At 72.6% G+C, this 115,343-nt stretch carries 97 protein-coding genes and 1 pseudogene (2 of these 98 running past the window's edge); 51 read left to right on the top strand and 47 right to left on the bottom strand.

The genetic code is table 11. From position 1 onward, the window contains the following. Positions 1-632, top strand: the 3' portion of a protein-coding gene (locus ACPPVO_RS51900; protein ID WP_426506683.1) for a fascin domain-containing protein. Its footprint begins 46 nt before the window's first position; 632 of the gene's 678 nt are visible here — the last part of the coding sequence; its start codon lies off the left edge, out of view; its stop codon occupies positions 630-632. 37 nt (positions 633-669) lie between these two features. Here the strand turns inward: ACPPVO_RS51900 and aroA are convergent, their stop codons facing one another. Beyond that, entirely contained in the window at positions 670-1,947 is a 1,278-nt protein-coding gene (aroA, locus tag ACPPVO_RS51895) for a 3-phosphoshikimate 1-carboxyvinyltransferase (RefSeq protein ID WP_426506681.1), read from the bottom strand. Positions 1,948-2,525: 578 nt separating this feature from the next. Continuing rightward, on the bottom strand, positions 2,526-5,291 hold the full coding sequence (locus ACPPVO_RS51890; RefSeq protein WP_426506679.1) for a hypothetical protein: 2,766 nt from the start codon (positions 5,289-5,291) through the stop codon (positions 2,526-2,528). Positions 5,292-5,714: 423 nt separating this feature from the next. On the opposite strand from ACPPVO_RS51890, the gene ACPPVO_RS51885 reads away from it, so the two are divergent. From ACPPVO_RS51885 to ACPPVO_RS51870, 4 genes are all read left to right on the top strand, one after another. Then, positions 5,715-7,133 carry an RNB domain-containing ribonuclease gene (locus ACPPVO_RS51885; RefSeq protein WP_426506678.1) on the top strand — a complete coding sequence of 473 codons (1,419 nt, stop codon included), beginning with the start codon at positions 5,715-5,717 and terminating at the stop codon, positions 7,131-7,133. Between the two features lie 73 nt (positions 7,134-7,206). Next, positions 7,207-7,899, top strand: a complete 693-nt coding sequence (gene npdG, locus ACPPVO_RS51880) for an NADPH-dependent F420 reductase (protein WP_426506677.1) — start codon at positions 7,207-7,209, stop codon at positions 7,897-7,899. Then, entirely contained in the window at positions 7,896-9,095 is a 1,200-nt protein-coding gene (locus tag ACPPVO_RS51875) for a cytochrome P450 (protein WP_426506675.1), read from the top strand. Before npdG ends, ACPPVO_RS51875 begins: the two co-directional genes overlap by 4 nt. Positions 9,096-9,146: 51 nt before the next feature. Then, positions 9,147-10,742 carry a methyl-accepting chemotaxis protein gene (locus ACPPVO_RS51870; protein WP_426506673.1) on the top strand — a complete coding sequence of 532 codons (1,596 nt, stop codon included), beginning with the start codon at positions 9,147-9,149 and terminating at the stop codon, positions 10,740-10,742. 117 nt (positions 10,743-10,859) lie between these two features. Here ACPPVO_RS51870 and panB read toward each other — a convergent pair whose 3' ends face one another. Then, on the bottom strand, positions 10,860-11,693 hold the full coding sequence (panB, locus tag ACPPVO_RS51865; RefSeq protein ID WP_426506671.1) for a 3-methyl-2-oxobutanoate hydroxymethyltransferase: 834 nt from the start codon (positions 11,691-11,693) through the stop codon (positions 10,860-10,862). A gap of 107 nt (positions 11,694-11,800) precedes the next feature. Then, on the bottom strand, positions 11,801-12,256 hold the full coding sequence (locus ACPPVO_RS51860) for a hypothetical protein (protein ID WP_426506669.1): 456 nt from the start codon (positions 12,254-12,256) through the stop codon (positions 11,801-11,803). A gap of 132 nt (positions 12,257-12,388) precedes the next feature. Here ACPPVO_RS51860 and glnA (ACPPVO_RS51855) point away from each other — a divergent pair, with 132 nt between their 5' ends. Beyond that, positions 12,389-13,741, top strand: coding sequence for a type I glutamate--ammonia ligase (glnA, locus tag ACPPVO_RS51855; RefSeq protein WP_426506668.1), 1,353 nt, complete (start codon positions 12,389-12,391; stop codon positions 13,739-13,741). Here the strand turns inward: glnA (ACPPVO_RS51855) and ACPPVO_RS51850 are convergent, their stop codons facing one another. Together ACPPVO_RS51850 and ACPPVO_RS51845 are read right to left on the bottom strand one after the other, a co-directional pair. Further along, positions 13,742-14,455 carry a ferredoxin reductase gene (locus ACPPVO_RS51850; protein ID WP_426506667.1) on the bottom strand — a complete coding sequence of 238 codons (714 nt, stop codon included), beginning with the start codon at positions 14,453-14,455 and terminating at the stop codon, positions 13,742-13,744. Beyond that, entirely contained in the window at positions 14,425-15,024 is a 600-nt protein-coding gene (locus ACPPVO_RS51845) for a sulfite oxidase-like oxidoreductase (RefSeq protein WP_426506666.1), read from the bottom strand. The genes ACPPVO_RS51850 and ACPPVO_RS51845 overlap by 31 nt, the downstream gene beginning before the upstream one ends. A 44-nt stretch (positions 15,025-15,068) precedes the next feature. Between ACPPVO_RS51845 and ACPPVO_RS51840 the strand changes: the two genes are divergently transcribed. Beyond that, entirely contained in the window at positions 15,069-15,857 is a 789-nt protein-coding gene (locus ACPPVO_RS51840) for a type 1 glutamine amidotransferase (protein WP_426506664.1), read from the top strand. After that, on the top strand, positions 15,857-18,769 hold the full coding sequence (locus tag ACPPVO_RS51835) for a bifunctional [glutamine synthetase] adenylyltransferase/[glutamine synthetase]-adenylyl-L-tyrosine phosphorylase (RefSeq protein ID WP_426506662.1): 2,913 nt from the start codon (positions 15,857-15,859) through the stop codon (positions 18,767-18,769). Before ACPPVO_RS51840 ends, ACPPVO_RS51835 begins: the two co-directional genes overlap by 1 nt. Before the next feature lie 277 nt (positions 18,770-19,046). Here ACPPVO_RS51835 and glnA (ACPPVO_RS51830) read toward each other — a convergent pair whose 3' ends face one another. Further along, complete coding sequence (gene glnA / locus ACPPVO_RS51830; protein WP_426506661.1) at positions 19,047-20,471, bottom strand: type I glutamate--ammonia ligase; 1,425 nt, start codon at positions 20,469-20,471, stop codon at positions 19,047-19,049. Between the two features lie 178 nt (positions 20,472-20,649). Here glnA (ACPPVO_RS51830) and ACPPVO_RS51825 point away from each other — a divergent pair, with 178 nt between their 5' ends. Continuing rightward, positions 20,650-21,009, top strand: coding sequence for an RDD family protein (locus ACPPVO_RS51825; protein WP_426506659.1), 360 nt, complete (start codon positions 20,650-20,652; stop codon positions 21,007-21,009). Positions 21,010-21,018: 9 nt separating this feature from the next. On the opposite strand, the gene ACPPVO_RS51820 is transcribed toward ACPPVO_RS51825, so the two are convergent. Together ACPPVO_RS51820 and lipA are read right to left on the bottom strand one after the other, a co-directional pair. After that, positions 21,019-21,717: a DUF4191 domain-containing protein gene (locus ACPPVO_RS51820; RefSeq protein ID WP_426506658.1), complete on the bottom strand. Its 699-nt coding sequence runs from the start codon at positions 21,715-21,717 to the stop codon at positions 21,019-21,021. A 24-nt stretch (positions 21,718-21,741) separates the two neighbouring features. Continuing rightward, complete coding sequence (gene lipA / locus ACPPVO_RS51815) at positions 21,742-22,677, bottom strand: lipoyl synthase (protein WP_426506656.1); 936 nt, start codon at positions 22,675-22,677, stop codon at positions 21,742-21,744. Positions 22,678-22,777: 100 nt separating this feature from the next. Between lipA and ACPPVO_RS51810 the strand changes: the two genes are divergently transcribed. Next, positions 22,778-23,347 (top strand): DUF6928 family protein, encoded by a 570-nt coding sequence (locus ACPPVO_RS51810; RefSeq protein WP_426506655.1) that lies wholly within the window; start codon positions 22,778-22,780, stop codon positions 23,345-23,347. On the opposite strand, the gene lipB is transcribed toward ACPPVO_RS51810, so the two are convergent. Then, a complete protein-coding gene (lipB, locus tag ACPPVO_RS51805; protein WP_426514856.1) occupies positions 23,331-23,951 on the bottom strand; it encodes a lipoyl(octanoyl) transferase LipB in 621 nt (206 codons plus the stop codon). The genes ACPPVO_RS51810 and lipB overlap by 17 nt on opposite strands. A 133-nt stretch (positions 23,952-24,084) precedes the next feature. Between lipB and ACPPVO_RS51800 the strand changes: the two genes are divergently transcribed. Beyond that, complete coding sequence (locus ACPPVO_RS51800) at positions 24,085-25,314, top strand: extracellular catalytic domain type 1 short-chain-length polyhydroxyalkanoate depolymerase (protein WP_426506654.1); 1,230 nt, start codon at positions 24,085-24,087, stop codon at positions 25,312-25,314. On the opposite strand, the gene ACPPVO_RS51795 is transcribed toward ACPPVO_RS51800, so the two are convergent. The 3 genes from ACPPVO_RS51795 to lpdA all read right to left on the bottom strand — a co-directional run bounded on the left by ACPPVO_RS51795 (position 25,287) and on the right by lpdA (position 29,530). Next, positions 25,287-26,195, bottom strand: coding sequence for a TIGR01777 family oxidoreductase (locus ACPPVO_RS51795; RefSeq protein WP_426506652.1), 909 nt, complete (start codon positions 26,193-26,195; stop codon positions 25,287-25,289). The genes ACPPVO_RS51800 and ACPPVO_RS51795 overlap by 28 nt on opposite strands. An 80-nt stretch (positions 26,196-26,275) precedes the next feature. After that, positions 26,276-28,099 (bottom strand): 2-oxoglutarate dehydrogenase, E2 component, dihydrolipoamide succinyltransferase, encoded by a 1,824-nt coding sequence (sucB, locus tag ACPPVO_RS51790; RefSeq protein ID WP_426506650.1) that lies wholly within the window; start codon positions 28,097-28,099, stop codon positions 26,276-26,278. Positions 28,100-28,144: 45 nt separating this feature from the next. Further along, positions 28,145-29,530: a dihydrolipoyl dehydrogenase gene (lpdA, locus tag ACPPVO_RS51785; RefSeq protein WP_426506648.1), complete on the bottom strand. Its 1,386-nt coding sequence runs from the start codon at positions 29,528-29,530 to the stop codon at positions 28,145-28,147. Between the two features lie 204 nt (positions 29,531-29,734). Here lpdA and ACPPVO_RS51780 point away from each other — a divergent pair, with 204 nt between their 5' ends. After that, positions 29,735-30,043, top strand: a complete 309-nt coding sequence (locus ACPPVO_RS51780; RefSeq protein WP_426506647.1) for a hypothetical protein — start codon at positions 29,735-29,737, stop codon at positions 30,041-30,043. Between the two features lie 35 nt (positions 30,044-30,078). Here ACPPVO_RS51780 and ACPPVO_RS51775 read toward each other — a convergent pair whose 3' ends face one another. Then, positions 30,079-31,644, bottom strand: a complete 1,566-nt coding sequence (locus ACPPVO_RS51775; protein WP_426506646.1) for a leucyl aminopeptidase — start codon at positions 31,642-31,644, stop codon at positions 30,079-30,081. Between the two features lie 126 nt (positions 31,645-31,770). Here ACPPVO_RS51775 and gcvT point away from each other — a divergent pair, with 126 nt between their 5' ends. Continuing rightward, entirely contained in the window at positions 31,771-32,865 is a 1,095-nt protein-coding gene (gene gcvT / locus ACPPVO_RS51770; protein ID WP_426506645.1) for a glycine cleavage system aminomethyltransferase GcvT, read from the top strand. Here the strand turns inward: gcvT and ACPPVO_RS51765 are convergent. Then, positions 32,858-33,577 (bottom strand): adenosylcobinamide-GDP ribazoletransferase, encoded by a 720-nt coding sequence (locus ACPPVO_RS51765; RefSeq protein ID WP_426506644.1) that lies wholly within the window; start codon positions 33,575-33,577, stop codon positions 32,858-32,860. The two genes, gcvT and ACPPVO_RS51765, sit on opposite strands and share 8 nt — an antisense overlap. Then, positions 33,565-35,340, bottom strand: coding sequence for a bifunctional adenosylcobinamide kinase/adenosylcobinamide-phosphate guanylyltransferase (locus tag ACPPVO_RS51760; protein WP_426506643.1), 1,776 nt, complete (start codon positions 35,338-35,340; stop codon positions 33,565-33,567). The genes ACPPVO_RS51765 and ACPPVO_RS51760 overlap by 13 nt, the downstream gene beginning before the upstream one ends. Positions 35,341-35,435: 95 nt before the next feature. Between ACPPVO_RS51760 and ACPPVO_RS51755 the strand changes: the two genes are divergently transcribed. Together ACPPVO_RS51755 and ACPPVO_RS51750 are read left to right on the top strand one after the other, a co-directional pair. Then, positions 35,436-35,636 carry a hypothetical protein gene (locus ACPPVO_RS51755; RefSeq protein ID WP_360378966.1) on the top strand — a complete coding sequence of 67 codons (201 nt, stop codon included), beginning with the start codon at positions 35,436-35,438 and terminating at the stop codon, positions 35,634-35,636. A 2-nt stretch (positions 35,637-35,638) separates the two neighbouring features. Then, positions 35,639-36,433 (top strand): site-2 protease family protein, encoded by a 795-nt coding sequence (locus ACPPVO_RS51750; protein ID WP_426506642.1) that lies wholly within the window; start codon positions 35,639-35,641, stop codon positions 36,431-36,433. Positions 36,434-36,436: 3 nt separating this feature from the next. Here ACPPVO_RS51750 and ACPPVO_RS51745 read toward each other — a convergent pair whose 3' ends face one another. The 5 genes from ACPPVO_RS51745 to nadA all read right to left on the bottom strand — a co-directional run bounded on the left by ACPPVO_RS51745 (position 36,437) and on the right by nadA (position 44,043). Beyond that, positions 36,437-37,435, bottom strand: coding sequence for an aldo/keto reductase family protein (locus ACPPVO_RS51745; RefSeq protein WP_426506641.1), 999 nt, complete (start codon positions 37,433-37,435; stop codon positions 36,437-36,439). A gap of 27 nt (positions 37,436-37,462) precedes the next feature. Then, entirely contained in the window at positions 37,463-40,489 is a 3,027-nt protein-coding gene (locus ACPPVO_RS51740) for a WG repeat-containing protein (protein WP_426506640.1), read from the bottom strand. 159 nt (positions 40,490-40,648) lie between these two features. Continuing rightward, positions 40,649-41,266, bottom strand: coding sequence for a DUF3043 domain-containing protein (locus ACPPVO_RS51735; protein ID WP_426506639.1), 618 nt, complete (start codon positions 41,264-41,266; stop codon positions 40,649-40,651). A 76-nt stretch (positions 41,267-41,342) separates the two neighbouring features. Then, positions 41,343-42,686, bottom strand: a complete 1,344-nt coding sequence (murA, locus tag ACPPVO_RS51730; protein WP_426506638.1) for a UDP-N-acetylglucosamine 1-carboxyvinyltransferase — start codon at positions 42,684-42,686, stop codon at positions 41,343-41,345. Between the two features lie 193 nt (positions 42,687-42,879). Continuing rightward, positions 42,880-44,043 carry a quinolinate synthase NadA gene (gene nadA / locus ACPPVO_RS51725; RefSeq protein WP_426506637.1) on the bottom strand — a complete coding sequence of 388 codons (1,164 nt, stop codon included), beginning with the start codon at positions 44,041-44,043 and terminating at the stop codon, positions 42,880-42,882. A gap of 56 nt (positions 44,044-44,099) precedes the next feature. Here nadA and ACPPVO_RS51720 point away from each other — a divergent pair, with 56 nt between their 5' ends. From ACPPVO_RS51720 to ACPPVO_RS51700, 5 genes are all read left to right on the top strand, one after another. After that, positions 44,100-45,218: a glycerate kinase gene (locus ACPPVO_RS51720; RefSeq protein ID WP_426506636.1), complete on the top strand. Its 1,119-nt coding sequence runs from the start codon at positions 44,100-44,102 to the stop codon at positions 45,216-45,218. A 92-nt stretch (positions 45,219-45,310) separates the two neighbouring features. Continuing rightward, positions 45,311-45,679, top strand: a complete 369-nt coding sequence (locus ACPPVO_RS51715) for a HesB/IscA family protein (protein WP_350552481.1) — start codon at positions 45,311-45,313, stop codon at positions 45,677-45,679. Between the two features lie 103 nt (positions 45,680-45,782). Further along, entirely contained in the window at positions 45,783-46,763 is a 981-nt protein-coding gene (locus tag ACPPVO_RS51710; RefSeq protein ID WP_426506635.1) for a carbohydrate kinase family protein, read from the top strand. A gap of 65 nt (positions 46,764-46,828) precedes the next feature. Continuing rightward, a complete protein-coding gene (locus tag ACPPVO_RS51705) occupies positions 46,829-47,230 on the top strand; it encodes a thioredoxin family protein (protein ID WP_426506634.1) in 402 nt (133 codons plus the stop codon). Next, complete coding sequence (locus ACPPVO_RS51700) at positions 47,227-47,655, top strand: DUF4395 domain-containing protein (protein ID WP_360378938.1); 429 nt, start codon at positions 47,227-47,229, stop codon at positions 47,653-47,655. The genes ACPPVO_RS51705 and ACPPVO_RS51700 overlap by 4 nt, the downstream gene beginning before the upstream one ends. Before the next feature lie 72 nt (positions 47,656-47,727). Here ACPPVO_RS51700 and ACPPVO_RS51695 read toward each other — a convergent pair whose 3' ends face one another. Together ACPPVO_RS51695 and ACPPVO_RS51690 are read right to left on the bottom strand one after the other, a co-directional pair. Then, positions 47,728-47,979: a sulfurtransferase TusA family protein gene (locus tag ACPPVO_RS51695; RefSeq protein WP_426506633.1), complete on the bottom strand. Its 252-nt coding sequence runs from the start codon at positions 47,977-47,979 to the stop codon at positions 47,728-47,730. Further along, entirely contained in the window at positions 47,976-49,067 is a 1,092-nt protein-coding gene (locus ACPPVO_RS51690) for a cysteine desulfurase family protein (RefSeq protein WP_426506632.1), read from the bottom strand. The genes ACPPVO_RS51695 and ACPPVO_RS51690 overlap by 4 nt, the downstream gene beginning before the upstream one ends. Positions 49,068-49,213: 146 nt before the next feature. On the opposite strand from ACPPVO_RS51690, the gene coxB reads away from it, so the two are divergent. Continuing rightward, on the top strand, positions 49,214-50,092 hold the full coding sequence (coxB, locus tag ACPPVO_RS51685) for a cytochrome c oxidase subunit II (protein WP_426506631.1): 879 nt from the start codon (positions 49,214-49,216) through the stop codon (positions 50,090-50,092). 13 nt (positions 50,093-50,105) lie between these two features. Continuing rightward, on the top strand, positions 50,106-50,549 hold the full coding sequence (locus ACPPVO_RS51680; RefSeq protein ID WP_426506630.1) for a cytochrome c oxidase subunit 4: 444 nt from the start codon (positions 50,106-50,108) through the stop codon (positions 50,547-50,549). Between the two features lie 49 nt (positions 50,550-50,598). Here ACPPVO_RS51680 and ACPPVO_RS51675 read toward each other — a convergent pair whose 3' ends face one another. From ACPPVO_RS51675 to ACPPVO_RS51650, 6 genes are all read right to left on the bottom strand, one after another. Next, positions 50,599-51,135 carry a phospholipase gene (locus ACPPVO_RS51675; RefSeq protein ID WP_426506629.1) on the bottom strand — a complete coding sequence of 179 codons (537 nt, stop codon included), beginning with the start codon at positions 51,133-51,135 and terminating at the stop codon, positions 50,599-50,601. A 79-nt stretch (positions 51,136-51,214) separates the two neighbouring features. After that, positions 51,215-51,397: a hypothetical protein gene (locus tag ACPPVO_RS51670; protein WP_426506628.1), complete on the bottom strand. Its 183-nt coding sequence runs from the start codon at positions 51,395-51,397 to the stop codon at positions 51,215-51,217. 57 nt (positions 51,398-51,454) lie between these two features. Beyond that, positions 51,455-52,204, bottom strand: coding sequence for a hypothetical protein (locus ACPPVO_RS51665; RefSeq protein ID WP_426506627.1), 750 nt, complete (start codon positions 52,202-52,204; stop codon positions 51,455-51,457). Between the two features lie 49 nt (positions 52,205-52,253). Continuing rightward, positions 52,254-53,315 (bottom strand): anthranilate phosphoribosyltransferase, encoded by a 1,062-nt coding sequence (gene trpD, locus ACPPVO_RS51660; RefSeq protein WP_426506626.1) that lies wholly within the window; start codon positions 53,313-53,315, stop codon positions 52,254-52,256. Positions 53,316-53,385: 70 nt separating this feature from the next. Continuing rightward, positions 53,386-53,781: a hypothetical protein gene (locus ACPPVO_RS51655; RefSeq protein ID WP_426506625.1), complete on the bottom strand. Its 396-nt coding sequence runs from the start codon at positions 53,779-53,781 to the stop codon at positions 53,386-53,388. Continuing rightward, the gene (locus ACPPVO_RS51650; protein ID WP_426506624.1) at positions 53,778-54,746 is read right to left on the bottom strand and encodes a cytochrome c oxidase assembly protein; all 969 of its coding nucleotides are present in this window, start codon (positions 54,744-54,746) and stop codon (positions 53,778-53,780) included. Before ACPPVO_RS51650 ends, ACPPVO_RS51655 begins: the two co-directional genes overlap by 4 nt. 86 nt (positions 54,747-54,832) lie before the next feature. On the opposite strand from ACPPVO_RS51650, the gene ACPPVO_RS51645 reads away from it, so the two are divergent. The 4 genes from ACPPVO_RS51645 (at position 54,833) to ACPPVO_RS51630 (ending at position 59,126) form a co-directional block, all read left to right on the top strand. Then, positions 54,833-55,432, top strand: a complete 600-nt coding sequence (locus ACPPVO_RS51645) for a cytochrome c oxidase subunit 3 (protein ID WP_426506623.1) — start codon at positions 54,833-54,835, stop codon at positions 55,430-55,432. Between the two features lie 105 nt (positions 55,433-55,537). Next, positions 55,538-56,404 carry a c-type cytochrome gene (locus ACPPVO_RS51640; RefSeq protein ID WP_426506622.1) on the top strand — a complete coding sequence of 289 codons (867 nt, stop codon included), beginning with the start codon at positions 55,538-55,540 and terminating at the stop codon, positions 56,402-56,404. Next, entirely contained in the window at positions 56,401-57,498 is a 1,098-nt protein-coding gene (locus tag ACPPVO_RS51635) for a ubiquinol-cytochrome c reductase iron-sulfur subunit (RefSeq protein ID WP_426506621.1), read from the top strand. Before ACPPVO_RS51640 ends, ACPPVO_RS51635 begins: the two co-directional genes overlap by 4 nt. Next, the gene (locus ACPPVO_RS51630) at positions 57,495-59,126 is read left to right on the top strand and encodes a cytochrome b (RefSeq protein WP_426506620.1); all 1,632 of its coding nucleotides are present in this window, start codon (positions 57,495-57,497) and stop codon (positions 59,124-59,126) included. Before ACPPVO_RS51635 ends, ACPPVO_RS51630 begins: the two co-directional genes overlap by 4 nt. An 862-nt stretch (positions 59,127-59,988) precedes the next feature. Here ACPPVO_RS51630 and ACPPVO_RS51625 read toward each other — a convergent pair. Further along, the gene (locus ACPPVO_RS51625; RefSeq protein WP_426506619.1) at positions 59,989-60,816 is read right to left on the bottom strand and encodes an alpha/beta fold hydrolase; all 828 of its coding nucleotides are present in this window, start codon (positions 60,814-60,816) and stop codon (positions 59,989-59,991) included. Between the two features lie 67 nt (positions 60,817-60,883). On the opposite strand from ACPPVO_RS51625, the gene ACPPVO_RS51620 reads away from it, so the two are divergent. Then, positions 60,884-62,887 carry an alpha/beta fold hydrolase gene (locus ACPPVO_RS51620; RefSeq protein ID WP_426506618.1) on the top strand — a complete coding sequence of 668 codons (2,004 nt, stop codon included), beginning with the start codon at positions 60,884-60,886 and terminating at the stop codon, positions 62,885-62,887. Here ACPPVO_RS51620 and ACPPVO_RS51615 read toward each other — a convergent pair. The 7 genes from ACPPVO_RS51615 to ACPPVO_RS51585 form a co-directional block, all read right to left on the bottom strand. Beyond that, entirely contained in the window at positions 62,884-63,897 is a 1,014-nt protein-coding gene (locus ACPPVO_RS51615; protein WP_426506617.1) for an aspartate-semialdehyde dehydrogenase, read from the bottom strand. The genes ACPPVO_RS51620 and ACPPVO_RS51615 overlap by 4 nt on opposite strands. Positions 63,898-63,989: 92 nt before the next feature. Then, positions 63,990-64,277, bottom strand: coding sequence for an Lrp/AsnC family transcriptional regulator (locus ACPPVO_RS51610; RefSeq protein WP_360378892.1), 288 nt, complete (start codon positions 64,275-64,277; stop codon positions 63,990-63,992). Positions 64,278-64,314: 37 nt separating this feature from the next. Then, positions 64,315-65,133 carry a nucleotidyltransferase family protein gene (locus tag ACPPVO_RS51605; RefSeq protein WP_426506616.1) on the bottom strand — a complete coding sequence of 273 codons (819 nt, stop codon included), beginning with the start codon at positions 65,131-65,133 and terminating at the stop codon, positions 64,315-64,317. A 2-nt stretch (positions 65,134-65,135) separates the two neighbouring features. Next, entirely contained in the window at positions 65,136-65,654 is a 519-nt protein-coding gene (locus ACPPVO_RS51600; protein ID WP_360378886.1) for an NUDIX hydrolase, read from the bottom strand. A gap of 18 nt (positions 65,655-65,672) precedes the next feature. Beyond that, positions 65,673-67,463: a RelA/SpoT family protein gene (locus tag ACPPVO_RS51595; RefSeq protein WP_426514855.1), complete on the bottom strand. Its 1,791-nt coding sequence runs from the start codon at positions 67,461-67,463 to the stop codon at positions 65,673-65,675. 2,691 nt (positions 67,464-70,154) lie between these two features. Continuing rightward, positions 70,155-71,888 (bottom strand): DEDD exonuclease domain-containing protein, encoded by a 1,734-nt coding sequence (locus ACPPVO_RS51590; protein WP_426506615.1) that lies wholly within the window; start codon positions 71,886-71,888, stop codon positions 70,155-70,157. A 35-nt stretch (positions 71,889-71,923) separates the two neighbouring features. Further along, a complete protein-coding gene (locus ACPPVO_RS51585; RefSeq protein ID WP_426506614.1) occupies positions 71,924-72,871 on the bottom strand; it encodes a GAF domain-containing sensor histidine kinase in 948 nt (315 codons plus the stop codon). A gap of 126 nt (positions 72,872-72,997) precedes the next feature. On the opposite strand from ACPPVO_RS51585, the gene ACPPVO_RS51580 reads away from it, so the two are divergent. From ACPPVO_RS51580 to ACPPVO_RS51570, 3 genes are all read left to right on the top strand, one after another. After that, positions 72,998-74,371, top strand: a complete 1,374-nt coding sequence (locus ACPPVO_RS51580) for an NYN domain-containing protein (RefSeq protein WP_426506613.1) — start codon at positions 72,998-73,000, stop codon at positions 74,369-74,371. Between the two features lie 139 nt (positions 74,372-74,510). Further along, on the top strand, positions 74,511-74,693 hold the full coding sequence (locus ACPPVO_RS51575) for a hypothetical protein (protein ID WP_426506611.1): 183 nt from the start codon (positions 74,511-74,513) through the stop codon (positions 74,691-74,693). 9 nt (positions 74,694-74,702) lie between these two features. Next, positions 74,703-75,959, top strand: a complete 1,257-nt coding sequence (locus ACPPVO_RS51570) for a M48 family metallopeptidase (protein WP_426506610.1) — start codon at positions 74,703-74,705, stop codon at positions 75,957-75,959. A 2,449-nt stretch (positions 75,960-78,408) separates the two neighbouring features. Here the strand turns inward: ACPPVO_RS51570 and macS are convergent. Together macS and ACPPVO_RS51560 are read right to left on the bottom strand one after the other, a co-directional pair. Further along, positions 78,409-79,080 (bottom strand): MacS family sensor histidine kinase, encoded by a 672-nt coding sequence (gene macS, locus ACPPVO_RS51565; RefSeq protein ID WP_426506609.1) that lies wholly within the window; start codon positions 79,078-79,080, stop codon positions 78,409-78,411. A 1,332-nt stretch (positions 79,081-80,412) separates the two neighbouring features. Next, positions 80,413-81,078: a hypothetical protein gene (locus ACPPVO_RS51560; RefSeq protein WP_426506608.1), complete on the bottom strand. Its 666-nt coding sequence runs from the start codon at positions 81,076-81,078 to the stop codon at positions 80,413-80,415. A gap of 104 nt (positions 81,079-81,182) precedes the next feature. Here ACPPVO_RS51560 and ACPPVO_RS51555 point away from each other — a divergent pair, with 104 nt between their 5' ends. Continuing rightward, a complete protein-coding gene (locus ACPPVO_RS51555) occupies positions 81,183-82,310 on the top strand; it encodes a glycosyltransferase family 4 protein (protein WP_426506607.1) in 1,128 nt (375 codons plus the stop codon). Between the two features lie 157 nt (positions 82,311-82,467). Here the strand turns inward: ACPPVO_RS51555 and ACPPVO_RS51550 are convergent, their stop codons facing one another. From ACPPVO_RS51550 to ACPPVO_RS51540, 3 genes are all read right to left on the bottom strand, one after another. Next, positions 82,468-83,136, bottom strand: a complete 669-nt coding sequence (locus ACPPVO_RS51550; RefSeq protein ID WP_345130927.1) for a response regulator transcription factor — start codon at positions 83,134-83,136, stop codon at positions 82,468-82,470. Between the two features lie 33 nt (positions 83,137-83,169). Beyond that, the gene (locus ACPPVO_RS51545; RefSeq protein WP_426514854.1) at positions 83,170-84,738 is read right to left on the bottom strand and encodes a GAF domain-containing sensor histidine kinase; all 1,569 of its coding nucleotides are present in this window, start codon (positions 84,736-84,738) and stop codon (positions 83,170-83,172) included. Positions 84,739-84,885: 147 nt separating this feature from the next. Further along, positions 84,886-86,676, bottom strand: coding sequence for an AMP-dependent synthetase/ligase (locus ACPPVO_RS51540; RefSeq protein WP_426506604.1), 1,791 nt, complete (start codon positions 86,674-86,676; stop codon positions 84,886-84,888). A 121-nt stretch (positions 86,677-86,797) separates the two neighbouring features. Here ACPPVO_RS51540 and ACPPVO_RS51535 point away from each other — a divergent pair, with 121 nt between their 5' ends. The 5 genes from ACPPVO_RS51535 to ACPPVO_RS51515 all read left to right on the top strand — a co-directional run bounded on the left by ACPPVO_RS51535 (position 86,798) and on the right by ACPPVO_RS51515 (position 91,595). After that, positions 86,798-87,241 carry an SRPBCC family protein gene (locus ACPPVO_RS51535; RefSeq protein WP_426506602.1) on the top strand — a complete coding sequence of 148 codons (444 nt, stop codon included), beginning with the start codon at positions 86,798-86,800 and terminating at the stop codon, positions 87,239-87,241. Positions 87,242-87,725: 484 nt separating this feature from the next. Continuing rightward, complete coding sequence (locus ACPPVO_RS51530; RefSeq protein ID WP_426506601.1) at positions 87,726-88,673, top strand: ROK family glucokinase; 948 nt, start codon at positions 87,726-87,728, stop codon at positions 88,671-88,673. Between the two features lie 4 nt (positions 88,674-88,677). Further along, positions 88,678-89,352, top strand: coding sequence for an endonuclease/exonuclease/phosphatase family protein (locus tag ACPPVO_RS51525; protein WP_426506599.1), 675 nt, complete (start codon positions 88,678-88,680; stop codon positions 89,350-89,352). A gap of 18 nt (positions 89,353-89,370) precedes the next feature. Continuing rightward, positions 89,371-90,783: a flavin-containing monooxygenase gene (locus tag ACPPVO_RS51520; protein WP_426506598.1), complete on the top strand. Its 1,413-nt coding sequence runs from the start codon at positions 89,371-89,373 to the stop codon at positions 90,781-90,783. Positions 90,784-90,794: 11 nt separating this feature from the next. Beyond that, positions 90,795-91,595 (top strand): alpha/beta hydrolase, encoded by an 801-nt coding sequence (locus tag ACPPVO_RS51515; RefSeq protein WP_426514853.1) that lies wholly within the window; start codon positions 90,795-90,797, stop codon positions 91,593-91,595. On the opposite strand, the gene ACPPVO_RS51510 is transcribed toward ACPPVO_RS51515, so the two are convergent. Next, on the bottom strand, positions 91,592-92,413 hold the full coding sequence (locus ACPPVO_RS51510; protein WP_426506596.1) for a DUF308 domain-containing protein: 822 nt from the start codon (positions 92,411-92,413) through the stop codon (positions 91,592-91,594). The genes ACPPVO_RS51515 and ACPPVO_RS51510 overlap by 4 nt on opposite strands. Positions 92,414-92,589: 176 nt before the next feature. On the opposite strand from ACPPVO_RS51510, the gene ACPPVO_RS51505 reads away from it, so the two are divergent. Beyond that, positions 92,590-93,297, top strand: a complete 708-nt coding sequence (locus ACPPVO_RS51505) for a lysophospholipid acyltransferase family protein (protein ID WP_360378847.1) — start codon at positions 92,590-92,592, stop codon at positions 93,295-93,297. Here ACPPVO_RS51505 and ACPPVO_RS51500 read toward each other — a convergent pair. Both ACPPVO_RS51500 and ACPPVO_RS51495 read right to left on the bottom strand, forming a co-directional pair. Beyond that, positions 93,266-96,820, bottom strand: coding sequence for an adenylate/guanylate cyclase domain-containing protein (locus ACPPVO_RS51500; protein WP_426506594.1), 3,555 nt, complete (start codon positions 96,818-96,820; stop codon positions 93,266-93,268). The genes ACPPVO_RS51505 and ACPPVO_RS51500 overlap by 32 nt on opposite strands. A gap of 128 nt (positions 96,821-96,948) precedes the next feature. Beyond that, positions 96,949-97,641: a Crp/Fnr family transcriptional regulator gene (locus ACPPVO_RS51495; protein ID WP_360378841.1), complete on the bottom strand. Its 693-nt coding sequence runs from the start codon at positions 97,639-97,641 to the stop codon at positions 96,949-96,951. A gap of 324 nt (positions 97,642-97,965) precedes the next feature. Here ACPPVO_RS51495 and ACPPVO_RS51490 point away from each other — a divergent pair, with 324 nt between their 5' ends. Further along, positions 97,966-98,850 (top strand): phosphotransferase, encoded by an 885-nt coding sequence (locus ACPPVO_RS51490; RefSeq protein WP_426506593.1) that lies wholly within the window; start codon positions 97,966-97,968, stop codon positions 98,848-98,850. Positions 98,851-98,874: 24 nt separating this feature from the next. Continuing rightward, positions 98,875-99,378, top strand: a complete 504-nt coding sequence (locus ACPPVO_RS51485) for a polyadenylate-specific 3'-exoribonuclease AS (protein ID WP_360378836.1) — start codon at positions 98,875-98,877, stop codon at positions 99,376-99,378. On the opposite strand, the gene ACPPVO_RS51480 is transcribed toward ACPPVO_RS51485, so the two are convergent. Beyond that, entirely contained in the window at positions 99,328-99,870 is a 543-nt protein-coding gene (locus tag ACPPVO_RS51480; protein WP_426506592.1) for an ABA4-like family protein, read from the bottom strand. The genes ACPPVO_RS51485 and ACPPVO_RS51480 overlap by 51 nt on opposite strands. Continuing rightward, positions 99,867-100,811: a hypothetical protein gene (locus ACPPVO_RS51475; protein WP_426506590.1), complete on the bottom strand. Its 945-nt coding sequence runs from the start codon at positions 100,809-100,811 to the stop codon at positions 99,867-99,869. Before ACPPVO_RS51475 ends, ACPPVO_RS51480 begins: the two co-directional genes overlap by 4 nt. 83 nt (positions 100,812-100,894) lie before the next feature. Here ACPPVO_RS51475 and ACPPVO_RS51470 point away from each other — a divergent pair, with 83 nt between their 5' ends. The 12 genes and pseudogenes from ACPPVO_RS51470 to ACPPVO_RS51415 form a co-directional block, all read left to right on the top strand. Then, on the top strand, positions 100,895-101,533 hold the full coding sequence (locus tag ACPPVO_RS51470; protein WP_426506588.1) for a MerR family transcriptional regulator: 639 nt from the start codon (positions 100,895-100,897) through the stop codon (positions 101,531-101,533). 121 nt (positions 101,534-101,654) lie between these two features. Beyond that, complete coding sequence (locus tag ACPPVO_RS51465; protein ID WP_426506587.1) at positions 101,655-102,683, top strand: 6-phosphofructokinase; 1,029 nt, start codon at positions 101,655-101,657, stop codon at positions 102,681-102,683. Between the two features lie 71 nt (positions 102,684-102,754). Further along, positions 102,755-103,558 (top strand): pyrroline-5-carboxylate reductase, encoded by an 804-nt coding sequence (gene proC, locus ACPPVO_RS51460; protein WP_426506585.1) that lies wholly within the window; start codon positions 102,755-102,757, stop codon positions 103,556-103,558. A gap of 1,972 nt (positions 103,559-105,530) precedes the next feature. After that, positions 105,531-106,031, top strand: coding sequence for a DUF2199 domain-containing protein (locus ACPPVO_RS51455; protein ID WP_360378817.1), 501 nt, complete (start codon positions 105,531-105,533; stop codon positions 106,029-106,031). A 311-nt stretch (positions 106,032-106,342) separates the two neighbouring features. Next, the gene (locus ACPPVO_RS51450; RefSeq protein WP_426506583.1) at positions 106,343-107,434 is read left to right on the top strand and encodes an FHA domain-containing protein; all 1,092 of its coding nucleotides are present in this window, start codon (positions 106,343-106,345) and stop codon (positions 107,432-107,434) included. 287 nt (positions 107,435-107,721) lie between these two features. Next, positions 107,722-108,909, top strand: a pseudogene (gene tuf, locus ACPPVO_RS51445) (elongation factor Tu). Between the two features lie 75 nt (positions 108,910-108,984). Further along, positions 108,985-109,461, top strand: coding sequence for a DsbA family protein (locus tag ACPPVO_RS51440; protein ID WP_426506581.1), 477 nt, complete (start codon positions 108,985-108,987; stop codon positions 109,459-109,461). A 141-nt stretch (positions 109,462-109,602) separates the two neighbouring features. After that, complete coding sequence (locus ACPPVO_RS51435; RefSeq protein WP_426506580.1) at positions 109,603-110,640, top strand: acyltransferase family protein; 1,038 nt, start codon at positions 109,603-109,605, stop codon at positions 110,638-110,640. A gap of 79 nt (positions 110,641-110,719) precedes the next feature. Continuing rightward, positions 110,720-111,532: a hypothetical protein gene (locus tag ACPPVO_RS51430; protein ID WP_360378803.1), complete on the top strand. Its 813-nt coding sequence runs from the start codon at positions 110,720-110,722 to the stop codon at positions 111,530-111,532. Positions 111,533-111,563: 31 nt separating this feature from the next. Further along, positions 111,564-112,685 (top strand): hypothetical protein, encoded by a 1,122-nt coding sequence (locus ACPPVO_RS51425; protein ID WP_426506578.1) that lies wholly within the window; start codon positions 111,564-111,566, stop codon positions 112,683-112,685. A 49-nt stretch (positions 112,686-112,734) separates the two neighbouring features. Next, entirely contained in the window at positions 112,735-114,210 is a 1,476-nt protein-coding gene (locus ACPPVO_RS51420) for a hypothetical protein (RefSeq protein ID WP_426506576.1), read from the top strand. Next, positions 114,207-115,343, top strand: partial view of an AAA domain-containing protein gene (locus ACPPVO_RS51415; RefSeq protein WP_426506574.1) — the 5' portion only. The gene runs 153 nt beyond the window's last position; 1,137 of the gene's 1,290 nt are visible here — the first part of the coding sequence; the start codon lies at positions 114,207-114,209; its stop codon lies off the right edge, out of view. The genes ACPPVO_RS51420 and ACPPVO_RS51415 overlap by 4 nt, the downstream gene beginning before the upstream one ends.

The following is a 115,343-nucleotide window of genomic DNA, read 5'->3' as shown; positions in this document are numbered from 1 at the left end:
CGGTGGTCGTGACCCCCCTTGCGCTCGCGCGCGCCGGTGAAAGCGACCCCGGGCACCCCAGCGCCCAGGGCAGCGCCGGCGCGCCCCCGGCCGGGTTGTCGCCGGGCCACATCGACATGACGGGCGCGACGCCGCTGACCCGCGACGGCGAGCAGCAGCTCGGCTTCGAGGGCACGGGCGTGCCGGGGCTGGCCAGCTGCCGCGAGTACAAAATCCTCAGTCTCGCCGCCAACCGGTACATCGCGGAGGAGCAGGGGTACACCGGCGCCAGCCACAACATGCTCCGCGCGCGCACCGCGCCCGGGACGACCGGCAGCTGGGAGGTCTTCGAGATCTGCTCCGACGACGGCGGGCACACGGTGTTCCTGCAGGCCCCGTCCGGGTACCTGGTCACGGCCGAGTACGGGTACACCGGCAAGAACCTGGGCATGCTGCGCGGCCGCGGCGAGTGGGCCGACATCTGGGAGACCTTCGACGTCTGGACCGACGGCGGCAAGTACTACCTGCGCAACGCCTCGCGCGGCACGTACTTCACCTGCCGCCTCGACTACACCGGCCAGTACTACGAGGAGATGAAGGCGACCGGCGCCGCGCCCGGGGCGTGGGAGGCGCTCTGGTTCGACGGCCAGTGAACTGCTCAGGTCCGGCCCCGCCTGCGAGCGGCGCTAGCTATCGCAGGCGGGCCAGGTCCTCGAAGTACGTCGGATAGGTCTTCGAGACACACCGCGGGTGCTTGATGCGTACGCCGGGCACGCGCAGCCCGAGCAGGGCCAGGCTCATCGCCATGCGGTGGTCGTCGTACGTCTCGAAGTCCGCCGGCGCGATCGCCCCCGGCCGCACGGTGAACCCGTCGACGTCCTCGGTGGCGTCGAGGCCCGCGCGGCGCAGCTCGGTCACGATCGCCGCGATCCGGTCGGTCTCCTTGCGGCGGATGAAGTCGATGCCGGTGACGACCGTGGGGGAGTCCGCGAACGCGGCCACGGCCGCGAGGGTCTGCGCGGTGTCGGAGATGTCGGCCATGTCGACCTCGATGCCGTGCAGCTCGCCGGTGCCCGTCACCGTGATGCGGTGCGCGTCCCGCTCGACCCGCGCGCCCATCCGCTCCAGCAGGTCCGCGAAGCGCACGTCGCCCTGCAGGCTGCCGGTGCCGAGGCCCTCGACGCTCACCCGCCCGCCGGTGATGGCGGCCGCGGCGAGCAGGTAGGAGGCGGCGCTCGCGTCGGGCTCGATGTCGTACTCCGTGGCCCGGTACGCCTGCGGGCGCACGGTCAGGCCGTCCACCTGGACGCCGAACGCGGCCATCACGGCGGTGGTCGACTCGACGTACGGCACGGAGACCAGCGGCGAGGTGAGCTCCACGGTGAGCCCGTCGGCCATCAGCGGCCCGGCCATCAGCAGTCCGGAGAGGTACTGGCTGGAGATGTGCCCCGGCACCGCCACCTTGCCGCCGGCCAACGGCCCGGTCGCGGCGACGGGCAGGTAGCCGGGGCGGTCGAGGTCCTCGATCGTCGCGCCGAGCTCGCGCAGGGCGTCCACGAGCGGGCCGAACGGCCGCGCCCGCAGCTGCGGGTCGCCGTCGACGATGCCGCGCGCCGGGCGCAGGGCCGCCGCCGGCAGGATGAAGCGCCCCGTCGTGCCGGACTGGCGGGCGTCGATGCGCACCTCACCGGTCGCGGTGCGCGGGTCGATGCCGTCGACGAGCACGGTCTGCGCCGCCTCGTCGACGGTGACGGCGGCGCCCAGCGCGCGGACGGCGCCGAGCATCGCGTGCGTGTCGTTGGCGAAGAGCATCCCGGTCAGCGTGCTGCGCCCGGGGGCGAGGGCGGCGCAGATGAGCGCCCGGTTGGTGATGCTCTTCGAGCCGGGCGGGCGCAGGGTCACGTCGGGCGGGCCGGTCAGCGGCGTGACGGCGAGGACGTCCGGGAGGTCATCGGCATGGAGGCTCACGCAGCAAGTGTCCCGCAGGGGGCCGGGAGCCTGATTCGGTACCCCGTCATCTTGCACTTCCTTTCAAGGCCGGCCGGGTCCGTTCCGGACCCCGTCCACCGTGGACGATCCCCCCGGGCCGCCCTCGTTCGTCTCCAAACGAGGATCCGAGGGTCGACCGGACGACTCGAATGTGTTTCCTCCGTTCGGCTCACCCGCGGGTGAGAGTTGCCACAGCCGCGAACGGCAAATCCCACTGTCGTTCGGGATTTGAAGACCTCGCCATGATCGCCGAACCGTTGTGCGGCAATGCATTCCGGCCCGCGCCATTCCCGGTGTCGGGCGCCGATGTGCCGGTCGAGCGTGTCCACGACCCTTGTCAGGCGGTTGCGTCTACTGTGGAATCTCAACAAGCTATTTGCCGGTTTCGGTGGCGCATGTTTCATTTGCGGTGCACAGTGATGTCATGAGCAGCAGCGGTGCTGAGCGGTACTACTGGTGCCTTTCTCACCAACGGGTCGAGTCCGAGGCCGACATGTGCCCGGGAAGGGAGCGGCTCGGCCCCTTCGACTCGGCGGCGGCGGCCGAACAGGCCCTCGCTACAGTCCAGGAACGCAACGAGGCGTGGGACGCCGAAGACGAACGGTGGGAAGGCAAGCACTAGCAAAGCGCCGGAGCCCGGAGCGACCGCGAACCGCCCGGACATACCGGCTCCCCGAGAACCCGACCACCCGCACAACCCAACCGCGAAAATCCCGCAGGACGCGGGAGAACTCCTCCAGGAGGACCACGATGGCCGCAGCTAAGAAGGCCACCACGAGATCGGCCGCAACGCGCGCGGCCGAGACGACCGCGACGGCCTCGGCCGCCGCGACGACCGGGCAGGCCCCCGCCAGGGCCCGCAAGACGGTCGCGGCCGGCTCCCCCCGCCGCACCGCGACCGCGGCCGTGACGCCGGCCGCCGCGACCGAGACGGCGACGACCGCCGCCAAGTCGCGCGCGACCCGGTCCACGCCGGCCGCTTCGGCGGCTCGCAAGTCCACCACCGCGGCCCCGGCTTCGGCGGCTCGCAAGACCGCCGCGTCGAAGGCGACCACCCCGGCGGCGCGTTCGACCACGGCGTCGAAGGCGGCGGCCCCGGCGGCCGCTCGCAAGACGGCGGCGTCGAAGGCGGCCACCCCGGCGGCCGCTCGTACGACCGCGGCGTCGAAGGCGGCCGCTCCGGCGGCGCGCAAGACGGCGGCGGCGGCGAAGTCGGCGGCTCCGGCGGCGCGCAAGACGGCGGCGTCGAAGGCGGCCGCTCCGGCGGCGCGCAAGACGGCGGCGGCGGCGAAGTCGGCGGCTCCGGCGGCGCGGAAGACGACCGCGACGAAGGCGGCCGGTCCGGCGGCGAAGTCGACCACGGCGGCGAAGAAGACCACCGCGGCCACCAAGTCGACGGCGGCGAAGAAGACGACCACGGCGAAGGCGACCCCGGCCGCCAAGTCGACGGCGGCGAAGAAGACCGCCACGGCGAAGGCGACCCCGGCCGCGAAGTCGACGGCGGCGAAGTCGACGGCGGCGAAGTCGACGGCGGCGAAGAAGACCACCGCGGCCAAGTCGACCCCGGCGAAGACGGCGACCAAGGCGACGGCGAAGGCGACCCCGGCGGCGAAGTCGACGGCCGCGAAGGCGACCGCGGCGAAGTCGACCGCGGCGAAGAAGGCCCCGGCCAAGACGGCGGCGAAGTCCACGGCGTCGAAGGCGGCCCCGGCGAAGGCCGCCACCAAGTCGACCGCGGCGAAGTCGACGGCGGCCAAGGCCACCGCGGCGAAGTCGACGGCGGCGAAGTCCACCGCGGCGAAGAAGACCGCGACGGCGAAGGCGACCCCGGCGAAGGCCGCGACGAAGGCGACCGCGACGAAGGCCGCCACCAAGTCGACGGCCGCGAAGTCGACGGCCGCGAAGTCGACGGCCGCGAAGAAGACGGCCCCGGCCAAGACGGCGGCGAAGTCCACGGCGTCGAAGGCGGCCCCGGCGAAGGCCGCCGCGAAGTCGACGGCCGCGAAGTCGACGGCCGCCAAGTCCACCGCGGCGAAGAAGACCGCGACGGCGAAGGCGACCCCGGCGAAGGCCGCGACGAAGACGGCCCCGGCGAAGGCCGCCACCAAGTCGACGGCCGCGAAGTCGACCGCCGCCAAGTCCACGGCGGCCAAGAAGACGGCCCCCGCGAAGACCACCGCGAAGGCGACCCCGGCGAAGTCGGCCGCGAAGGCGACGAAGGCCGCCACGAAGTCGACGGCCACCAAGGCCACCACGGCCAAGGCGACCCCGGCGAAGTCCGCGGCGAAGTCGACGGCGGCCGCCAAGTCGGCGCCGGCCCGGCCCACGGCCACGAAGTCGACGGCCGCCAAGTCGGCGCCGGCGAAGTCCACGGCCACCAAGTCGACCGCCGCGAAGTCGGCGCCGGCGAAGACCACGGCCGCCAAGTCGACCGCGGCCAAGGCCACCACGGCGAAGGCCACCCCGGCCAAGGCGGCGGCGACGAAGACCACGACCGCCAAGGCGACGGCCCCGGCCGCCGCCGCGAAGTCGACGGCCCCGGCCGCGGCGAAGTCGACGGCCCCGGCCGCCGCGAAGTCGACGGCGGCGAAGAAGACCGCGGCGCCGCGCAAGGCCCCGGCGAAGAAGGCCGCGACCCCGGAGACCACGTCTCCCGCCGCGCCGACCTCGTCCGAGCCGGCGACGCCCGCGGCCGTGGTGTCCGAGGGCGGCCTGACGCCCGAGGCGACCTCGGCGGGCGACACCGACCCGTCGTCGGCCCTGGCGTCGGAGGCCATTCCGGGCCGCGAGAACGGCAACAACCCGGAAGAGGCCGCGAGCATGACGGCGGAGGACTGGGCGACCCTCGCCCGCCCGTAACGCAGCACCGAGAACGGCCGGCCCACCGAACACGGGGCCGGCCGTTCCGCGTTCGGCGGCCTTTCCGTGTCGGCTGTCAGGACGACCCGGCTCGCCCGTCCCGCGGCCGAGCCGCACTCGCGCACCGTCCGGAAGAACGGCCCGTTCACCCGTCCGCCGAGCGTCCTCTCCCCATCGGCTGTCAGGACGACCCGGCTCGCCCGTCCCGCGGCCGAGCCGCACTCGCGCACCGTCCGGAAGAACGGCCCGTTCACCCGTCCGCCGAGCGTCCTCTCCCCATCGGCTGTCAGGACGACCCGGCTCGCCCGTCCCGCGGCCGAGCCGCACTCGCGCACCGTCCGGAAGAACGGCCCGTTCACCCGTCCGCCGAGCGTCCTCTCCCTATCGGCTGTCAGGACGACCCGGCTCGCCCGTCCCGCGGCCGAGCCGCACTCGCGCACCGTCCGGAAGAACGGCCCGTTCACCCGTCCGCCGAGCGGCCTCTCCCCCTCGGCTGTCAGGACGACCCGGCTCGCCCGTCCCGCGGCCGAGCGACATCTCGGCATCGCCCGGTAGAACGGCCCGCTCACCCGTCCGCCGAGCGGCCTTTCCCCGATCGACCCGGCTCGCTCGTCCGGCACTCTCGCACCGGGCGGAAGAACGGTCCGCTCACCCGTCCGCGGCTGAGCGGCCTTTCCGCATCGCGCCGGAAGAACGCCCGCCTCGCCCGTCTCGGTCCACGGGCGGGAACGACACCGAGCCTTCCGCGTTCGGCGGCGTCTCACATCGGCCGGAAGAACGACCGCCCCGCCCGTCCCGCGGCCGAGTCCCGGGCCGGTCCACGGCCCGGGAACGGTACCGGCCGTTCGCGTGATTTCCGGGGTGACCGTTGCTGGTAAGACTGACCCGTGACCGCCCGCCGAGTAATTGCCCCCCGCATCGATTTCAGCGCCCTACGCCACGAGCTCGAGCTGCCCGACGCGTTCTCCGACGCCGCGCAGCAGGAGGCCGAGGCCGCCGCGCGCCGGACGTTCGACGACCGGCCCGACCGGACCGAGCTCGAGTTCGTCACCATCGACCCGCCCACCTCCAAGGACCTCGACCAGGCCCTGCTCATCGAGCGCCGCGAGACCGGCTACCGGGTCTACTACGCGATCGCGGACGTCGCCGCGTTCGTCGAGCCCGGCGGGGCACTGGAGCGGGACACGTGGCAGCGGGGACAGACCGTGTACCTGCCCGACGGGAAGGTCCCGCTGCACCCGCCGGTGCTCAGCGAGGGCGCGGCGAGCCTGTTACCGGATCAGGTGCGCCCGGCGGTGCTGTGGGCGATCGACGTCGACGTCGAGGGCAACGCGACCGGGGCCGAGGTGCAGCGGGCGCGGGTGCGCAGCCGGGCCAAGCTCGACTACGAGTCGGTGCAGCGGGACGCGGACCAGGGCCGGCTGCATCCGTCGATCGCGCTGCTGCCCGAGGTCGGGAAGGTGCTCGTGGCCCGGGGGCTGGAGCGCGGGGCCGTGAACCTGCCGCTGCCCGAGCAGGAGATCGAGCCGGACGGCGACGGGTGGCGGCTCACGCTGCGGGCGCCGGTCGCGGTGGAGGAGTACAACGCGCAGATCTCGCTGCTCACCGGGATGGCGGCGGCGAAGATCATGCTCGCCGGCGGGGTCGGGCTGCTGCGCACCATGCCGCCGGCGCCGGCCGAGACCGTCGAGGCGCTGCGGCTGGCGGCGAAGGCGCTGGACGTACCGTGGCCGGAAAATGCGACGCCGGGGCAGGTCATCTCCGCCCTCGACCCCGCCCAGCCGCGGGCGGCGGCGCTGCTCGACCAGGCCGCCGAGATGATGCGCGGGGCCGGCTACACGCCGTTCGACGGGAGCCCGCCGGAGCAGCCGCTGCACGCCGCGGTGGCCGCGCCCTACGCCCACGTGACGGCCCCGCTGCGGCGCCTGGCCGACCGTTACGTCACCGAGGTGTGCCTCGCCCTCCACGCGGGCACAGCGGTCCCCTCCTGGGCGCGGGAGGCCCTGCCGAAGCTGCCGGAGGTCATGACGCGCACCGACCGGGTCGCGGGATCGGCCGAGCGCTCGGCCGTGGACCTGGTGGAGGCGACGCTCCTGCAGGGGCGGGTGGGCGAGACGTTCGAGGCCGCGGTGCTCGACGTCGACCGGGCCAAGCACCGGGCCGACATCGCGATCGACGAGCCGCCGGTGCGGGCCCGCTGCGAGGGGGACGTGCTGCCGCTGGGGGAGCGGATCGCGGTACGGCTCACGGAGGCCGACCCGGGCAAGCGGAAGGTGACGTTCCAGGAGATCGGGCCGCAGGGGTAGGTGTGGCGAAGTTGGCGGTGGCCGGGGTGGGTTCGCCTCCTCGGGGAGGATCGGCGAGAGGTACAACAGAGGCATGAGCTACGACCAGATCGAGCTGCCCGACGTCTCGGGGCTGTCCGTCGGCATCATCGGCGGGACCGGGCCTCAGGGGCGCGGCCTCGCGTACCGATTCGCCCGGGCCGGTCAGCGGGTCCTCGTCGGGTCCCGCTCCACCGAGCGCGGGGAGCAGGCCGCCGAGGAGCTGCGCGAGCTGCCGGGGGTGCAAGGGACGGTCGAGGGCGGCGACAACGCGTTCGCCGCGGGGGCCGACGTCGTCGTCATCGCGGTGCCGTGGGAGGGCCACGCGGCCACGGTCGCGGAGCTGGCGCCGCACCTGACGGGCGGGCGGATCGTGGTCGACTGCGTGAACCCGCTGGGGTTCGACAAGCAGGGGCCCTTCCCGCTGCGCGTCGAGGAGGGCAGCGCCGCCGAGCAGGCCGCGGGGCTCCTGCCCGAGGCGCGGGTGTGTGCGGCGTTCCACCACGTCAGCGCGGTACTGCTTGCGGATCCGGCCGTCGACGCCGTCGACCTGGACGTGCTGGTGCTGGGCGACGACCGCGACGCCGCGCTGCAGGTGCAGGCCCTCGCGGGGCGGATCAGCGGCATGCGGGGGGTGTTCGCCGGGCGGCTGCGCAACGCCGGGCAGGTCGAGGCGCTGACCGCGAACCTGATCGCCATCAACAAGCGGTACAAGGCGCACGCGGGGATCCGGGTGACGGACCTGTGACGGGGCCCGGCGGGTTCGACCCGTGGTCGGCGGAGTTCGTCGCGCGGCCGTATCCGGCCTACGCCCGGCTGCGCGAGGAGTCGCCGGTGCTGTGGTTCGAACCCAGCCGGCAGTACCTCATCAGCCGCCACGAGGACGTCAACGCGCTGCTGCGGGACCGGCGCCTGGGCCGCAGCTACTTGCACGTGGCCTCGCACGAGGAGATGGGCCGCACGGCTCCGCCGGAGTTCCAAGAGCCGTTCTGGACCCTCAACAACAACGGCATGCTCGACCGCGAGCCGCCCGACCACACCCGGCTGCGGCGGCTGGTCTCGCAGGCGTTCACCCCGCGCCGGGTGGAGGCGCTGCGGCCGTACGTCGAGCGCCTGGCGCACGAGCTGGTCGACGCGTTCGTGGCGCAGGGCGGGGGCGACCTCATCGCGCAGGTGGCCGAGCCGCTGCCGGTGACCGTCATCGCGGAGCTGCTCGGCGTGCCCGAGGCCGACCGGCACCGGCTGCGGCCCTGGTCCGCCGCGATCTGCGGGATGTACGAGCTGAACCCCTCGCGCGAGACGGCCGAGACGGCGGTGCGGGCGTCGGAGGAGTTCACCGACTACCTGCGCGCGCTGGCCCGGCGCCGCAAGGACGACCCGCAAGACGACCTGGTCAGTGCCCTGGCCGCGGTGGAAGGGCTCAGCGAGGACGAGCTCATCGGCACCTGCGTGCTGCTGCTCAACGCCGGCCACGAGGCCACCGTCAACGTGACCGGCAACGGCTGGCGGGCGCTGCTGCAGCACCCGGAGCAGCTGGCGCTGGTCCGGGCGGATCCGGGGCTCGCCGGCGCCGCGATCGAGGAGCTGATGCGCTTCGACACCCCGCTGCAGATGTTCGAGCGCTGGGTCTTCGAGGACATCGAGCTGCACGGCGTGCGGATTCCCCGCGGCAGCGAGGTCGCGCTGCTGTTCGGCTCGGCCAACCACGACCCGGCCGCGTTCGCCGACCCCGAGCACCTCGACGTGACCCGGCGCGACAACCCGCACATCTCGTTCGGGGCGGGCATCCACTACTGCCTCGGCGCCCCGCTGGCGCGCATCGAACTGGCCGCGTCGTTCGGCGCGCTGCTGGCCAAGGCGCCGAAGATGCGGCTGGTGAGCGACCCGGTGTACAAGCCGGGATACGTCATTCGGGGACTTGAGCACCTGGAGGTGGCGATTTAGGTTCAGAGTGCGTGGTCAGTGGCCGATATCACGGGTACACCTCCGGAATCCGTGATTGGGGTCTTCATGGCCGTCTTCGCCAATTTGGGCATCGCGCCGAAGATCGGCACTCTCTGCGCCGCCGGAATCATCGTCTCGGCGACCACGGGCACCGCCGCGCTGCTGTCCCAGCGCACGCTCAGCGACCAGGCCGACACCGTGCACGTGCTCGACGTCGCCAGCAGCCTGCTGCACCACCTCGACACGCGGGAGTCGGAGCTCAAGGTCGACGCGTACCGGGCGCTGGCCGAGCAGGACATCGCGGCCATCCTCAACGACCTGCCGGGCGACCTCGACTCCGTCACCGACACCATCGACAAGCTCGACGCGCTGGCGCTGCCGGCCGACGTCCGCACCGGCCTGGCCGGCATCAAGACCGACGCGATCTCGTTCAACGACTTCATCGGTACCTTCATCAAGGACGCCCAGGCCGACCAGTCCGCGGTGCGGCAGCGCGAGGGCGACATCGCCGACCGCAACCACGCGGTCGACGACAAGATCGGCGCGCTCGAGGACAAGCTCGACGAGCGGATCGGCCAGCAGCGCGAGGGCATGGCCGGGACCCGGACCCGGGCCCGCTGGACGACGTCGATCGCGCTGCTCATCGGCCTGGCGGTGTTCCTGGCCATCGCGATCCCGGTGGCGCGGGCCATCATCAACCCCGTGCGCAAGGTGCGCGCGGTACTCGACGCGCTCGCCCACGGCGACCTCACCCAGCACGCCGGCGTGACCGGGCGCGACGAGATCGGCCGGATGGCCGCGAGCCTGGACGCGGCCCTGGGGAGCATCCGAAGCTCGATCTCCGCCGTCAGTACCAGCTCGGACAGCCTCGCCGACGCCTCCCGCCAGCTGTCGAAGGTCAGCGAGGAGATCTCCGGCGCCGCGGGCTCGACGAGCCGCCGGATGCAGGACGCCTCGATGTCCTCCCACGAGGTCTCCCGGCACGTCAGCACGGTCGCGACCGGCGCCGAGGAGATGGGCGCGTCGATCCACGAGATCGCGCGCAACGCCGCCGACGCGGCCGGCGTGGCCTCGGGCGCGGTGCGCGAGGCGACCGTGGCGAACGAGAAGGTCGAGCGGCTCGCGGTGTCCTCGACCGAGATCGGCAACGTACTGCAGCTCATCACCTCAATCGCCGAGCAGACCAACCTCCTGGCGCTCAACGCGACGATCGAGGCGGCCCGCGCGGGGGAGTCGGGCAAGGGCTTCGCCGTCGTGGCCAGCGAGGTCAAGGACCTGGCGCAGGAGACGGCGAAGGCGACCGAGGACATCCGCCGGCGCGTGACGGCGATCCAGGCCGACACGGGCGTCGCGGCCGAGGCGATCCGCCGGATGGGCGACGTGGTGGAGGAGATCAACCAGTACCAGGCGACGATCGCCTCGGCCGTGGAGGAGCAGTCGGCCACGACCGCGGAGATGAGCCGCTCGGTCGCGGAGGCGGCCACGGGCGCGGAGAAGATCGCCGCGAACATCGCCGGCGTGGCCGACGCGACCGCGGCCACGACGCACGGCGTGGGCGCCGCGAAGGGCGCGGCCGCCGAGCTGGCGCAGATGTCCCAGGACCTGCGGCAGCTCGTGTCGCACTTCAAATTCGGACAAAAACCCTGAATCGCGTATATGGCCCGACAGGGTATAAATCCGATAAGTCGCGGCGCGGAGCGCCCGACTTATCGCGCAAAAGCGGCCGAGGCCGTCCCAGGCCCCGGCCGCCGTAGAAGAAAGAGCTCAGTCGAACGTGTGCTCCTGCGCCGGGAAGACACCCGTGCGGACCTCGTCCGCGAAGGCTCGCGTCGCGTCCGACAGCGCGCCCGCCAGGTCGGCGTACCGCTTCACGAAGCGCGGCGTCCGCCCCGTGCGCAGCCCGGCCATGTCCTGCCAGACGAGCACCTGCGCGTCGGTGTCCGCGCCCGCGCCGATGCCCACGGTCGGGATGCGCAGCTCGTGCGTGATGCGCTTGGCCACCTCGCCCGGCACCATCTCCAGCACCACCGCGAACGCGCCCGCCTCGGCCACCGCGTGCGCGTCCTCCACCACGTCCTCGGCCGCGTCGCCGCGGCCCTGCACGCGGAAGCCGCCCAGGGCGTGCTCGCTCTGCGGCGTGAAGCCGATGTGGGCCATGACCGGAATGCCGGCGCTCACGAGCGCGGCGATCTGCGGGGCCACGCGCCGGCCGCCCTCGAGCTTGACGGCGTGGCAGCCGCCCTCCTTCATGAAGCGGACCGCCGTGCGCAGCGCCTGCGCCGGGCCCTCCTCGTAGGAGCCGAAGGGCAGGTCACCGACGACGAGCGCGCGCCGGGTCGAGCGGACCACGGCCCGTACGAGCGGCAGGAGCTCGTCCTCCGACACGGAGACCGTGGACTCGTACCCGTAGACGTTGTTGGCGGCCGAGTCGCCGATCAGCAGGACCGGGATGCCGGCCTCGTCGAAGATGCCGGCGGTGTACTGGTCGTAGGAGGTGAGCATCGGCCACCGCTCGCCGCGCTCCTTGGCGGCGATCAGGTCGCGGGTGCGAATCCGGCGGTTGACGGCGCCGCCGTACAGGGACGGGATCTCGGACATCGACGTCCTCCTCGTTTCAATCCTCGAGGCCCCATCCGGGGTCCCCGGGCTCAACACCCCGATGGTCGCACCGTGAGCGGAGATTGTTACCGCGACGATGCGGTTTTTCACATTGCCGAAACCGGGATGAGATCGACGTCTCCTTGTGCGTTGCGCCATCGGGCGAGCTCAGGAAGTACACCCGCGGGCACGTCCGAAAGGGGATCGAGGACGGCCCGGCCCTCCTGTTCGGCCAGCGCCAGGAGCACCACCCGGTGCACCCTGGCCTGCAGGTTCGCCACGACCGGGGCGTCGAGGGTGAGCGCGGCCAGGAATGCGTCGAGGATCGGCTGGACCGGTTCGAACCGGAAGTCGAGGCCCGTGCGCAGCGCCAGGTCGCGGACCTCCGGCGCGACCTCGTCGCCGAGGGCCAGGCCGGTGACGTTGTCGGGGCCGAGCGCGTCGCAGGCGACGACGGCGGCCACGGCCGAGGCGAGGTCGCCGGAGATTTCCAGGGCGACGGGGCGCGACCGGGCGCGCTCCCGGAGCCGGTCCACGAGGGAGGGCCAGAGGTCGGTGGTCATGCCCCGGCTGTTACCCACTACGGCCCGTTCACGCCCGTGCCTGGTCGCATACGGTGGTCCGGTAACTTGTGTGTAATACGGGCGGGCGAGACTTGCCCGAAATTGGCCGTGGACAGCTGGTGGGGGCATCTCGTGGATCGTCAGCAGGAGTTCGTACTCCGCACGCTCGAAGAGCGGGACATCCGCTTCGTCCGGCTGTGGTTCACCGATGTGCTGGGCACCCTCAAGAGCGTCTCGGTCGCCCCGGCCGAGCTCGAGTCCGCCTTCGAGGAGGGCATCGGGTTCGACGGGTCCGCGATCGAGGGCTTCGCCCGGGTGTACGAGTCGGACATGGTCGCCATGCCCGACCCGACGACCTTCCAGGTGTTCCCGTTCGAGGGCGGCATGTCCGGCGAGAGCGCCCGCATGTTCTGCGACATCACGCTGCCCGACGGCTCGCCCTCGTGGGCCGACCCGCGCCACGTGCTGCGCCGGGCCCTGTCGCGGGCGGCCGAGAAGGGCTTCACCTTCTACACCCACCCCGAGATCGAGTTCTTCCTGCTGGAGAGCCTCGGCGAGCAGGGCTCGGTGCCGCTGCCGGTCGACACCGGGGGCTACTTCGACCACACGACGCACGCCGTCGCGCGCGACTTCCGCCGCCAGGCCGTGCTCGCGCTGGAGCGGATCGGCATCTCGGTCGAGTTCAGCCACCACGAGGTCGCGCCCGGGCAGCAGGAGATCGACCTGCGCTACGCCGACGCGCTCACCACGGCCGACAACATCATGACGTTCCGGCACGTCATCAAGGAGGTCGCGCTGTCCCACGGCGTGCACGCGACCTTCATGCCCAAGCCGTTCACCGAGCAGCCGGGCAGCGGCATGCACACCCACCTCTCGCTGTTCGAGGGCGAGCGCAACGCGTTCCACGACGCCAGCGACCCGATGAAGCTGTCGAAGGTCGGCCAGGCGTTCATCGCGGGGCTGCTCGTGCACGCCCGGGAGTACACGGCCATCACCAACCAGTGGGTGAACTCCTACAAGCGGCTGTTCCCGCAGACGCTGCCCAACCGGATCACCGAGTCGCCCGCGTACGTCTGCTGGGGCCACAAGAACCGCTCGGCGCTCGTGCGCGTCCCGGCCTACGGCAAGCCGAACTCGGCCCGCGTCGAGGTCCGCTCGCTCGACGCCGCCTGCAACCCGTACCTCGCCTACGCCGTCATGCTCGGCGCCGGCCTGCGGGGCATCGAGCAGGGCTACGAGCTGCCGCCCGGCGCCGAGGACGACGTGTGGGCCCTCAGCGACGGTGAGCGCCGCGCGGCCGGCTACGAGGCGCTGCCGGAGAACCTCTCCGAGGCGATCGACGTCATGGCCGGCTCGGAGCTCGTCGCCGAGGTGCTCGGCGAGCACGTCTTCGACTTCTTCCTGAAGAACAAGCGGACGGAGTGGGAGGAGTACCGCCGCGTCGTCACGCCGTTCGAGCGGGAGCGGTACCTCGGCATGATGTAGTCACCCGTAGCGCTCGGTCCTGATGCGGGATGCGTCGTGGCCGAGCGCGACGAGGATGTCGGCCACGGTCTCCACGAACCCGGTCGGCCCGCACACGAAGACGCTCGGCGCGAAGTCCTTCGGCCAGGCGCGGGTGTGCACGTCCGCGACCCCGATGCGCTTGTTGCGCACGCGGGTGTGGATGTACTGCACATCGAGCCCGCCGTCGTCGCGCGCCCGGCGGCGGAGCTCGTCGGCGTAGATCGTGTCCTCGGGGGTCCGGACCGAGTACAGCAGCTTGAACGGGGTCTTCGAGCCCACCTCGCCCCGCGCCCGGACCATGCTCATCAGCGGTACGACACCGGACCCACCGGCGATCAGCTGTACCGGCGCCGGGTCCGCGGGCCGCCACACGAACCACCCGCCGACGGGCCCGCGAACCTCGACCGGCCAGGAAATGTCGTAAATGTCCGTCAGGTACGGCGAGACCTCGCCGCCGTCCAGCCGCTGCACGGTGATCTCCAGGCCCGAGGCCGACGCGATCGAGTAGCTGCGCTGGGCCTGGTACCCGTCGGGCGCCGTGAGCCGCACGTCGACGTGCTGGCCGGGCACGTGGCCCGGCCAGCCTCCGTCGACGTCGAAGACCAGCGTGCGTGCGGTCGGCGTTTCCTGCCGAATTGCCCGGAGGGCCGCCTTACGCCAGGTCAGTCGCCCTGGTACCGCTGCTCGCGCCATGGGTCTCCGTAGTTGTGATAGCCGGCCTCCTCCCAGAAGCCCGGCTCGTCCTCCAGCATCATCCGCAGCTTGTGGAGCCACTTCGCGGACTTCCAGAGGTACAGGTGCGGCACCAGCAGTCGCGCGGGCCCTCCGTGTTCGGGGGTCAGCGCGCCGCCCTCGTACCGGTACGCCACCCAGGCCTGCCCGTCGACGAGATCCTCGAGGGGGAGATTGGTGGTGTACCCGTCGTAGGAGTGTGCCATGACGTAGTCCGCGGCCGTCTCGACGTCCTGCAGCAGGGTGTCGACCGCCACGCCCCGCCAGCCGGTGCCGAGCTTCGACCACTTCGTCACGCAGTGGATGTCGACGGTGACGTCCTCGTACGGCAGCGCGGTGAACGCGGCCCAGTTCCAGGACTTCTCCTCGCCCGTCTCGGTGGTGATCACGAACTCCCACCGCTCGGTGCGGACCTTCGGCGTCGGCCCGGCGGACAGCACGGGGAAGTCGTGGGCGAGGTACTGCCCGGGCGGCAGCTGCGGGCCGCCCCCGCGGCGCAGCCCTTGGAATCCCGGCGTGATGATGCTCATGCGCCCATCCTCCCCCCTGCACGGCCGATGGATATTGTCAGAGGGTGACGATCGGGAACCTCACCCTCGTGGTCGAGAACGACCCCTCCGACGGCCCGGGCCGGCTCGGCGACTGGCTGACCGAGGGCGGCCTGCAGCTCCAGGTCGTCCGGCCGCACGCCGGCGAGCCGCTGCCCGAGACCCTCGACGGCTACGCCGCGCTGGTGGTGCTCGGCGGCGAGCAGGACGCCTTCCCGGACGAGGCCGGCGAGCGGGGCGCGCCCTGGTTCGGGCAGCTCGACGGGCTGATGCGCAAGGCGGTCCGGCACCGGGTCCCGACCCTGGCGATCTGCCTCGGCGCCCAGCTGCTCGCCAACGCCCACGGCGGCACCGTCGAGCGCAGCGCCGCCGGGCCGGAGATCGGCGTGCGGCTCGTCGCCCGCCGCGACGTCGCCGACAACGACCCGATCTTCGCCGCCGTCCCGTTCGCCCCGGACGTGTTCCAGTGGCACCGCGACGAGATCGTCGAGCTGCCGATGCACGCGACGCTGCTGGCCGCCTCGACGCACTACCCGGTCCAGGCGTACCGCCTGGGCACCGCCGCCTGGGGCCTGCAGTTCCACATCGAGTGCGACCTGCGGATGTTCGCCGACTGGGCGATGGAGGGCGTGCAGACCCTCGTCGAGCTGGACATCGACCCGGTCGAGATGCTGGAGCGGGTCGAGGGGGCGCTCGACGACGTCGCCGACGTCTGGCGGCCGTTCGCGCAGCGGTTCGCGGCCGTGGCGCTGGGCCGCACGCCCCGCGCCGGCGAGGGCGGGCTGCGCTCCCTGCCGCTGATCGGGCCGCGTTGATGGACCCGATCAAGGCCAGCCCGGCGCACCTGGCCCGGTTCGGGTTCACCGACAACGGGCGCACCGAGGCGATGGCCGGCCCCGACGGGCTGCGGCTGTGGGACCCGGACGCACGCCGCCCCGCCGACGACGAGACCGCGGCCGTGCTCGACACGCTGTACTTCGCCGCCGACCCCGACCTCGCCCTGTTCCAGCTGCACCGGCTCGTCGAGGCCGCGGGGGAGGAGGTGCGCGACGCGGTCCTGGCCGACCGCACCCTGCGCCGGCGGCTCATCGGCGTGCTCGGCGTCTCCGCGACCCTCGGCGACCTGCTCGTGGCCAACCCCGACGAGTGGCGCGAGCTCGTCGGCGAGCAGCGCCAGCGCGCGGCCGGCTACGAGACCCGGGACGTGTCCACGGTGCCGTTGCTGCGCAGTGGGTACCGCCGCGAGCTGCTGCGCATCGTGGCCGCCGATCTCACCGGGGCCGCCGACGTGGAAGTCACGATGCGGCGCCTGACCGAGCTCGCCGACGCGACCCTGCAGGCGGCGCTGACCATCGCCGTCGCCGAGCGGGGTGACGACGAGTGCCGGATCGCCGTCGTCGCGATGGGCAAGTGCGGCGGCCGGGAGCTCAACTACGTCAGCGACGTCGACGTGGTGTTCGTCGCCGAGCCGGTGGGCGGGGCCGACACCGAGACCGCGATGCGGGCCGGCAGCGCGCTGGCCGCCCGGATGATGGAGATCTGCGGGGTCGTGGCCTGGCCGGTCGACGCCGCGCTGCGCCCCGAGGGCAGCCGCGGCGCCCTCGTGCGGACCGTCGCCTCGCACCTGGCGTACTACCGCAAGTGGGCCAAGACCTGGGAGTTCCAGGCGCTGCTCAAGGCCCGCCCGGCCGCCGGCGACCTCGAGCTGGGCGAGCAGTGGCTGGCCGAGCTGCGGCCGCTGATCTGGTCGGCCGCCGAGCGCCCGGAGGCCGTCGACGAGGTCCGCGCGATGCGCCGCCGGATCATCGAGGCGATCCCGCGGGCCGAGGTCGACCGGGAGATCAAGCGCGGCCCGGGCGGGCTGCGCGACATCGAGTTCGCGGTACAGCTGCTGCAACTCGTGCACGGCCGGGCCGACGAGTCCCTGCGCACCCCGACCACCCTCGCCGGCCTGCGGGCGCTCATCGAGGGCGGCTACGTCGGGCTGGCCGACGGCGAGGCGCTGCTGCGCGCGTACCGCTTCCTGCGCGTCGTCGAGCACCGCCTTCAGCTGCAGCGCCTGCGCCGCACGCACACCGTGCCCGACGACCCCGACGGCCTGCGCTGGCTCGCCCACGCGCTCGGCTACCGCCCCAACGCGGCCCGCGACGCCGTGGAGTCGTTCCGCGCCGAGTGGGTCCGCCACGCCGGCGAGGTCCGCCGCCTGCACGCCAAGCTCTTCTACCGGCCGCTGCTGGAGGCGGTCGCGCGCGTCCCCACCGAGCAGCTGCGGCTCACCCCCGACGCCGCCCGGGCCCGCCTCGACCTGCTCGGCTTCGCCGACCCGGCCGGCGCCCTGCGGCACATCGAGGCCCTCACCGGCGGCGTCTCCCGCACCGCGGCGATCCAGCGCCAGCTGCTCCCGGCGCTGCTGAGCGAGTTCGCCGACGCCCCCGAGCCCGACCGCGGCCTGCTGGCCTACCGCCAGGTGTCGGAGAAGGTCGGCAACACCCCCTGGTACCTGCGGCTGCTGCGCGACGAGGGCCCGGTCGCGCTGCGCCTGGCGCGGCTGCTGGCGCTGTCGCGGTACGTGACCGACCTGCTCATCCACGACCCGGAGGCGCTGCGCCTGCTGGCCGACGACGCCGAGCTGGTTCCGCGCAGCGCTGAGGTCCTCACCGAGGGCTTCGCGGCCGCCGCGGCCCGCCACGGCGACCCGGAGACCGCCATCAACGCCGTGCGGGCGCTACGCCGCCGCGAGCTGTTCCGCATCGCCTGCGCCGACCTGCTCGGCCTGCTCGATGTGACAGCGGTCGGCGACGCCCTCTCGGCCGTGATCGACGCCACCCTGCGCGCGACCCTGGGCGTGACGGCCGCGGCCGCCCCCGACCTGGAGTTCGCGATCATCGGCATGGGCCGCCTCGGCGGCGCCGAGACCAGCTACCCCTCCGACGCCGACGTCCTGTTCGTGTACGAGGCCCCGCCGGGCGCGGCCGACGACGCCGCCGCCCGGGCCGCCCTCACGATCGCCGAGGAGCTGCGCCGCCTGCTCTCCCGCCCGGCCCACGACCCGCCCCTGGGCGTCGACGCCGACCTGCGCCCCGAGGGCCGCCAGGGCCCCCTGGTGCGCAGTCTCGGGGCGTTCCGGCAGTACTACACCCGCTGGTCGAAGGTCTGGGAGGCCCAGGCCCTCCTGCGCGCGCGGGCGGTCGCCGGCTCCGAGTCACTCGGCGCCCGCTTCCTGGAGCTGGCCGACACGAAGCGGTACCCCCAGGGCGGCCTCACCCGCGAGCAGATCCAGGAGATCCGCCGCCTGAAGGCCCGCGTGGACAGCGAGCGCCTCCCGCGCGGCGCCGACCCCGCGACCCACACGAAGCTGGGCCGCGGCGGCCTGGCCGACGTCGAGTGGACCGTCCAGCTCCTGCAGCTGCAGCACGGCCACACCGTCCCGGCCCTGCGCACCCCGCGAACCCTGGCCGCCCTGACCGCGGCCACGGACGCGGGCCTGCTGTCGACGACCGACGCGGCCGAGCTGGAGGCGGCCTGGCGCCAGGCCTCGCGCGTGCGCAACCTGCTGACCCTGGTCCGCGGCCGCGCCACGGACCAGCTCCCGCGGCAGGGCCCGGACCTGGCCGCGGCGGCGGCGGCACTGGACCCGGGGGCGGAGCCGCAGGAGTTCCTGGACGAGTACCTACGCGTGGCCCGCCGGGCGCGAGCCGCCGTGGAACGCATCTTCGACGGCGCCTGACGCTCTCAGCGCCGGCGTCGTGCCACCTGGCGCTCGTACGGCACCGTGCCGGCCGAACGTGAGCCAGCACACGTTCGGCCGTCGCGGCCAAAGACCGCCCACCCCGCTGAAGCCGCTCGTTACCGAACAGCGACGCCGGGTGTGTACTCGGTGGCCGAGGTCGGCGACGACCCGGCGGGTAGTGCGTCGGCCAGGTTCTCGTCGATACCGCCCGAACGCGGAACGGCCCACCCCTGATCCGGGGCGGGCCGCTGCGGTCGTGCGGGACGTGCGGAGATCACACGTCGTAGTACATGGCGAACTCGTGCGGGGTCGGCCGCAGGCGGACCGGGTCGACCTCGTTCGCGCGCTTGTACGAGATCCAGGTGTCCACCAGGTCCTGCGTGAACACGCCGCCCTCGAGGAGGAAGCCGTGGTCGCCCTCGAGGGTGGTGAGCACCTCGTCCAGCGAGCCGGGGACCTGCTTGACGTTCGCGACCTCCTCCGGCGGGAGGTCGTACAGGTCCTTGTCGATCGGGGCCGGCGGCTCGATCTTGTTCTTGATGCCGTCCAGGCCGGCCATGAGCATGGCCGAGAACGCGAGGTACACGTTCGCCGACGGGTCCGGCACGCGGAACTCGACGCGCTTGGCCTTCGCGTTGGTGCCCGTCACCGGGATGCGGGTGCAGGCCGAGCGGTTGCGCTGCGAGTACACCAGGTTGACCGGCGCCTCGTAGCCCGGCACCAGGCGGCGGTACGAGTTGACCGTCGGGTTGGTGAACGCGAGCAGCGACGGCGCGTGGTGCAGCAGGCCGCCGATGTACCAGCGGGCCGTGTCCGACAGGCCGCCGTAGCCGGCCTCGTCGTAGAACAGCGGCTCGCCGCCCATCCACAGCGACTGGTGGGTGTGCATGCCCGAGCCGTTGTCGCCGAAGAGCGGCTTCGGCATGAACGTCGCGGTCTTGCCGGCCGCCCACGCCGCGTTCTTCACGATGTACTTGAACAGCTGCAGCTGGTCGCCGGCGTGCAGCAGGGTCGAGAACTTGTAGTTGATCTCGGCCTGGCCGGCGGTGCCGACCTCGTGGTGCGAGCGCTCGACGACGAAGCCGGCGCCCAGCAGCCGCTGGACGATCTGGTCACGCAGGTCGGCGTAGTGGTCGACCGGCGGGACGGGGAAGTAGCCGCCCTTGTAGGCGGTCTTGTAGCCCCGGTTGCCGCCCGGCTCTTCCTTGCCGGAGTTCCACCAGCCCTCGACCGAGTCGATGTAGTAGAACGCCTGGTTCGCCGACGTCTCGTGGCGGATCGAGTCGAAGATGTAGAATTCCGCCTCGGGGCCGAAGTACGCGGTGTCGGCGATGCCGCTCGACTTGAGGTACGCCTCGGCCTTCTTCGCCACGTTGCGCGGGTCACGCGAGTAGGCCTCGCGGGTGAACGGGTCGTGGATGAAGAAGTTGAGGGCGAGGGTCTTCTCGACGCGGAACGGGTCGATGAAGGCCGACGTCGGGTCCGGCAGCAGCAGCATGTCCGACTCGTGGATCGCCTGGAATCCACGAATCGAGGAGCCGTCGAACGCCAGGCCGTCACTGAAGACCGCCGCGTCGAAAGACTCGACGGGAACGTTGAAGTGCTGCATCACGCCCGGCAGGTCGCAGAAGCGAACGTCGACGAAGCGGACGCCCTCATCCTTCAGGTACCGCAACAGCTCTTCAGAATTGGCGAACACTCGTCCTCCAGGTCGCAGGCAGACCAGTCTGGTGATCACTTCAGTGTGAAGGTGTCTGGTTGGTCGCGACCGTAGAACTGCGCGATTGCCCCGGCATGTCTCGATTGTTTCCGCTGTGTTTCGCCGCGGCCGGCTCGGCCGAACGGCGGCGGCGCGTCGTTCGATAGTCTGACCCGTCGTGGAACCCGTGGAGATCGCGCCGGCCTCGCTCGCCCGCCGCTTCGGCGCGCTGCTGATCGACTGGATATCGTGCCTGCTGATCGCCGGGGCATTTGCGAGCCCGACCGATGAACCGTGGCTCGCGCCGGGGCTCTTCGTGGTCGTCTACGGGCTGTTTCTCGGGTTCTTCGGCCAGACGCTGGGCATGCGGCTCTTCCGCATCCGCTGTGTGTCCATGAACACAGGGGGTCCGCTGGGTGTACCGCGGGCGCTGCTGCGGGCGATCGTGATGCTCCCGCTGATCACCGCGCTGATCATGGACGAGAACCAGCGCGGCCTGCACGACCGGGCCTCGGGCTCCGTCGTGCAGGCCGTGTAGGACGGGCGCTCAGCGTCCGCGCATCGCCTTGAACTGCCCCTTCGGGGGCTTCATGTTCTTGGGCAGTGCGCCCCGCGGCATCTGCGGACGCGCCGAGAGCGCGGTGAGCCGCTTGTCGAGCGCGTTGACGTCCTTGGCCGTGATCGTGCGCGGCAGCCGGACGAGCAGGTTGCGCAGCTTGGCGAGGGGGATCTGGCCCTCCTCGTTGCCGACCATGTAGTCGCGCAGCTCGGCGTTGCCGATCACCTTGACCAGCCGGCGCCGCTCCTGGCCGATGAGCCCCTTGACCCGGCCCGGGTTGCCCTCGCCGATCAGGATCACGCCGGGGCGCCCGATGACCAGGTGCACCATGTCGAACTGCGTCGTGGACGCGATCGCCGGGCTGACCCGCCAGTCGCCGCGCATGTTCTCGATGATCGAGGCGGCGGCCCCGGGCTGGCCCTCGGCCTCCTTCATCATCGCCTTCTGCGAGCGCAGGTTGAGCACGATGACGGTGCCGAGCAGCGCCAGCAGGACGCCGAGCGGGGCCCAGATCCAGGACACGCCCAGCGCGATGGCGACGCCGACCGCGATCAGCGGCACGAGAACGACCGTCACCACGAGGGGCACGAACGCCTTGTCGCGCTTGGCGGTGAACGAGAACACCATGCCGATCTGCTTGAGCCGACTGAAGAAGGAAACCTTCTCCGGCTCCTGGGCCTTTGCCATGCCTCCGAGTCTAGAGGGACGACGTCAAGAGTTGAGAGCCCGGCTGTCCAGGGCCTGGCGGTAGAGGCGCCCGGCACGGTACGACGAACGCACCAGCGGCCCGCTCAGCACGCCCGCGAAGCCGATCTGCTCGGCCTCCTCGCGCAGCTCGACGAACTCCTCGGGCTTGACCCAGCGCTCCACCGGGTGGTGCCGCGGGGTCGGCCGCAGGTACTGCGTGATCGTCACGAGCTCGCACCCGGCCTCGTAGAGGTCCCGGAGCGCCTGCGACACCTCGGCCCGCTCCTCACCCATGCCGAGGATCAGGTTCGACTTGGTGACCAGGCCGTCCTCGCGCGCCTTGGTCAGCACGTCCAGCGACCGCTCGTAGCGGAACGCGGGCCGGATGCGCTTGAAGATCCGCGGCACCGTCTCGACGTTGTGCGCGAGCACCTCGGGCCGGGCGGCGAAGACCTCCTTGAGCTGCTGGGGGTCGCCGTTGAAGTCGGGGATGAGCAGCTCGACGCCGCACCCCCCGACCAGCGCGTGGATCTGCCGGACCGTCTCGGCGTAGAGCCAGGCCCCGCCGTCGGGCAGGTCGTCGCGGGCCACACCGGTCACGGTGGCGTACTTCAGCCCCATCGTCGCGACCGACTCGGCGACCCGGCGCGGCTCGTCGGCGTCGAACTCGGCCGGCTTGCCGGTGTCGATCTGACAGAAGTCGCAGCGGCGGGTGCACTGGTCACCGCCGATGAGGAAGGTCGCCTCGCGATCTTCCCAGCACTCGTAGATGTTCGGGCAGCCGGCTTCCTGGCAGACCGTGTGCAGGCCCTCGCGCTGGACGAGCCCCCGCAGATGTGTGTACTCGGGACCCATCTTGGCCGAGACCTTGATCCACGACGGTTTGCGCTCAATCGGCGTCTCCGCGTTACGCGCTTCGATGCGCAGCAGACGACGGCCTTCGGGAACAACGGCGGTCACGTTTCGAAGACTACGCCCGGCGACTGCCCAGGAACCGGGAACGCGATTGACGTCACTTCCCAGAGGTTTCCGAATCACTCGGGCAGGCAATAGGCCTGAGGTGGCGCTCAACGACACTCTCGTCGCGTTCTCCGACGGCAACCCGATCGATGTCCTGCGGTCCTACCCGGTGCTGGACAAACCGGCCACCCGCGCGCTCGCCGAGCGCCTCTTCCCGGACGCCCACGTCGAGGAGATCGGCGACGAGCTGCTGGTCGACGCCCTCAACCCGCCCGCCGACGTGGTCTTCGTCGGCTGTTTCTCGGGGCTCGACCTGGTGTGCAGCTGGGGCCTGACCCCGCGCCGCCCGTCCGAGCTCGACCCCGTGGTGCTGGCCGCGACCGAGCGGCGCCACGTGTACCTGCACGCCGCCCACAGCGACGCCGGCTGGTGCAGCTACGGGGTCTGGCGCGACGGCTCCCGGGTGCGCGCCGTGAGCGTGGGCGCCGACCCCGGCTCCAGCGAGGACGAGGGGGAGCCGCTGGGCTTCGAGCCGGCCGACCCGGACGAGATCAGCTGCTCCTCGATGCAGGGCCTGTTCGGCTTCGCCTGTGACGACCACGACCGGATGGACGACGTCGACCCCGAGCTCATCCCGGTCGTGGCCTACCGGATCAGCACAGCGTCGTGAGGTGCCGCTCCACGACCGGCAGGACCTCGGCGACGGTCACGTCCCGGCCCAGCTCGGCCGAGAGCGACGTCACGCCCGCGTCGCGGATGCCACAGGGCACGAAGATGTCGTACCGCGAGAGGTCGCAGTCCGCGTTGAGGGCGAACCCGTGCAGGGTGACCCCGCGGGCGACCCGGATGCCGATCGCCGCGACCTTGCGCTCCGGCCCGCGCTCGTCGGCCGGGACCCAGACGCCGCTGCGGCCCTCGACCCGGACCGTGGCGACCCCGAGCTCCGCGCAGACGTCCATGAGCAACTGCTCCATGCGCCGCACGTACGCCACCACGTCCACGGGATCGGGCAGCCGCACGATCGGGTAGCCGACCAGCTGCCCCGGCCCGTGCCAGGTGATCTTCCCGCCGCGGTCGACGTCGATCACCGGCGTGCCGTCGAAGGGCCGGTCGGCCGGCTCGGTGCGCTTGCCGGCCGTGTACACGCTCGGGTGCTCCAGCAGCAGCACCGTGTCGGGAGCCGCGCCGTCGGCGACCTCCGCGTGCACGCGCCGCTGCTCGGCGAGCGCCGCCTCGTAGTCCACGAGCCCGGCCCGGACGATCCGCATCCCCATCACGCTGGTCACGACGCCAGACTATCCGCGTCCGATGGTTATGGCCGAGGAAAGAACTGTGTGGGATCCGGACATAGTGGTGCGTCGAATTTCACACCTAGCGTGGTGCTCCCCACGAAGAAAGGGCACCGCCATGCCCAGGCCACTGCGCTGGATCCTGCCCGCGGCCGCCGCACTGATCGCCGCGGTCGCGCTCACCACCGTCTCGACGCCCGCCTACGCCGCGACCCTCACGACCGTGAGCGGCTTCGGCTCGAACCCCGGCAACCTCACGATGTACTCCTACCGCCCGGACGGCCTCCCGTCGGGCGCGCCCGTCGTCGTGGCGATGCACGGCTGCACCCAGAACGCCACCGACTACTTCACCAACTCCGGCTGGCGCAAGTACGCCGACCTGTGGAAGTTCGCCCTGGTGCTGCCCGAGCAGAAGTCCGCGAACAACAGCACGAGCTGCTTCAACTGGTTCGAGACCGGCGACACCGCCCGGGGCTCGGGCGAGCCGCTGTCGATCAAGCAGATGGTCGACTACGCCGTGGCCAACTACGGCACGAACCCGGCGCGGGTGTACGTCACCGGCCTCTCGGCGGGCGGCGCGATGACGGCCGTGATGCTTGCCACCTACCCTGACGTGTTCGCCGGCGGCGCGATCATGGCCGGCCTGCCCTTCCGGTGCGCGACGTCGACGACGGCCGCGTACAGCTGCATGAACCCCGGCGTCGACAAGACCCCGGCGGCCTGGGGCGACCTGGTGCGGGCCGCGTACCCGGGCTACTCCGGCGCGCGGCCGCGGGTGGCGATCTGGCACGGCACCTCCGACACCACGGTGGCCCCGGCCAACGCCACCGAGCTGCGCGACCAGTGGACAGACGTGCTCGGCGTCGGGCTGACGCCGACCGCGACGGCCTCGCTGCCCGGCGGCACGTCCCTGTCGAACTACGGGGACGAGGTCAAGGTGTACCTCGTGTCGGGCATGACCCACGCGACGCCGGTCGACCCCGGCTCGGCCACAGAGCAGTGCGGCACCGCGGGCACGTACTACAAGGACACCATCTGCTCGTCGTACTACCAGGCGCTGGACTGGGGCCTGTCGACCGGCGGGCCCACCACCGGCCCGACGAGCGCCTCGCCGACCTCGTCGCCGACCTCTTCGCCGACCGCGAGCCCGACCCCGACCCAGGGCTCCGGGCCGTGCGTGCGCGCCTCGAACTACGCGCACGTGGTCGCCGGGCGGGCGCACCAGTCGGGCGGGTACACGTACGCCAACGGCTCCAACCAGAACATGGGCCTCTACAACGTGTTCACCACGCACGGCCTGCGCCAGACCGGCTCCGACTTCTACGTGATCGACGACACGGCCTGCTGAAGGGCCTCCTCGACGGTGCGGTGCGCGAAGGGGAAACCCTCGCGCACCAGTACCGCCGGCAGCACCCGCTGGCTCGCCAGGGCCTCGCCGCCGAACTCGCCGACGGCCGCCCGCAGCGCGAAGCCCGGCACCGGGAACAGGTTGGGCCGGTGCAGGACCCGCGCGAGGGTGGCGCTGAACTCGGCGTTGGTGACCGGCTCGGGCCCGGTGAGGTTGACCGGCCCGGCGATTGCGTTGCCCTGGGATCCGCGCTCGAGCGTGAACTCGACCGCGCCGAGCCAGTCGGGGACGGAGATCCAGGGCAGGTACTGCTTCCCGCTGCCCATCCGCCCGCCCGCGAACAGCTTGAACTGCAGGTAGACCGGCTTGAGCAGGCCGCCCGCCGGGTCCAGCGGGAACCCGGTGCGCAGCAGCGCCACCCGCGTCCCGGCGTCCTCGGCCGGCCGGGTCGCGGCCTCCCAGACCTTGCACAGGTCGGCCAGGAACCCCTCACCCGCGGGGGAGGTCTCGTCGACGGCCCGGTCGCCGGTGTCGCCGTAGAAGCCGACGGCGGAGGAGTTGAGCAGCACCTGCGGCTTGCGCGGGGCCGCGGCGATCGCCCGGGCGAGCGTCCGCGTGGTGTCGACCCGGCTGTCGACCAGCACCTTCTTGTACTGCGAGGTCCAGCGCTTGTCCCCGACACCCGCCCCGGCCAGGTTGATCACCGCGTCGGCGGCGGCCACGACGGTGGCGTCCAGCACGCCGGCGGTCGGGTCCCACCGCACCTCGCCCGGCCGGGGCCGGCGCCGCACGAGCGGCGTGACCTGGTGCCCGGCGGCGCGCAGGTGAGGGATGAGCCGCTGCCCGAGAAAGCCGGACGCCCCCGCGATCAGGATCTGCATGAGGTCATCTTGCCCGGATCCGTCCCCGGGGAACATACAAGGGGCGCCCCGGCCACCGGGACGCCCCTGACGGGCTGGGCCTAGAGGCCCAGGTCGGCCTCGAAGTTGCCGGCCTCCAGGCGCTCCTTGATCGTGCCCAGGAAGCGCGCGGCGTCGGCGCCGTCGACGATGCGGTGGTCGTACGACAGGGCCAGGTAGACCATCGAGCGCGGCGCGATGACCTCGCCGAGCTCCGGGTCGCTGAGCACGACGGCGCGCTTGACGACCGCGCCCGTGCCCAGGATCGCCACCTGCGGCTGGTTGATGATCGGCGTGTCGAACAGCGCGCCCCGGCTGCCGGTGTTGGTCAGCGTGAACGTGCCGCCCGCGATGTCGTCCGGGCTGAGCTTGTTGCCGCGGGTCCGCTCGGCCACGTCGGCGATGCGCTTGGCCAGCCCGGCGAGGTTGAGGTCGCCCGCGTTCTTGATGACCGGGACGATCAGGCCCTTGTCGCTGTCGACGGCCATGCCGAGGTGCTCGGCGTCGTGGTAGGTGACCGTGCCCGCCTCGAGGTCGATCGAGGAGTTCACCGACGGGTGCACCCGCAGCGCCTCGACCGCGGCGAGGGAGAAGAACGGCAGGAACGACAGCTTCACGCCGTGCGTGGCCAGGAACTGCGCCTTGGCCTTCTCCCGCAGCTTGGCCACCTTCGTGACGTCGACCTCGACGACGGTGGTGAGCTGGGCCGAGACCTGCAGCGACTCGACCATCCGCCGGGCGATGAGCGCGCGCATCCGGCTGAGCTTCTGCGTCTGGCCGCGCAGCGGGCTCGGGGCCGCCTTCGGGGCCGCGGCGGTCGAGCCGCCGGCCGGGGCGGCCGCGGGCGCCGGCTTCTGCTCGGCGGCCTGCTTCGCCTTGGCCGCCGCGTCGAGCACGTCCTGCTTGCGGATGCGCCCGCCGACGCCGGTGCCGGCGAGCCCGGAGAGGTTCACCCCGTGCTCGGCGGCGAGCTTGCGGACCAGCGGCGTGACGTAGCCGGCCTCGTCCCCCGCCACCTTGCCGTTGCCGCTCGCCGGCGCGGAGCCGGGCGCGGTGACGTTGGTGGCCGGTCCGGCCTGCACCGGCGCGCTCGCGGCCGGCTGCGGCTCGGCCGCCTTCGGCGCGGGGGCGGCGGCCTTCGGCTCGGGCTTGGGCTCCGCCTTCGGCTCGGGCTTGGGCTCGGCCTTCGGCTCCGGCCTGGCCTCGGCCTTGGGCTCCGGCTTGGGCTCGGCCTTGGCGGGCGCGGCCCCGGCGCTGCCGATCACGGCCAGCTCCGCGCCGACCTCGACGGTCTCGTCCTCGGGCACCTTGATCTCCAGCAGCGTGCCGGAGACGGGCGACGGGATCTCGGTGTCGACCTTGTCGGTGGAGACCTCGAGCAGCGGCTCGTCGGCCTCGACGCTGTCGCCGACCTGCTTGAGCCAGCGGGTGACGGTGCCCTCGGTGACGCTCTCGCCGAGCGCGGGCATCTTCACCGCGGTGCCCTCGCCGCCGCCGGACGCCGCCGGCGCCTCGTCCTCGGCCGGGGGCTCCTCCGACGCCTCGGCGGGCTGCTCCTCGGGCTCGACGCCCTCCGGCTCCGCCTCGGCCGCCGGCTCCTCCTCGGCCTCGGCGGCGGGCGCGGAACCACTGTCCGCGTCGCCGTCCGAGCCATCGCCGATGACGGCGAGCTCGGCGCCGACCTCAGCGGTCTCGTCCTCCTGCACGACGATCCGGGTCAGCACCCCGGCGGCCGGGGACGGGATCTCGGTGTCGACCTTGTCCGTGGAGACCTCGAGCAGCGGCTCGTCGGCCTCGACGTGGTCGCCTTCCTGCTTCAACCAGCGGGTGACGGTGCCCTCGGTGACGCTCTCGCCCAGCCGGGGCATGGTGACCGATACCGGCATCTGAAACGACTCCTACTTTGCTTGGTGGCGGTCGGTTGCCAGTGATCAGTGAACGTGCAGCGGCTTGCCGGCCAGCGCCAGGTGCGCCTCGCCGAGAGCCTCGTTCTGGGTGGGGTGCATGTGGACGAGCGGGGCGACGTCGCCGGGGAACGCCTCCCAGTTGTAGATGAGCTGGGCCTCCCCGATGAGCTCGCTCACCCGGGCGCCCACCATGTGGACGCCGACGACGGGGCCGTCCTTGACCCGGATCAGCTTCACGAAGCCGGCGGTCTTGAGGATCTGGCTCTTGCCGTTGCCCGTCAGGTCGTACTGGATCGTCTCGATCTTGTCGTCGCCGTGCAGCTCGCGGGCCTTGCCCTCGTTCAGCCCGACGGAGGCGACCTCGGGCTCGGAGTACGTCACCCGGGGGACGCCGGCCTCGTCGAAGACCTGCGGGTGCAGCCCCGCGATCTCCTCGGCCACGAAGATGCCCTGCTGGAAGCCCCGGTGGGCCAGCTGCACGCCCGGCACGATGTCGCCGACCGCGAAGACGCCCGGCACGGAGGTGCGCAGCCGCTCGTCGGTGATGACGAACCCGCGCTCCATCTTCACGCCGTGCTCCTCGTAGCCGAGGTTGGCGGTCGTCGGGCCACGGCCGACGGCGACCAGCAGCAGCTCGGCCTCGATCGTCTCGCCGCCCTGGATCGACACCTTCACGCCGCCGTCGGTGCGCTCGACGCCCTCGAAGGGCTTGCCCACCTTGAACTTGATGCCCCGCTTGCGGAAGGCCCGCTCCAGCGCCTTCGAGCTCGCCTCGTCCTCGACCGCGAGCAGCCGGGGCAGCGCTTCGACGATCGTCACGTCGACGCCGAAGGACTTCCACGCGCTGGCGAACTCGCAGCCGATGACGCCGCCGCCGAGGATGATCGCGGAGGCCGGCACGTGGTCCAGGCCCAGCGCGTGCTCGCTGGTGATGACCCGCTCGCCGTCCACGACCAGGCCGGGCAGGGTCTTGGAGTAGGAGCCGGTGGCCAGCACGATGTTCTTCGCGGTGTACCGCGTCCCGGCGACCTCGACGGCGTCCGGCGCGACCAGGCGCCCCTCGCCCTCGATCAGGGTCACCTGCCGGGCCTTGGCCAGGCCCTGCAGGCCCTTGTACAGCTTGGTGACCACGCCGTCCTTGTAGGCGTTCACGGCCTTCATGTCGACGCCGTTGAACACGGCCTGGATGCCGAACTGGTCCGCCTCGCGGGCGGCGTCGGCCACCTCGCCCGCGTGCAGCAGCGCCTTCGTCGGGATGCAGCCGCGGTGCAGGCACGTGCCGCCGAGCTTGTCCTTCTCGACCAGCGCGACGGACAGGCCGAGCTGGGTCGCGCGGAAGGCGGTCGCGTAACCGCCGCTGCCGCCGCCCAGGACGAGAACGTCGAAGGAGTTGGCGTGTGGGTCGCTCACGAATTCTCCCAGGTGATGCACGGGCCTGCCGGCTCGTGACGGTGCGAATGCGGGGTTCGCCCTTCGCTATGACCATCCTCGGCCATCTTGTCACTTGCGCTGCCCGCCTGCGACGGTAGGGCGCCTTCGCGGGGTCCCGGGGACCGGTGGTGACGTCGTACCCTGTGCACGACCTGTGCAGGGACTCGACGATGAGGAGCGATCGTGGCTTGGTTCCGCCGACGCAAGCCGGCGGCGGGTGGCCGTGCCGCCAGCCGTGAGGACCTGGCTTACCTGGAGGAGTTCGTGCGCACCCGGCGCGGCGTGGAGGGCTTCATCGAGCCCCGCACGACCGTGACCGAGACGACACTGCTGCTCATCGCCCACGACGGCGAGTGGACGCGGCGGCGGATGGACAGCCCGCAGGCGGCGCGCCAGTTCGCGCACCGCCTGAGCATGCCCGTGTACGACATCGCGCTGGTGGGCTACCCCCAGCGCTGGCGCGACTACAACGCGCGCAACAAGAAGAGCTGAGTTTGCCCGCTCCGCTCACCTGGGGGGAGCCGCGCCTACTCGGCGGCGATCTCTTCCACCAGCTCGACCAGCGTGCGTACCGGTACCCCCGTGCCGCCCTTGGTCCAGTAACCGAAGGGCTCGCCGGTGTGGTAGCTGGGGCCCGCGATGTCGATGTGGGCCCACTGCACGCCCTCGGCCACGAACTCCGACAGGAAGACGCCGCCCTGCAGCATGTGGCCGGCGCGGTCCATGCCCGCGTTCACCTGTGAGATGTCCGCCACGTCGGAGTCCATGCCCTTGCGCACGTCCTCGGGCAGCGGCATCGGCCACGCCGGCTCGCCCGCCCGGTCGCCGGCGTCGCGGACCCGGTCGCACAGCTCCGGCGTGCCCATGACGCCCGCGATGCGCTTGCCCAGCGCGATCACCTGCCCGCCGGTGAGGGTCGAGACCTCGAGCAGGTAGTCCGGGTCGTCCTCACAGGCCCGGGCGATCGCGTCGCCGAGGATCATCCGGCCCTCGGCGTCGGTGTTGAGCACCTCGACCTGCGCGCCGTTGTACATCTTCACGACGTCACCGGGCCGGTACGCGCTGCCGGAGACCATGTTCTCGGCCATCGGCGCGTACGCCACGACCGCCACCTTGGGCTTGAGCTGGGCGATCACGAGCATCGCGGCGACGACCGCGGCGGCGCCGGACATGTCGGACTTCATCTCCCACATGCCGGCGGTCGGCTTGATCGAAACGCCGCCGGTGTCGAAGGTGATGCCCTTGCCCACGAGCGCGACGCGCCGGGTGGCCCCGGCCGGCTCGTAGGCCAGCCGCACCAGGCGCGGGGCGGCCGCCGAGCCCAGGCCGACGGCCAGGATGCCGCCGTACCCCTGGCGGGCCAGCGCCTTCTCGTCCAGTACCGACACATCGAGGGAGACCTCACGCGCTGCCGCCGCGACCTGCTCGGCGAACGCGGGCGGCCGCAGCTCGTTCGGCGCCGTGTTGATCCAGTCCCGGGTGCGGGCCACGGCGGCGCCGAGCACCCCGGAGCGCTTGAGCGCGGCCTTCGCCGCCCGGTTGCCCGCGTCCGGCACGTGCACGAGCACCTTGCGCAGCGGGTCCCGGCGGCCGGCGACGGGCTTGGACTTGTAGCCGGCGAACCGGTACGCGCCCAGCAGCGCCCCCTCGGTCACCGCCCGCAGGCCGGGGCCCAGCGCCGCGGCACCCGTCTCGCCGTCGCCGGCCAGCGGCAGTACCAGGGCGGCCGAGGCCGACCCGGCCAGGGCCCGGGCCGCGGACCCGGCCGCGCGGCGCAGCGACTCGGCGACCGGCGCCCGGCCCGCGTCGCCGCCGGTGGGCGTGCCCAGGCCGACCGCCACCACGAGCGGGGCGGTCACCGCGCCGAACGCGGCGAGCTTGGTCACCTCCCCGAGTGCGCCGGTCGCCCCGAGCACCCGCAGGGTCTCGGCGAGCCCGCCGCCCGGACGGTCGCTGAACGCCGCCGCCACGCTCTCGGCGCCGGGCGCGAGCAGCAGCTTCGCGTCACCGCCGGCGTCCGCGTACACGCCGATCACGACGGCGTCGACGGCCAGGGTGGCGGGGTCGGTGTCGACCAGGGTCAGGGAGGTCACTGGTGCTCCACATCACTGATGGTTCGCTGTGCTCGGGGCCGGATGGTTCACTGCGGGGTCGCCGCAACTTCAGCATGCCGCCGAATCGGGTGCAGGACACGATAACCAACGCGATAGGTTGCGGGCATGACCCAACCCTTGCGGCACCCCGCGCTGTATCACCGTCATGCGGCGCTCGGGGCCAAGTTCGCGGCGTTCGGCGGCTGGGAGATGCCCCTCGAGTACGCCGGCGGCGGCGTGCTCAAGGAGCATGCGGCCGTCCGCGGGGATGTGGGCGTGTTCGACGTGTCCCACCTGGGCAAGGCCCGGGTGCGGGGGCGCGGCGCGGCCGCGTTCGTCAACGCCTGCCTCAGCAACGACCTCGACCGCATCAGCGCGGGCCAGGCGCAGTACACCCTCTGCCTGGACGAGACCGGGGGCGTGGTGGACGACCTCATCGCGTACCGGTTCGGCGACGACGACGTCTTCCTGATCCCGAACGCGGCGAACACGGCCGAGGTGGTCCGCCGCCTCACCGCCGCCGCGCCCAACGGCATCAGCATCGTGGCCCAGCACGAGCTCTTCGCCGTGCTGGCCGTGCAGGGCCCGCGCTCGGCGGAGCTGCTCGCCGGCCTGGGCCTGCCCACGGACCACGAGTACATGAGCTTCACGGTCGCCGGTTACCAGGGCACCGACGTCGTCGTCTGCCGCACCGGCTACACCGGCGAGCACGGCTACGAGCTCGTCGTGCCGTCCCACGACGCGCACACCCTCTGGGACGCGATCGTCGAGGCCGGCGCCCGGCCCTGCGGCCTCGCCGCGCGCGACACGCTGCGGACCGAGATGGGGTACCCGCTGCACGGCCAGGACCTGTCCCTGGACATCACCCCGGTGCAGGCGCGCTCGGGCTGGGCCGTCGGCTGGGGCAAGCCGGAGTTCTGGGGCCGCGAGGCGCTGCTGGCCGAGAAGGCCGCGGGCCCGCGCCGGGTGCTCTGGGGCCTGGAGGCGCTCGACCGCGGCATCCCGCGCGCGCACATGGCGGTGCTGTCCGCCGACGGCGCGCCGATCGGCGAGGTGACAAGCGGTACCTTCTCGCCCACCCGCAAGGTCGGCATCGCCCTGGCCCTCATCGACACCGTGGCCGGCGTGAGCGAGGGCGACGAGGTGGCCCTCGACGTGCGCGGCCGCCGCTCGGCGGTGCGCGTGGTCAAGCCGCCGTTCGTGAAGTCCTCGGTCAGGTAGCCAGGACGGTCAGCGCGGCGGCGGTGGCGAGCTCGATGCTCGCGCCGATGACGTCACCCGTCACACCGCCCAGCCGCCGCCGCGCATGCACCGTCAGGGCGCCCGCGACAAGCACCGCGACCAGCACGGCGAGCGGGCCGCGCAGCGGGTCGACCAGGACCCCCAGCGCGCCCGTGACGAGCGTCACCAGTCCCAGCAGCCACCGGGGTACCGTCTCGGCCACCAGCGCGCCGAGCCCCTCCGGCCGGGCCGCGGGCAGCCCCCGGCGGCAGGCCACCGTCGCCCCCAGCCGCCCGGCGGCGAACGCGAGCACGATCGGGGCCAGGGTCAGCGCGCTCGCCGCGGCCGCGTCCACGAGCAGCACCGCGGCGATGGCGGCCACGCCGAACGGCCCGATGTCGGACTTCTTCATGATCTCGAGGGCCTTGTCGGGCCCGGCGTACGAGCCGAGCCCGTCGGCGGTGTCCGCCAGGCCGTCGATGTGCAGCCCGCGGGTGAGCAGCAGCGCGAACGCGACAAGCACCGCCCCGCCGAGCAGCGGCGCCGCGCCCAGCCGCACCAGCCCGCCGGCCAGCAGCGCCAGGACCAGCCCCAGCAGGGCCCCGGCGGCCGGCGCGAGGAGCATCGCCACCCGGACCGCCGGCCGGTCCACCCGGTCCGCGCGCACCGGCGCGACCGTGAACAGGCTCAGCGCGAGCCTCAGTCCTCCCACGACGGCTTCACGTACGGCATCTCGGCCGTCGGCGAGTCCGCCACCACCCGCTGGATCTCCGCCTCGATGCGCTCCTGCTCGCTGAGCCCGTCGTCCGCGGCCGCGTCGGCGGGCGCCTCCGGGCCGCGGACCGGGGTCGCGGCGGCGATCGTGAGGGCCGTGTTGACCATCGGCAGCGCCGCGAGCGCGGTCGCTCCCTCGCCGAGCGCGAGGCGCAGCGACAGCAGCGGCGCGGCGCCGAGCACGTCGGCGGCCAGCTTCACCGTCGGGTTGTCGCCGTGGTCGGGCATGAGCAGCCAGTGCCGGGTCTGCGCGCCGTAGTCGCGGGCTACGAGCGCCGCCGCGATCGCGACCGGCCCGTCGACCATGAGGGGCAGCCGGCGGGAGGCGGCGCCGAGCACGACGCCGGTGGCGACCGCGATGTCGCCGCCGCCCAGCATCGAGAGCATCATGTGCGGCTCGCGGCTGCGCGAGCGGATGCGGTGGCGGGCGTCGCGGATGGCGCCGATCTTGCGGATCCAGGCGGCGTCGTCGACGAAGCCGGAGGCGTCCACGACCCGGCCCAGCAGGGCGGCCGGCTCGGCCCCGGTGAGCACGGCGACGATCGCGGCCGCGGCCGCGTCCGACCCGGCCCCGCAGGCGCCCAGCACGAGCAGGTCGACGCCCTCGTTGGCGGCCGCGTCGGCGAGCCGCCAGCCCAGGGTCAGCGCCGCGTCCACGCCCGTGTCGTCCAGGGCGTCGTGCAGCTCGGCCGGGCCCGCGGACGGGCAGTCGATGGCCTGGACGCTCGCGCCGGCGCTGGCGGCGAGCATGGCCAGGGTGCCGGTGCCCTCCACGACCTCGTCCAGGCGGCGGTCGGCGGCCTCGGCGGAGTCCCCGGCCGCGAACCCGCCGGTGCGGTCGCCGCGCAGCACGAGCACCCGCGGCTGCTGGAACGGGCGCGGGTCGGGCCGGCCCTGCACCCCGCCGGCGAAGCGCACGACGGGCACCAGGCCGCCCAGGCCGGCGCCGTTGAGCCGCAGCGTGAGCAGCCGCTCGGCCGCCTCGTGGGCGGCGGACTCGTCGGGCAGGGGCAGCTCCATGCCGGGGGAGAACGACAGCGTGTCGCCGCCGTCGGCGGTGGACAGCACCGCACCGGCCCCGGCGGCGTCGAAGACGAACGGCTCGGGCTCCGGCGTCCGCGCGGCGGCGGGCTCGGCGGCCGCCGCGGCCTCGCGCGCGCCCGCCTGCTGCACCAGGTCGCCGCCGCGCAGCCAGGACACCTCACCGGCCACCACGAGGGCCACGCCGTCGCAGGCGGCGGCCACGCGCTGGTTGAGCAGGCCGTTGGCGTCGGCGAAGGCCCGCCCGGCCTCGGTCGCCGGCAGCACCCCCAGCCCCACCTCGGGCCCCACCAGCACCAGCAGCCCCGCGCCACAGGAGCGCACGGCGTCGGCCAGCGCGGCGATCGGCGCGTCGGACAGGTCGCCGCCGCCGTCGTACACGGCCGTCAGCCAGTTGCCGAGGTCGTCGACGAGGATCGTGTCCTCGGCCTTCGCGCCGGTCAGCAGCTCGGCGAGGCGATCCGGGGAGTCGCCGACCTCCTCGGTCGCCCAGGACCCCGGCCGGCGCTGCCGGTGCGCGGCGATGCGCGCCGCCCACCCGGCGTCCGACGTGCTCTCGCGCGCGGTGGCGACGTATCGCACCGCCCCGGCCCCGGCGACGAGCGCCTCCGCCACTTCCGACTTCCCGGACCGGATTCCTCCGAGCACCAGCAACCGCATGCCCCGTACTTTAGAGGGACACCGGTGGCCGGACTCGGCTCAGGGCCACGCGGCCGATACGCTCGAAGTCTTCTACCTGGGACAGGAGAGTGACCATGGCGTGGACGTGGCAGTTCGAAGACGCTGAGAGCAGGCCCGTCGATGGCCCGACCGAGGCGTTTTCCAGCCAGTCCGACGCGGAGTCGTGGCTCGGGCAGACCTGGCGCGACCTGGTGGCCAAGGGCGCGGCCTCGGCGATCCTCACCGAGGACGACCGCACGGAGTACAAGATGAGCCTGCTGCCGGCCGGGGGCTGACCGTGTCGTACGGGCGATACGGCAGCCGGGTCGGCCGGCTGCCCCGGGAGGCGTTCCGGCCGAGCGCCATCTTCCTCGGGCTCATCGCGCTGCTGGCGGTCAGCGGCTGGATGGCCTGGGCCGACTTCGGAGACGCGCAGTTCAACGTCTTCCTCTTCGTCGCGGCGGGCTGGACGATCTCGCTGTGCCTGCACGAGTACTCGCACGCCCTGGTCGCGTTCAAGGGCGGCGACGACGACATCGCACACCGCGGGTACCTGACGCTCAACCCCTTGAAGTACTCCCACCCGCTGCTGTCGATCGTGCTGCCGCTCGTGTTCGTGATCCTGGGCGGCATCGGCCTGCCCGGCGGCGCGGTGTGGGTCAACCACGGCGCGATCCGCAGCCGGTTCGTCGACAGCCTGATCAGCTTCGCCGGCCCGGCGATGAACCTGGTGCTGGCGATCCTGCTGGTGCTGCCGTTCACGTTCGGCCTGGACACCGGCGAGCACCCGGTGTTCTTCGCGGGGCTGGCGTTCCTGGCCTTCCTGCAGCTGACGGCGAGCGTGCTCAACTTCGTGCCGATGCCCGGCGTCGACGGCGGCAACCTGATCTACCCGTGGCTGTCCCCGCAGTGGCAGCGCGGCTTCAACCACATGGCGCCCTGGGGGATGCTCATCCTCATCGCGCTGCTCTGGTCACCGAAGATCAACGGCTACTTCTTCGATGTCGTGTACTGGCTGGGGGACCTGATAGGACTCCCGTCCTACCAGGCCTCCCTGGGCCTGCACCTGTTCCGGTTCTGGGACCGCTACTGAAAACTACGGCCGCTCGGCGGGGCTCTGGGTCAGCTCGGGGTCCCGCTGCGCGATCGGGTCCAGGATTTCGTCGATGCGCTTGAGCAGCTCCGCGTCGAGCTTCACCCCGGACGCCTTGACGTTGTCCTCGAGCTGCTCCGGCCGCGTCGCGCCGACGATCGCCGACGACACGTTGGGGTTCTGCAGCACCCAGGCCACCCCGAGCTGGGCCATCGACAGTCCGGCCTGCTCGGCCAGCGGGCGCAGCTGCTGTACCGCCGCCAGCACGTCATCCTGCAGCAGCCGTGAGATGAACGCCGCACCCGACTTCTCGTCGGTGGCCCGCGAGCCCGCCGGCGGCGGCTGACCCGGCTTGTACTTGCCGGTGAGCACGCCCTGGGCCAGCGGCGAGAAGACGACCTGGCCGAGCCCGAGCTCCTCGCAGGCCGGGACGACCTCGGCCTCGATGACGCGGTACAGGGCGGAGTACTGCGGCTGGTTCGACACCAGCTGGATCCGCAGCTCCTTGGCCAGCGCGGCCGCGGCCCGGATCTGCTCGGCCCGCCACTCCGACACGCCGATGTAGAGCGCCTTGCCGGAGCGCACCACGTCGGCGAAGGCCTCCATGGTCTCCTCGAGCGGCGTGTGGTAGTCGAACCGGTGGGCCTGGTACAGGTCCACGTGGTCGGTCAGCAGGCGCCGCAGCGAGCCGTCGATCGACTTCATGATGTGCTTGCGCGACAGGCCGCTGTCGTTGCGCCCGGGCCCGCTGCGCCAGTAGACCTTGGTGAAGATCTCCAGACCGTCGCGGTGCTGGCCCTTCAGCGCGTCGCCCAGCACCGTCTCGGCGCGGGTGCCGGCGTAGACATCGGCGGTGTCGAAGGTCGTGATGCCGAGGTCGAGGGCGGCGTGCACACATGCGGTGGCCTGCTCGGCCTCGACCTGCGAGCCGTGGGTGATCCAGTTGCCGTACGAGATCTCGCTGACGAGCAGCCCGGAACGGCCGAGGTGTCGGAACTCCATGCTCCGACCCTATCGCCCGGCTGCGTGCTACATGACCGGCCGGGTGTCGGCGAGCAGGCGGTCGATCTCGTCGGTGACCCCGGTCCGGCTGGCGAACGTGGCCTGGATGATGGTCCGCCCGCGCCGGTCCAGCGCGCCCCACCGCTGGGCGTCGTCGACGATCAGGAACGCCACCGGGTGGATCATGATGGTGTGGTGCACCGGCGGCACCAGTACCCGCCCGGAGCGGTCGACCACGCCCTTGCGCCCGTCCAGGGACACGACGGCGAGGCCCTCGTCGCTGAACCCGTCGATGTAGCGCCCGTCCAGCAGCGCGGTGGCGAAGCCGTCGTACTGGAACTGCACGACGATCCGCCCGGCCGGGTCGACGGCGCCCCAGTAGGCCCCGCGGCGCACCGCGGCGACGCCGCGGCGGAACGGCCGCACGTCGTCGAAGCCGGTGGAGATGAGCACCGTGTTGTTCTTGTCGATCGCGATCCAGCCGTTGGTACCGTCGCGCGAGACCCAGGCCACGCCGTCGGAGAAGCTCCCGACGCCGCTGTACCCCGCCGACGGCTCGATGAGCACCCGGCCCGAGTCGTCGATCAGCTCCCAGGTCTGGGCGCCCTGCCGCTGGACCCACGCCACGCCGTCGCGGAACGGCTGCACGTCGAGGTACCCGGGCCCGATCACGAAGTTGCCGTCGGGCTCGATGTAGCCCCAGCGCTGGGTCTGCTCGTCGAACGCGGGGGAGGGGGCCCGGCGGATCTGCAGGATCTCCTCGCGGCTGCGCGGGTACGGCCCCCAGCCCTTCTCGGCGACCCGCCGGAACACCGCGTCGAGCGCGAGCTCGGTCTGCGCGATGAGCTCCGGGTCCTCCTCCTTGCGCAGGTCCAGGGCGCGCTCGAAGTGGTTGCAGGCCTCCATGTACCGGCCCTGGTCGTACGCGCACCGCCCCGAGTGCTGGTGCATCGTGGCCCGCAGCCGGTCGGGCAGCTCGGAGGAGTTGGCCAGCGTGAACAGCCGGTCGGCCTCCTCGAACTCCTCCCGCCACTGCAGCACGTGGGCCAGGCGGGCCTGGGCGATCGCGATGCGCCGCAGCTCCCCGGTGGCCTCGGCGTGGGCCAGCGCGAGCTTGCCGTCGGCGAACGCCTTCGGCAGGTCGCCCAGGATGCGCGAGACGACCGCGCGCAGGCTCAGCAGCCGCGCCCGGGTCGGGTTGTCCTCGACCTTGTTGAGCTTCGCGGTGAGCTGCTCGCGGATGTCGGTGAGCTGCGTCACCTCGTCGCCCTCGATCTGCTCCCGCAGCGTGTCGGGGTCGAACCGCCACACGAACCCGGCCAGCACCTGCTCCGGGTCGGGCCCGCGCTCCTCGGCCGGCTCGGCCCGCGGCCCGGGCGGCGACGTCGGCGCGATGGCGGCGAGCTCGGGCGGGAAGCCCTCGGCCCCGGGGCGCACGATCGGCAGGTACCCGGTCGCCTGCAGCCCGTCGACCCCGGCCCCGGTGACCCGGCCCGACTGGTACGTGCCCATGGCCGTGCCGGAGGCGACCGCGGGCGACGGCGCCTCGACGAACTCGACCCGGATGCCGGACCCCTCCGCCTCGCCGGCGCCGCTGACGGGCGCCTCGGGGAGCAGGTCCTCGGCCGGCGGCGCCCCGAAGAACGAGTTCTCCTGGTGCAGCGGCCCGGAGCTGACCGGGGCGGCGCTGATCGGGGCGTTGCTGAGGGGCCCGCTGCTGACGGGCGCGTTGCCGAGCGGCGGGTTGCTCAGTGACGGGCTGCTGAGCGGCGTGTTGCCGAGGGGTCCGCTCAGTGGGTCGCCGCTCAGCGGGCCGCTGCTCACGGGGGCGTTGCTGAGCGGCCCGCTGCTGACGGGGGCATTGCTCAACGGTGCGTTGCCGCGAGGTGCATTGCCGAGCGGTGGGTTGCCGAGCGGTGGGTTGCCGATCGGTGGGTTGCCGAGCGGCCCGCCGCTGTGGCGTCCGCCGCTCAGCGGGCCGCTGCTGACCGGCGCGTTGCTCAGGGGTCCGCTGCTCACGGGGGCGTTGCTCAGCGGCCCGCTGCTCACCGGGGCGTTGCTGAGGGGTCCGCTGCTGACGGGGGCGTTGCTCAGGGGTCCGCTGCTCACGGGGGCGTTGCTCAGCGGCCCGCTGCTCACCGGCGCGCCGCTGATCGGTGCGTTGCGGGGCGAGCCGTACACGCCGCCACCGCCGCCCACACTGGCCCGCCCCGACGACCGCCCGGCCGCCGGCGCGCCGCCCTGGGGGTTGCGCGGGTGCCCGGGCGCGTCGCGGCGCACGCGGGGGACCTCGTCGGTCGGCTCGTCGAGGGCCCGGCTGCGGGGCCGCCCGTACGCGGTGCCCGGCCGCCCCTGCTCCCGAGGATCGCGACCGCGGGAGTCGCGGGGGTCGCGCGGGTCCCGGGAGTCGCGCGGGTCGCGGTAACCGCCCTGGTCCGGGTGGCCGCGCCGGTCGTCGTAGCCGCGCGGGTCCTCACGGGGGCGCCGGTCGTAGTCCCGCGCGTCCCGGTCGTGGTCGCGGGGATCCCGGTCGTGGTCGCGCGGGTCCCGGTCGAAGTCGCGGGGATCGCGGTCGTACTCGCGCGGGTCCCGGTCGTACTCACGGGGGTCGCGCTCGTAGCCGCGGGGGTCGCGGCGGTCGTCGAACTCGCGGGGATCGCGGCGGTCGTCGTGGCCCCGGCGGGGTTCGTCGCGGCGGTGGTACTCGTCGCGCTCGCGGCGGTCGTCGTACCCGCGGCCCCCATACGCACGGTCACGGTCGTCGCGGCCCTGGCGGTCGTCGTGGCCGCGCTCGTCGCGGGCCCGGCGGTCGTCGTAGCCGCGCTCGTCACGGCGGCGCTCGCCCCGGGCGCGGTCGTCGTGGGCGCGCGGGTCGTCGTAGCCGTGCTGCTCGTATTCGCCCTGGTCCGGGCCGGGTTCACGCGGGCCGCGGCGGCGTGGTTCGGGCTCGTCGCGGCGCTGGTCGGGCACGCGCTGGCCCCACGGCATGGTCGGCACGGCCGCCCAGGTGGGCGCGGCGGTTCCCGGCTCTTCCCCCGGGTACTCGTCGCTCACAGCTTCGCTCTCCTCGCCACACTCCGGCACAACGCGTGCACCGGCGCCCGCCACGTGCTACCCGGTGAAAACTGTGGTCCGGTCGCGAAGGGAGGGTACGGCCTAGCACCCTCCCGACGCCACCGTCGCCGCCGAAACGTGTCCGCGAGCTGCGGTGGGTCAGATGGCCTGCCCGATCTTGACCTGCGGCTTCGGGTTGCGGATGAAGCGGAAGGAGATCGAGCGCATGATCGCGTAGAGGTACAGCGAGCCCATGCGGTCCTTCGCGTCCGGGAAGCGCTGCCGGACGAGCTTCTTCACCGTCCGCGAGATCATGAACCCGTCGACCGCGGTGGCCAGGAACATGACGAAGAACAGCGCGTTGGCCGCGTAGTAGATGCTCGAGTTCAGGTTGCGGTTGAAGCCCACGAGCATGACCAGGAACGTGGTGCCGAAGAAGAAGGTGCCGATCGTGCGCCGCGAGTCGACGATGTCGCGCACCAGCTTGCGCACGGGGCCCTTGTCGCGGGCGAGCAGGAAGCGCTCGTCGCCGGCGGCCATGCCCTCGCGGGCCTCGACACGCTCCTGCCGCTGCTTCTCGCGGAGCCGCTTGGCGGCTTCCTTGCGATCGGCGGCGGGCGGCTCGGGCATCCGGCGTCCGGCGATGACGCGTTTGGGCGTCTTCAGGCCCTGGTCGCGCTTGCTCGGGGTGTGACCCCGGGGGCCCACCTCCGGCTCGGACTCCGACACGACGACGGAGGCGGGCTCTTCTGGCTTACGACGAAACAGCGACGGCACGACACGAAGGGTAGCCGACGCCGCGAAAGATCAGCAGCGTCGGCTACGTCTCAGCCGAAATCCCTCAAAGTGCTGTTCAGCCGAGCTCGACGTGCGCGCCGAGGGCGTTGAGCTTGCCCTCGAAGTCCTCGTACCCGCGCTGGATCAGCTTCACGCCGTAGACGCGGGAGGTGCCCTCGGCCGCGAGCGCCGCGATCAGGTGGCTGAACCCGGCCCGCAGGTCGGGGATCACCAGGTCGGCCGCGTGCAGCTTGGACGGACCGGCGATGACCGCCGAGTGCATGAAGTTGCGCCGGCCGAAGCGGCACGGGGTGCCGCCCAGGCACTCGCGGTAGGTCTGGATCGTCGCGCCCATCTGGTTGAGCGCCGCGGTGTAGCCCAGCCGCCGCTCGTACACGGTCTCGTGCACGATCGACAGGCCGCGGGCCTGCGTCAGCGCCACGACCATCGGCTGCTGCCAGTCGGTCATGAAGCCGGGGTGGACGTCGGTCTCCATGGCCACGGCCTTGAGCTCGCCGCCCGGGTGCCAGAAGCGGATGCCGCCCTCGCCGGGGGTGTCGTCGACCTCGAACGCGCCGCCGACGGACGTGTACAGGTTCAGGAAGGTCATCATGTCGACCTGGCGCGCGCCCCGGACGAACACGTCGCCACGGGTCGCCAGCGCGGCCGCGGCCCAGCTGGCGGCCTCGATGCGGTCCGGGATCGGGCGGTGGCTGTAGCCGACCAGGCGCGGCACGCCCTGGATCTCGATGACCCGGTCCGTGTGGACCTTGATGATCGCGCCCATCTTCTGCAGCACGCAGATGAGGTCGATGATCTCGGGCTCGACGGCCGCGTTGCGCAGCTCGGTGACGCCCTCCGCCCGGACCGCGGTGAGCAGGATCTGCTCGGTCGCGCCGACGGACGGGAAGGGCAGCTCCAGCTTGGCGCCCTTGAGCCCGTCGGGCGCGGTGATGTCCATGCCCTTCTCGGACTTGTCGACGACCGCGCCGAACTCGCGCAGGGCCTGGATGTGGAAGTCGATCGGGCGCCCGCCGATGTTGCAGCCGCCGAGGTCGGGGATGAAGGCGTGGCCGAGGCGGTGCAGCAGCGGGCCGCAGAACAGGATCGGGATGCGGCTGGAGCCGGCGTGCACGTTGATCTCGTCGACGTTTGCCGACTCCACGTCGGAGGTGTCGAAGACCAGCTCGCCGTCGGTGGCGCCGCGCGTGACCTTCACGCCGTGCAGCTCGAGCAGGCCGGTGACCACCTCGACGTCGCGGATCTCGGGGACGTCGTACAGCCGGCTCGGGGTCTCGCCGAGCAGCGCGGCGACCATCGCCTTGGAGACGAGGTTCTTGGCCCCGCGCACACGGAGCTCGCCGTTGAGCGGCGTGCCGCCGTGCACGGTGAGGACGTCACCGGCGTCGTAGTTGGTCACGGAAACCCTCCTGCAGGCAGGAACGAAGAAGCTTGGCGCTGACACGCAGCGTTACGGGAGCGCGGATCACGCACCGCGTCGCCCGCGCAGCATATCCACATCTACTGCATGCAAAAGTCGGCCGCACGTCAGCGCTGGCACGAAGACGGGACTCCGACACGGATCACCACACAGGGTGATGATCCGATCGCGGTTACGGCAGCGCCAGCATCCGGTCGAGCGCGACCCGCGCGTAGTGCGCGGTGGAGGGGTCGACGGTGATCTGGTTCGGCACCCGCCCGGCGACGAGCTCCTCGAGCGCCCACACGAGGTGCGGCAGGTCGATGCGGTTCATCGTCGAGCAGTAGCAGACGTTGCGCTCCAGGAACATGATCTGCTTGTCCGGGTGCGCCAGCGCCAGGCGCCGGACCAGGTTGAGCTCGGTGCCGACGGCCCAGGCCGATCCGGCCGGGGCGTCGTCGATCACGCGGATGATGTACTCGGTCGAGCCCACGTAGTCCGCCGCGTTCACGACCTCGTTCCGGCACTCGGGGTGGACGAGCACGTTGACCCCGGGCACCCGGGCCCGCACGTCCTCGACGGCGTCGAGCGAGAAGCGCCCGTGCACCGAGCAGTGGCCGCGCCACAGGATCATCTTCGCGTCGCGCAGCTGCTCGTCGGTCAGGCCGCCGCCCGGCTTGTGCGGGTCGTAGAGCACGCAGTCGGACAGCTCGAGGCCGAGCTTGAGCACGGCGGTGTTGCGCCCGAGGTGCTGGTCGGGCAGGAAGAACACCCGGCTGCCCTGCTCGAACGACCAGCGCAGGGCGGTCTCGGCGTTCGACGAGGTGCAGACCACGCCGTCGTTGCGCCCGACGAAGCCCTTGATGTCGGCGGAGGAGTTCATGTAGGTCACGGGCACCACGTCGCCGGCGATGCCCAGCTCGGTGAAGCGCTCCCAGGCCTTCTCGACCTGCGCCAGCACGGCCATGTCGGCCATCGAGCACCCCGCGGCCAGGTCCGGCAGCACGACCTTCTGGCGGTCGGTCGTGAGGATGTCGGCGCTCTCGGCCATGAAGTGCACGCCGCAGAAGACGATGTACTCGGCGTCGGGCCGGGCGGCGGCCTCGCGGGCGAGCTTGAAGGAGTCGCCGGTCACGTCGGCGAACTGGATCACCTCGTCGCGCTGGTAGTGGTGCCCCAGCACGAAGACGCGGTCGCCGAGGGCGGCCTTGGCGGCGCGGGCGCGCTCGACCAGGTCGGGGTCGCTCGGGGCGGGCAGGTCGCCGGGGCACTCGACGCCCTTTTCGGTGTCGGGGTCGGTGCCGCGGCCCAGCAGCAGCAGCGCGGTGGCGGTTGACGATGGTTCAGCCCAGGTCACGTACCGATCGTCGCACGGTGCGTCACCCCCGCAACTGTGACGTGCACAATGGCCGGATGCGCGTGCTCGTGTGCCCGGACAAGTTCGCCGGCACGATCTCGGCCCCGGAGGTCGCCGAGGCCTTCGCCGCCGGCTGGCTGGCCGAGAAGCCCGGCGACGAGCTGGTCCTGCGCCCGCTCTCCGACGGCGGCCCGGGCTTCGGCGCGGTCCTGGCCGCGGCCTTGCCCGACGCGAAGCGGTTCGCGGTGCCGACCACCGACCCGCTCGGCCGGCCGGTCGAGGGGCACGTGCTGCTCGACGGCGATACCGCCTACGTGGAGAGCGCCGAGGCCTGTGGCCTGCACCTGCTCGCCGAGGACGAACGTGATCCTGCCCACACCACGACCTTCGGCCTGGGCCCGCTGGTGCTCGCCGCGGTCGAGGCGGGCGCCCGCGAGGTGGTCGTCGGGCTCGGCGGCAGCGCGACGAATGACGGCGGGGCCGGCCTGCTCGCCGCGCTCGGCGCCGCCCCGCTCGACGCCGCCGGCTACGCGCTGCCGTACGGCGGCGCGGCCCTGGCGGCGTGCACCGCCCTGGGCGGGGTGCCCCGGCTGCGCGCGGCGACGCTCGTGGCCGCCACCGACGTCGACAGCCCGCTGCTGGGCCTGCACGGCGCGAGCGCCGTCTACGGCCCGCAGAAGGGCGCGAGCAGGGAGGACGTGTTCGCGCTGGACGGGGCGCTGGCGCGCTTCGCGCAGGTACTGCAGACTCTTCCGTCCTGTCCGGACGGCCTGGCCGACCGGCCCGGCGCGGGCGCGGCGGGTGGCCTCGGCGCCGCGGTCCTGGCCCTCGGCGGGCGGGTCGAGTCCGGCATCGGGCTGGTGCGGCGCCTCACCCGCCTCGACGACGAGCTCGACCGGGCGTACCTGGTCGTGACCGGGGAGGGCTCCTTCGACGAGCAGTCGCTGCGCGGGAAGGTCGTGGCCGGTGTGGCCAACGCGGCCCGTGATCTGGGCGTGCCCTGTGTGGTGCTCGCCGGGCGGGTCGACGCCGGCCGCCGGGAGGCCGCGTCCATCGGCGTCACGGAGTCCCATTCGCTGGTGGAGCACTTCGGCAGCGTCGCCGAGGCGATGCGCCGCCCGGCCGACGGGCTGCGTGAACTCGGACAACGCCTCGCCCGCCAGTGGAGCCGCTAGCAGAAGTCGTGTCACTATGGGACGGGAATGCCCTCGCAGGCCGTGGCGTTGACCTTCGAGGAACTGTAGACATCACCGCAGGGAGCTTGATCGTGACCGCTTCGCAGCTTGCCGAGCCCGTTCAGACGGACAATCCGGCCGGCATCGGCCTGACCGCGGATGCCGCTCTCAAGGTGAAGGCTCTGCTCGAGCAGGAAGGCCGTGACGACCTGCGGCTGCGCGTCGCGGTGCAGCCCGGTGGCTGCTCCGGCCTGCGCTACCAGCTCTTCTTCGACGAGCGTGCGCTCGACGGGGACAAGGTCAGCACCTACGACGGCTTCGAGGTCGTCGTCGACCGCATGAGCGTGCCTTACCTCACCGGCGCGACGATCGACTTCGCCGACCGTATCGACGCCCAGGGTTTCACCATCGACAACCCCAACGCCCAGGGCTCGTGCGCCTGCGGCGACTCGTTCCACTGACCCGAATTCCCTGAACGGCCGCCCGGTTACGTCCGGGCGGCCGTTCGGCGTCCTCAAGGTAGGCTGTCGAGGCTCTCACCCGCCCGACCATCGAGGTTCTCCTATGAAGATCGCCGTCACCGGCTCGATCGCGACCGACCACTTGATGCACTTCCCGGGCCGCTTCGCGGAGCAGCTCCTGGCCGACCAGTTGCACAAGGTGTCGCTGTCGTTCCTCGTCGACGACCTCACGGTCCGGCGCGGCGGGATCGCCGCCAACATCGCCTTCGGCATGGGCCTGCTGGGCCTGCGCCCGATCCTCGTGGGTGCGGTCGGCGCCGACTTCGCCGACTACCGCAGCTGGCTGACCCGCCACGGGGTCGACTGCGACTCGATCCTGGTCAGTGAGGTCGCACACACCGCCCGCTTCGTGTGCACGACCGACGACGACATGAACCAGATCGCCTCGTTCTACGCGGGCGCCATGTCCGAGGCCCGCAACATCGAGCTCTCGCCGGTCGCCGCCCGCGTCGGCGGCCTCGACCTGGTGATCATCGGCGCCAACGACCCGATGGGCATGATCCGCCACACCGAGGAGTGCCGCGAGCGGGGCATCGCCTTCGCGGCCGACATCTCCCAGCAGCTCGCGATCATGCCGGGCTCGGAGATCCGCAAGCTCGTCGACGGGGCCGCGTACCTGCTCACGAACGAGTACGAGAAGGAACTGCTGGAGAGCAAGACCGGCCTGACCACCGAGGACCTGCTCGACCGGGTCGGCATCGTGATCACCACGCTGGGCAAGGACGGCGTGGTCATCCGCAGCCGCAAGCTCGACGAGGAGATCCGCGTGCCGGCGATCCGGGGCGTGCAGACCGTCGACCCGACCGGCGTCGGCGACGGCTTCCGCTCCGGCTTCTTCGCCGCCCTGTCGTGGGGGCTGAGCCTGGAGCGCGCCGCCCAGGTCGGCTCGATGGTCGCGGCCCTGGTCCTGGAGACCGTCGGCCCGCAGGAGTACACGATCCAGCGCGACGAGTTCGCCAAGCGCATCTCGGACACCTACGGCGAGACCGCCGCCGACGAGATCCGCGCCTTCCTGCCTGCGTGACGTATCTCTCCCGCTGAGAAGTCTATCCCTATCGAGTAAGTAGGGTTGCGAGTATCGTTGCCGCCGTGACGTACGTGGTCCTGGCGGTGCTCGCCGCGGCGACCGTGGCCGGCCTGATCTACCGGGCCCGCTACGGTCGCCTCCGTGCCTCCGGCGGCGATCTGCCGCCCGGCCTGCTGCCCGACGCCGGCTCGGCCGGTGTCACCCTACTGCACTTCACGTCGGCCACCTGCGCCCCGTGCCGGCAGGTCCGGGCCGTCTGCGCCGACCTGGCGAAAGACCTTTCGGCGGTACGTCATGTAGAAGTCGACGCCGACGAGCACCTCGAGGCCGTGAAGTCGCTGGACATCTGGCGGCTGCCGACCCTGCTGATCGTCGACCGCCACGGCCGCGTCGCCCGCCGCACCGTCGGCGTCCCCGACCGCGCCGACCTGCGCCGGTCCGTCACGGAGGTGCTCGCCGCATGACCGCCCCCGGCCTCGACCCGCGCGGCCCCCGCTTCGCCGCGATGATCACCACGGTCGTCTTCGTGGTCGTCCTGCTCACCGGCTCCGGCTGGCTGGCGCTCGCCCAGGCGGTGATCTTCGCCATCGGCGCCTACGATCCCCGCCGGACCCCGTACGCGCTGCTCTACCGCTACCTCGTCGCCCCGCGCCTGGCCCCGCCGGCCGAGCGCGAGGACCCGGCCCCGGTCCGCTTCGCCCAGGCCGTCGGGCTGTTCTTCACCGTGGTCACGGTGGCCGGTTACCTGAGCGGCGCGACCGTGCTCGGCATCGTCTTCGCCGCGTTCGCCCTGGTCGCCGCGTTCCTCAACGGCTTCTTCGGGCTGTGCCTGGGCTGCGAGGCGTACCTGCTGATCCGCCGCCTCCGCGCGGGGGCGCCGGCCGCGTGAGCGGTCCGTGACACGGGGTAGCGCGAGCACCGGCGGCCGGATCACGCCGCACGGGGCCGACCGGGTCGCGGCCTACGAGTGGCTGGTCGTCGCGGGGGACCGGGTCGCGGTGTCGGGCTGGAGCCGCACCGTGTGGCGGTCGCCCTCGGTGGAGACGAACGAGTGACCCTTCATCCGGCACCAGGCGGGGATGTCGATCGCCGCGGCCGGGTCGTCGGCCAGCACCGCGATCTCGGTGCCGGGCTCCTGCTGCGCGGCGAGCTTGGCCAGCAAGATCACCGGCAGCGGGCACCGCTTCCCCCGCGCATCGATGACGAGGCTCACAGTCCCGCCTCCGCCCGCGCCTCGGCGACCAGCCCGGGCAGGACCGCCAGGAACGCCCGCACGTCCTCGGTGGACACTCCACTATGGAGCGAGACGCGCACGTTGCCGTGGGTGAGCACCCCCATCGCGGCCAGCACGTGCGAGGGCCGCAGCGTGTCCGAGGTGCACGCCGAGCCCGACGAGACCGCGAACCCGGCGCGGTCCAGGGCGCCCAGGAGCACCTCGCCGTCGACGTACAGGCAGGAGAAGGTGACGATGTGTGGCAGCCGCTCGTCGGGCTCGCCGACCACCTCGACGTCGGGCACGCTCGCCGCGACCGTGCGGCGGATCTCCTCGACGAGGGCACGCTGGCGTACCGACTCCTCTTGCGCCGCCTCGGCGACGGCCCGTAGCGAGGCCGCGGCCGCGACCACCGCGGGCACGTCGTTCGCCGCCTCGTCCCAGGGGGCCTCCCACCGGGTGCCCTTGCGTACCGCGAGCAGGCCGACCCCGGCCGGCCCGCCCCACTTGCGGGCGCTGCCGGTGAGCAGCGACCAGCCGGCGGGCAGCGGCCCCCGGCCGATCGACTGGGCGGCGTCGACCAGCAGCGGCACCCCGGCCGCGGCGCACAGCCGCGCCGCCGCGGCGACCGGCTGCACCGTCCCCACCTCATGATTCGCGCTCTGTACCGCCGCCAGGGCCACTTCCGCGGAATTGCCCGAGGTCAGGGCCGCTTCCAGCGCATCCAGGTCGACCACGCCGGTGCGGGAGACGGGCACGGACACCGCGTCGTCGCCCGCCGCCTTGATGACCGCGGAGTGCTCGACCGCGCTGTGCACCACCACGCGCCGGCCCCGGGAGCGGCGCACGCCCGCCACCGCGCGCCGGACGGCGTCCGTGCCACCGGCCGTGAACTGCAGTTCGTCGGGGCGCACGCCCAGCACGCCGGCCGCGGTCTCCCGGGCGGCGTCGAGCAGCCGGCGGGACCGCCGCGACGGGGTGTACAGCCGGCCGGGATCGGCCCAGCCGTCCTCGATCGCGGCCTGAAAGGCCTGCCACGCAACGGGATGAGGGGGAGCGGCGGTGGCCGAGTCCAAGTAGACGCCCACCCGTGCAACGGTATCCCGCCCCGGACACGACCACCCCAAGCCGGGCGGACCGCGCATGGTCGAGTACGCTCGCCAGCGTTGGTGAGGCTTGCCGTGGGAAGCTGATCAAGAGGCATTTCGCGGCGCTGCTAAGGAGGCAGGAGCAGGTGGTCTCAAGAGGTTTGAGCCCCGCGCGCGCCGTCGGGCTCGCCGTCTCGGCCGTCGGGGTGACGACCCTGCTCGCCGGTTGCTCCGTCGGGGACACGTTCAACGGCTTCGGCTGGCCGAAGGGCATCACCGAGCAGGGCGACCGCATGTACGACCTGTGGATCGGGTCGGTCGTCGCGGCGCTCGCCGTCGGTGTCTTCGTCTGGGGCCTGATCTTCTGGTGCGTGGTGCGCTACCGGAAGCGGGGCGACGAGCTGCCGCCGCAGACGCGGTACAACATGCCGTTCGAGATTCTGTACTCGGTGGCGCCCTTCGTGGTCATCGCCGTGTTGTTCTTCTACACCGCGGTCATCCAGACCGATGTCGACCGGCTCTCCAAGAACCCGGACGTCAACGTCGAGGTGATCGCCTCGAAGTGGAACTGGCAGTTCGTCTACACCGACACCAAGGGCCCGGACGGCAAGCCGGTCACGACGGTCGGCTCGGACGACTACATCCCGGTCCTGGTGCTGCCGGCGGGCAAGAGCGTGCAGTTCAAGGAGACCTCGAAGGACGTCATCCACTCGTTCTGGGTGCCCGACGTGCTGTTCAAGCGCGACGTGATCCCGGGCGTGGAGAACCGCTTCGAGATCCGGCTCAAGGACAACGCCCAGGGCGCCTACGTGGGCCGCTGCGCGGAGCTGTGCGGCACCTACCACTCGATGATGAACTTCGAGCTGCGGGTGGTGAGCCCGGAGCAGTACGCGCAGTACGTGCAGCTGCGCACCTCGGGCAAGAGCACCCCCGAGGCGCTGGACTCGCTGGGCTTCCCGAACCACGGCTACGCGACGAAGACCCACCCGTTCGACACCGACCGCACCAAGCGGTCCTCGAGCTGAGAGGCGAACGGCGATGAAGTCTGAGAATCGTCTCTTCTTCGTTCTGGCCCTGTTCCTGTTCGCGATGGCGGGCCTGTACGGCTGGTGGACCACCGCGGCCCCGCGCGAGCAGAGCGGCCACCACGGCACCGAGTGGATCGGCGTCGTCGCGCTGATCCTGTCCGGCCTGCTGCTGACCATGATCGGCGGCGCGTTGTGGATGATCTCCCAGCGCATCGCCCCGCGCCCGGAGGACCGCGCCGACGCGGAGATCGCCGACGGCGCCGGTGACCTGGGCTTCTTCAGCCCGGGCAGCTACTGGCCGGTCGGCCTGGCCTTCTCCGCGATGCTCGCGTGCCTCGGCCTGGCGTTCGACCAGTGGTGGCTCGTGGCCGTCGGGATCATCGCGGTGCTGGTCGGCACCTGCGGGCTGATGTTCGAGTACTACACCGGCACTCGCCGCGGCGCCGAGCACTGAACGACGTACGAACAAGGGGCCCCCTGCCCGGGGGCCCCTTTTCGCGTCTCTAGGCGGCGGCCTCGGCCCGGGCCTGGGCGCGCTGCCCCTTGGCCAGCAGATCCGAGGCCTTGTCCAGGGCCGCGTCGGACAGCTGCACGCTGCCGAAGACCGAGACGGCCTGGTAGTACGTCCACGCGAGGCTGGTGCAGGCCGGGCGCACGAACACGTTGTACGTGGCGCACTTGGCCTTGAGGTCGAAGTAGAACGAGTCGTCGATCCGGCTCTTGTTCGCCGGGAACGCCCCGATCGACTTGAAGTTGCGGTACCCGAAGTCGTGGCGCTCGCACGGCAACCGGAAGTCGAAGCCGAGCGGCTGGTCGGGGCTGGACGAGCAGTAGTCGGTGGTCCAGTCGAAGCCGTAGGCGGCCCAGTCGGACTGGTGCTGGCGGGCCGAGTTCCAGGCGTTGTAGCTGGCGGAGGTCGGCTGGGACCAGGAGGCCATGACGGCCGGCTTGTCGGCCGGCACGGCGGCGTGGGCGTCGGTGGCGACGCCCACCACGAGGAGCAACGCGGCGAAGGGGATGGCGAGGCGGCGGAGCTTCATGGCCGGGATTGTTCCGCGTCGATGTGACGCGCGGCGGGTTCCTGCGCCAAGCGGTACTTGCCAGTAGCTGAACGGAGGTTCAGGCGGCGCGTCGCAGGGTCACCCGGGCCCGGCGGTCCATCAGCAGGATCACCGGGGCCACCACGATCGCCGCGCCGCAGGTCGTGCAGGCCCGGTCCGGGCAGGACGAGCGAGGATGGTCGGCGCACGCCGGCTTCTCGAAGATCCGCACCTGGCCGCAGGTGTCGCAGTGCAGCTCCATGCCGCCACCGTCCCACCGCCGCCGTCTCCCGTCGTGGACCCGCCCCCGCGTGTCAGGTCACTTTTTGGCCGCAGCCGACGCCGCCGCGGGCGTCCGCGGGGGGAGGAAGGCCTCTTCGCTCACGGTCGGGGTCGTGTACTGCAGGACGAGCTCGGTGGTCTTCCCGGCGTCGGACGTGCCCTGGAAATACGCCAGCAGCCCGCCCGGGCTCACGCAGGCCGTCTCGGTGCGGATCCCCGTCGCGGTGACCGACACGCACTGCGCGTCGCCACGCTTGGAGGCCCCGGCGCGCACGCCCTGGCCGCGGGCGATGGTCGCCAGCCGCCCCAGGGCCGCCTCGGGGGCCAGGAACTCGCCCCCGAACGCCGCGCCGATCGCCTTGGCCTCGGTGGGCGACATCGTGTCCGCCCCGGGCCCCTCCTGGCACGTCACGGGCGGCGCGGCGGGCTTGCGGCCCTTGGCCGGCGACGGCGCCGCCCCGGTGGTGCACAGGTACGGGCCGTCGGGGCTCGAGATGTATGTCACGCCGCCGCTGCGGTACGCCCGCCGGGGCGACGACTGCGAGACCGTCACGATGGCGCCGGAGGGGGTCGCGTACTGCAGCGTCGCATCCGTGTCGAGGCCGAGGACCAGCCGCGCGGCGAGCGAGTCGACCATCTCCAGGGCCTGGTTGGCCGGCTCCGCCTGCTGTTTGACCGGCGCGGCGCACGACTTCGCCATCATGCCGGCGAAGCCGATCGTCAGCGCGCCCGCCACGACCGCGGAGAGCATCGCCTTCTTGGGGTTGTTGCGCGGCAGTTCGGCCATGCCTCAACCAACGGCGGAGATACGCCGCGGGTTATGTCCGGATCAGCCCCTACCCCTCGGACAGGCTCGGCTTGAACGCCGTCCAGCGCTGCACCAGGGCCGTCGCCGCGCCCGAGTCCACGGCCGCCGCGGCCCGGTCCAGGCCCGCCTTGAGCCGGGCGCCGAGGTCCGGCACGCTCAGCCCGCCGGCCCGCGCCGCGATCGCCGCGGCCGCGTTGAGCAGCACCGCGTCGCGCACCGGGCCGGGCTCGCCGGCGAACATCCGCAGCGCGACGTCGGCGTTGTGGGCCGAGTCGCCGCCGCGCAGGTCGCCGGGGGCGGAGCGGCGCAGGCCGAGGTCCGTGGCGTCGAACAGGGTCTCGGTGACCGTGCCGCCGCTGACGACCCAGACCCGGGTCGGGGCCGCCGTGGTGAACTCGTCGAGGCCGTCCTCGCCGCGCACCAGCAGCACCGAGAACCCGCGCCGGGCCAGCACGTCCGCCATCACCGGGGCCATGCGCAGGTCGAAGCAGCCGATGGTGGCCGCGGTCGGCTGGGCCGGGTTCGTCAGCGGGCCCAGGAAGTTGAAGACCGTCGGCACGCCCATCTCGCGGCGCGGCACGCCGGCGTGGCGCATCGCCGGGTGGAACCGGGCGGCGAAGCAGAACGCGATGCCGATCTCGTCGACGCAGCGGGCGACGTCCTCGGGGCCCATGTCGATGGTGACGCCGAGCCGCTCGAGCAGGTCGGCGGCGCCGGTGGACGACGACGCGGCCCGGTTGCCGTGCTTGACCACGGGCACCCCGGCGGCGGCGGTCACGACCGCGGCCATCGTCGAGATGTTCACGGTGTTGGCCCGGTCGCCGCCGGTGCCGACGATGTCCACGGCCGCGTTGCGCAGCTCGTCGGAGACCGGCACCTTCGCGCCGTACTCCAGCATCATCTCGGCGCACCCCGCCACCTCGGCCGGGGTCTCGCCCTTGGCCCGCAGCGCGATCACGAAGGCCGCGGTCTGCACTTGCGTCGCGGAGCCGGAGAAGATCTCGCCCATCGCCCACCGGGTGTCCTCGGTGGACAGGTCCTCCCCGCGGAGCAGGGCGGTGAGCAGCGTCGGCCAGGTGCGGTCGCCCATGGCGGCCTCCAGAGGGGGGTGTCCTAGGTGCCCGCGAGCGCCACCGGCGGCCCTGCCGGTGCCGCGGGGCCTACCGGCGGATGGCGGGGTATGCGCGGAGCAGGGCGGAGACGGTCTCACCGGTGGTGACGGGGTCGAGCGGGTACATGACCGTGCCCTCGACCTTCGCGTAGGAGGCGAGCCACCGGTCCGCGGCACGGGCGATGGCCAGCACGACCGGGGGCGCGTCGGTGATCTCGTCCTTGAGCTGCCGGGCGATGCCCAGCCCGCCGCCGGGGGAGGCCTCGCCGTCGAGGACCAGCAGGTCGATGTCGGTGTCGTCGACGAGCTTGACGACCTCCGCGTACGTCGACGCGTCGACGAACCGGACCGTCAGGTCGGCCGCGGGGCGGGTGCCGATGGCCAGCCGCATACGGTCGCGGACGTCGGCGTCGTCGCTGTACAGCAGGACAATGTGCTCGCTCATGTGCGCGCTGCTCCTCGTGTGGCGTCTGCCTCGGGGATCGTACCGTCCGGGGTAATCGCGATCCCCGTGCGGGCGGACCACTCCGCCTCTTCCTGCGCGAGCCGCTCCTCGCGGTCGAGCCGGCGGTCGGTGCGCCGGGCCTCCCGGTCCGACTGGCGCATCCACTGCACGACAAGCACCGCGAGCATCGTCACCGAGACGAACTCGCCGCCCGCCCACAGGATCCCGCCCGCCGTGACCTGGTCGGCGACGGGGTCGGCCCAGCTCAGGTGCAGGGACGGGTACCAGTCCCCGCCCAGCAGCGTCTTGCTCTGCATGATCGTGAGGCCGAGGACCGTGTGGAACGGCGTGGACAGGAACATCAGCAGCGCCCGGGCCGGATAGGGCCACCGCCCCGGCAGCGGGTCGAGCCCGACCAGCGGCCAGAAGAACAGGCAGCCCACCGCGATGAAATGCGCGTGAGTGAGCTCGTGGAACCACTCGTGGCGCATCGTGAGCTCGTACAGATTCGTGAAATAGAGCACGAACGGCGTCACGACGAAGAAGCCGAACGCCACCAACGGAAAGGCCAGGATGCGCGCCGGTCGCGAGTGCACGACCGCGACCAGCACCCGGCGCCCGCCATTGGGCAGCGTGCGCAGCGCGAGCGTCACCGGAGCACCGAGCGCCAGGAAGATCGGCGCGATCATGGAGAGCACCATGTGCTGCACCATGTGGACGCTCAGCAGCGTCGTGTCGTACTCCTCGACTCCGCTCATCGTGACAGACGCGATGGCGCCCAGTCCCGGGAACAGGAACAACACGGTCCGCGCGAGCGGCCAGCGGTCGCCGCGGCGGTGCAGCTTCACGACTCCCGCGAGATACAGCCCGGCGGCGACGAGCAGCGCCAGCGTCAGCCACGAGACGTGGAACGACCCGAGGATCGTCGCGGCGGTCGGAGGACCTGATTCGGCAGCTTGGAGCACGTCCCCAGACTATGCCGCCGCACGAATCGTCAGTGTCTGGTGGACCCCGCGCAAAGGCGATGATGATCGGGGGCAATAATGACGCTGTGACTGCGGCCCCAGCGATTGCCAAGAGCCAGATCCACTCACTGACCAGGCCCAACATGGTCAGTGTCGGAACGATCGTGTGGCTCTCCAGCGAACTGATGTTCTTCGCGGCACTCTTCGCGATGTACTTCTCGATCCGCGCGGCGGCGCCGGAGCTCTGGGAGAAGCACACCGAGGTGCTGAACGTCCCCTACGCCCTGACGTTCACCATCGTCCTCGTACTGTCGTCCATCACCTGCCAGATCGGCGTGTTCCGCGCCGAGCGCGGTGACGTGCACGGCCTGCGCCGGTGGTTCGCGCTGACGTTCATCATGGGCCTGACGTTCGTGCTCGGCCAGGTCAACGAGTACCGCAACCTGGTCTCAGAGGGCGTGAAGATCAACGGCGACGGGTACGGCTCGATGTTCTACCTGACGACGGGCTTCCACGGCCTGCATGTCACGGGCGGCCTCATCGCCTTCGTCATCTACCTCATCCGCACGACGATGGGGCGCTTCACGCCGGCCCAGGCGACGGCGGCGATCGTCGTGTCGTACTACTGGCACTTCGTCGACGTGGTCTGGATCGCGCTGTTCGCGATGATCTACTTCCTGCAGTAGGCCGTCGACCCCCGGGCCCCGTCACGCTCCCGGACCACCTCGCAGGGACCACCACCACCGAACAACCACCGAGACGACATAGGTGATGACGACAAAGGTGAGGCCATGACTTCCGAACAGAGCAAGCGGCCGCTTGCCCGGCTGGTGCCGGGAGGAGCGCGCGCGGCGCGGGGCAAGTTGCGCCGGCGGCTGGAGGCGGCCGTTCGCCTGATCGCCGCGCTCACGATTGTCGGCGGCCTGTACAGCGCTTACGCCCCGGGCGTCGGCCGCGCCGAGGACGTGCCGACCCTCTCGGACGCCGCGAAGCACGGCAAGGAGATCTACGAGACCAGCTGCATCACCTGCCATGGCACAAACGCGCAGGGCGTGCAGGGACGCGGCCCGAGCCTGATCGGCGTCGGCTCCGCGGCCGTGGAGTTCCAGGTCAACACCGGCCGCATGCCGCTGGCCCGCCAGGAGGCGCAGGCCCAGCGCAAGGACCCGATGTACAGCGAGAAGGACGCCGCCGACATCGGCGCCTACATCCAGGAACTGGGCGGCGGGCCGCAGCTGCCGAGCGCCGAGAGCCTGGACAAGGACGTCAAGAACGCGCAGGCCGACGCCAAGACCCTCGCGCACGGCGGTGAGCTCTACCGCGTCAACTGCTCGTCCTGCCACGCGTTCAGCACCGGCGGCGGCGCGCTGTCCTCGGGCAAGTTCGCCCCGACGCTGCAGCACTCCACCAACCGCGACATGTACGGCGCCATGCTCACCGGCCCGCAGAACATGCCCGTGTTCGGCAACAACCAGCTGAGCCCGGACGACAAGGCCGCGATCATCGCGTACGTCCAGAACCTGAACAAGAACGCGCAGTCAGACCCCGGTGGCTGGAACATCGGCCGCTACGGCCCGGTCCCCGAGGGCCTCGTCATCTTCCTCGTCGGTATCGCGGCGCTCGTGTTCGCCACGTTGTGGATTGCAGGGAAGTCATGACCACCCACACCGCTCCCACGGAGGAGCAGTTCGACGCGAGTGACCCGACCCTCACCCGGTTCGACCTGGTCAAGGAGGGCGCTCGCCGCGACGGCGTCGAGATCGTCCACTACGCGCCCCGGTTCCCGGTGCCGGGCACGAAGGCCGAGAAGCGCATCGAGCGCCTGCTGGCCTTCCTGTTCCTGCTCACGGGGCTCATGGGGACCGCGTTCGTGGTCGCCTACATCGCCTGGCCCTGGCACTACGGACACGGCAACCAGACCTACCGGGACCTGATGCCGTTCTACACGCCGATCCTGGGCGCGACGCTCGGCCTGGCGCTGCTGACGCTGGGCCTGGGCATCATCGTCTGGTCGAAGAAGCTCCTCCCCGAGGAGGTCTCGATCCAGGAGCGCCACGACGGTCACTCGGACAGCACCGAGCAGAAGCTCACCGCGGCGACGATCGTCAACATGGGCGACGAGCTCGGCCTCAAGCGCCGCCGGTTCGTCGGCCTGGCGTTCCTGGCCGGCGCCGCCCCGCTGGGCGCGGTCGCCGGCGCGCTCCTGGTCGGCTCGCTGATCAAGGCGCCGAAGCAGGGCGACGAGAATGTCTTCTTCACCACAGGCTGGGACCCGAAGAAGAACGGCGGCAAGCCGGTACGCCTCACCCACGAGGACGGCACCCCGATCCGCCCCGCCGACATCAGCGTCGGCGGCCAGATCACCGTCTTCCCCGGCATCCCCGGCGGCGCGACGAACGAGTTCGCCGACTCGCCGACCCTGCTCATGCACCTGCGCGAGGGCGACGCCCTGGAGACGCTGAAGAACGCCAAGGCGATCAACCGGGACTCGCAGTGGCAGAACTTCGTGGCGTACTCGAAGATCTGCACCCACGCCGGCTGCCCGGCGAGCCTGTACGAGCAGCAGACCAACCGCCTGCTGTGCCCCTGCCACCAGTCGCAGTTCCAGATCACCGACAACGCCCGGCCGGTCTTCGGCCCCGCCAGCCGGGCGTTGCCGCAGCTGCCGATCACGGTGGACGATGAGGGATACTTCGTAGCGAAGTCCGACTACAAGGTGGCCATCGGTCCGGCCTTCTGGGAGCGGCCATGAAACGGCGAAAGATCGACCTCCGGGCAATTCCGGCCAAGTCCGCGGGAGCGCTCGACGAGCGGTTCCAGGCGGCGACCCCGCTGCGGCGGCTGCTGAACAAGGTCTTCCCCGACCACTGGTCGTTCCTGCTGGGTGAGATCGCGCTCTACTCGTTCATCGTGCTGCTGCTCAGCGGCATCTTCCTGGCGCTGTTCTTCGACCCGTCGATGGCGGAGACCGTCTACAGCGGCAGCTACGCACCGCTGCGCGGCGTGGAGATGTCGCAGGCGTACAACACCGCTCTGCACCTGTCCTTCGACGTGCGCGGCGGCCTGTTCATGCGCCAGATGCACCACTGGGCGGCGCTGCTGTTCATGGCCGCGATCGTGGTGCACATGTTCCGCGTCTTCTTCACCGGCGCGTTCCGCAAGCCGCGCGAGGCCAACTGGATCGTCGGCGTGCTCCTGTTCTGGATGGGCTTCCTCGAGGGCTTCGGCGGTTACTCGCTGCCCGATGACGCGCTGTCCGGCACCGGTCTGCGCATCGCCTCGGCGATCATGCTGTCCATCCCGATCGTCGGCACCTGGGTGACCAACTCGCTCTTCGGCGGGGAGTTCCCGGGCATGGTCATCCTCGACCGGCTGTACATCGTCCACGTGCTGCTCGTCCCGGGTGCGCTGCTCGCGCTCATCACGGTCCACATGGGCCTGCTGGTGAAGCAGAAGCACACCCAGTGGCCCGGCCCCGGCCGGACCAACGAGAACGTGGTCGGCGTGCGGATGTTCCCCGGCTTCGCGGCCAAGGCCGGCGGCTTCTTCATGATCGTGTTCGCCATGATCGCCGCCCTCGCGGGCCTCTTCCAGATCAACCCGATCTGGCTGTTCGGCCCCTACAAGGCCGCGGTGGTCTCGGCGGCGAGCCAGCCCGACTGGTACGTCATGTTCCTGGACGGCTCGACGCGTCTGTTCCCCGCGTGGGAGATCCGCTTCGACCTGTTCGGATGGGGTGACGGCTACACCATCCCGCCGATCTTCTGGCCCACGGTGGTGCTACCCGGCATCCTGACCATGCTGCCGATCTTCTATCCGTTCATCGAGGCCCGGTTCACCAAGGACAAGGCCGTGCACAACCTGCTGCAGCGCCCGCGGGACAACCCGCTGCGCACCGCGCTCGGCGCCATGGCGATCTCGTTCTACGTCGTGCTGCTGATCTCGGGCGGCAACGACGTGCTGGCGGACAAGTTCCACATCAGCCTCAACGCGATGACCTGGGCCGGCCGCGTCGGCATTCTGGTCATCCCGCCGCTGGCGTACTACGTAGCGTTCCGGGTGGCCCTGGGCCTGCAGCAGCACGACCGCGAGGTCCTGGCCCACGGCGTGGAGACGGGCATCATCCGCCGCCTGCCGGACGGCCGCTTCATCGAGGTGCACCAGCCGCTCCCGTCGGCCAACGGCCACGCGGACGGCGACGGCCACCACGCCCTGGAGTACGCGGGCTGGGTCGTGCCGAAGAAGATGAACCGCCTGGGCGCTCTGGCCCCGACGGTGAAGGGCTTCTTCTACCCGATCGAGAAGGCGGCCCCGCAGGTGAAGCCGGCTCAGCGCCAGGTGGACGACGCGGACCGCGAGGAGATCACGACGGGCCACTGAGGTCCTGTCCTTGTTCGTGCTTGTTCGTTGCTTTGTCAAGCGGCCCTCGGCTTTCGAGCCGGGGGCCGCACTGTGTGTGATGGGCCTGTGGACAAAATAACGTGAAATAGTTTCGGAATGGTACGGTGTCAGATAGACGGAACGGCGACACCAAGGCCCGCGGTCTCTCGGTCGAACACCCACGGGCCGACGCACTCCAGCCCGGCCCGACCAGCCCGTTCGGCCAGCCCCGCCCGCTCCGTCCGCTCGGTCCGCGCCCACGGTTCAGAGGTCACACGCCCGCGCGGTGACGCGCTCGGCCCGCTCGCCGCCGCAGGTGGTTCGCCAACAATGGGACGCGGCCGGGGCGCCGGGTCGGTCGTCATCCAGGCGACTCGGTCGGCGCGCAGGTCGTTCGCCCGCTGTCCCGACCCCCACCCACGCGCGGGGTGCGTAGGTCGCCTGGCTCGCCCTCCGCCGCGCACGGTGCGCAGGTCGCCTGGCTCGCCCTCCGCCGCGCACGGTGCGCAGGTCGCCTGGCTCGCCCTCCGCCGCGCACGGTGCGCAGGTCGCCTGGCTCGCCCTCCGCCGCGCACGGTGCGCAGGTTGTTGGCCCGCTCTCCGCCGCGCACGGTGCGCAGGTTGCCTGGCCGCCTCGCCGCGAGCCACCCACGGTGCGTAGGTCGCTGGCCTGCTCTCCGCCACCCACGGTGCGTAGGTTGCCTGGCCGCCTCGCCGCCAGCCGTGGTCGGGAGGTCCTCCGCCGAGAGCCGTGGTCCCGCGGTCTCGTCCTCCAGCCAGTCGGCCGCGATGCGAAGTCGGCGGATCGTTCGCCCAGCTCGCCGCCGGGCGCGGGCTACAGGTCGTCCGCCGCGCCGCCCGTCTACAGGTCGTTCGCCCACGAGGCGACGCGCCCGGCCAGCTCGCCGCCGTGTTTGGCCCAGCGGAAGTGGTCGATCGTGTCGGCCGGCGCGTACCGCTCGCGCGTGACCGGCGCGCTCGCAAGCTTCTCCAGTAGCCGGGTGACGGTCCCCGGCGGCGTGTACTTGTCGCCGGCCATGTCGATCGCGAGCACCGGCGTGGTGACCTTCGCCAGCGCCGCCTCGACGTCGACCCCGCCGAGGTTCGGGTAGCGCCCCGTCCGCGCCGTGTACGCCCAGTCCCGGATCACCCCGCGCGCCTGCCGCCCGCCGAACCCCCAGCCCGGCCAGACGCGCAGCACGGCCGAGGCGACCCCGAGCGCCTGCGTCTGCAGCAGCACCGGCAGTCGCTGTCCGCCCGGGTAGCTGCGCCAGTACGGCAGCCCGACCGCCAGCAGCGCCAGCCCCGCCACGTCGCTCGCCGGCTCGCACGCCAGGTGCAGCGCGCACGCCTGCCCGCCCAGCGAGTGCCCCACGAGGATCGTGCGCCGCCCCGCGCGCCGCGGCTTGAGGTGCGCCAGCACGGCGTCCACGTCGGCGGTGAGGTCGCCCAGGCCGTACCGCGACCCGCGACCCGGCCGCGGCGCGCTCGCACCGGTCCCGCGCAGGTCGGCGACGGCTACGGCCACGCCCGCCGCCCCCAGCTCGCCCGCGAACTTGCGGTAATAGCGCGCCGGCACGCCCATCGCCGGCCACAGCACCGCCAGCGTCGGCGCGTCCTCGGGCGCCGGGTACACGTGCAGGGCGATCGAGTCGGCCCCGCGCACCACGGTCTCCAGCGTCGGCTCCATGCTCGTAGGGTAGGGGTAGGAGGTTACTCGCCGGTAAGGCGGGCCCGTGCGGCTTACTGTGCTGGACGTGAAACCCGCCGATCTGCCGCAAATGCGCATACCCGGGACGCCGACCCTGAGCCCCGACGGCCGCACCGCCGTCATCGCGGTCGCCCGCCCCGACCTCGCCAGCGACTCGTACACCTCGCAGCTGTGGCTCGTGCCGACCACCGGCTCAACGGAAGAGCCGACCACCGGCTCAACGGAAGAGCCGACCACCGGCTCAACGGAAGAGCCGACCACCGGCTCAACGGAAGAGCCGACCACCGGCTCAACGAAAGAGCCGACCACCGGCTCAAAAGAAAAGGAAGAGCAGCTCACCCGCGGCTGGCACGACAGCGCCCCCCGCTGGTCGCCCGACGGCCGCCACCTCGCCTTCCTGCGCCGCACCGGCAAGACCGCGAAGCCCCAGCTCTGGGTCCTGCCCATGACCGGCGGCGACGCATGGCCCCTGACCGACGAGCCGCTGGGCGTGGGCCCCGCCGACTGGGCCCCCGACTCTTCCCGCCTGGCATTTTCCGCTCGTGTACCGCAAGAGCCCCGCTACGGCACCGCCCGCACCGACGACGGCGAGCAGATCGGCCCCGACGGCGAGCCCCCACGGCGGATCACGGACCTGTTCCACCGCCTCGACGGCCTCGGCTTCTTCGGCGACCGCCCGTCGCACATCTTCACCGTGACCCTGGACTGCGAGGTCACCCGGGTCGCCGAGGGCGAGGGCGACCCCCGCTACTCCCCGGACGCCGCGTGGCTGACGTTCCTGGAGTCCAGCGCCGAGGCCTGGTCCGCGGACGTGTGCGTGTGCCGCGCGGACGGCAGCGAGCGGCGGGCCCTGACCGGCGGGGAGTTCTCGGCCTCGCTGCCGCGCTTCCGCCCGGACGGCGCGGCGGTCCTCTTCGTGGCGTGCCCGGCCGGCTCGGTCCTGCGCAACGAGTCGCTGTGGTCGATCCCGCTGGACGGCGGGCCGGCGGCGCCGCTGCTCGACCCGGCGCGCTACCACCTCGCCATGTCGCCGGGCGACATGGACGTGACGCCGGACGGCGCCCTGTTCATGAACGAGAACCGCGGCGCGGTCGAGCTGCTGAGCGTCCCGTACGACGGCGGGCCGCCGACCCCGCTGATCACCGGCGAGCGCCAGGTGTCGTCCTTCGCGTGGGCCGGTGGCGTGCTGGCGGCGGTGATCGCGACCCCCACGAGCTGGGGCGAGCTCTACCGGGACGAACGGCGCCTCACCGAGTTCAACAAGGGTACGGAGGCCCTGGAACAAATCGAGGTCACGGCCACGGCCCCGGACGGGTACCCGGTCCACGGCTGGGTCGTCCGCCCGGCCGGCGAGGGCCCGCACCCCGTCCTGCTCATGATCCACGGCGGGCCCTACGCGCAGTACGGCTGGCGGCTCTTCGACGAGCCCCAGGTGTACGCGGGCGCCGGCTACGCGGTCGTCTACGGCAACCCGCGCGGCTCGTCCGGGTACGGCGAGGCCCACGGCGAGCCCATCCGCGGCAACGTGGGCGAGGTGACCGCGACCGACCTGCTGGCCCTGCTCGACGCGGCCCTGAAGGAGCCGGACCTCGACGCGGGCCGGGTCGGGGTGCTCGGCGGCTCCCACGGCGGCTTCATGACCACCTGGCTGGCCGCCCACCACGGCGACCGCTTCCGCGCGGCGGTCTCCGAGCGGGCGGTCAACAGCATCGACAGCTTCACGGGTACCTCGGACATCGGCTGGTTCTTCGCCGACGCGCTCTACTCCGGCGAGTTCGAGCGGCAGAGCCGGCAGAGCCCGCTGACGTACGCCGACCGCATCTCCGTGCCGATGCTGATCATCCACTCGGAGCAGGACTGGCGCTGCCCGGTCGAGCAGGCGTACCGGCTCTTCGTGGCCCTCAAGCGCCGCGGCGCCCCGGCCGAGCTGCTGCTCTTCCCGGGCGAGGGGCACGAGATGTCCCGCACGGGCCGGCCGTCCCATCGGATCCAGCGCTTCGACGCCATCCTCGACTGGTTCGACCGGCACCTGCCGGCGAGCGTTGCTTAGACGAACAGTTCCGCGATCTGTACCGCGTTGAGGGCCGCACCCTTGCGCAGGTTGTCGTTCGCCACGAAGAGGGCCAGGCCGTGCTCGACCGTCTCGTCCACGCGGATGCGCCCGACGAACGACGGGTCGGCGCCGGCGGCCTGCAGCGGCGTCGGGATGTCGCTCAGGGCGACGCCCGGCGCCGACGCGAGCAGCTCGGTCGCGCGCTGCACCGAGATGGGCCGCGCGAAGCGGGCGTTGATCTGCAGGGAGTGCCCGGTGTAGACGGGCACGCGGACGCAGGTGCCGGAGACCTTGAGGTCCGGGATCTCGAGGATCTTCCGGCTCTCGTTGCGCAGCTTCTGCTCCTCGTCGGTCTCGAAGGAGCCGTCGTCGACGAGGCCGCCGGCCAGCGGCAGCACGTTGAACGCGATGGGCCGGGCGAACTTCTTCGGCTCCGGGAACTCCACGGCCGAGCCGCTGAAGGCGAGGGCCGCCGCGCCGTCGGCCACCTTGCGCACCTGCTCGTCGAGCTCGGCCACGCCGGCCAGGCCCGCGCCGGAGACGGCCTGGTAGGTGGCGGCGACCAGGGCGACCAGGCCGGCCTCCTCGTGCAGCGGGCGCAGCACGGGCATGGCGGCCATGGTGGTGCAGTTCGGGTTGGCGATGATGCCCTTCGGCCGGTCGGCGGCGGCGTGCGGGTTGACCTCGGCGACCACCAGCGGTACGTCCGGGTCCATTCGCCAGGCGGAGGAGTTGTCGATGACGACGGCGCCCGCGGCGGCCACCTTCGGGGCGAGCTCCTTCGACGTGCCCTTGCCCGCGGAGAACAGCACGACGTCGAGCCCGGCGTAGTCCGCGGTCGCCGCGTCCTCCACCGTGACCTGCGTGTTCTGCCAGTCGATGGGCCGCCCCGCCGAACGGGCGGAGGCGAACAAGCGCAACTCGTCTACCGGGAACTGCCGTTCGGCCAGGATGTGGCGCATGACGCTGCCGACCTGCCCGGTGGCCCCTACGATGCCGATCCTCATGGCGGCGAGGGTACCGGGTGCGGGCCCGTCATTCGATGCGATTTGCCGCACTCGCAGCGCCGGGACAGGGCGTTCAGCAGCGCAAACAGGAATTAGTCGGCGTCGGGGAGACCGATCGCGAAAGCTTCTTCCAGATCGTGGCGCGAATACGCGCGAAACGCGATGTGTGTGTCGGTCTCCACAACCCCGGGCACCTTGGAGATGCGGTTCGCGATGACCTCGGCGATCTCCTCGAACTGCTGGACGCGCACCATCGCGATGAGGTCCACGTTGCCGGCGACGGAGTAGACCTCGCTGACGCCGTCGAGGTTGGCGATGTTCTCGGCCACCTCCGGGATCGAGTCGGTGGCGCAGTCGATGAGAACGATCGCGGTGATCACCTGCGGAGCTCCTTCCGGCCTGTGGACACCCGTCATGCTAGTGGGCGGGGACGGTGAGCGACCGTCCGACCCGGATCGCGTCGGTCAGCGTCTCGCCCGCCGTGACGACTCCGCCCGGCCACACCACCCCGCGGTGCACCCGCCCGGCGACGTGCGCTCCCGCCCCGATGACGGCGCCGTCGAGCGCCCCGGTCACGACGGCGTCCTCCGCAACGAGTTCCTTCTGGTGTACCGCATGCAGGTTCGCGGCCAGATAGTCTGCCGGAGTTCCGGTGTCGAGGTAGGTGCCCGGATACTCGACGACCTCCAGCCGCCCCTGCCGCTCCGCGGGGCGCCACGCCAGCCGCACGAGGTCCGACGGCTCCGGCTCCAGGTCCTTGACCAGGTCCCACGGCAGCAGCGAGAACCCGGCGAACCGGTGGCCGCCGAACTCGTGCGGCGGCCCGGGCACCCCGAGCAGCCGGGCGGTCTCCCCGTCCCAGTTCTCGAGCAGCGCCGCGATGTCCGCGCCGGGCGCGAGGCCCTCCGTGGCCAGGTACGCGTCGGCGTTGCCGACCAGCACGCCCCGGCCGCCGATCCAGTCCCGCAGCAGCCCGAGGCCGCCGGCGGTGCCGAGCGGGTCGCCGGGCTCGACGGACAGGTGGGCCCGGTCGCCGACGTGCGCGGCCACGAGGTGGCCCAGGTAGCAGGCGTTCACGGCGGTGTCCAGCCCGTGGTACCGCACCCGCTCCAACGCCCGGTCCAGCAGCGGGACGTTGCCGACCGGGCACAGCGCCTTCGGCAGGTGCTCGGTCAGCGGCCGCAGGCGCCGCCCCTCGCCGGCCGCGAGCACCACCGCGCACACGTCCACGCTCATGCTCACGTCTCCAGCACTTCCGGGTACTCCTTGTACGGGCCGATGCCGTAGTGCGCGAGCAGCCGCGAGGTGGAGACGGTCAGCGGCGGCAGGTTGTCGAGCCGGTGCCAGGCCGCCTCGAGGATCTCGGCCTGGTCGACGACGAGCGCCTCGCCGGGCACGATCTCGGCCTCGAACACCATGTCGATCCACTGGCCGCGGGTGTGCACGATCGCGTTGGGCGAGGCCGGGCGCATCTGGTCGAGCGGCAGCTTGAGCCCGGTCTCCTCGGCGAGCTCGCGGGCGGCGGTCTGCGCCGGGGTCTCGCCGCGGTCCATCAGCCCGGCCGGCAACGACCAGCCGGCGCCGGGCGGCTGGCGCAGGAGCAGGATCTGCGTGAGCGCGGGGTCACGGATGATCGCGACGGCGCCGACGGTGTACGTCGGCTGGAACGTGCGCACGATCCGCCGCTTCCAGCGCCCGGGGAGCCGGTAGAACGTGCGGTACGCCAGCACGCGCACCCGCCCACGCAAGTCGGTCATCCGGTAAAGGCTAGTGACCTAATGCGGGGAATGGTCGACCAGGGCGATCAACTCGGCCACGACCTCGTCGGCGGTGCGGGCGTGGTCGGCCACGGCGACGAGGAGCGTCTCGATGTCGGGGAAGCCGAGGCGGGGCGCGAGGCGTACCAGGGGCAGGTCACTGGCCAGGCCGCGGCCCTGCTGGCGCAGCGCGAGGCCGATGGCGAGCCGGCCGAGCCGCACCTTGTTGGCGACCGTGATCGCCGGTGCCTCGTGGGCCTCGAACCAGCGGCTGATGTGGAGGCGGGCGTGCGGGGTACGGACGAAATCCAGCCATTCCGGAGACGGGCCGCGCGCGGGGGCGTCCGCGTCGAAGTCGAACTCGTCCCGCTGGCCGGCGCGGGTGATGATCTCCACCGAGTCGCCGTCGGCGAGGGGGGAGGAGACCGCGGTGAGCCGGCCGTTGACCCGGGCGCCGATACATCGGTTGCCGACGTCGGCGCCGAGGATGTACGCGAGGTCGACCGGCGTGGCGTCCGCCGGCAGCAGCACCGGGCGCCCGCCGCCCGCCGTGAGCACCAGGATCTGGTCCTCGGCGAGGTCGCAGCGCAGCGAGGCGATGAACTGCGAAGGGTCGGAGGCGGACGCCTCCCAGTCCAGCAGCCGCCGCAGCCAGTCCAGCTGCTCGGCCTTGCTCGCGGGGCCGAAGCGCGCGGCGGTGCTGGGGTAGCGGAAGTTCGTGACGATGCCGTACTCCGCCGCCTGATGCATCTCCACGGTGCGGATCAGCACCTCGACCGAGCGCCCCTCGGGCCCGAGCACCGTGGTGTGCAGCGACTTGTAGTTGTTGTTCTTCGGCGTGGCGATGAAGTCCTTGAACCGCCCGGGTACCGGTCGCCACTTGCCGTGCACCGCGCCCAGCGCCGCGTAGCAGTCGGTGTCGGGCCCCTCGACCACGATCACGATGCGCGGCAGGTCGTGCGGCTCGGCGTAGTCGCCGTCGACGGTGTCCTTCCAGATGGAGTACAGGTGCCGGGGCCGCGGGGAGACGGTCGCGTCGAGCCCGAACCGTTTCAGGTCGCCGCTCACGGTGGAGATGACCTTCTCGATGTACCCGTCCCAGCCGACCCGCTGCTCGACGTAGTCGGCGACGACCGCGTACCCGCTCGGCGACACCGCCCGCAGCACCCAGTCCTCGAGCTCCCGCTTCAGCGCCTGGATGCCGAGCCGCTCACACAGCGGGATCAGCACCTCCCGCGTCGCCGTGGCGATGCGCACCCGGCTCTTGACCGACCGCGCGTCGATGGTGCGCATGTTGTGCAGCCGGTCGGCGAGCTTGATGACCAGCACCCGGACGTCCCGCCCGGCGGCGACGATCATCTTGCGGATCGTCTCGGCCTCGGCGTCGGCGCCGTAGAACATCTTGTCGAACTTCGTGACGCCGTCGACCAGCAGCGCGACCTCGCCGCCGAAGTCGCGCTCCAGCGCCCCGAGCGTGTAGTCGGTGTCCTCGACGGTGTCGTGCAGCAGCGCCGCGACAAGCGTCGTCGTGTCCATCCCGAGGTCCGCGAGGATCTCGGTGACCTCGAGCGGATGCGAGATGAAGGCCTCGCCACTCTTGCGCATCTGCCCGCGGTGCATCTGCTCGGCCATCGCATAGGCCCGGCGCAGCAGCGCAATGTCCGCGGAGGGATGGATCTGCCGGTGTACCCGCAGAATGCCCGCCATCGGATCATCGCTGGACTGCCACGGCAGGATCGCCCGCAGCCGCGACCCGATGATCGCCGTGTACGTGGCCGTCGGGTCGCCCCGCACCGCCCCCCCGGCCAGCGCTGAGTACGTAGGCGGCGGCGGCACTTCCGGCGAGTCATCGGCCGCGGGCGCGGTGAGCTTCTTACGCGGCGCCGCGTACCGGTCGTCGAGCATCGGCTGCTCGCGCCGCCCCGCCCGCGGCACCCCACCCTTGCGACCGCTCTTGCCCTCGTCGTGCGTGTTGCGCGGCTTCCCACCGTCGGCGTACTCGTCCGCATCCGGCTCGACGGCCTGAGCTTCACCCTGCCGCGGCCGGTTCTCGATGCCCCGGTCGTTGGCCGGCCACCCCGTACCGCCCCCACGCCCATCATGACCCGCCCGCGCGGCGGCCCGGTCCTCGAGCTCGGCGTTCGCCCGCGCGATGGCCCGGGTTTCGTGCTCGGCGTTCGTGCGGGCGGCGCTCCGGTCGGCGCGGGTCTCGTGCTCGGCGCCGGTGCGCGGCCCGTGCTCGGCGCGGCCGTCGGCCCGGGGCTCGGCGCGGCCGTCGTTCCGGGGCTCGGCGCGGCTGTCGGCCTGGCTCGTGCGCGCGGCGGTTCGGGGCTCGTGCTCCGCGTTCGTGCGGGCGGCGCGGGGCTCCTGCTGGGCGCGGCCGTCGGTCCGGGGCTCGGCGCGGCTGTCGGCCTGGCTCGTGCGGGCGGCGGTTCGGGGCTCGTGCTCGGCGTTCGTGCGGGCAGCCCCCCGGTCGGTGCGCGTCTCGTGCTCGTTGGGGCCGTCGGTCCGGGGCTCGGCGCGGCTGTCGGCCTGGCTCGTGCGCGCGGCGCCCCGGTCGGTGCGCGGCTCGTGCTCGGCGCGGCCGTCGGTCCGGGGCTCGGCGCGGCTGTCGGCCTGGCTCGTGCGCGCGGCGCCCCGGTCGGTGCGCGGCTCGTGCTCGGCGCGGCCGTCGGTCCGGGGCTCGGCGCGGCTGTCGGCCTGGCTCGTGCGCGCGGCGCCCCGGTCGGTGCGCGGCTCGTGCTCGTTGGGGCCGCGCTCGGGTCGCCCGGTGTGCTCGTTCTCGGGTCGCCCGGTGTGCTCGTTCGCGGCCCGCCCGGCGTGCTCGTTCGTGGTCCGGTCACCGGCGCCGCGCTCGGCCGAGGCGGCGCGGTCGTTCATCGCCCGGTCATGCTGATGCCCGCGGTCGGCCGGCGCGTGGTCGGGCCGGTGCGCCCGATCCGTTGCCATTCGATCCGCGGGCACTCGGTCCGCGTGCTGTTCAGGTTGCCGCCCTGGCTCGCCCCCGTCGGCCCCGCCCCGATCGTTCGGCGACCGCTCGGTCGTGGCCGGCGCGCGCTCCCCGCCCCCCGGCGGCGCACCCGGACGGCGCCCGGGGCTGGCGATGGTCGCGGTCGGCAGCCCCTTGGGCCCGAGAAACATCTCCGCGGGCGCGAGAAACCCACCAGAACTCAAGTTCTCGACCCGAATCGTGCGCGGCCCGCTCGTCCCGGCCCCGATCGCCCCGCCGAGCACGCTCCCGGGAATCGTCCCGGAGCCACTGCCGTCCACATTCTCGTGTCCATGCGCCGCACCGGGCCGATGCGAACCGGGCCCATCCGCCGCCCCCGGCCCGTGCACGCCGGGGCCGCTTGCCGCCCCCGGCCCGTGCACGCCGGGGCCGCTTGCCGCCCCCGGCCCGTGCACACCGGGGCCGCTTACCGCCCCCGGTCCTTGGCCGCCGGACCCGTGTGCCGCTCCCGGCCCGTGCACGCCGGGGCCGTGTGCCGCTCCCGGTCCTGGCCCGCCGGAGTAGTGACCCGCCCCGGGACCGTCCGAGATCCCAGGCCCACGTACGCCGGGCCCGGGTATCGCTCCCGGCTCGTGGGCATCGCCGCAGTGCGCTACGCCGGAGCTGTTCGCCATGTCCGGGCCGCCCGCGCCGAGCATCGCTTCGGGGGCGGTGGCCGGGCTGGAGCCGCTAGCGCCGAGCATCGTTTCGGGGGCGGTGGCCGGGCTGGAGCCGCTAGCGCCGAGCATCGTTTCGGGGGCGGTGGCCGGGCTGGAGCCGCTAGCGCCATGGGAGGAGGTCATCGGGGCGCCGAGCGGGGGTCTGAAGCCGTCGCGGGTCGCCGCCGGGCTTGGCGCGAGCGCAGGTCCGAACCCGTCTGAGGCGGTCGCCGGGCCGGAGGCGAGCGCAGGTCCGAACCGCTCCGGGGCCATCGCCGGGCCGGAGGCGAGCGCGGGTTCGAAACCCTCCGGGGCCGTCGCCGGGCTGGAGGCGCGCGCGGGTACGAACCCGTCCGGGGCGGTCGCCGCGCTGGAGGCCGGTGCGGGTCCGAAGGCGTCGGAGTCAGCGGCCGGGCCGCGGCCGAAAGCGGCGGGGCGCGACACGCCGAGGGCGGCTACCGTCTCGTCGACCAAGCGGTGGGCATCTTCGCTGGTCGCGGCCGGTATGACCGACGCGGCGACCGCGGCTCGGAAATTCGGAAACTCCGTGGGGTTGCCGTCCGACGCCGCTGGGTCCACCATGTACTCGCTGTGCGTCGCATTCGGGCCTGAAACATCCGGTACACCCGCGATGTTTGAAGCCCCCGACTCGTGGGACTCAACACCTGGAACCGGGGCGCTTGGTGTCGGGGAGGAGCCCGCACCAAAGGACGCGCCGGACTGCAATCCGGGCTCCATAGCGGCACCTCCTCACCGACGGGCCTGCGCGGGCCTGGGTTTGGGTAGGTTCCAGCCTAGTTTCCCTACGGGCATCCGATCGGTCATTTGAGTATGGTCGTTCGTCCGATGTACCTACCCATCCAAGTCAGTATGAACCGAGGCGGCCGCTTCCGCCCGGATCAGGAACGGACGCCATCGCGCCGCCCCGCCCACCGGTGACGACCAGCCTATATCGGTCTTGACCAGGCGTGTTTCGGGTCGCTCGAGCCACGCCAGGATGCGTTCGGTCTCCTCCGGGGACGCTCGCGGGGTCGGGCCGTGCCCCGGCAAGACGGTTTCCGCTGTGGCCAAGACCACATCCAGGGTCGGCTGTGGATGCACCCTCGGGGGTGAAACGCCCGCCGCGGCGAGTCGCCCATGTCTCACCACCGCGATCTCCCAGCCCCCGGCGGCCGAGGGCCGCGCCGCCACGACCTCGGGTAACCCGCTCAGCCCGGCCAGCCGCTGCTGGCGGATCGCGGTGCGCAGGAACGCGACGAGCCGGCCCCGGATCGTCGCCGCGTCCTCGTAGCGCTCGACCTCGGCCAGCGCCTCGATCCGCGCCATCAGCCCCCGCACGATCGGCCCGGGGTCGCCGACGGTCGCCGTCCGGAACGGCGCCGCGGCCGCCGTCTCGTAGTCCTCGGCCGAGATGCGGTGCTCGCACGGCGCCGGGCAGCGGCCCAGCTCGGCCAGGGCGCACGCCGGGGTCTTGGTGCGCAGCGACAGCTTGTGGGTGCACTGGCGGATCGGCAGGGCGTCGTAGAGGCCGGCCGCCGCCAGCTCGGCGTATCGCCGGGAGCCGAAAGGGCCGAGGTAGGCCGCGCCGTCGCCCTGCACCTCCCGCACGAGCGACAGCCGCGGGTAGGCCTCCGCGGTGAGCTTCAGCCACACCACACGCTCCGGGAACTTCGAGCGCCGGTTGTACGGCGGTTTGTGCGCCGCGATCAGCCGCAGCTCGCGCACCTCGGCCTCCAGCGAGTGCGCGCACGGGATGGCCTCGACGCGCTCGGCCGCGTTGATCATCTCGTCGATCCGCGCGCGTTTCTCGGCCGCCGTGAAGTAGCTGCGCACGCGGGTGGCGATGGAGGAGCTCGTCCCGATGTACAGCGGCCGGTCCTTGAGCCCGCGGAACACGTAGACCCCCGGGGCGTCGGGCAGCCCCTCGGCCAGGTGTTTCTTGCGTCGCTGAGCCGGGCTGACGGCCTTGACGAACTCGATCACGTCGCCGATGGTGTGCACCTTGAGGCTGCCGAGCCGCGCGAACAGGCCGTGGAGCACGTCGACGGTGGCGCGGGCGTCGTCCAGCGCCCGGTGGACCGGCTGGGTCGCGGCCCGGAAGTGCCGCGCGAGTGTGGACAGCCGGTGGTTGGGCACCTCGTCGGCGACCATCGCGCGCCGGGCGATCGCGGCGGTGTCGAGGACGATCGGCTTGGGCCAGGCGTACCCGTGCTTGGCGCAGGCCGCCTTGAGGAACCCGGTGTCGTAGGGGGCGTTGTGCGCGACCCACACCGCGCCCTGGGCGAACTCGAGGAAGCTCGGCAGCACCGTCTCCAGCTTCGGCGCCTCCAGCAGCATCATCTCGGTGATGCCGGTGAGCACCGTGATGAAGGCCGGCACCCGCTCCTCCGGGTTGACCAGGGTGCCGAACTCGCCCAGGATCTCGCCGCCGCGGACCTTCACCGCACCGATCTCGGTGATGCCGCCGCCGTCCGGCGCGCCGCCCGTGGTCTCCAGGTCGACCACGACGAACGTGGTGGAGAACAGTGTGGCGGCGCGGGGGTCGTCGAACAGGGCGTCGAACGTTTCCTGGTGGTAGTGGGGCACGAGCGCACAGTACGACCAGGGTGTGACAAAAATTGCTAGTGAGGAGGAAAGCGCAGCTCAAGCCGCACGTCGGGGGAGCCGACGATGGCCGATGTGTCGGCCACGGTGGCCCCGTGCGCGCGCAGGATCTCGGCCACGGCACGGGGCACGGGCTCGTCGGCTTCGCGCTGCCCGCCGAGGTCCGCCTGCCACTCGGGCCGGATGCTGCCGCCGGCGTGGCCGATCTCGATCGCGGGCACGGGCGAGCTGAGCACGCGCACCGCGACCCGTCCGCCGGCCGGGGCCCGCTTGAGGGCGCCGAAAATGACGTAGTCGAGGGCGCGGGCGAGTTTGGCGGGATCAGCGTGTACCAATGCAGCGTCTGCCAACCCCAGCGTGATGGCGATGTTTCGCGCATCCGCGATCCCGCGCAGTTCCCGGATCCGGGCCTCCGTCAGGTAGGCGAGGTCCACCGACCGGGGCTCGGGCCGGGGGCGCAGTTCGTCGGTCACCACGAGTCGACGCAGCTCGAGCAGCTCCGTGACCTGGTTGGCCAGGGCCCGCAGCGCCTTCATCTGGTCGAGGTTCAGCCGGTGCGGATTGTGGTCGACGACGCAGAGGGTGCCCAGGGCCGCCCCGTCGGCCGTGAGCAGCGGCGCGCCCGCGTAGAAGCGGATGCCGTCGTTCGGGGTGACGAAGGGGTTGTCCGCAAATCGGACGTCGGCTGTCGCGTCAGGCACCACCATGAGGTCGCGGCCCATGATCGCGTGGGCGCAGAACGCCACCTCGCGGGGCGTCTCGTCCAGCTCCAGGTCGCCGACCCTGGCCTTGAACCACTGCCGCTCGGTGTCCACCAGCGTGACCAGCGAGATCGGGGCGCCGCAGACCTCGCTTGCGATCCGGACGATGTCGTCGAAATCGGTCTCCGGTGGCGTGTCCAGGACAGCCATCGAGTGCAGAGCGGAGATCCGGTCCGCCTCGTTGCTGGGTACCGGTGTCGCCATCCCCGCCTCCAAACATTCACTTGATCGGGTGAAATAAGGATATGTCAGCTTTTAGCCGTTCGAGGTAAGGCTGCGGTCCTGGACTCCATCCCGGGCGAATGTGGTCGACAATGCGACACTGGAGTGATGTCTGCGTACGACGCTCCCGACGACCTCGAGCCCGAGGTCGCGCTGCCGTCTGCGCAGGCCGTCGAGGACGACCAGGAACCGGTGCTGCCCGAGGTCGTGCGCCAGCGCGTGATCTCCCTGGCCGCGGCGGCCATGACCGGCCTGCCGATGGAAGAGCTGCCCATGCCGCTGCGGCGGGTGGCCAAGTTCGCCCCGAACCGCCGCGCCCGCCTGGGCGGCCCCGTCATCGCCCTGCAGCTCTCCGGCGACCCGCTGCTGCGCCAGCGCCTGGCCACCAGGGTCGTCAACGAGGCCGGTGACCTGGGCTCGGCCGTGCTCGAGGGGGTCGCGCCGGCCGCGGCCGACCCGGTGGAGGTGGCGGCGCTGGCGTACCTGGCGCGGCCCGACGGCTGGCGCACGCTCGTCGGCGACGCCACCGAGACGGTGCGGGCCGAGGCCGAGGGGGCCGTCGCCTCCGAGCGGGTCCGCGACGTCGAGCAGCGCCTCGCGCGCGCCGAGCACGACCGCGCGGTCGCCCGCGTCGAGGCCGACAAGCTGCGCGACGAGCTCGCCCGGCTCCGCGACGAGGCCGCCGGCCTGCGTGAAGAGGTCCGCGGGCTGGGCAAGTCGCTGCGCGAGTCGCAGGCCAAGGAGCGCAAGGCGACCGACATGCTCGCGGCCGAGAAGGGCCGGGCGGCCAAGGTCAACGCGGACCACGACGCCGAGCTGCGGCGCCTGCGGGCCCGCCTCGCCGAGGCCGAGACCGCCGCCGGGGCGCAGCGGCAGAGCGCCAAGGACGCCCGGGCGGTCGACGACGCCCGGCTGTGGCTGCTGCTGGAGACGATCGGGCAGGCCGCCGTCGGGCTGCGCCGCGAGCTGGCCCTCGACCCGACCGACAAGCTGCCGGCCGACTTCGTCGCCGACGTCGCCGCCGATCGGCCCGAGGGCGTCACCGCGTCCGCGCGCGCCCTCGACGCCGACGACCCGGCCCGCCTCGACCAGCTGCTGAGCCTCCCCAAGGCGCACATGATCGTCGACGGGTACAACGTGACCAAGAAGGGCTACGCGGAGATCTCCCTCGAGCAGCAGCGCAACCGGCTCATCGCCGGGGTCGGCGGGCTCGCGGCGCAGACCCGGGCCGAGGTCACCGTGGTGTTCGACGGCGCGGAGCGGGTCCACGGCCTGCCGCCGGCCCCGCGCGGGGTGCGCGTGCTGTTCTCCCACAAGGGCGAGACCGCCGACGAGCTCATCCGCCGCCTGGTCCGGGCCGAGCCCGCGGGGCGCCCGATCGTGGTGATCTCGTCGGACAAGGAGGTCATCGATGGTGTACGCCGTCATGGCGCCTATCCCTTGTCGTCCGACACACTCCTGAAGCGGCTTTCGCGGTCCTGACCTGGGCGTTTGCATTTTTTGTCGTACCCCCTCGCTACCGTTCGTGCTATCGGGTTCACCGATGCGTCGGTATTGGAGGAGAGCGATGCTCGTCGACTGCGAAAGCTGTTCGGTGCGGGGCAACGCCTGCAGGAGTTGCGTGGTGACCCTGCTGCTCGACACCCCGCCCGCGTTTCACCAGCTCGGTGCCGAGGAGGTGCAGGCCATCGAGGTCTTCGAGCTCGCCGGGTTCGAGGTCACCGTGCTGGAGCCCACCCACTTCGAGGCTATCCCCGTGACCCCCGTCCCCTCACCCCGCCGCCGGCGCGGGCGCGCCGCATAGGCTGACGCGATGACGCCTCGTCTCTGGGCCGCGATCACGCTCGTCGTGCTGCTCGTCGCGGCGGCCGTCGTCGCGCTGCTGCGGGTGCCGTGGTCGGCGCCGCCCGCACCGCGCGCCGACCAGCTCGCCGCGCTCGACACGCTGCCACGCGACGCGGTCGCCCAGGGGCGCGCCTTCCACGCGGCGTTGCGCCCGGGGATGTACATCTCGATCGTCCTCGGCCTGATCGTGGCGCTGCTGCTGGGCCTGACCCCGGCCGGCGCCTGGCTCGTGGAGCAGGCCGGGCGCCCCTTCGGCGGGCACTGGCTGGCCCGCGCCCTGCTCGGCGGGCTCGTCGTCACCCTCGTCGGCGAGGTGGTCGCGCTGCCCCTGTCCGCCTGGCGCCAGTCGATCCTGCGCCGTTACGGCCTGTCCACGCAGGGCTGGGGCGGCTGGACCGTCGACCTGCTCAAGGGCTACGCCGTCGGCGCCGTCATCGGCGCGATCGTCCTCGTCGGCTTCTACACCGTCACCCACTTCGCCCCGCGCTGGTGGTGGGCGTGGGGCGCGGCCGGCGCCGCCGTCCTCACGGTGCTGCTCACGTTCGTCTTCCCGGTCCTCGTCGAGCCGGTCTTCAACAAGTTCACGCCGATGCCCGACGGCGAGCTGCGCACCAGCCTGCTGGCCCTGGCCGCGCGCGACGGCGTACCGGTCCGCGACGTGCTGGTGGCGGACGCGTCGCGGCGCACGCGGGCGGTGAACGCGTACGTGTCCGGGTTCGGCCCGACCCGCCGCATCGTCGTGTACGACACCCTGATCGACCAGGCCCCGCCGGCCGAGATCGAGTCCGTGGTCGCCCACGAGCTCGGCCACGCCAAGGACAACGACGTGCTGACGGGCACCCTGCTGGGCGCGCTGGGGGCCGCGGCGGCCGTGTGCGCGCTGTACCTGATCGGCTCGTGGTCGGCCCTGCTCCGCCTGGCCCGCGTCGACTCGATAGCCGAGCCGCGTGCGCTGGCCCTGCTGCTGGCCCTGGCCACGGTCGCGAGCCTGTTCGCGGGCCCGGCCCAGGCCTTCGTGTCCCGCCGCATCGAGGCCCGCGCGGACGAACACGCCTTGGGCCTGACCGCGAACCCGTCCGAGTTCGAGGCCATGCAGGGCCGCCTGTCCCTGGTCAACCTGGGCGACCCCGACCCCAACCCCCTGGAACAGTTCCTATTCGGCACCCACCCGACGGCCGTCGAGCGCATGGCCGCTTCGCGCGCGTGGGCCCGCACCCACGAGTAGCGGCCCCGCTCGGCTCGGTTCGCCCTGCCCGCTTCGCTCGGCCTGCCCGCGCCGCGCTGCTCTGCCCTGCTCGCTCCGCGCTGCTCTGCTCTGCCTTGCTCGCTCCACGCTGCTCTGCTCTGCCTTGCTCGCTCCGCGCTGCTCTGCCTTGCGCCGCGCCGCGCCGCGCCGCGCCGCGCTGCTCTGCTCTGCCCTGCCCGCGCCGCGCTGCTCTGCCCGCTTCCGCTCCGGCTCCGCCCTGTCCCCTCCGCTCCGCCCTGGCCGCTCCACGCTGCTCTGCCCGCTCCGGCTTTGCCCTGCGCTGCCCGGGCTCCGCTCTGCGCTGCCCGCTCCAGCTCTGCCCGGCTCCGCTTCTGCCCGCGCTGCTCTGCTCTGTCCGGGCGCGCCGCCCCGCCTGCTCCGCGCCGTCCTACGCCGCCGGGGCCGACCTGCGCGGCCGCGCGGCACCCGCATCCTGTCCTTGCGCGTCGCCCCGCCCGCCTCGGCGCGGCCTTGACCCCGCGTCGCCCTGCCCTGCGCCTCGCCACTGGGTTGGGTCAGGGCCGCCCCGCCTCTCGCCGCCCCACGTCCGCACCTCGCCCCGTGGCCGATCTTCGGCCGCATCTCGCTCCGCCTCGCCCCGCGCCCGCGTCGCCCGCGTCTCAGCCCCGCCTCCTGCATGCTCTGTCCGCGCGTTCCGCGCCAGTCCTTCGCCGCAGCACCTTGCGTTTCGCTGCGCCGTCGTGCCGCCCGCTTCGGCTCCGCGTCGCCCTGGCCTGCCCCGCGCCTCGCCATCGCGCCGTCGGGGCGCCCGCCCCTTGCTGCCTGCGGCCGCCCCTTGCTGCCTGCGCCCGCGTCTGGCTCCACCCCCGCGCCGCCACGCCTCCCTGCGCGCTGCATCGCCCGCGTCTCGCCCCGCTCCGCCCCGCGCCGCCTCGCCCCGCGCCGTGTCTCGGCCCCGCCCTCTGCTCTGAATGCTCTGTCCGCGCGTTCCGCCCGCCCGCGCCAGTCCTTCACCGTCGCGCCGCCTACGCCGCAGCGCCTCGCCTTTCACTGCGCCGTCACGCCGCCCGCTTCGCCCCGCCGCGGCTCCGCATCGCCCGGACCTGCCCCGCGCCTCGCCACCACGCCGTCGCGGCGCCCCGCCCCTCGCTGCCCTGCGCCCGTGTCTTGCTCCGCCCCTTGCTGCCCTCCGCCGCGCCGTTTCGCCCCGCGCCCGCGGCTCGCTCTGCCTCGGCGTCGCCTTGCCCCGCGCCTCCCTGCGCCGTGTCGCCCGCGTCTCGCTCAGCCCTCGCGTCCCCTCGCCCTGCGCCGCCCCGCCTCGCCACGGGCTGCGTTCTGTGGCGCCACGCCCGCCCTGCGCCGCGCCGCCTCGCCACGGGCTGCGTTCTGTGGCGCCACGCCCGCCCTGCGCCGCGCCGCCTCGCCACGGGCTGCGTTCTGTGGCGCCACGCCCGCCCTGCGCCGCCCCGCCTCGCCACGGGCTGCGTTCTGTGGCGCCACGCCCGCCCTGCGCCGTGTCGCTTCGCGCCGGAACCCCGTCTTCCCGCATCGCCTCGCCCCCGCCGCCCTCCGCCGCGCCGCACCCGTCGCGTCGTATCTGCCCTGCCCCGTCCACCCTGCGCGGCGGGGGTTGCCCGTCCCGCGGCGGACCGCGTGGTTTGGCGCCGCGCCGCGCCGCACCCGTCGCTCCGCACCCGCCCTGCCCCGCCCAACCTGCGCGGCGGGGTTGCCCGTCCCGCGCCGGACCGCGCGGTTTGGTCCCGCGCCGCGCCGCGCCGCGCCGCACTGGCTCGTCCGCGACGCGTGGCCTCGCCTGCCGCGTCGCCGGGTGCGTCCGCGTTGCCTCCCGCTGACTACGCCCACACCGTCGCCGTCTGCTCCGCGCGCATCCGGCTCGCCCGGCTCGCCACGTCGCCGGCTTGTCGCGGTTCCGCTGCGGCATCGGGTGCCTGTCGCTCGCAAGCCCCTATTCGGGCACCTGTTCGCCGGTGGGTGGAGTGCATGGCTGCGTCGCGAGTCTGAGCGTGGTCCCGCGTTTGGTGCGCCGGCCTGCTCCGGCGGCTGTGCAGACCTTGCCCTCGCTGTCTTTGCCGCCTGCTCCGTTGCGTCCGACTCACGCCGGCCCGTTAAAGCCGTCGGCTCGCTCCGGTTCCGCGACGACACCGGGCACCTACGGCTCGCAAGCTCCTGATCGGCGCACCCACTCGACCACCGCGACGCGCATGGTCTCACCGGTAGAGAGCGGGCGCCGTCGTGGCCGCCTGCTTCGCGGTGCCTCCGTTCGCCCTGCGCCTGGTCACCGCCGCCGCGCGCCGTTCTGCGTCACGAGCTGGACCGGTCCCACCAGGAGGGCCCGCGCGCCAGGCTCCGCTGGAGAGAGCATGACTGCGTCACGAGCCGGCCGCGGGCGGTGTGCGAGATCGCGTCGTATAGGCGGTTCAGGCCGACGACCCCACGGCGGGAGGAGTCATGCCGGCGGGGTGGTGCGGGTTCGCGGTACGTAGAACTCGACCTCTGTGCCCCTCCCCGGGCGGCTGTAAATCTCCGTCGTTCCGCCCAGGTCCGCGATCCGCCCGCGCATGGACTGGGCCACCCCCAGGCGGCCCGCTTCCGCGGCCTCCGTCAGGCGGTCCGGGGTGAAGCCTACGCCGTCGTCGCGGACGGTTACGCGTACCGCGTCGCCCTCGTCCTCCAGGAGGACCCAGGCGTGGGCGGTCGGGCCCGCGTGGCGGTGCACGTTGTCCAGGGCGGCCTGTACCGCGGCCGTGAGTTCGGTGGAGGCGGTGGCGGTCAGGAGTACCGGATTCGCGGGGGCAGCCACGTCGACCGTCGGGGAGGCGAGGGTCGTCAGGATGGCTCGCAGGTCCAGGCGGTTCGCGGGTGGGGCTGCCGGGTTGCCCGACAGGAGGTTGCGCAGGGCCTGCTCCTGCTCGCCGGCCAAGGTGGCCAGCTGCGCGCCCGGGCCGCCCAGTTCGGCGCCGTGGCGTTGCATGAGGGCCAGTACCTGCAGGACGCCGTCGTGGATGGGGCGGGCCAGGCGGTTGCGCTCGGCGTCGGCGGCCTCTTGGCGGATCTGTTCTGCGCGTCGGCGGTCGGCTCGGCGGGCCGCCCACTGCTGGGCGAAGCCGAGGCCGCCCACGCCGGCGGCGGCTACCAGGAGCAGGACGGCCGATGTGGTGATGTGGTAGACGGGGGTTGAAGTACGAGGACTGGGGCAGGCCGTCGCGCAGGTAGGTGGCCAGGACCGCCTCGCGGCCGCCCAGGGCCAGGACGATCGCGAGCGGGCCCAGGGCCGCGGGCACGGCGCCCGAGGGGGCCAGGGCCGGAGCCACGGTGCCTAGGGTTGCCGTCGCCGCGGCGGTGATCAGGACGGCGATCAGGATGCCCGGGATCACGCTCTGCTGCTGGACGAGCCTCTCGGGGTTGCCGGTCGTGGCCGCGTACGCGATGAACAGCGCCGTCGCGGCGGCCACTGTGACGGCGACGGTCAGCGGCACGCGCAGGCGGGTCCAGGCCAGGACCGCCCCGGCCGCGACGCCGGCCAGCACGGCGAAGATGGGCAGCGCGGTGTACTGCAGCGCGCCCATCGCCAGGATCAGCGGCGCGACCATGCCGACCTGCGCGACCGCCGCGGTCAGGGCGCCGCCCAACGACCACGGGCCGGCCATCGCCGCCAGCCCGGCCACGACGACCAGCGTGATCGTGCCGATGACCGCGCCGGCGACGTACCCGTGCCGGAACATCGCGCTCTGCGACACGCCCAGGAGCACGGCCAGGCGCTCCGGCGTGAGCAGGCCCAGCGGGAAGGCGAGGGCCAGCGCCAGGCCGCCGGCCAGGACGGGGCGCAGCCGGGACCAGCCCTCGTGCGGGGCGCCGCCGGGCCACGCGTCGGGGTCGCGGCCGCCCAGCAGGGCCGCCGTCGTCGCGGCTCCGGCGATGCCGAGCGCTACGAGCCCGTTGAGCCAGGGCCGCACGGTGCCCAGGAACTGCCAGTTGGTGTCGGTGATCGCCATGCCCAGCAGCGACGTGCCGACGGCCAGCCCCGCGACAAGTGTCCCGCGGCCCGTTTCGCCGCGGCGGAGCATCGCCTGCGCGGCCGCTAGCATCGCGACGAGCGCCAGCGGCTGGCTGCAGCGGGTCAGCACGCCCGCCGACAGCGGCAGCTCCGACGCCAGTTCCGGCGGCAGCAGCAGCGGTACCGCCAGCAGCCCCGCCCCCGCCATGAGCGCCGGCCACCAGCGCAGCAGCACGAGGGCGGTCACGATGACGACGATCGGGCCCAGCTCGAACGCGGTGTCGAGCGCGTCGCGGGGAGCGGCCTGCAGGGCCAGGTACATCACCAGGTTGTTCGGCCCGCCGTCGAGCGTGCGCTGCGCGGTCGCCGCGACCACGAGCAGCAGGGCGCCGCTGAGGCCGCCGACCAGCGGGGCGGCGCGCCGGACGGGGGCGGGAAGCGTGGACATCGCAGAGATCATCGCCGATGCGCCGCGGTCATGCACAGGCGGGGCGCGGGCACGCCCGGGTGGGGCAGACGCACGGGCCGCCCGTCCGGCCGGTACTCGAAGTGCCACCACTCGTTGTCGTAGGTCCGGTAGAGCCCGTGGCGGTACCCGTGCCGCTCCAGCCACCGCGCGCCCTCGGTCGGCCGCACGTCCAGGGCGGTCCCGGCCACGTGCCGCGACGCGTGCGGGGGCAGCACCCGGCGCCAGGCCGCGGCGACCGAACCGTCGCGGTCGACCGCCGCGGCGAAGAGCCGGGCCTGCTCCAGCGGGTGGCGATAGCCCGACGTGAGGCCGATCAGCTCGCCGTGCCGCCACAGCGCCTCGGCCCGGGCCGCCTCGAACGCGACCCGGGTCGCCCCCGTAAGCCCGGCCAGATCCTCGGCCGGGAAGCGCGCCGCGAGTGCCCACTGACAGGCGACGTGCCGCGCGGGCCCGAGACCGCGCCCGCGCGCCGACCCGGCCGAACGCGCCGGCCCGGAAAGCAGCGCGGGCCCGGAAAGAAGCCCGGGCCGGCGAGCGGCGACCAGCCACGCGACGGGCACCAGCGCGACCGCCAGCGCCCGCGTGACCCCGCGGTACAACACGTCCCGTCGCCGCGCGGCCGCGGCGTCCCCGTCAGTGAGCGTGTACGGCATGCCAAGAATCTGCCGTCCGGGCCGGCCCGCGGTCCTGAGTCGCGGTACCCATTCGCGCTAGGTACCGCCACTCAGGAGCACGGCCGGACGGCTAAGGTCGGCGGGTGGCGACCTCACTGCTGATCACGAACGACTTCCCGCCCCGGCCGGGCGGCATTCAGCAGTTCGTGCACAACCTCGCCGTCCGCCAGCCGCGCGACGAGGTCGTCGTCTACGCCTCCACGTACGCCGGAGCCGAGAAGTTCGACGCCGAGCAGCCCTTCGAGGTCGTCCGCGAGTCCACCGGCATGCTGCTGCCGACCCCGCGGGTGGCCCGGCGCGCGGCCGAGATCGCGCGCGCCCGCGGCTGCGACCGGGTCTGGTTCGGCGCCGCGGCCCCGCTCGGGCTGCTCGCCGACGGGCTGCGCCGCCGCGCCGGGATCGAGCGGGCGGTGGCGATCACGCACGGGCACGAGGCCGGGTGGGCGGCCCTGCCGGGGGCGCGCACCCTGCTGCGGCGCATCGCGCGGGGGACGGACGTGGTCACGTACCTGGGGGAGTACTTCCGGGTGCGGCTCGCCCGGGCGATCGGCGAGCTCACGCAGCTGCAGCAGCTCGCGCCGGGCGTCGACGTGGACGCCTACTCGCCGGAGGTCGACGGGGCCGAGATCCGGCAGCGGTACGGGCTGGCCGGCCGCCCGGTGATCGTGTGCGTGTCCCGGCTCGTGCCGCGCAAGGGGCAGGACGTGCTCATCCGGGCCCTGCCGCACATCCGCCGGGCCGTGCCGGACGCGGCGCTGCTGGTGGTGAGCGGCGGGCCGTACCGCGCGACGCTCGAGCGGCTGGCGCGCGAGCAGGGCGTGGGCGAGCACGTGGTCTTCACCGGGGCGGTCGCGTGGGCCGAGCTGCCCGCGCACTACGCGGCCGGTGACGTGTTCGCGATGCCCTGCCGGACCCGGCGGCGCGGGCTCGACGTCGAAGGGCTGGGGATCGTGTACCTCGAGGCCTCGGCGACGGGCCTGCCGGTGCTCGCCGGCGACTCCGGCGGCGCCCCGAACGCGGTGCGGGAGGGCGAGACGGGCTTCGTGGTCCCGGGCCGCGACGTGGATGCGGTGGCCGACCGGCTCGTCACGTTGTTGCGCGATCGTGCGCTCGCCGCCCGGATGGGCGCGGCCGGGCGCGCGTGGGTCGAGTCCGAGTGGCGCTGGGAGACGCAGGCGGCCCGCTTGCAGGCGCTGCTGTCACCGCAATAAGAAAACACGCGCGGAAAGCCGCTCTTTTCCCGGGAGCAACCGTTCGGGGGAGGGCTTTCGGCGAAACGGCCCCGGCATTCCGGGAATGGCGCGGCCGGCTGCCGGGGGTATCGGGAGCCGGCCGTACGCGCGATTTCGGGGGTAGAACGAGAACGCGTCAGAAACTGGGGGCGTCGGGCGCTTCGAGCAGGCCGAGGCGCAGCGCGGTCATGAGGGCCTGGGCCCGGTTGGCGGCGCCGAGCTTCTCGTACAGCTTGGAGATGTGGGTCTTCGCGGTGGACTCGGAGACGAACAGCTGCTTGGCGATGCCGGCCACGCTCATGCCGTCGGCCAGCAGCCGCAGGACCTGGCCCTCGCGGGGGGACAGCTGCGGGCCGCTCGGGGCCAGCCGGCGCTTCATCGCCTCGGCCAGGTCGGCCGCGGTGAATGCGCTGGGCGCCGAGGCGGCGTGCCGGGCGGCCGCCACGACCTCGTCGGCGGGGGCCGTCTTGGGCACGAACGCCGAGGCCCCGGCCTCGAGCGCGCCGAAGAGCTGGTCGTCGCCGGCATACATGGTCAGCACGACGATGCCCATGGTGTTGCTGGTCTTGCGCAGGGCGCGGGTGGCCTCCAGCCCGCTGCCGTCGGGCAGCCGGAGGTCCATGATCACGACGTCGGGCTGGAGCGCGCCGGCCTGACGGATCGCCTCGGCGGCCGTCGCGGCCTCGCCCACCACCTCGAACTGGCGGTCGCGCTCGAACGCGTGGCGCAGGCCTCGGCGAATCAGATCGTGGTCGTCGACGAGCAACACTTTCGTGCGGGTCGTCGGCGTCGCGGTAGTAGACATTCCCGGTGCTCTCTCCCTCTGGGTGCCTTCACGCTACCGCGCACGCGGTGCGGTTCCGAGCACAACCGCCACTGTGGTCCCATTCGGCACGCGTGGCGTGATCTCCAACCGGCCCCGGATACGTTCCGCCCTCTCGGCCATGATCGCAAGACCATAGTGCCCGTCCGGACGGTTCTCACCGATGCCGCTGCCATCGTCGGATATTTCTACCTGTGCGAACGGTGGATCGACCGCGCACGTTACCCAAAGATTCTCCGCGCCCGCATGTTTCCGCGCGTTGGTGATGGCCTCCTGGGCAATTCGCAGTAGTTCGGCCTCGACCGCGGCGGGCAGCCGGGCGGTGGTCTCGTCGAGCGAGAGGTGCACCCGCAGCCCGGCCGAGGCGCCGACGGTCCGCGCGTAGTCGGAGATCGCCGCGGTGAGGCCGCCGTAGCGGTCGACCTCGCTGCGCAGCTCGAACAGCGACAGCCGCAGCTCCGTGATCACGCGGGTGACCTCGGCCCGCAACACCCGCAGCTCCTCCTCGGCCGCCTCGACGTTGGGCAGGGCCGCGACCGCGTTGTCGATGCCGTACCCGACCATGACGAGCTCCTGCGCCACCCCGTCGTGGATCTCGCGGGCCAGCCGCTGCCGCTCCTCGGTGGTGGCCAGCGAGCGGACCTCGTCGAAGAGCAGGGCCGCCTCGAGCCGCAGCGCCGCCGGGCCGGTCGCCGACTGGACCTTGGTGACCAGGGCGGGCGGGTACGACCCGGGGGTGTCGGTCTCGAGCACGATCAGCCCGACGGTGCGCACCCCGGCGATGAGCGGGACCGCCATCGAGGAGATGCTCTGCCCGCGCGCGACCGAGCGGGCCTGCGAGCGGCCGGAGACGACGGGCTGCTGGGTGGCCCACGCGTCGGCGACGGCGCTCTCGGTGTCCAGCGCCGTCTCCCAGTCGAGCCGCTCGACGCCGGCCTGGGCGAGCACGACGAGCCGCCCGCCGCCGCTGCCGGACAGCACCGCCCCGCGCGTCGAGGGGACCGTCGCGCGGACCTCGTCGAGCAGGTGCTCGGCCAGGCCGCCCGGGTCGAGCGTGGCCCCGGGCAGCTGCCGGGCGACGCTGCGCAGCTGGGTCAGCAGGCGCGTGGCCTCGGCGTAGGGCTGCGGCGTCTCCTCGGGGCGGCGCGCCAGCAGTACCCGCTGCAGGAGCGTGACCTGGAACGCCGCGACCCCGGCGATGACGAGCCAGGTGCCGCCCGCGGCCAGGTACTCCCGCTCGTCGAGCCGCCCCTCGACGGCCCCGCCGACGACGAGCAGCGCGGCCGCCGCGACCAGGTACGCCGCGGCGAGGCGGCGGCCCTCGGACAGCGCGGCGGCGACGATCGGCACCGGCAGGTACAGCAGCAGCGCTCTGGCGTCGTCGTTGAGCGTGGACGCGGCGAACGCGGTGATGAGCACCTCGGCCGTCCGGCCGAGCCGCGCGACCTCGTGGGAGTCGGGCGCGACGGTGGCGATGACCGCGGCCGCCAGCAGCAGCACGAGCCAGAGCAGCTCCGCGGCGCGCACGCCGTCGGAGAGCAGCAGCACGGCGACGAGGGCCAGCAGCAGCACCCGCACGACCACGATCGCCCGCCGGGCCTGGCTCGCGGGCGCACTCGCGCGCTCCGCGGCCGCCGCGGCCCGGGCGGTGGGTGCGGCCGTGCGGGTGGCGGACAGGTCGGTCACCAGCGATCCCTCCAAGCGGGTCCAGCAGCGGCGATCCCCGGACGGTCAGCGATCGTAAATGGCGGCGATGTCGCCGGCGTACTCCTTCAGCACGATGTTCCGCTTCACCTTCAACGACGGAGTGAGCTCGCCGGTCGCCTCGGTGAAGTCGCGGGGCAGGATTCGGAAGACCTTGATGCCCTCGGCCTTCGACACGGCCTGGTTGGCCTCGTCGATCGCCTTCTGGACCTCCGCACGCAGCTGCTGGTCGTCGACCAGGCTCTCCATCGAGGCGTCCTCGGGCTTGCCGTTGTCGCGCTTCCAGACCGGCAGCGCGTCGGGGTCGATGGTGACCAGCGCGGCGATGAACGGCTGCCGGTCGCCGATGACCATGCACTGGCTGATCAGCGCGTGGGCCCGGACCCGGTCCTCGAGCACGGCCGGGGCGACGTTCTTGCCGCCGGCGGTGACGATGATCTCCTTCTTGCGCCCGGTGATGCGCAGGAAGCCGTCGTCGTCGAGCTCGCCGAGGTCGCCGGTGTGGAACCAGCCGTCGGCGTCGATCGTCTCGGCGGTGGCGTCGGGGTTGTTCCAGTACCCCTTGAAGACGATGTCGCCCTGCACGAGGATCTCGCCGTCGTCGTCGATGCGGATCGTCACGCCGGGCAGCGGCCGCCCGACGGTGCCGATCCGCACGCCGTTGTCGCGGTTGGCGTTTGTCGCCGGGGAGGTCTCGGTCAGCCCGTACCCCTCGTAGATCGTCACCCCGATGCCGCGGTAGAAGTGGGCGAGCCGCTCGCCGAGCGGGGCGCCGCCGGAGATGGCCCGCGTGCACTGCCCGCCGAGCGCGGCGCGCAGCTTGCCGTAGACGAGCCGGTCGAACAGCGCGTGCTGGGCCTTGAGTACCAGCCCCGGCGACGCCGCGGCGCTGTAGTCGATCGCCACGCGCTCGGCCCGCTCGAAGATCTTGCCCTTGCCGTCGGCCTGGGCGCGCTGCTTGGCGGTGTTGTAGACCTTCTCGAACACGCGCGGCACAGAGAGTACAAACGTCGGCTTGAAGCTTTTCAGCATGTCGGCCAGGTTCTTGGTGTCGGCCGTGTGCCCCATGGTGGCCCGGGCCTGGACCACGCCGATCTGGATGAGCCGCGCGAACGAGTGCGCGAGGGGCAGGAAGAGCAGCGTGCGGGCGCCCTCGTTGAACAGCGAGCGCAGCTCCGGGACCGCGTTGACGATGTCGGAGAGCATGTTGCGGTGCGTGATCATGCAGCCCTTGGGGCGGCCGGTCGTACCGCTGGTGTAGATGATCGTCGCCAGGTCGTCGGCCTTGGTCGCGGTGCGCCGCCGGTCGACGTCCTCGCGGGGCACGGCCGCGCCGTCGCCGACGAGCTGCTCGACCGCGCCCGGGGCGCCGTCGATCTGCCACACGTGGGCCAGGCCCGGCGTCCGCTCGCGCACCTGGGCCACGGCGTCGCGGTGGGCGTCGGTCTCCACGAAGCAGGCGACCGCGCCGGAGTCCTCGAGGATCCAGGCCACCTGCTCGGGGCTGGAGGTCTCGTAGATCGGCACGGTGACGGCGCCGCAGGTCCAGATCGCGTAGTCGATGAGGGTCCACTCGTAGCGCGTCTTGCTCATGAGGGCGACGCGCTCGCCCGGCTCGATGCCGGCGGCCAGGAGCCCGCGCGCCAGCGCGACGACCTGGTCGAGGAACTCCGCGCAGGTCACGGGCAGCCAGGCCCCGTCGACCCGGCGTTCGAACTGCACCGAGGCCGGGGCCACGGCGGCGTTGTCCCAGACCGGGTCGGTCAGCGTGGCCGTCTCGGCGACGGCGACCGCGGCGGGGACGGAGAACTCGCGCACGTCCGGCTCCATTTCCACTCTGTTGCTGTATCGGGAACCTACCTGTCCGCGTAACAGGTCGCACAGCCCCCCAGGCGAGCCGACGCCCCACACCCACCGTGGCAGAGGTAGCCTGCCACGCATGGCCGACACTTCGACCCAGTCGATCGTCATTGACGCGCCCCCGGACCGGGTCGCCGCGGTCATCGCCGATTTCGCCCGCTACCCGGAGTGGGTGGCCGCGGTGAAGTCGGCCGAGGTGGTCGAGGAGTACGAGGACGGGTACGCCAGCCAGGTCCATTTCGTGCTCGACTCGGGCCCGGTGTCCGATGAGTACACGTTGCGGTACGACTACGCCGAGGACCTGAGCCGGATCGAGTGGAGCCTCACCGCGCCGTCGAAGATGCAGAAGCAGCAGGAAGGCTCGTACGACATCGCCGCCGGGCCGGACGGCACCTCCACGGTGACCTACTCACTTTCGGTGGAACTGGCGATCGGGATGCTCGGCATGTTCAAGCGCAAGGCCGAGAAGATGATCATGGACACCGCGCTCAAGGAGCTCAAGCGCCGGGTCGAGGGCTCGTGAGAGAGCCGCGCGAGGAGGCCGAGCGCCTGGTCGCCGCCGCCCTGGCCGCCCTGTCCATGGCCGCGAACAGCACGGCCGGGTTCGCCACCGGCTCCGCCGAGTGCTGCGTGTGCCCCCTGTGCAGGGCCATCGCGGCCGCCCGCAACCCCGATCCGGATCTCGCCGAGCGCCTGGCCACCGGCGCCGGAGACCTCGCGGCCGGGGTCGCGTCGTTCCTGAGAGGCTTCAGCCCGGCGAGGGAGCCCGGAGGCTCGGCGCGAGAGCCCGGAGGCCCGGCGACTGAGCCCGGAGGCCCGGCGAGAGGGCCGGGAGGCTCGGCGAGGGAGCCAGGGGGCTCGGCGAATGAGCCCGGAGGCTCGGCGGAAGGGCCGGCAGGCTCTGCGCAGGAGCCGGGAGACCCGTGGCACGCCGCCACGCGCAAAACGTCAACCACCGACAGCGACGTCGCTCAGGATTGACCCCAGAACGAGAGGAGCTTCCCGCAATGGGGCTGACCATCGGCGTCGACATCGGCGGAACCAAGGTGCTCGGCGGTGTCGTCGACACCGCCGGCGACGTGCTCGTCCAGACTCGGCGTGACACGCCCGCGCAGGACCCGCGCGAGACCGCCGAGCGCATCATCGACGTGATCAAGGAGCTCGCCGCCGGGCAGGACGTGGAGGCCGTGGGCATCGGCGCGGCCGGGTGGGTCGACGCGACCCGCTCGATCGTGCAGTTCGCGCCCAACCTGGCCTGGCGCGACGAGCCGCTGCGCGACAAGATCCAGCAGGCGGTCGGGCTGCCCACCGTCGTGGAGAACGACGGCAACGTGGCGGCCTGGGCCGAGTTCCGCTTCGGCGCCGCGCACGACGCCGACGACTCGATGGTGCTGTACACGGTGGGCACCGGCATCGGCAGCGGGATCGTGCTCGGCGGCCGGCTCATCCGCGGCGCGAACGGTGTGGCCGGCGAGGTCGGGCACACCACGATGATCCCCGACGGCCACCCGTGCGGCTGCGGGCGGCGGGGCTGCCTGGAGCAGTACACCAGCGGCAACGCCCTCGTCCGCTTCGCCCGCGCCGACGCCCGGGCCCGCCCGGAGGCGGCCGTGACGCTGCTCGGCGAGGCCGGCGGCGACCCGGACGCGATCCAGGGCCCGGCCGTCACCGCCGCCGCGCGCCTGGGCGACCCGGTCGCCATCGGCGCGTTCGAGCAGGTCGGGCGCTGGCTCGGGGTCGCCTTCGCCGACATCGTGCAGACGCTCGACCCGCAGGTCATCGTGGTCGGCGGGGGCGTGATCGACGCCGGCGACCTGCTGCTGAAGCCGGCCCGGGCCAGCTACGAGGAGCAGCTGGCCCAGCGCGGCCGGCTCCCCGTCGCGGACGTGCGCCCCGCGCTGATGGGCAACCTCGCCGGCGTGGTGGGCGCCGCGGATCTGGCCCGTATGAGGTGAGACGGTGACGAAGATCAGGGTGCTGTCGTACAACCTGCACGGCCTCAAGGACGACCGGCGCGCGCTCGCGGAGGTCGTGCGGGAGGCCGCGCCGGACATCGCGATCCTGCAGGAGGCGCCGCGGCGCTTCCGGTGGCGGCAGAAGTCGGCGTACCTGGCCCGCGAGTTCGAGCTCGTCATCGGCGGCGGCGGGCTGCCGGCCCTGGGCAACCTGATCCTGACCAACCTGCGGGTGCGCACGGTCGCCGAGTGGAACGTGCGCTACCCGCTGACCCCCGGCCGGCACATGCGCGGCGCCGTCTTCGTGCGGTGCCGCGTCGGCCGGGCCACCTTCGTGGCCGCGGGCTCGCACCTGTCGACCGACACGGCCGAGCGCCCGGCCCAGGCCGAGCTGCTCAAGGCCCGGATGGAGGAGGTCGCCGAGCCGCTGGTGTTCGCCGGCGACCTCAACGAGAACTCCGGCGGGGCGGCCTGGCGCATGATCGCCGACGGGCTGACCGACGCGGCCGGGCCCGACGAGCGCCCGACCTTCCCGGTCGCGGCCGCCCGGGAGCGGCTCGACGCCATCTTCGTCGACCCCCGGATCACGGTGCTGCAGTACGACGTCATCGACACGCCCTCGAGCCGCGCCGCCAGCGATCATTTCCCGGTCGTCGCCGACCTGGAAATCGACGCATAAATCCGGGATGATGCCGCGGTGAGCGCTGACGGTCGGTTCGATGATCTTGCCGGGAACGCGACCCACTGGCGCGACGGCGAGCCCGTGTACGACCGCGGCGACACCGTCTGCGTCATCGGCGCCGGCGGCACCGGCCTCACCGCCGTCAAGAACCTGCGCGAGGCCGGGTTCGGGGTGGACTGCTACGAGCGCGAGACCGGCGTCGGCGGCGGCTGGAACTGGCGGCACGACCGCAGCCCGGTCTACGCCAGCACGCACCTGATCTCGTCGAAGCCGTTCACGCAGTTCCCCGACTTCCCGATGCCGGACGACTGGCCGGACTACCCGCACCACTCGCAGATGCTGCAGTACTTCGAGCGCTACGCCGACCACTTCGGCCTGCGCGAGCACATCTGGTTCGGTACGGAGGTCGCCCGCGTCGAGCCCGTCGACAACCCGGGCGGTGGCCCGCCGCGCTGGGACGTGACCGTGAAGGGCTCGCGGGGCGGGGCGCCGCGCACCATGCGCTACAACGCCGTCGTCGCCGCCAACGGGCACAACTGGGCGCCGAAGATGCCCGAGTACGAGGGCCTGGCCGAGTACCGCGGCAAGGTCATCCACGCCGGGCAGTACAAGGACGCCGCCCAGCTGCGCGGCCGCAAGGTGCTCGTGATCGGGGCCGGCAACTCCGGCTGCGACATCGCCGTCGAGGCGGCCCAGCAGGCGGCCCGGTGCTGGCACTCGACCCGCCGCGGCTACTGGTACGCCCCCAAGTTCGCCCTCGGCCGCCCCGCCGACCAGGTCAACGACCGGATCCTCGCGATGCGGCTGCCCACCCGGGTCCGCCAGTGGCTGCTGCACCGCACGATCAACATGACCGTCGGCGACCTGACCCGCTTCGGCCTGCCCCGGCCCGAGCACGGCATCCTCGAGATGCACCCGCTGGTCAACAGCCAGCTGCCGTACTACCTCGGCCACGGCGACATCGTCGCGGTGCCCGACGTCAAGCACTTCGACGGCCACGAGGTGGTGCTCACCGACGGCCGCTCCATCGACCCCGACCTGGTCGTCATGGCCACCGGCTACCTGCCGCGGTTCGACTTCCTGGCCCCGGAGCTGATCTCCGCCGACGCCGCCGGCCGCCCCCGCCTGGCCCTGCAGATGCTCTCCCGCACGCATCCCACGCTCGCCGTGGCCGGGCTGCTGCAGCCGGACTCGGCGCTGTTCACGCTGTCGCACTGGCAGGCGGTGTTCATCGCGCAGTGGCTGCGGGTCCTCGACGCCGCGCCCGACCGCGCGCAGGCCGTCTGGGCGCGGCTGCGCGTGGACGGCGACCGGCGGTACACCCAGGCGAAGGTGACGGACTCGACCCGGCACTGGTTCGAGGTCAGTCACTTCGTGTACCTCAAGGAGCTCGAGAAGACGTTGCACGAGCTGGAGGCGGTCCGGTGACGACGCGGGTGATGCGATCCGACGAGTGGGCGGACCCGCCCAAGCCGGTGCGCCGCGAGGTGCTCGAGGCGCAGCCGCCGGGCGGGGCCGACCCGGCCGCGCCCCCGGTGCTGTTCGTGCCGGGCTACGGCCACGGCGCCTGGGCCTTCGCCGAGCACTGGCTGGAGCACACGGCGCAGCGGGGGTTCCCGGCGTACGCCATGAGCCTGCGCGGCCACGGCGGCTCGGGCCCGGCGCCCCAGGCCCGCCTGCGCGACTACGTGCACGACGTGACCCAGGTCGCGGCCGGGCTGCCGCGCCAGGCGGTCCTGGTCGGCCACGGCGCCGGCGCCCTGGTCGCGGCCATGGCGATGGCGCGCTACCCGGTGCGGGCCGGCGTGCTGCTCGCCCCGGTCTTCGGCGGCCTCGGCACGGCGTTCGGCCTGCTCGGGCGCAACCCGGCCGGCACCCTGCCCGGGATCTTCGGCGGCCGGGTCACGCTGACCCGCGAGCAGCTGTTCGGGCGGTCCCTGCCCGCCAACGCGGGCCAGGCCTACGCCCAGCGCCTCCAGCGGGTCCCCGGCGGGGCCCAGCGCCAGCTCATCGCCCGGCACCAGCCCGAGGCCCCCGTCGGCGCCCCGCCGGTGCTGGTCGTGGGCAGCCCGGACGACCGCGTGGTGGCCGGCTCCGCCCTGGAGTGGGTGGCCCGGCGCTACGGCGGCTCGCCGCTGCTCTTCCCCGGCATGGGCCACGACCTGATGCTCGACGCGCGCTGGCAGGAGCCGATCGATGCGATCGTGGACTGGCTCGAGCAGGTCGGAAAGGGCGTTTAGACCCGGGCTCCATTGTCCGGGTCGTCGTCCTCCTCGTCGCCGGGGCGCAGCCGCAGCACCAGGGCCACGAAGCCGGCCAGCACGCCCGCGAAGCCCAGGAAGAGCGTGGTCTGCGAGCCCAGCGGCAGCAGGTCGGGCCAGAACAGCAGCACCAGCCCGGCGGCCAGGGCGAGCACCGCCACGATCGTGACCGGCGCGACGCGGGGCAGCGGGGGAGCGGGCGGCGGGGTGTACCCCTCTTCCTCCTCGTCCTCGCCCGGCAGGTCGCGGCCGAAGGTGTCGAGGCTGTCCAGCAGCGAGCGGTCCACGGCGTCGGAGGGCCGCCGCAGCGACGTGCGCGGGGCCGGCTCGGTGTCCATGTCCGGCGCGGCCGTGCTGGAGGAGTCCAGGTCCTCGGCGGCCGGCCAGGGCGCCGCGAGCGTCGGGTCGACGGTGGTGTGGAAGCCGGCCACGATCGCCGCGAACGCGTCCTCGTCCGACTGGGTCGGCGGGGTCGTGCCCTCCAGCGGCACCGTGGACTCGCCGGCCGGGGTGTGCTGCTCGGGCACGGTCGAGGTCAGCCGGGCCAGGTAGTCCTGCGCCGTGGCGATATGGTCGCGGTCGGCGTACAGCCGGTCGGTCGGCCGTGCCGGCAGCGTCGTGGTGCGGGTCAGCGGATGCAGGTCCGCGGCCGGCTGGAGGTAGGCGGCGATCCCGCCCTCCGCCAGCATCTCGAGGAGATGCTCGCCGACCCGCGGGTCGACGTCGCCCACCACCGCGTACTCCTGCGCCACCAGGCCGTTGTCCCGCCGGCCGCGCCGCGCCCCACCCCCTGGCACAGCTCGCCCCTCCCCGCGGCCGTCACCGCGACGACCGGCGCGCCGCGAAAAACCGCTGACCGAAATCCTGACATGCCCGGCCGTCGTTCCGGGAGTGCGTTGTGGTGTGCCGTACTGGTTCGTAGGCTCTTTGCGACGGTCATCACCGATTGTCGCGCGATCCCGAAAGGTCGGCCGTGCTCTACTGGACCCTCAAGTACATCGTCCTCGGACCTTGGCTGAAGCTGGTCTTCCGACCGAAGGTGGAGGGGCTTGAGCACGTCCCCGCCACCGGACCGGTGATCATCGCCAGCAACCATCTCTCCTTCGCCGACTCCATTTTCATGCCGCTGAGCGTGCGGCGGCGCGTCACGTTCCCGGCGAAAGCGGAATATTTCACCGGAAAAGGGATCAAGGGCCGGCTCACGAAGCTGTTCATGGCCGGCACCGGCCAGATCCCGATCGACCGCTCCGGCGGCAAGGCGGCCCGGGCCGCGCTCGAGGTCGGGCTCAGCATCCTGCGCGCGGGCGGGATCTTCGGGATCTACCCCGAGGGCACGCGCTCGCCGGACGGCCGGCTGTACCGCGGCAAGACCGGCGTCGCCCGCCTGGCCCTCGAGTCCGGCGCCCCGGTGGTGCCCGTGGCCATGATGAACATGGACAAAGTCCAGCCGATCGGGCAGAAACTGCCAAATCTCAAGCGCGTCCACATCAAGTTCGGCCCGGCCCTCGACTTCTCCCGCTACGCCGGGATGGCCGGGGACCGGTTCATCGAGCGCGCGGTCACCGACGAGATCATGTACGAGCTCATGACGCTCTCCGGCCGCGAGTACATCGACATGTACGCCCAGAAGGTCAAGAGCGCGCCGGCCCCTACGAGCTCGCAGGAGCCGGTGGCGGCTTGATCTCGGCCAGCGCGAGCAGGCGCGGGGTTCCCGCCTGCTCGGCGAACGCGGCGAGCTCGGCCCGGCACGGCTCGGCGCGCGCGTCGCCGGCGCGGCCCAGCGCCCGCACCGCCCACGCCACCGACAGGATGCGCGCGGAGTGGTTCGGGATCTCCCCGTAGATCTCCGCCGCCGCCAGGTGCATGTCCGCGGCCCGGGCGTGGTCGCCGTCGACGAACGCGATCGCCCCGGTGATCGTGCGCAGCGCGCCCTCGACCCACGGCGTCCGGTGCGGCACGTCGGCGAGCATGTCGCGGATCGCCATCATCGCCACCCGGCCGGAGAGCACCGCCGCGTGCGCGGTCGCGTCGATCCACTCGCCGCTGGCGATCGCGCGCACCTCGCGCCATGTCTTGGCCAGCTCGACGATCAGCGCCTCGGCGTCGCGGTCGCGGCCCTCCAGGGCCCGGCACAGGGCGCCGTGGCCGAGCGCGACCCACTGCAGGCGGTAGAAGCCGGAGCGCCGCCCCGCCGCCACCAGGTCCTCGACGTCGTCGTCGCCGTCCTCGCCGCGCAGCGTGCGCAGCCAGGCCCGCACCCCGCGCACCTGCAGGTCCCACTCGGCGCCGGTCTCGGCCATCGCCTCGGCCGCGGCCAGGTACCCGGGCCAGTCCCCGGCGAAGTACGCCGACTGGGCCACGTCGGAGTAGCCGGTGGCCAGCGTGTGGCTGCCCGGCACGGCGTTGCGGCTGTCGTCGAGCAGCGCCGCGGCCGCCGTCCAGTCGCCGTCCTCCAGCAGCGCCCAGGAGACGTTGCGCAGCGCCCGGTGCTCCGAGAGCAGCCGCCGCTCCCGGCTGACGTCGAGGGCCGACTGCAGCTCGACCAGGCCCGAGCGGTCGCCGGCCTGGAACAGCGCGGTGCCGATGGTGACCCGGGCGCCGGTGGCCACCTCGATCAGGCCCAGCCGGTCGGCGATCTCCGCGGCCGCGCTGGCCGCCGCGACCGCCGGCTCGATCTCGAAGTTCAGCATGTGCAGGCGGCCCAGCTCGGCGTACGCGTCGGCCTTCTGCGGCCCGTCGGGCAGCTCGTCGAAGAGCTCCACCGCGCGGTCCAGGCAGGACAGCGCGTCGAGGCGGTCGGCGCGCAGCCACGCGGCCTGGCCCCGCACGGTCCACGCCCGCGCCGCGCCGGCCTGGTCCCCGGCCGCGTAGAGCCGCTCGGCCAGCCCGACCAGCCGGTCGGCCCCGCCGCTGCCCAGGAACGACTCCGGGTTGGCGTAGAAGGCGATCTCGGTGTTGAGCTGCTCGATGCGCAGCCGCTCGAGCGCGTCGGTGCGGGGGTCGCACAGCGCGAGCGCCTTGCCGGCGTGCGCGGCCGCGGCCTCCAGGGCGTGCAGGGCGTAGGCGCGCCGGGCCGCCCGGTGCATCGCGTCGCGGGCCGGGACGGTGTAGCGGAGGGCGTCCAGGCCCAGGCCGCGGGCGATCTCATACGCCGTGAACCGGTGGTTCGCCACGACCTCGGCGAGGTCGGTGTCCCGGTCGGCGGCCACGCCGTCGAGCCACGCGGCGGTCAGCTCGTGCCGGGCCACCCGCTCGGTGCGGGGGAGCCGCTGGTAGCACACGTCCCGGACCAGGACGTGGCCGAAGCGGTACTCGGTCTGGCCCTCCATCGTCGAGGCCGCCTGCTCGTGGATCAGGTCCCGCTGCTCCAGCCGGCGCAGCGAGCGCTCGATGCCGTCGGCGGGCCGGCTCATCGCCGCCCCGACCGCGCCCGGCCAGAAGTTCATCCCGACCACCGCCGCGGCCTGCAGCACCGCGCGGTCGGCGGCCTCGAGCAGGTCGACCCGGTTGGCTATGACCGCGTGCACGCTGTCGGGCATCGGCAGCTCCCGCCCGAGCGCGCCGGTCGCGCGCACGTTGCCCTGCTCGGCGAGCATGCGGGTGTACTCCAGCGCGTACAGCGGATTGCCGTCGGCCAGCTCGACCAGGGAGCTCAGCGACTGCGACGGGAACGTGGCCGCCCCGAGCAGGTGCGCGTACATCGTGGCGATCTCGGCGTCGCGCAGCGGCGGCAGCGTGATGGTCACGGCCCCGGCGACGGCCCCGGCCCAGCTCGGGTTGCGCTCCAGCAGCTCCGGGCGCGCCGTGCACAGCAGCAGCAGCGGCACGTCGCGCACCGAGGCGCCCAGGCGCTCCACGAACCGGACCATCGACTCGTCGGCCCAGTGCAGGTCCTCGAAGACCAGGACGGTCGGGCGGTGCGCGGCCAGCGCGACGACGAAGCGCCGCCAGGCCGACTCGGTCTCGTCCGGCGCCAGCTTCGGCCCGGGCAGGCCGACCAGCGGGCTCAGCGCGTCGGCGAGCCGCTCGGCCTCCGACGGTACGACGATCGCGGCCAGCGCGGTGTCCAGCCGCTCCCGGGTCGTCTCGGCCGAGTCGGTGTCGAGGATGCCGGCCTGCGCCTTGACGACGTCGGCCAGCGCGGCGTAGGTGACGTTCTCCCCGAACGGCGGGCAGCGCCCGGTGCGCCAGGCCACCGGCGCGTCGAAGAGCCGCTCGGCGTGCAGGAACAGCTCGTGCACCAGCCGGCTCTTGCCGATCCCGGCGTGCCCGAGCACGGTCACCAGCTGCGGCGTGCGCTCGCGCAGGCCCCGGTGCAGGGCGTTGACCAGCAGGCTCAGCTCGTGGGTGCGGTTGACCAGCGGCGTGGAGCCGGCCTCGCGGTCGGGGTGGTTGCGCCGCAGCGGGGCCAGGGCCAGCCAGACCTCGGTCGGCGTGGAGCGCCCGCGCAGCGTGGCCGGCGGCTGCTGCTCGAAGCGGATGGAGGACTTGGTCAGCGCGTACGTCGTACCGCAGACGAGCACCCCGCCGGGCGGGGCCAGCGACTGCAGCCGGGACGCGGTGTTGACCACGTCGCCGGCGACGATCGCCTGGCCGCCGTCGCGGGCCGCGGCCACGTCGACGAGCGCCTCCCCGGTGGCCACGCCGACGCGGAACCGCAGCTCGCGCTCGCCCTCGCCGGTGCTGGCGTAGCGGGCGAGCACCCGCTGCAGCTCCAGGCCGGCCCGCACGCAGCGCACCGCGTCGGTCTCGGTGGCCACGGGTGCGCCGAAGAGCGCCATGACGGCGTCGCCGATGTACTTCTCCACGACCCCGCCGTACTGGCCGATGACCTCGCGGGCGGTGGAGAAGAAGGTCTTCTGCAGCTCGCGCACGAGCTCGGGGTCGGCCCGCTCCACGTAGGGCGTGAAGTCGATCAGGTCGACGAACAGCACGCTGATCCGGCGCCGGTCCTCGCTGCGGGCGGGCGGGATCGAGGGCACCTGGGCCCGGCCGGTCGCCCGCTCGGTGCGCAGCAGGTTGCGCGCCGCGGTCGTGTCGGCGCGCGGCGTGCCGCAGCCGGTGCAGAACGCGGCGTCGGGGGCGAGCGTGCGGCCGCACGTCGGGCAGGGTGGGCTCAGCTCGGCCCCGCAACCACCACAGAAACGGTCGCCGTCGCCCGCCTGGCGGCCGCAGCGTGCGCACTGACTGGAAATCGCCGACACTCCCTTTGCCCTGTGAGAACCCATCCTCACACGGCGGCGGCCGGGGCGGCCAGGTGTCCGAAATGGCACCCGGGTCCCCGGCCGAACAGCCCGGCAATCCTGCCCGAACCGCCGGTTTGAGACGGGTTCTACCGGTCGGTCATGCCGGCCCGGCGGCGCAGCGCGGTCAGGTCGGTCACCACGATCCGGCGGCCCTCGGTGCGCAGCCAGCCGCGGCTGGCGAACGACCCGATCGCCTGGTTGACGCTCTGCCGCGAGCCGCCGGCCATCTCGGCGAGCTGGCTCTGGTTGAGCTCGATGGTGACCATCGGCGCGTTGGTCTCGCCGGCCAGCCGGACCAGCGTCTTGGCGACCCGGCCGGGCAGGTCGAGGAAGACGTGGTCGGCGTTCTGTTCGGTGAGCCGCCGGATGAGCAGGCCCAGCGAGCGCATCACGGCGTCGAGGATCCGCGGGTTGGCGTGCACCAGCTCGATGAACGCGTGCCGCGACAGGGCCAGGGCCTGGCAGTCCTCGATCGCCTCGGCCGAGGCCGAGCGTGCCGCGCCGTCGAGCAGCGACACCTCGCCCAGCGTGTCGGGGGGCCGGATGACGGAGAGGACCGCGCGTTCGCCGGTCGGTGCGGTCCGGAAGACCATCACGGCACCGCGCTTGAGCACGATGAGTGACTCACCCGGATCGTTTTCGACGAACAGCAGCTGGCCTTTGCGGTATGTCCGTGGCACCGCCGCCTGGATGACCCGCTGACGCACATCGGGCTCCAGACCACTGAACATTTCCACACCGGTCAGTGCGTCGCCGGGATCTGGCAGCCGACCCTCCACGGTCAAACCCCTCCCGGTTCGGCGTTGATCGGACTCGTGATCACGTTAGGTGATCACGAAGACAGTACGGAACTTCTACCAGATCATGACGCGCGTGTCGGAGTCTGTACATCCCCCGCATCGGCTCCTCGACAGCGCCGTTCATGAGTCCGCAGGCAGGCTAGTGCCACCGCGCAAGTCGCCGGGGGGCGGGGGGCACGCCGGGGCGCCGGCCGGGCCGGGGGTGGTGCGAGCACCCTCGGCCCGGCCGCGTGCGGGTGGGATCTTCCACCATTTCCGCCGGTTTCGCCGTGCGCGGGTGCGGCCCGGCGGATAATGCGCTGCGTGGCCGCCCTCGCCGCCGAGCAGGTTCGCATCGCGCTGCGCCGAAGCTGGCAGTGCAATCCCGGTCCGTGCATTCCGCTGGACCGCGATACGTGGCAGGTCGAAATCAACGGCGGCCAATTCGTCGGCAAATGGGTGCCGATGGGCCGCAGATCCGGTTTCGAGGCCGGGCTCGGCGCGGCCGAGCACGTGGACGCGTTCGGCGTGGGGGCCGGGACCCCGGTGCGCGCCGCCGACGGGGCGCTGACGGTGGCCGAGGGCGACGGGGTGGTGGCCCTGCTCCACCGGGTGCCGGGGCGCCCCCTGTGCGCGGCCGACCCGCTCGACCGGCAGTGGTGGGGTGACACCCTCGGGTCCGCGCACCGCACCCTCCGGCGGTTCACACATCCGCACCTGGCGAAGTTCGATCCGGCGGCGGTACCCGTCCAGGCCTCCCACCCCGGCCTGGAGCCCTGGCTCGGGGCCGCCGTCCGGGACACGTCCGCGGCGGTGCGCCGGATTATGATCACCGACCAGCTCACGTACGGCGTGCTGCACAACGACCCGCGCGCCGCCCACTTCCGCCTCGACCCGGCCACGGGCGCGCTCGGCCTGGTCGGCTGGTCGGCGGCCGGCACCGGCCCGCTGCTGGCCGACCTCGCCGCCGCCGCGCTCGCGGCGGGCGGCCCGCGGGCGGCCGACGGGCTGGTCGACGCCTACCTGCGGGCCTCCCACGTGCCGCCCGACGAGTGCGAGGCCGTCCTGCCGGTCCTGCTGTGCCGAGGCGCGGCCCTGGACGCGGCCGCCGCCGCGGTGCGCCTCCACGCCGGCGGCGGCCGGCTCGAGGACCGGGCGGAGCTGACGCGGCTCGCCGGGCTGTACTCGGAACTCGCCGACGCGCTGTGATCACTGCGGGCCCGATGGTGTTGGATGGGTACGGTGGCGCCCTATCGGTACTTCTACGACTGTGAGTTCATCGAGGACGGCCGTCTGATCGACCTCGTCTCGATCGGCGTGGTCGACGAGCACGGCCGGGAGTACTACGCGGTCTCGACCGAGTTCGACGACTCGCGGGCCGTCTCCTGGGTGCGCCGCAACGTGCTGGACAAGCTGCCGTCGCCGTCCGACAAGGCGTGGCGCTCGCGGGAGGGCATCCGCGCCGACCTGCTGGACTTCCTGACCGAGCCGCTGCGGTCCGGTGCGGCGGACGAGATCGAGCTGTGGGCCTGGTACGCCGCTTACGACCACGTCGCCCTGGCCCAGCTCTGGGGGTCGATGCCGGCCCTGCCCCGGGAGATCCCGCGCTTCACCAAGGACCTCCGTCAGCTGTGGGACGACGCCGGGCGGCCTCCGCTGCCGGTCGCGGAGGGCCGCCACGACGCGCTAGTCGACGCTCGGCACAACCTCGCCCGCTGGAACGTCATGCACGGCTGACCCCTTGTCGCCGCGGGTCCGGCGGATGTTGTCGCTCCGGGTCCGGCTGTTCTTGTCGCCGCGGGTCCGGCGGTTTTTGTCGCTTCGGGTCAGGCGGATCACGAAGTACAGCGGAAGGCCGATCGGCGAGAGCAGGATCGTGAGCACCAGCAGCGGCGCCATCAGCAGCGGGTGCAGTCCGCGCGAACGGCTGTCGAGGTAGATCCAGCGGCCGATGAACAGGTCCCACGCGATGACCTGGGCCCACACCGCGGCCACCACGTCGTCGCGGGCCAGCAGCGCCTTGACGCCGGCGAGGTCCGGGCCGAGCATCTCGTGCGCGAAGTCGCCGAGACTCGGGGCGATGGCCAGCGCCCACACGACCAGGGTGGGCAGGACGATCAGCGGCGACGAGGCGATCCGGTGGGTCCAGCGCCAGGTCGGGGCCAGGATCATGAGGGCCCAGAACGGTACCGTCGCCAGAAATGCCAGCTGGAACAGCGTCTCGCTCATGAGAGCGCCCCGGCGGGGATGGCGGCCGGGGCGCGCCCGGGCGAGGCCGAGGCCCAGGCCGTGCCGATCGCGGTGAGCACCAGCAGGACGGCCGCCGCGGCCAGGGTCAGCGCGTCGGGGTGGGTCAGCGGCTGCCCGCGCAGCGCCTGCCAGGTGACCAGCACCGTGACGCCGGCATATAAGAACGCGAACACGCCGACCAGCCTGATGCGGACGCGGTCCTCGCGCAACCGGGCGATCCGGTGCCCGGCCAGCGCCAGGGCGAACGCGAACAGCGGCAGGGCCTGCAGCGCGTGCATGCCGATGAAGTGCCCGGCGCGCAGGTCGCCGCCGGTGGTGCTCCAGCCGACCAGGGGCAGGCCGGGGCCGCCGTCGGCGACGCCGACCGCGTGCGCGCCGACGATCGACGGGCGGCCCTGCGCGAGCTGGGCGGCGCTCGGCATGGTCATGAGGAAGCCGACCGCCATGCCGGCCAGCGCGACGAGGATGCCCAGCCGCACGGCCAGGGCGTCGGCGCGGTCGGGGAGGCGCTGCATGAGCAGCAGGACGGCGATGACGAGCGTGGCGACCCAGGCGATCGCGATCGTGGCGCCCATGATGCTGTACAGGGCGCTGTCCAGCGGCGTCCCGACGTTGAAATGGCTCTGGCGGCCGCGGACGGCCTGGCCGACGATGATCACGATCTCGCCGAGCATCGCGCCGGCGATGGTCGTGCCGAGCCACCACGCCAGTCGCGGGCGCCGCTCGAGCAGCGACAGCAGCCACGCGATCGTGGTGGCGTAGACGGCGATCGACACCGCGAACTTGAACGGCTTGAGCCAGATCGGCGCGCCGACGAGGGTGCGGTCGTCGGCGAAGATCCCGGTCAGGGCGGCCAGGGCCAGGACGGCCATCAGCCCGGCGACGAGGACGAGGGGGCGGTGCAGCTTGGCGATGGTCATCGCGAGCTCCAGTGGATAGTGGATAGCTTCGCTATCTACCGTGGAACGGTATGCTGTCCATGTCAAGAGGGGGAGGAAATCCCATGCGCGTTGCGGAGCTGAGCCGGCTGACCGGTGTCCCCGTGCCGACGATCAAGTACTACCTGCGTGAGGGCCTGCTGCCGGCCGGCGAGCTGACCAGCCCCAACCAGGCGCGGTATGACGAGCGCCACGTCGAACGGCTACGCCTCGTCCGGGTGCTTCTGGACGTCGGGCGGCTGCCGATCGCCACGATCCGTCAACTGCTCGCGGCGCTCGACGAGCCGGACCCCGACGTGCACTCCGTGCTCGGCCACGCCCTGCCGACGTCGGTGAGCGGCAAGGAGTCCATCGACCCGGAGTCGGTCGCCGCGGCCCGCAAGCGCATCGACCAGCTCGCCGAGGAGCGGGGCTGGCTGGTCGGGCCGCAGGCGCCCGCGCGCCAGGCCGCGGCCGGCGTGCTCGCCGCGTTCGAGCAGGTCGGGGCCGATGTGGGAGTACTTTTGGAGCAGTACGCCGACGTCGCCGAGACCATCGCCGTGCACGATCTGGCCTTCGTCGGGCGGGCCCGGGGCCCCGAGGAGATGCTCTATGCCGCCGTCGTCGGCTCCATCCTCGGCGACTCGCTGCTGGCCGCGCTGCGGCGCCTGACCCAGGAGCACGAGTCGGCGAAGAAGTTCGGGATCCGCGGGGACGACTGCTGAAGGTTCAGCCGGAGCGACTACAGTGCGCTGTGAATCGGCAGCGTCGCCATGAGCGGGTACCTCCGGCTCGACCGCACCCGTGACGGGGGTCGGGCACGCAACCAGGAAGGCAAGATCAAGCATGCGTATCGGCGTACTGACCGGGGGCGGCGACTGCCCCGGCCTCAACGCGGTCATCCGTGCCGTGGTCCGCAAGGGGATCTCCACCTACGGCCACGAGTTCGTGGGCTTCCGGGACGGTTGGCGTGGTCCCATCGAGGGCATCACGCGTGAGCTGGGCATCGCCCAGGTCCGTGGCATCCTGCCGCGCGGCGGCACCATCCTCGGCTCCTCCCGCACGAACCCGTTCAAGATCGACGGCGGGGTCGAGAAGATCAAGTCGAACCTGGCCGAGCTGGGCGTCGACGCGCTCGTCGCGATCGGCGGCGAGGACACCCTCGGCGTCGCCAGCAGGCTCACCGACCTCGGCGTCAACGTCGTCGGCGTGCCGAAGACGATCGACAACGACCTCGGCGCGACCGACTACACCTTCGGCTTCGACACCGCCGTGAACATCGCCATGGAGGCGATCGACCGGCTGCACACGACCGCCGAGTCGCACCACCGCACCCTCGTGGTCGAGGTCATGGGCCGCCACGCGGGCTGGATCGCCCTGCACGCCGGCCTCGCCGGCGGCGCGAACGTGATCCTGCTGCCGGAGCGCCAGTTCGACGTCGACCAGGTCGCCACCTACGTCGAGAAGCGCTTCCAGACGCAGTACTCCCCGATCGTGGTCGTCGCCGAGGGCGCCCAGCCGCTCGACGGCCAGATGGTGCTGCACAACCAGGAGCTCGACTCGTTCGGCCACGTCCGCCTCGGCGGCATCGGCCAGTGGCTCGCCGAGCAGCTGGAGTCGAAGACCGGCAAGGAGGCCCGCACGGTCGTGCTCGGCCACATCCAGCGCGGCGGCACCCCGACCGCGTTCGACCGGGTCCTCGCCACCCGCTTCGGCCTGCACGCGATCGACGCCGTGCACGAGTCGGACTTCGGCAAGATGGTCGCCCTGCGCGGGACCGACATCGTGCGCGTGCCGCTCCAGGACGCCACGCGCGAGCTCAAGACCGTGCCGGTCGAGCGCTACACCGAGGCCGAGGTCTTCTTCGGCTCCTGAGCCCGTCTGATCGCAGGTACCGCCTGGGGCCCTGTTCGAGCGGGCCCCAGGCTTTCGTCTGGGGGTAGCGCGTGCGCATCATCGCCGTCTTCGGCGCCGGCAAACTGGGCGAGGTACTGCTCTCCGGCCTGCTGCGCGCGGGCTGGTCGCCGGATCGCCTGATCGCCACCGCCCGTCGCCCGGAACGCGCCCGCGAGCTGACCGAGCGGTACGGCATCCGCGTGGTCGACAACGAAACCGCCCTGCGCGAGGCCGACGTCGTCACCATCGCCGTGAAGCCCCAGGACGCCGGCGTGCTGCTGGCCGACCTGGGCCCGAAGATGCCGGCCGGAAAGCTGGTCGTGTCGCTGTGCGCCGGCCTGCCGACGGCCTTCTTCGCCAAGCACCTGCCGGAGGGCACCCCGGTCGTACGCGTCATGACCAACACGCCGGCCCTCGTCGACGAGGCCATGACCGCCATCTCGGCCGGCTCCTTCGCGAACGCCGAGCACCTCGCCGTCGCCGAGGAGATGTTCCGCCCGCTGGGCCGGACCATCCGCCTTCCGGAGTCGCAGCAGGACGCGGTGACGGCCCTGTCCGGCTCGGGCCCGGCGTACTTCTACTACCTCGTCGAGGCCATGACCGACGCGGGCATCCTGCTGGGCCTGCCGCGGCAGGTGGCCCACGACCTGATCGTGCAGACGGCCATCGGTTCGGCCGTCATGCTCCGCGAGTCCGGTGAGCATCCGGTGAAACTCCGCGAGGCGGTCACGTCGCCGGCGGGGACCACGATCAACGCTATTCGCGAGCTCGAGAACCATGGGGTTCGGGCGGCGTTGCTTTCGGCGTTGGAGGCGGCTCGGGATCGGGCTCGGGAGATTGCGGCTCAGGGCTGACTTTCTCTCTCCTCCGATAAGTCGGGCTTTCTCTCTCCTCCGATAAGTCGGGCTTTCTCTCTCCTCCGATAAGTCGGGCTTTCTCTCTCCTCCGATAAGTCGGGCTTTCTCTCTCCTCCGATAAGTCGGGCTTTCTCTCTCCTCCGATAAGTCGGGCTTTCTCTCTCCTCCGATAAGTCGGGCTTTCTCTCTCCTCCGATAAGTCGGGCGCTTCGCGCCGCGACTTATCGGATTTTTCGCCTGACGGGGTGTATGTCGGGCTTACCCGGACTTTGGGCGGCCTAACGACGCTCGGCCGATGGTGGCGGGAGCTTGCGCTCCCGCAATGTGTAAGCGTGGTCCCTGCTCGTTGTTGCGTGCGGTTATTCCTCTTGGCCGTGGTTTGCCGGCGGGTTCGTGCGGGTCGTCATTCGGTGGTCCCGGATTTGTGCGCTATATGAAGTGGGGCAGCGTTGTTCGGGGGTGGGTTGGGATAATTGGTGGGTGGTGGGGCAGATATCGTTGTTCAGTCGGGCGCAAGTGGCTGCTATGCGGGATCGGACTCGGGCGCGGAATTGGTCGCCTTCTCGGGATGCGTTTCGGCGGGAGCATGCGGAGCGTCGTTATTGGGGGCTTCGGCGGCGGTATGCGGAGAAGTTGCGGCGGGAATTTGGCAGTGCGGCGGCGGGGTATGCGAGCTTCGCTCGGCGGGCGGCGGAGGCGAAGGCGAACTACGAACGGCGATCGGCGGCTGCCCTTGCGTCAGCCGGGCCGGTTCCGCCGGTTGAGCAGTTCGAATGCCCGGCGGGCTCGCCAGTTAGGCAGCCCGAGTGCCCGGCCTTTGCCGGGGTCTCGCCAGTTGAGCAGTCCGAGTGCCCGGCCTTTGCCGGGGTCTCGCCAGTTGAGCAGTCCGAGTGCCCGGCCTTTGCCGGGGTCTCGCCAGTTGAGCAGTCCGAGTGCCCGGCCTTTGCCGGGGTCTCGCCAGTTGAGCAGTCCGAGTGCCCGGCCTTTGCCGGGGTCTCGCCAGTTGAGCAGTCCGAGTGCCCGGCCTTTGCCGGGGTCTCGCCAGTTGAGCAGTCCGAGTGCCCCGCCTCTGCCGGGGTCTCGCCAGTTGAGCAGTCCGAGTGCCCCGCTTCCGCCGGGGTTTCGCCAGTTGAGCGGCCCGAATGCTCGGTCCCGCCGGCACCGCCACTTGAGCAAACCGGATGCCTGGTCCCGCCGGGTGAGCTCGCCGGATGTTCGGTGCCGCCGGATACGGAGTCCGTCGAGCGGGCCAGCGCCGACACCGAGAGCGATTCCACACCGCGGCAGGGCATGGACAGCGCCGAGCAACCGGAATCCATCCGTTTGTGCCGTCACGCACCGGTGCCGCGATCGCGTCGGCCCGCATCTGCAATCGACCGAGGATCGCGCCGAGCGTTGAATTGTGCACGCCGCCGAAGCCCTCGAAAGCCGGCATCGGGCGGCCGTTATCCCCACGGGCCACCGGTATCGTCCACACGCAACCTCCGATGCATGAGGCCCGGCCGGACGCGAAACAATTGACGCGGCGCTGGCGTCGTCAGGGCTCTGCGGCCGCGCGCGATAAGTCGTGGTCCGCGCGCTGCGCGCGATAAGTCGGGGCGGTCCGCGGGTGCGTGATAAGTCGGGCGGTCCGCGGGTGCGTGATAAGTCGGGCGGTCCGCGGGTGCGTGATAAGTCGGGCGGTCCGCGGGTGCGTGATAAGTCGGGCGGTCCGCGGGTGCGTGATAAGTCGGGCGGTCCGCGGGTGCGTGATAAGTCGGGCGGTCCGCGGGTGCGTGATAAGTCGGGCGGTCCGCGGGTGCGTGATAAGTCGGGCGGTCCGCGGGTGCGTGATAAGTCGGGCGGTCCGCGGGTGCGTGATAAGTCGGGCGGTCCGCGCGGCGACTTATCGGATTTTTCGCCCGACCGGGCATTCGCCGGAATTTGCGGGGCTGGTTCGGGGTGCGGTGGGCGGGTCTACCATGCCGCGGTGACTGTTGTGTGCGAGTGCTGCGGTACGGAGCTCGGCGACACTCCGGCCGTGTGGGCGTTCTCCGCGCCTGACTACTGGGGTGCGCCCGAGGCCGGTGGGGAGTCGTTCCTCGAGGACGAGCTCTGCTGCATCGACGCGCCTGAGCTCGATGAGCTCCACTTCTTCATCAGAGGGCTCGTCGAGGTTCCGGTGCGCGGGTTCGAGGAGCCGTTGACGTACAGCGTCTGGGTCAGCCTCAGCCCGGTCAACTTCCAGCGCGCGGTCGAGCGGTGGGACGACCCGGCGCGGGTCGACGAGCCGCCCTACTTCGGCTGGCTGTCGAACAATATTCCGGGGTACCCCGACACTATCCAGCTCAAGACCCGCGTGCATACTCGGGAACCCGGCCGCCGGCCGCTGGTCGAGCTCGAGCCGACCGACCATCCGCTGGCCGTCGAGCAGCGGGACGGCATCGACGCGCATCGGCTTCTCGAGGTGGCCAAGACCTGCGGCGGCTGAGATCTCGTTCATTCAGGCATTCACCGCTGTTGACTTCTGCGACGGTGATCTACCTTTTCATCACCAACAGTCATGCACCGCCTACTCACGACGAATCCGGCATCCCCCCAATGCCCGTCGTGTGTACCGCGCCCGGCGCCTTCCCATCCTCTCCCCGAGGTTCGCCGAGCAGCGCGGCGCAAGGCCCGCCGTCGACCGCAGAGGTGGTCGGCGGCGGCTTTGCGGCCTGCCGCCCCGGATCCGGGCGGGTCGCGTGCGGCTCGGATATGTCGCGGGCGAGATGAGCGCCGGCCTGAGGCAGAATGTTCCGGGTGCGATTCGAAACGAGCCGAGCACTTGACGCGATCGAGCGGCGACTCACCGTCGACCCGCTGGCCGCGGGGGGCGTCATCGACCTGGTGGAGGCCGCGCGCAGCGTCGACCTCGACGGCGGCCGCCCGGCCGCGCTGCTGCGCCTCGGCATGTTCATCGACGCGCTGAGCCGGCGCCTCGGCGACGGCAACACCGGTCTGTACGCCATCACCGAGCGCGGCGCGATGTCGGACACCGACTTCACGTCGAACGAGCGCATGGTGCTGCGCCGCTGGTCGGACGACGGCCTCATCGAGATGCTGCCACCCGCCGCCCGGGTCAACGCGCGCGTGCGGGAGGTGGCGCACCTGACCGGAGTACCGGTGATCAGTCGTCATCCGCTGCCCGGCCACCCGGGACCGGTCTATCTGACGACGGGCGCGCCCGGGGGCATGGAGCTCACGCTGGCCCCGGCGACCGGGTCGACCCCGCGCCCGCACCCCGTGCTGCAGCGGTTCTGGCGCTGCCCCGCCTCCGACTGCCCGGTCTTCGGCCGCGCCCCGGCCGCGGGGGCCGGACAGGCCCCGCCGGCGCTGCCCAGCGGCGCGCCGATCTGCCCCCGCCACGGTGACCGCCTGATCGACGCCGGCCCCCGCCCGCCGGCGACGCCGCTGGCCGTGCGGATCAACGGCACCGTGCGTACGCGCTTCCCCGTCACGGCCGCCCGCGCCGTCGTCGTCGGCCGCGCCCCGGACGACCAGGGCGGCATCACCATCGGCAACTGGCTGGACGACGAGTCGAGCCGCCGCGTGAGCCGCAACCACCTGCGCTTCGAGCTGCGCGACGGGATGCTGCTGGTCACCGACGTGAGCACGAACGGCGCCGCGGTCCTGGCCCGCACCGGGCCGACGGCCGCGCCGCGCGAGATGGAGCTCACCCGCGGCGAGCCCAAGGCCATGGGGGAGTGGGACGAGGTCGAGATCTACCCGGAGATCACGGTCGGCCGCGCGGACCGGCCCCCGGCGGACGCCCCGACCGGCGGCGCCCCGAACTCGGTGATGGCCGACGCCCCGACGATCGCCCTGCGCCTGCCCCCACCACCGCGCTCGTAGAAAGTCGCTCGTAAATACGTTGCCGCGCGCCGCGCGGCGAGCTACCTTTCCGGACATGATCGCGACGACCGCCCTTCTGGAGCACGGCCCCCTGGCCGGCTCGGCGGTCGCCTGGGCGCCCGAAGCGCTAGCCGCAGCGCTAGAGGCCGGCCTGCGACGCTGACCCTCCTCCCGCAGACTTCATGCGGAACCGACGGAGGAGGGTGAGCCGGCCGAGCCGGAACACCCCCGCGACTCGGTCCAGGGTTCTGCGCATCCGAAACCACAAATCCACTGTGGAGAGTCAGATGGCCAAGCAGGCTTTCACGAGGAACAAGCCCCACCTCAACATCGGCACGATGGGCCACGTCGACCACGGGAAGACGACCCTGACCGCCGCCATCACCAAGGTGCTCGCGGAGCGGTACCCGACCGTCAACCACTACACGAGCTTCGAGGGCATCGACCGGGCGCCCGAGGAGATCACCCGCGGCATCACCATCAACATCGCGCACGTCGAGTACGAGACCGGCGCGCGGCACTACGCGCACGTCGACATGCCCGGGCACGCGGACTACGTGAAGAACATGATCACGGGGGCGGCGCAGGTGGACGGGGCGATCCTCGTCGTCAGCGCCGTCGACGGGGTCATGCCGCAGACCCGCGAGCACGTGCTGCTGGCGCGGCGGATCGGGGTGCCGTACCTCGTCGTGGCCATGAACAAGGCCGACGCCGTGGACGACGCCGAGCTGCTCGACCTCGTCGAGCTCGAGGTGCGCGAGCTGCTGAGCGAGTACGGCTTCCCGGGTGACGACATTCCGGTGGTACGGGTGTCGGCGCTCAAGGCCCTCGCGGGCGAGCCCGAGTGGGTGCGGTCGGTCGCCGACCTGCTCGACGCCGTCGACGAGTACGTGCCACTGCCGGAGCGCGTGACCGGCGAGCCGTTCCTGATGCCCATCGAGAGCGTGCTCACCATCACCGGGCGTGGCACCGTCGTCACCGGATCCGTCGAGCGCGGCACGCTCGTGCTCAACACCCCCGTCGAGGTGATCGGGCTGGGCCCCACCCAGGCCACCGTGGTCACCGGGATGGAGATGTTCGGCAAGCAGCTGGACTCGGCCCAGGCCGGCGACAACGCGGCGCTGCTGCTGCGCGGCGTGCGCCGGGGCGACGTGCAGCGCGGGCAGGTGGTCGCGCTGCCCGGTTCGGTCGCGCCGCACCGGCGGTTCAAGGCGCACGTGTAAGCGCTGACGACGAAGGAGGGCGGCCGGCACACGCCGTTCTTCGCCAACTACCGGCCGCAGTTCTACTTCCGGACGACGGACGTGATGGGCTCGGTGGACCTGGGTGACGTCACGATGGTGATGCCCGGCGACACGGTCGACCTGACCGTCGAGCTCGGCAAGCCGATCGCGATGGACGCCGGCCTCGGTTTCGCCATCCGCGAGGGTGGGCACACGGTCGGTGCGGGCACCGTCACCGAGGTGCTGGACTAGCGACGAGAACGTGAATGCCCCTTAGGGAAGATCCCTGAGGGGCATTCACATCAAGAAAGCGGGCACAGAGTCCCCATGCATGTACAGGGGAGAACCGGCGCGCCGCTCAGCCTGGTGGAGTACGGGGACTACCAGAGCCCGGAGGCCGGTCGCGCCTTCGGCGTCGTGGAACGGATCCAGCTGCACTACGGCGATCGGCTGCGCTTCGAGTTCCGGCACTTCCCGCTCGTCGACGCCCACCCGCGCGCCATGCCCGCGGCGCTGCTGGCCGAGGCGGCCGCCGACGCGGACGCCTTCTGGGGCATGCACGCGCTGCTGCTCACCCACCAGGACCAGCTCGAGGACGGCGACCTGGCCCGGTACGCCGAACGGTTCGGCCTGCCCGACACGGGCGGCCGCCGCGAGCACCACGAACGGGTGTTGCACGACATGGCGGACGGCCGCGCGCGGGGGGTCGAGGGTGGCTCCGTGTTCTTTGTCAACGGCCTGATGCACGAGGGGCCGAATGACTTCACGGCGCTCAGCGGGGCTCTCGGGGTGAGCGAGGGGTGAGCGAGGGGTGAGCGGAGGGTGAACCCGTTCAATTGCCCGTTCGGTTACGGGATGTCCGCCCTAGGATCTTTGAGAAGAAACACAGCCAATTTTGAGCTGAATGAAGGTTGCCCCTGAGGGTTGCAGGGCAACCTGTAGGGGATGCGGAACCGGTACGTAGACCTCCTGCGAGCCGTCGCGATCATCCGCGTGGTCACCTACCACACCCTCGGATTCGCGTGGCTGACCGTCGCCTTCCCCGCTATGGGCCTGATGTTCGCGCTCGGTGGCTCCCTCATGGCCGCCTCGCTCGATCGTTCGGGTCCTAAAGCAATCGGACGGCGGATACGCCGCATCGTCATACCCTTCTGGGTCCTCGGCGCGTTCGCCATCGTGCTCATGTCGCTCTGGGGTGGCATGGAGCACAGCTGGCGCACGCTGCTGTGGTTCATCCCGCTCGACGACCCGCCCACCACCGAGCGGGGCGGGTTCTGGTTCAGCCAGATCTGGTACGTCCGCTCGTACCTGTGGTTCCTCATCGCCTCGCCGGTGCTGCTCTGGGCGTTCCGCCGCTGGCCGATCCCGAGCGTGCTGCTGCCGTTCGGGGTGCTGGTGGCCCTGTGGGAGACCGGCTATGGCACCGGCGGCACGATCCGCGACTTCTTCATGTACGCCCCGGCCTGGATGCTCGGCTTCGCGCACCACGACGGCACGCTGCAGCGCATCTCCAAGAAGGTCCTGTGGCCGGCGTGCCTGGTGATCGCCGGCATCGGCCTCGCGCTCCTCCTCCACACGCCGGGCCCGCGCGGGTACGACCTGAACGACGCCCCGGTCGCGGACACCCTGTGGTCGACGGCGTTCCTGCTCGTCATGCTCAACGCCGCGCCGGCCGCGCTCTCGCTCGGCGCCGCTGAGCCGGTCGTGGAGGCCGTCAACCGCCGCGCGCTGACGATCTACCTGTGGCACGAGGCCGCCATCACGTTCGTGCGCATGGTCGGCGTGTGGTTCGGCATCACGCTCGTGGGCGGTTACCACGACTTCGTCCAGCTGGGCCTGGTGGCGGCTTTGGCGGCGGTACTCGTCCTGGCCCTCGGCTGGGTGGAGGACCTCGCGGCGAGGCGCCGGCCGCAGCTCGTGCCCATGCCGAAGCGGGCATCGGTACCCAGAGCGGTCGAGCAGCCACAGCCCGTACCCGCGTAGCAAAGTCGGGAAAAAGCAACCGCGACACGCCGACACTGGTCTTTGCTGGAACTTGCTGGAACCGGCTACCGTGCCGTTCGTGTCCGAATCGATTTCGGCCCCGGGCGAGCAGATCGAGCTGCTCGAGCGCCGGATCGACCGGCTGCGCGGCGAGCTTCGCCGCGCGGCCACCACGGGGGACCGCACCCAGGCCCGCACCCTGCGGGCGGAGCTGCGCCGGGTCGAGCAGGAGTGGGACAAGGCCCTGGCCGAGCTGGAGGACCGGGCCCCCCGCCAGCGGGAGAAGCCCTCGGCCTTCCCGATGCTGTCGATCCGTGAGCAGGTGCACCACGCGCTCACCCTGCTGAGCGTCCCCGCCGCGCCGAAGCTCATCATCGCCGTCCACGACGCCTTCTTCCCGGGCGAGCTCGTGGCCGCGCGTCTGACCAGCCTCCGCCGCGACGAGGAGCGCTCGTTCAAGGTCGCCCCGTACGGCCGGCCGTACTACCTCTGCCCCGCCCTGACCGCCGACCTGCTCTCCCCGGCCCGCGGCCTGCTCGCCCTGTCCACCTGGCCGCTGGAGACGCGGGTCGTCGGCCCGCTCAGCGCCCGCGTCGACTTCCTCGTCGCGGCCATCCGGGTGGCCCAGCGGGTGGCCCAGCTGCCCGACGACGCCCACGACGCCCGCCGGCTGCTGTGGCGCTTCGCCGCGGGCATCCCGGGCGCCGCCTCCCTCGGGGGCGGCGCCGACCCCGACATCGTGGCCAAACAGGCCCAGGCCGAGCTCGACGTGCACCTCGAGGCCGACTCCGCGGACCGCACCGCGGGGGCCTCGCGGGCCCAGGAACGGCTCGACGGCGCCGAGGCGCTCTTCGGCGCCCGTCTCCAGCGACTGCGAAAGACCGCGAACTGAGCAAGAACCGCTTCCCCGAGATGAGACCCCCATGGACGCACTGGTAGACCGGCTGGACCGCATCCGCGGCACCGTGGCGCCGCGCAACCACAACGCGCGCACCATCGCCGCGCTCACCACCAACCCCGGCTGCGGCCGGCGGGGGCTGATGGACGCGGCCGGAGTGAACAAGGGCGCCGTCGCCGGGCAGCTGGGCTTCCCGGCCGCCTTCGGCCAGTCGCGGTTCGCGATCGCCCGCGGCAACGCGTTCGAGGCCCAGGTGAAGGCCGACGGCGCGGCGGAGCTGCTGCAGCTGCTGCGCGATCGGCTCGGGCTGGCCATCCCCGAGGTGGCGTACGACGACCTGTCCAATGTGGGCGGCAACGCCAGCCGCGAGGTGCGCTACGCCCGCACCCGCAGCCTGCTGGCCCGGGCGGCGGCCGAGCGCGACGACGCCGGCACGCTGTTCGACCACCCCATGCTGCGGCTGGACATCGCGGGCTACTACGCGTACCTGGAGCCGGACCTCATCGCCTTCCGCGTCGGCGGCCGCTTCCACGTGGTGGAGATCAAGTCGTTCGCGGTCATCGACGGGCAGGCCGACCCGGGCAAGGCGGCGGCCGCGGCCAAGCAGTCGGCGGTCTACGTGCTGGCGATGCGCGAGCTGCTCGGCGAGCTCGGCTACCCGCCGGAGTCTGTGTCGCACGACGTGGTGCTCGTCTGCCCGGAGAACTTCGCCAACCGGCCGACGGCCACCCTCGTGGACGTACGCAAGCAGCTGACGGTGCTGCAGCGCCAGCTGTCCCGGCTCACCCGCCTCGACAAGATCCTCGACGCGCTGCCGGCCGGGCTCTCCTTCGACCTCGCCTACGACGCCGACCAGAACGCCACCCGGCCGCCGGACGAGCTGCACAAGGCGGTCAGCGAGATCGACGCGCGCTACAGCCCGGACTGCCTCGGCTCCTGCGAGATGGCGTTCTTCTGCCGCGACGAGTCGGCCGGCTCCACCTCGGCGCTGGGCCGCTCCATCCGCGACGACCTCGGCGGCGTGGAGAGCGTCTCGACCGTCCTCGGCCTCGCCCGCGGCACGCTCACCCCGGGCGCGGGCCAGGAGGAGATCGCGGCGCTGCTGCGCATGGCCCACCGGCTGCGCACCGAATGCCTCAGCGCGTGAGCGGTCCACGGCGCCGCCGAGAGGCCCGGCGCGGATCGGAGACGAAGCGGTGAGCATTCTGACCGCGCTGGCCCGCGCGGAGGCCGTCGAGGCCGGCCGCGCGCAGCCGCTGACCACGGTCCGGCACACGCACATCGCCGAGCGCCCGCTCGTGCTCGTGCCGCTGGCCCTGGCCGGCGAGGCCGCCGCGCCCCTGGCCGCCCTGGTCGGCACCGACCGCGGCGCCGGCCGGCTGCTCGTCGTGGCCAACCCCCGCGACCGCACCCAGCGCTTCCAGTTCGTCGCGCAGCTGGCCAAGATCGTGCTGGCCTACGTCGAGGGCTGCTCCCGCACCGTCGACCCCGCCCACACGTCGAAGCTGCGCTACGCCGAGGCGCCCCAGGTGCTGGTGCCCAACCGCGGCGGCGTGGAGTTCATCCGGCTCCTGGGCCGCTCGACCCGCTTCCGGCGCACGTACGGCCCGCACCCGGTGCACCGCACCGTCCCGCTGCTCGGCCAGTGGCTCACGTTCCTGCGCGAGCGCGCCGACCACCCGGGCTCGGCCACGCTGCTGGCGCTGACCGCGGTGCTGGGCGAGCACTGGGCGACCGGCCAGAGCGGGCTCGAGGACGCCAACCTCGCCGCGCTGCTGGGCTGGATCGACCCGCCCGACGGCCTCGACGGCCCGTCCGCCGCCGAGGTGGCCGAGGACCCGCTGCGCTGGCCGCCGGCCGGGCCGAGCACCGACCCGACGTTCGACAACGAGATCCTGGCCCCGGCCCTGGCCGCGTACGCCCGGGCCGCCGACCCACACGCCCAGAGCCGGGCCGAGGCGGCGCTCGCGGGCGCGCTGCAGGCGCAGCTGGAGCCGACCTGGGGACTCATGTGGCGGGCGGTGGACCTGCTGCGGGCCCGCCCGGCCGGCGCCTCCGTCGAGGCCCGCTGGGCGGTCGACCGCGACGTTTTCACGATGTACCACATGTCCCTGGCCGAAGGCACCGCGCTGCCCCAGCCCCGGCGCGACAGCGCCGTGGCCGCGGCCGGGCGCCTCGACCGCCTGGAGCGCGAGCAGGCCCGCTACGAGGCCCAGCGCGCCCTCGACGACCCGCTGGTCATGGCCGAGTTCCGGCTCTCGGGGGAGGCGTTCACCGGCACCGTCGTGTCGGCCTCGCCCAACCGCGTCGACACGTCGGGCAAGAAGGCGGCCCTGCGCCCGCACATCACCGTGCAGACCTCCGACCCGGTGCGCCTGGAGCCCGGGGCGCTGCTCGTCTCGCCCGCGCGCCTGTCCCAGCAGGCGACGGTCGTCTCGGTGTCCTCTGTGGACGTCGTGCTGGAGCTGTCCAAGGGGATGGGCCGCTCCACCAAGCAGCCCGCGCCCGGTTCGGTGCCCGAGGTCGGGGAGGTCGTCACGTACGGCCCGGTGAGCGACGCGTACCAGCCGCCCGGCCGCTTCCCGTCCCGCGAGGACACCCCGTGGACGCACGGCGGTCCGCCGCCGGACTACCAGCCCAACGACATCGACGCGGCGGAGGACTGGTCATGACCGTGATCGACGACATCCTGACCGACTTCGGGTCGGCCGCCGGGCGCGGGGTCGTCGTCGACTCCCCGCCGGGCGCCGGGAAGTCCACATTGGTCGTTCGCGCCGCCCGCACCATGGCCGAGGCGGGGGAGCGGCTCATGGTCGTGGCCCAGACCAACGAGCAGGTCGACGACCTCATCGACCGCCTCGCCGGCACCGCGCCCGGCATCGAGATCGGGCGGCTCTCCGCGTCCACGTACGTGCCGGCCCAGCGCGTGGTCAAGCACGGCTCGGTCACCGTCAGCGGCGCCGTCTCCGACGTGCAGACCAGCGCGGTCGTCATCGGCACGGCCGCGAAGTGGGCCACGGTCACCGAGGGCACCTGGGAGCGTGCGATCGTCGACGAGGCGTACCAGATGCGCTCCGACATGCTCCTGCGCGTGGCCGGCCGGTTCTCCCGCGGCCTGTTCGTCGGCGACCCGGGCCAGCTGGACCCGTTCTCCGTCGTGGCCGTCGAGCGCTGGGCCGGGCTGTCCTGGGACCCGATGCAGAGCGCGGTCGCCGTGCTCCTGCGGCACAATCCCGACCTGCCGCTGCACCGCCTGCCGGTCTCGTGGCGCCTGCCCCCGTCCGCGGCCTCGGTCGTCTCGGCGGCCTTCTACCCGTTCACGCCGTTCGAGGCCGGGACCCGGCCGGCCGACCGCAGCCTCGAGTTCTCGGTGCGGTCCATCGGCGGCGACCCCGGCATCGAGGCGTCGCTGGAGACCGCCCGCCGCACCGGCTGGGCGCTGCACGAGCTGCCGGCCCGGCACACCGTGCGCACCGACCGGGAGGCCGTCGCGGCCATCGCCGGCCTGGTGGTCGCCCTGCTGCGGCGGGGGCCGGTCGCGTACTCCGAGCACGCCCCGCAGGGCCGCCCGGTCACCGCGGACCGGGTCGCCGTCGGCGCCGCCCACCGCGACCAGGTGGCCGCGATCCGCCAGGCCCTCGCCGACACCGTCGCCGCCGACGTGACCGTCGACACCGCGAACCGGCTCCAGGGCCGCGAGTACGACGTGACGGTGATCCTGCACCCGCTGTCGGGCCGGCGCGACGCGAGCGCGTTCCACCTCGAGGCCGGCCGGCTGTGCGTGCTCGCCTCCCGGCACCGCCAC

The sequence above is a fragment of the Dactylosporangium sp. McL0621 genome (assembly GCF_049995355.1).
Lineage (GTDB): Bacteria > Actinomycetota > Actinomycetes > Mycobacteriales > Micromonosporaceae > Dactylosporangium.
Note: the sequence above shows the minus strand (reverse complement) of the source record. Positions and strands in the feature narration are given on the sequence as shown.

What these genes read in the sequence shown, in the direction of transcription:
- npdG (WP_426506677.1), top strand. Translation starts at nt 7,207, where the DNA reads ATGAGCTACGACCAGATCGAGCTGCCCGACGTCTCGGGGCTGTCCGTC.
- panB (WP_426506671.1), bottom strand. Translation starts at nt 11,693, where the DNA reads ATGTCCGAGATCCCGTCCCTGTACGGCGGCGCCGTCAACCGCCGGATT.
- ACPPVO_RS51860 (WP_426506669.1), bottom strand. Translation starts at nt 12,256, where the DNA reads ATGACCACCGACCTCTGGCCCTCCCTCGTGGACCGGCTCCGGGAGCGC.
- ACPPVO_RS51850 (WP_426506667.1), bottom strand. Translation starts at nt 14,455, where the DNA reads ATGGCGCGAGCAGCGGTACCAGGGCGACTGACCTGGCGTAAGGCGGCC.
- ACPPVO_RS51845 (WP_426506666.1), bottom strand. Translation starts at nt 15,024, where the DNA reads ATGAGCATCATCACGCCGGGATTCCAAGGGCTGCGCCGCGGGGGCGGC.
- ACPPVO_RS51835 (WP_426506662.1), top strand. Translation starts at nt 15,857, where the DNA reads ATGGACCCGATCAAGGCCAGCCCGGCGCACCTGGCCCGGTTCGGGTTC.
- ACPPVO_RS51820 (WP_426506658.1), bottom strand. Translation starts at nt 21,717, where the DNA reads ATGGCAAAGGCCCAGGAGCCGGAGAAGGTTTCCTTCTTCAGTCGGCTC.
- lipB (WP_426514856.1), bottom strand. Translation starts at nt 23,951, where the DNA reads ATGGGGATGCGGATCGTCCGGGCCGGGCTCGTGGACTACGAGGCGGCG.
- ACPPVO_RS51800 (WP_426506654.1), top strand. Translation starts at nt 24,085, where the DNA reads ATGCCCAGGCCACTGCGCTGGATCCTGCCCGCGGCCGCCGCACTGATC.
- ACPPVO_RS51795 (WP_426506652.1), bottom strand. Translation starts at nt 26,195, where the DNA reads ATGCAGATCCTGATCGCGGGGGCGTCCGGCTTTCTCGGGCAGCGGCTC.
- sucB (WP_426506650.1), bottom strand. Translation starts at nt 28,099, where the DNA reads ATGCCGGTATCGGTCACCATGCCCCGGCTGGGCGAGAGCGTCACCGAG.
- gcvT (WP_426506645.1), top strand. Translation starts at nt 31,771, where the DNA reads ATGACCCAACCCTTGCGGCACCCCGCGCTGTATCACCGTCATGCGGCG.
- ACPPVO_RS51760 (WP_426506643.1), bottom strand. Translation starts at nt 35,340, where the DNA reads ATGCGGTTGCTGGTGCTCGGAGGAATCCGGTCCGGGAAGTCGGAAGTG.
- ACPPVO_RS51755 (WP_360378966.1), top strand. Translation starts at nt 35,436, where the DNA reads ATGGCGTGGACGTGGCAGTTCGAAGACGCTGAGAGCAGGCCCGTCGAT.
- ACPPVO_RS51745 (WP_426506641.1), bottom strand. Translation starts at nt 37,435, where the DNA reads ATGGAGTTCCGACACCTCGGCCGTTCCGGGCTGCTCGTCAGCGAGATC.
- ACPPVO_RS51720 (WP_426506636.1), top strand. Translation starts at nt 44,100, where the DNA reads ATGCGCGTGCTCGTGTGCCCGGACAAGTTCGCCGGCACGATCTCGGCC.
- ACPPVO_RS51710 (WP_426506635.1), top strand. Translation starts at nt 45,783, where the DNA reads ATGAAGATCGCCGTCACCGGCTCGATCGCGACCGACCACTTGATGCAC.
- ACPPVO_RS51700 (WP_360378938.1), top strand. Translation starts at nt 47,227, where the DNA reads ATGACCGCCCCCGGCCTCGACCCGCGCGGCCCCCGCTTCGCCGCGATG.
- ACPPVO_RS51680 (WP_426506630.1), top strand. Translation starts at nt 50,106, where the DNA reads ATGAAGTCTGAGAATCGTCTCTTCTTCGTTCTGGCCCTGTTCCTGTTC.
- ACPPVO_RS51675 (WP_426506629.1), bottom strand. Translation starts at nt 51,135, where the DNA reads ATGAAGCTCCGCCGCCTCGCCATCCCCTTCGCCGCGTTGCTCCTCGTG.
- ACPPVO_RS51670 (WP_426506628.1), bottom strand. Translation starts at nt 51,397, where the DNA reads ATGGAGCTGCACTGCGACACCTGCGGCCAGGTGCGGATCTTCGAGAAG.
- ACPPVO_RS51665 (WP_426506627.1), bottom strand. Translation starts at nt 52,204, where the DNA reads ATGGCCGAACTGCCGCGCAACAACCCCAAGAAGGCGATGCTCTCCGCG.
- trpD (WP_426506626.1), bottom strand. Translation starts at nt 53,315, where the DNA reads ATGGGCGACCGCACCTGGCCGACGCTGCTCACCGCCCTGCTCCGCGGG.
- ACPPVO_RS51655 (WP_426506625.1), bottom strand. Translation starts at nt 53,781, where the DNA reads ATGAGCGAGCACATTGTCCTGCTGTACAGCGACGACGCCGACGTCCGC.
- ACPPVO_RS51640 (WP_426506622.1), top strand. Translation starts at nt 55,538, where the DNA reads ATGACTTCCGAACAGAGCAAGCGGCCGCTTGCCCGGCTGGTGCCGGGA.
- ACPPVO_RS51635 (WP_426506621.1), top strand. Translation starts at nt 56,401, where the DNA reads ATGACCACCCACACCGCTCCCACGGAGGAGCAGTTCGACGCGAGTGAC.
- ACPPVO_RS51630 (WP_426506620.1), top strand. Translation starts at nt 57,495, where the DNA reads ATGAAACGGCGAAAGATCGACCTCCGGGCAATTCCGGCCAAGTCCGCG.
- ACPPVO_RS51625 (WP_426506619.1), bottom strand. Translation starts at nt 60,816, where the DNA reads ATGGAGCCGACGCTGGAGACCGTGGTGCGCGGGGCCGACTCGATCGCC.
- ACPPVO_RS51615 (WP_426506617.1), bottom strand. Translation starts at nt 63,897, where the DNA reads ATGAGGATCGGCATCGTAGGGGCCACCGGGCAGGTCGGCAGCGTCATG.
- ACPPVO_RS51605 (WP_426506616.1), bottom strand. Translation starts at nt 65,133, where the DNA reads ATGAGCGTGGACGTGTGCGCGGTGGTGCTCGCGGCCGGCGAGGGGCGG.
- ACPPVO_RS51600 (WP_360378886.1), bottom strand. Translation starts at nt 65,654, where the DNA reads ATGACCGACTTGCGTGGGCGGGTGCGCGTGCTGGCGTACCGCACGTTC.
- ACPPVO_RS51585 (WP_426506614.1), bottom strand. Translation starts at nt 72,871, where the DNA reads ATGGCGACACCGGTACCCAGCAACGAGGCGGACCGGATCTCCGCTCTG.
- ACPPVO_RS51580 (WP_426506613.1), top strand. Translation starts at nt 72,998, where the DNA reads ATGTCTGCGTACGACGCTCCCGACGACCTCGAGCCCGAGGTCGCGCTG.
- ACPPVO_RS51570 (WP_426506610.1), top strand. Translation starts at nt 74,703, where the DNA reads ATGACGCCTCGTCTCTGGGCCGCGATCACGCTCGTCGTGCTGCTCGTC.
- ACPPVO_RS51560 (WP_426506608.1), bottom strand. Translation starts at nt 81,078, where the DNA reads ATGCCGTACACGCTCACTGACGGGGACGCCGCGGCCGCGCGGCGACGG.
- ACPPVO_RS51550 (WP_345130927.1), bottom strand. Translation starts at nt 83,136, where the DNA reads ATGTCTACTACCGCGACGCCGACGACCCGCACGAAAGTGTTGCTCGTC.
- ACPPVO_RS51535 (WP_426506602.1), top strand. Translation starts at nt 86,798, where the DNA reads ATGGCCGACACTTCGACCCAGTCGATCGTCATTGACGCGCCCCCGGAC.
- ACPPVO_RS51530 (WP_426506601.1), top strand. Translation starts at nt 87,726, where the DNA reads ATGGGGCTGACCATCGGCGTCGACATCGGCGGAACCAAGGTGCTCGGC.
- ACPPVO_RS51515 (WP_426514853.1), top strand. Translation starts at nt 90,795, where the DNA reads ATGCGATCCGACGAGTGGGCGGACCCGCCCAAGCCGGTGCGCCGCGAG.
- ACPPVO_RS51485 (WP_360378836.1), top strand. Translation starts at nt 98,875, where the DNA reads ATGGGTACGGTGGCGCCCTATCGGTACTTCTACGACTGTGAGTTCATC.
- ACPPVO_RS51480 (WP_426506592.1), bottom strand. Translation starts at nt 99,870, where the DNA reads ATGAGCGAGACGCTGTTCCAGCTGGCATTTCTGGCGACGGTACCGTTC.
- ACPPVO_RS51475 (WP_426506590.1), bottom strand. Translation starts at nt 100,811, where the DNA reads ATGACCATCGCCAAGCTGCACCGCCCCCTCGTCCTCGTCGCCGGGCTG.
- ACPPVO_RS51470 (WP_426506588.1), top strand. Translation starts at nt 100,895, where the DNA reads ATGCGCGTTGCGGAGCTGAGCCGGCTGACCGGTGTCCCCGTGCCGACG.
- ACPPVO_RS51465 (WP_426506587.1), top strand. Translation starts at nt 101,655, where the DNA reads ATGCGTATCGGCGTACTGACCGGGGGCGGCGACTGCCCCGGCCTCAAC.
- ACPPVO_RS51440 (WP_426506581.1), top strand. Translation starts at nt 108,985, where the DNA reads ATGCATGTACAGGGGAGAACCGGCGCGCCGCTCAGCCTGGTGGAGTAC.
- ACPPVO_RS51435 (WP_426506580.1), top strand. Translation starts at nt 109,603, where the DNA reads ATGCGGAACCGGTACGTAGACCTCCTGCGAGCCGTCGCGATCATCCGC.
- ACPPVO_RS51425 (WP_426506578.1), top strand. Translation starts at nt 111,564, where the DNA reads ATGGACGCACTGGTAGACCGGCTGGACCGCATCCGCGGCACCGTGGCG.